Genomic DNA, 109862 nt, shown 5'->3' with positions numbered 1-109862 from the left:
CGGCGGTTCGATACCCGGATACTGGCCTTCGGCAGGGAGATTGCAGACTGCGGATTCGCCTATTTCGGCGTGCGGTCGTGCGATCACCGGCTCGCGGGCATGTGTGCATCCGCTGGAAACGCACAGCAGGAGCGCGATTGCGATCGAAGGTCGCAGGGGCATGGGTGAACGGTACCGTCGAATGTGGCTGCGCAGACGGCACGATGGCGGGAGTCAGCTCCCGCCATCGTGCCTGTGCTCAATTAGCTTGTGTTGCGAAAGCCTCAGCGACCGTCGTCCCACACGGTGTTACCGCTTGCAGTCGTCGACGGGTAGTCCTGGACGGCGTCCCAATGTTCGACGATCTTGCCGTTCTCGTCGAAGCGGAAGATGTCCATCGAGCCGCTGCCAGCCGTTCCTTCACCGGACGACGCGAAGGTCTGAACGAAGACGAAATCTCCCTCGGCTACCGTTCGCGGAAACTTGGTCGCCTTGTCTCCGGTAACGGGTTCGATCCCGGCCAGTGCCGTGACAAACGCGTCCTTACCGTCTGCGAACGAGGGGTTGTGCTGCGTGTAGGTCGGGCCGACCAGCTGGTCGGCAGCCTCGGCGGCTTTGCCTTCGTTGAAGGCGAGCTGCAGGAATGTCAGGGCGTTGGCCGTGTTGCGCTCCAATACCTCTGACGTCTTGGACGGCGACGAGGTGGGGCCGTCGAACATCGTGTTCGGATTCGCGGACGTTTCCGGCACGTCCTGAATGGCGTCCCAGTGTTCGACGATCTTGCCGTTGTCGACGCGGAAGATGTCGAACACGGCCTGGCCGCGGTCGCCGGGTGCAGAAGTGGTGTGAGACTGGAGGGCAACAAGATCGCCCTCGGCGAAAACGCGAGTGATCTCGGCATGCAACCCGGGCGTGGCCTCGACGTAACCGCCTATCCCGCTGACAAATCCGGCTGCCCCGTCGGCAGCGGTGGGGTTGTGCTGGATGTAGACATCGCCAATGTACCGGTCGGCGGCTTGCTGAACCTGACGGCCGTTGAACGCCAGTTCGTAGAAATCCGTGACGATGGTCTTGTTGGATTCGAGTTGATCGCCCTGTCCGGCAACAACATTTGTGGACGTCGTAGAACTGCTGGGCGTTGCGGGTTCCGCGTCGGTGGAGCATGCGGTGAGCAGGAGGGCGGCGGCAGCGGGAACAGTCATCCAGGCTGCGCGCCTACGAAGGTTGCCCATGCTCAGTGTGCGACGGTGAAACGCTGGCGACGGTGAGCCGGAGTCTCGATCTCGTCGACAAAAGCGTGTGCGTAATCTTCGCCCGCGATAGCGGAATTGCCCTCGGCGTCCGTCAGGAGAATGTCGCCACCCACCTGGAAGGATCCCTTCGGAGCGACGCCCGCGTGGGCGCCGAATGCTGCGGCCGGGCTCACGTAGAACCAGTCGACATTGCTGTCAGTCGCGCGGAGCGCATCGAGCACGTCGGAGTGAGCGAGCGCCTCACCCTTGTATGCGTCCGGGAAGTCGGGGGTGTCGACGACGCGTGGCCCGCTCTCGGCGACCAACAGGCTGCCGGCGCCACCGACTACTGCAATACGAGCACCGTTGCGTGCGGCGGCATCTGCGAGGGGAGTGACGGCGTCGAGCAGGCGCTTGCCGTCGATCTCGCGGGCGGGGATGGCAACGACAACGACGTCGTTGTCCGCCGTGACCTGCTCCACGATCGTGTTGTCGTGAACAGAACCCTGCACGACATTCGTGTCAGTTCCGGACTGCGCACTGCGGGCGACGACGGTTACCTCATGGCCGCGTGAAGTGGCTTCCTTCGAGATTGCGCTTCCTGCAAAACCGTTTCCACCGAATACTGCGATCTTCGACATGGCGTGTGCCTTTCCTTGATGTCGTCGTTGTGCTTGTAGTAGTAAATTTATTCACCTGGAAGGCCGATGTCTCGGTCAGATGCAGGCAGTAATTGGTGAAAAACAGACATCTTGATGACGGTGGGCCGACTGCTTCGTGTCGATGTTGCGAACCGTAGGGTTGGTGCATGACTCTCACCGCCGACAACAACGCAGGTCCGCTGGCAATCGAGCGCTCGGACGTCGAAGCCGCACGGACTCGTATCGCAGGGTTGGCGCGGCGTACCCCGATCTTTCGAACTGCGCTGCCGACGGCACACGGTGAAGTGCCGGTTCTGTTCAAGCTCGAGTACCTCCAGCACGGCGGTTCTTTCAAAGTGCGCGGCAGTCTCAATGCAGTGGAACGAGCTGTAGCCAACGGCACCATGCCCGATGCCGGCGTGGTGATCGCGTCCGGCGGCAATGCTGCGATCGGGGCCGCGTGGGCGGCGCGGCGACGAGGGCTCACATGCACAGTGGTGGTGCCGGAGACCGCGCCCGATGCAAAGGTGAAGGCGCTCGGGGAGTTGGGCGCCACCGTTCACAAGGTAGGCGACCGCTACGCACTCGCTGCTGCCGCTGCAGCGGACATTGCACGCTTGAGCGGCGCGCTCGAACTGCACGCCTACGACCTGCCCGACATCGTCAGTGGGGCCGGCACCATCGCTCTCGAGATCGAAGACGAGGCGTCCGGACCGATCACGTATTGCATTGCAGTCGGCGGTGGTGGTTTGGTCTCTGGAATCGTCGCGGCGGCGCGTCCCGAAGATCAAGTGACAGCCGTCGAGCCGACCGGGGCTGCCACCTTGCACACCTCGCTCGATGCGGGTCGCCCGGTCGACATCGAAGTGAACAGCATCGCCGGGGACTCTTTGGGGGCCACACGCATTGGCGCCATCGCCTGGGAAACACTGCATGAGAGTTCGGTAAACAGTGTTGTGGTCGACGATGATTCGATCCGGCAGGCTCGGGCATTCCTGTGGCGGGAGTTCCGGATTCTGGTGGAGTTGGGAACCGCAGCAGCATTGGTTCCGGTTCTGAACGGAACGGTTACGCAGCCGTCCGGCGGTGAACTGTGCGTGGTGTTGTGCGGAGCCAATACACATCCGACCGACCTGTAATTCGGCGTATTTGTGTGCCTGTGTGTGAGAAAGTCGCAGGTGGGTACCTCTCGCAGTATGAGTACCAGCAGCATTATCTGGATAATTGTTGCCGTGGTCGTGGTGATAGCGATCGTGGCCGCACTCCTGTGGGTGGCGCGGAACAGACGTGACGAGCGTCGACACATCGAGGCAGAACAGATCCGCGAAGACGTCGCAGACAAGTCGCTGCAAGTCGGCGAGCGCGAGGCGCGGGCAGAAGAGACAGCAGCCAAGGCGCGCATGGTGAAAGCAGAGGCCGACGCCAAAGCGGCGGAAGCGTCTGCGCTGCAACACCATGCAGCGCAACACCGGAAAGAGGCGACGAGTTCTCGCGAGGAACTGAACCAGCAAAGAGATCATGCAGACACGATCGACCCCAAGGTCCCCAACCCCAAGGTCCCCAATCCGGAAGAACCGCGATCGACGCCGGATCAGAACCCTCGCAACCCTTGATGCACGCGTTCGAGGGTAGCGACGGTCCGTATATGGTTCGTCGATCATGATGAACAAAGAATCGTCACCGCAGGACCAGAAAAGCGTCGCGTCGACGGCGGCTGACGTCGCACAAAACAACGTCTTCGAGCGCTTTGCCCGGGCAGGTTTCATCGTCAGCGGTGTCGTTCACCTGCTGATCGGATATATCGCGATCCGCGTTGCTCTCGGTGGATCCGGGTCTGCGGACCAATCGGGTGCGATGGCCGAGTTGGCAGGAAAACCGGGGGGCGTCTTCGCTCTGTGGGTCGGCGTCGTCGCCTTCCTTGCCATGGCGTTGTGGAGATTGGCCGAAGCGGCGTTGGGAAGCTCGTCGTCGCCGTCCTCGGATGACAAGAAGAAGGAGTTCTTCGATCGCGCGAAAGCTCTGGGCATCTCGCTCGTCTATTTCGGTTTTGCGTTCACTGCATTCGGATTCGCGCGCGGTAGCGGTAAGTCGAGCAGTGGTCAGAGTGCGGGTATCACGGCACGTTTGATGGAGAACACGCTTGGGACTATCGCATTGGTGATCGGCGGAATCGCAATCATCGCCGTTGGTCTGTACCACGTGTACAAGGGCGCGAGCCAGAACTTCCTGGATGATCTCAAAGGCACCCCCAGCAACTTCGTGCGCCGACTCGGAACGGTCGGGTACGTCGCCAAGGGATTGGCCATCGCCGCGGTCGGCATTCTGGTTATTCTCGCGGTCAACAACTCCGAACCTGGCAAGGCCTCCGGCCTCGACGGAGCGTTCAAGACGCTTGGTGCGCAGCCGTACGGAGTCGCCCTGCTGATCCTTGCCGGATTGGGCATCATCACTTACGGGCTCTACTGCTTCGTGATGGCACGCTCGACGAAGATGTAGCGCCCGTAGGTAAGCGGGGTTTATCCGAATGACCCGGTGTGGAAGCCGGCATCGCTGCCCGACGAACTTCCGGTCGAGCTACCGAATATCGGTCGTCTCGGAACCAGATCATGCATCAGGTTCACTGCTACCGGATCGATCATCGCCGCGTTTCCACCGTTCGCCAGAATTGTGATCGACCAGCCACTGTCGGGAACCAACAGGGTGATGCAGTTGGATCCCGTGCTGTCACCGTTCTTCATGGCGAACCGTTGCGGGAAGTTCGGCGTCGGCGGTTGGAGTTGCCACGCCATGCCCATTCCGAAGGCCGGGTTTTCCGGGCCTTGGGTGGCGATCTGCTCGAGCAGCGAGGTCAGGACTGGTTTGAGCGGACTGTTTCCGTAGCCGAGAGTTGTTGCGGCCCAGATCGACATGTCCTCGGCGGTGCTGACCAGGCCACCTCCACCTGCGATCGCACCCGTGTTGTTCCACAGAGGCGCTCTTGCGCCGTCGAGGTAATACGGAACGGCCAGATCGGTTGCTTTGGTCTCGATCACGGTACCCATCATTCCGAGAGGGTCGGTGATTTCGCGGGCGACTGCCGCCGCGAAGGGCGGTTTTTCCTGTCCTGGAATGATCTTGTCTGCGATGAGTGTGCCGAGTAGGCCGAATCCGAAGTCCGAGTACAGCCAGTGGCCACCGGGGGAGAACTCCAGGGCGCGGGGGTCCTCGAGGCCTTCCCACAGCATGTCTCTGGTGTACTTCGCCTTCTCGTCCGTGCACGATTGTGTGGGATCGGCGCACCCTGCCGAAAGATTGGGCGGGTCGTCGCGGAGACCGGAACGGTGGGTGACCAGTTGGCGAAGCGTGATCTCCTCTCCGCCACTGCCTTTCGGTAGCGGGTTGCCATCCGAATACTTGCTCGCCAGGTCGTCCAATCCGACGTCTCCCCGAGCGATCAGTTTCGCCAGTAGCGCAGCGGTGAAGGTCTTGGTCTCCGAGGCGATCTCGAATTGCGTTCGTGGAGTGACTCTCACGCCGTTTTCGACGTCGGCTTGACCGTAGTGGTAGGTAGTGGTGACACTCGCCTCGCGGTTCTTCTCATCCGGTTTGACGATGGCGAAGGCAAGACCGGGAACTCCGCTGTTCAGCAGTGTCTCTGCGACGCGCTGTACCGCTTGGGCTTCTGCAGGATCGCCGACCCGCGAACCGGGATTGGGCGCTGTGGGGCCGGCGGCGCTGGCGGTCGACGAGGTCGCGAGGGTTATGACGGCGCTTGCCGCCAGCCCTGCAACGCTGATGAACTGTCGTCGTGACGTCCGAGCGGACCCTCGATCCTGGTTTCCCATTGTTTGCACATTACAACCAAAGTCGACTGATTTGACTGTTTTGTCGGAAATCGCAAGGTGTGGTCCTTAGGGGACAGCTTCGTGAGATCACGCCGCCGTTGACGTATATGACCTGGCCGTCGACCTACCGAACTGGGCCGGCGAGGAACGCGACCGCCAACGGACTCTTGCCCGCTGATACCAATCCCGAAGACCTTGCCGAGTTCATCGGTGTAGTCATCCAAGGCATGTTCCAGCGCGCCCGAGGCGGTGCAACACAGAGACAGCTGGAACTCGTAGCGAACAAGTCTTTCGACTCGTTGAACTTTTCGAAAGACCTCATCGGCTGAACAGACTTCAGTTGACGGTCAGGAGTCGAGCGGGATTGTTGTGCAGGAGAGAGTCGAGGTCGGTCGTACTGACGCCGTGGTCGAGAAGAATCTGAGTGAACGTGGTCCCGAGGTAGGTGTACCCGCGTTGGCCGTGTGTCTCGGGGTTCAGCGGTACCTGCGCTCCGATGAGGTCGTGAGACAGAACGATTTGGTCCTGGTAGCCCTCGCTGATCAGTGCGGCGAGCCACTGCGCACGGATGTTGTCCGAGCGAAAGAGTGCGCGCTTGCTGAATTCGCCGTTGGCAGTGGGGAGTTGCCTGGGTTGACGGGCGTCCCAAACTTGCTTTCCGATGGAATCGAATCCTATGCAGACTCCGCGGTCCAGAACGCGCCGCACGTAATCCAGGTCGGTGTGGTTGTCCATGTGGCCGATCACGACGCGTGAGAGGTCGACTCCTTCGTCGGCGAGAATCTCGATTTGTTCGAGAGCCATGGTGCCGTGCGTCGTGTGAGTCGCCAGTGCCAGTCCGGTCGCGATAGCCGCGCGGGCCGAAGCACGAAGCCCCTTTTCGTCGTGGTCGGTGATGGCGTCCTCGCTGGTGGGCTGTTCGCCGAGGATTCCGGCGCGGATTCCGGATCCCGCAATCCCGCTCTGCGCGTCCGCGATGAATCGAGCGGTGAGCTCGTCGATACCGGCATCGACAACCCATTGTGGGCTGAACTCGAGACGGTACGTTGCAGTGCCGGCGATGATGTTGAGGCCGGATTTTTCGGCGATCTGCCGCAGCAGTCGTACGTTGTCGCCGTAGGTATTGCGGCCGGCGTCTCCGTAGGGACTCAGGTCTACAACTGTGCCGAATCCCAGCGCTGGAAGGCCTTACAGCGCGGTGACTGCAGCATCGACTTGTAGTTGCTCCAACTCTTCGCGGTCGACCAGACGACCGCTCTGCCACGGTCCGCAAAGCACCATCAAAAGATGCTCGTGAAAGAGCACCTTCCCCAACGTCGACGGTGCGATCGATCCGGTCACAGTGCAGACGTCAGACATACCGCGAACCTACCGTGTTCGAACGGTGCCAATCGAATTGGTACCACGAGCGAACGTCAGGATCTGGACGACTCAACCAATGGATGTCGGAAGTTAGGGGCCGAACTATATACTGCCCCAATCTGATTCGTGATCGACGGTGTCACTTCTCGGTTCGTCGGAGGAAAGGGTGAGGCCAGACGCCGAGTGCAAGGACGGCGAGGATCGTCTGGACGAGTCCGGTGGTGAAGAAGATGCCTTGCAGTGGCGACCAGGCGAGGATCATGGCTATCTCGACGAAGATCCAGATCATCATGGTCAGGCCGGCGGCGGCGTGCAGGCCCCACGCCAGACGGAACCTGTTGTGCTGGGCTAAGAGTGCGGTGGCCTGGACGCCGCCCACGACTGCGCCGAGGACGATGCCGGGCCAGAAGCAGGAAGGAAAGACGGTTCCTTCGATCCACTCCGGAGGCAGGCCCATTCCACCGCCGATGGTCGGGCCCGCCATCCCGATGAGCCGCGGAGATCAGGTTGAGTCACGCGATGGCGGACAGGCCGATCCGGAGTTCACGTGGAGGGAGCGGTGTGGACGTCATGTCTGACAACGATAGAGAGGCTCAGTCGAGCCCGTCCATGTTCCTGCGTGTTGCCGCGCTGGCAGCGTCGGCATCACCCGCGACGATGGCTTCCACCAGATCTCTGTGCGCAGCGGCTTCGTCGTCGAGGGATTCGGGGTTTCGGGCAGTGACGTCGGTGATCACGTCCAGGGCCGAGTTTCGTAGGGTCTCGATGAACGAATCGAACACCATTGACAACACGCTGTTGTGTGCTGCATTCACCACGGCGCGATGCAGTTCCATGTCAGCATCAACGAATTCTATTGGTGTCGAGGCAGTTTCGCGGCTATCGAGCGCCGCCCGTAGTGTATCGATATCGGCGGAGGTCCGACGCATGGCAGCCAGGCGGCCCGCTTCCACTTCCAGAAGTCTGCGTACTTCGTAGACTTCGCGGCGGTCCGAGCGTTTGAGCTCTCGCTCGAGTTCTGTGACCGGTGTCGAGGACATGACGTAGGTGCCGGATCCTTGATGAGAGTAGAGCTGTCCCGACGCAATCAGTGCACGCACGGCTTCCCGGCCGGTCGAACGCCCGACTCCGAGGAGTGTGCTCAGATCCTGCTCGTTCGGGATTTTCGTCCCGACCGGCCACTCGCCATCGCCGATGAGGCGAGCCAGTTCGTCCGCGGCTTTCTGTACCAGCGACTGCTGCTTGACCTGGCGCACTGCCATGTGTCTGCTCCTGACTGACTCGGTGAACCGCAGTGGAGCGGCTCACCGAGTGATACTTCATGTCCTCCGATGAATCTTCAGACTACGGTGCCGTCTGTCGGCTTATCGAAGGGCGATGACGTCCAGTTCGCGCTCCGTCTCGTCCTCCGGGTCGAGGCGTCGATCGCGCAAGGTGAATGCGATGACGGCGCCGGCGAACAGCACTGCAGTTGTCGCCCCGATCGCCATGCGCGGTCCGAAGTGATCTGCCAGGTAGCCGAACAGCGGAGATGCGATGCCTCCCACAGACATCGCGAGTCCGAGTGTCACTCCACTTGCTGTGCCGGGGCGGTTCGGTAGGTAGTCCTGCGCCAACGTCACCTGTGGCGCGAAGGGCAGGAACATAGCGAATCCGAGACAGACGATTCCCAGTTCGGCAATCGCCACGTTCGGGGCAGCGGCGAGCAGTGCCAGTGAAGGTACCGCAAGCAGGTAGCCGAGTCGGATGGATGCGCGTCGACCACGACGGTCCGCGAGGACTCCACCCAGCAGCGTTCCGGCCGCTCCTGCCAATGTGAAGGAGGACAACACGATTGCAGCACTCGAGGACGATCCGTTCAGTCCGTTGAGCACGTACGGTGAGACCAACGACAGTGTGGTCACGTACGGAATTGACCAACAGACCGTTACCAGCACGAGTCGGGTGAACGAGCGCCAATCGTCTGACACGGGACCGTTCGCTGCGAGTTGCGCACTCAGTGACTGGGCTGATTCGACGTCCGCGCCTGTGTTGGCCGATCGTGATCGGGCGACCATCCACCAAATCGCCGCCACCACTGCAGGGACTGCGAGCAGATAGCCGCCGGACAATCCGAGTGAGCCAACCACGAGCGTGACAAACGGCGGCGCCAGCGAGGCGCCCAACGTGCCACCCACGGAGAACACGCTCATGGCTTTCTGTGCGTGACCTCCAGCCGCGCGTGCCAAATTCGTAGCGGGCGGATGGTATGCGGCAATGCCGATGCCTGCCACGGCAATTGCCAGCCAAGTGACGATGTAGGTGGTGCTCATCGCTGCCACGACAATGCCCGCGGCGGCCGTCACAAAACCTGTGGGTACCAGCCAATTCCGACTCTTTCGATCGACCAGCATGCCGAATGCGGGTTGAACGACACTGGATAGTCCGGTCGCGGCGAGCGTGATTCCGGCGACTGCGGAGTAGGAATATCCGCGTTCCAGCATCATGAACGGCAACAGTGCAGGCACAGCCCCCTGGTACAGATCGTTCACGACGTGTGTGCCGGTGAGAAATGCAACTTGCCCCTTCTTCATCTACTTGGGCATCCCTTCGTTCAGGTCTTCAAGTCCTCAGGTCCTCTGAGGACTTGAAAGCTATCACGAACTCTCCGGCGCACGGTTGCGTTGGAGAGCTGGATCTCACTGCCTCATACCTCGACGCCTAACGACGAGGCTAGGGACCACTGACTAACTCGCAGCAGTCGCGGCATTGCGGGCGGCGAGTTGCGCGAAAGCGCGGGTCAGTTCTGCCGGGCCGACGACATCGATGTCGGTGTCGAATCGGTTGAAGGAGGCTGCCAGTGCTATCCAGGACCATGATCCGGCTTCGAGGCTGCACTGCTCGGGGCCAAGATCTTCGACGGCGCCGTCCTCGACAAAGGGAAGAACATAACTGGCTGGTCGATTGAGAATGACCTTGCCGTGGCACGGCCACCTGTTGACATGTTCCGATCCCTTGAATCGCGCGGACACGTATTCGCTTACGTCACCGCCGGGGATCTCCTTCGGTGCGAACCGTGGGCCGTTCGGGGCGCGTGGAGTGATGCGATCGGCGCGGAAAATTCGCCAGTCGCCTCGCTCGAGATCCCACGCGACGAGGTACCAGCGACGCTTGGAAGTCACCAGATGATGTGGCTCCACCCGCCGTGGGGGCGCTGCCTCGCCGTTGTCAGTTGAGCTGCCGCTCGAGTAATCGAAGCGGAGCACCTCGCGAGCGCGAACCGCTGCGGAAATTGCTACGAGCACCTCTGGGGACACGGAGCCTGCGTCGCCGGAACCGGCCGAAATCGTGGTGAACGTGAGTGAGTCGAGGCGATGACGCAGACGCGACGGCATCACTTGCCGCACAGTGGTCAACGCTCGCACTGCGTCCTCTTCGATACCGACGCCGGTCAGGGTCGCCGCCTGCAGCGCAACTGCCAGTGCGATGACCTGATCGTCGTCGAACAGCAGGGGAGGTAGCTCGCTGCCGGCGTCGAGTCGGTACCCGCCGTCGGGGCCCATAGTCGCCGCAATGCTGTAACCCATCTCCCGGAGCCGGTCGATGTCGCGGCGGACCGTGCGGTGGCTGATGTCGAGTCGCTCGGCGAGTAGGGCGCCTGGCCAGTCGCGCCGGGTCTGCAGGAGAGACAGCAGATTCAAGAGCCGAGTGGTGGTCGCCATGTCGTGAGACTACGACGAGTCTAGGACGAAAACAGTCCTATATGGCTGTGAGAGTGGACGTAGTCCGGGAAACTCGGGCGGCATTCTTACCAGGAGCAGACATGAGCATCAAGACAACGACCCATCTCAACTTCCGCGGAGACGCCCGCGCGGCTCTGGAGTTCTACCAGTCCGTCTTCGGTGGCCAGGTCACGATTGCAACCTACGGCGACTTCGGGATGCCCAAGGATGTGCCCGGCGCTGAGAACGTCGTGTTCGGCAAGGTCGACACCGCGGACGGCTTCCGCGTGATGGCGTACGACATCCCAGGACAGTCGGGAGGCTCGGCCGGCAACGCAGGCTCGACGCACCGTGAGAACGGCACGACGATCACCGACCAACCGTTCTTCGTCTCCGTTCGAGGTGAAACCCTCGAAGAGGTGCAGGGTTACTGGGCCAAACTCACTGCCGGTGCATCCGTCATCGAGGGGCTTGCCGCCGCGGAGTGGAGCCCAGGTTTCGGCATGCTCACCGACGCGTTCGGGGTGACCTGGATCCTCGACGTCGCCGCCGGCGAAAACCCGGCCTAGCTACTCCCCGTGCTGCGGCGCGCGTGCGGTGTCACCGCGTCGCAGCACCTTCGTCATGGCGGCGTCGAGTTCTGTGTAGCCGAGGCAGTCAAAGTTCTTTTGTCGTGAACAGTAAGTCCCCGTGGATTGCGTCAGGCTCCACACGGTCGGGCTCTACGAATTCGAGTTTTGCCAGCACCTGGCGAGAAGCACCGTTCCAGTCACGGACTGTGGCCCACAGACGGCGATAGCCTGATGCCTGCGCCCACTGGATTACCGCCCATGAGGCCTCAGTCGCATATCCCTGACGCCATGTCCTGCGGAGCAATTCGAATGCCAGTCAGGCTCTCCGTCAGGTCCGTGCTCAGGCTCGATCAGGCCGCAGTAGCCGATGACCTCATGGGATCCTTTACATTCCACCGCCAATAGACCGAATTGATGTGAGCGACTGCGAATCTGGTCCTCGATGTCTGCGACGGTGGGTCGACCATCGGAATCGATCCGACGATGCGGTGGGACACGAGGTCGATCGGTCTCTAGCGAAATCTTCCGTTCGGACTGTGAAAGGGCGTCCATGGCACGGACTTTATAGGTGCGGATCACCTGCGAGCCACTACGTACCAAATCGCGATGATCAACAAGGTTGCGGCCGAGAAGTATGCGAGGAAACCTCCCATATCGAGCCAGGTGCGCTCCCCGAACGGGCCCGGCTGTATCAGTGACGTCTCGACTGCGCGACTGCCTCGCCGTGAAAGGTGGATCCACCACACCACAGAGTTGCCAAGGCCCCATGCCAGCAGTAGCCATCGGAGCGCCCTATCGGCCTTGCCGGTAGAGGGATGGTCATGGCTGCTTTGGCGCATGATTGATTGTCTACCCTCCGGTAGGAAAACCACGCGTTTTCGGCTATTGCAGATTCGCCGGTCGACATCGTGGACCTCGACCGTCACGGACCGAGGTCCAACCCCGGACACGACGAAGCCGCCGGCACCGAAAGGTGTCCAGCGGCTCCAGCGCGTCGGTGCCCGTCTTGCGCCTCTCGGCAAGTGGCCGCTCGAAGCGGCATTTCTTTCGGTAGTACCCGGGGCAAAGAATCGAACACCGACACTCTCTACAACGAACCTCTACAGAGGGCTATTCCACGCTTACTCGTGTTGCGGTCAGTCGTGGTCCTGCTCATCGCTCAGCTCTGGCAGAGCTGGGTGACAACGGCTTCGATTGGCTGAGGCGCGCGTCGTAGCAGGGTTGCCAGGTCATCGGACTCTTCGCTGAAGATCCCTTTGCGAATCAGCGGAAAGAGCACAGCAAAGGGTCCGGTTTCGAGATCGCCTACCTCGCGGTGCTCGATCGTCCTACCGAGTTCGGCCGAGACCGATTCGGCGAGTTGATCGAAAGTCCAGGCAGGGCCTCGAAGCTCCCACAACTGCTTGGCAGGCCGGGTTGTCAGTGCGATGACCGCCGCTTCGGCGAGATCGGCAATGGATGAGGTGACCAGAGTGCTTCCCGCGCCGGCGGAAACGATGGGGCCTGATTTCATGTCATGAATTGCCTTGGCAGCAAATGCATCCGAGTAGAGCGCATTGCGGAGGACAGTGTGGCTCACACCGATCTCTTGCAGCTCGATTTCCGTAGTGTGATGACCGGAATCGTGCTGCGCTCCCATCGCACTTGTGTACACGATGTGCTCGACGCCTGCCGAGACTGCCTCCTGCACAACAGCTTTGTGTTGGTCGATTCTGACATTCGGATCGAGCGCCGGACTTGATACGAACAGCAGTCCGTCGATGCCACTGAACGCGGTCCGCAAACTCGCGCGATCCGTGTAGTCGCCAACTCGCGTATTGATCCCCTGACGGCCGAGTGCATCGGCTCGGGTAGTACTTCGGACCAATGCGTGGGTGTTCGATCCGGTATGTGCCTGCAGGATGCGCAGCGCAGCGCCGCCCAGGTTTCCGGTGGCTCCGGTGACGAGAAAGTTTCTCATGTACGTACTCCAAAGGTGGATTCTGGTGAGTGGTCAGATAGGGACTCGGCTGTCGCGAATCCCCATGAAGGCACACAGAATCGCCATCCCAGGGCGGAGTAACAAGCTACTGTTGCGGATGGTGGTCAGGACGTGCGGCAAGAATGCATTGAAGCGACTCTAGCAGGACTAACGGACCGTACAGTCTACCTGCGCATCGAGATTGCCTGGTCAGAGGCACGAGGACGGCTCAGGCCCCCATCTCGGTGAGATGGGGGCCGACGTGAGGGTTGGAATCAGCCGGTGACGCCGGTCAATTCGTTCGGGGTGTGATCGAGGGTGGTCTCGGTCAGGATGCTGCCGCCCTCGAGGTCGACTGCGATCAGCTTCTTCGACGCAGGGTCGGTGACGTAGGCGGTGTGGTCTTCTACGAAGAGTGCCGGCCTGGACTCTTGCCACTTGGTTGGCTCGGTCCATGCGTCGATGACGGAAATCTTCTTGGTGACGACGCCGGTGTTCGGGTCGATGACGTGGATGGCTCCGTCGGTGCCGAGCACCAGGGCCTCACCATGCGGACCGCGTCCGAGTGAGCGGAAGGTGTAGCTGGTGCCGAGGTCGACGAGCTTGAGTTCCGACGTTGTCGTATTGGTCAGGGAGACCCGTTGCGGGCGTTCGAGTTCGGCGTCCGGGTCGGTTTTGTAGTCACCCAGAACGACGTCCGAGTCCTCCGAGCCGGCCTGGTTGCCGATGCGGCCGTACGCATCGGGGCTCTGTACCTTGGTGATCGCTCCGTTCTTGTACACGAGCAAACCGTCCTGGCAGCCCAGCACGATGGCTTCACCTGCGGCTACTGCTTCGCCGTGGACACCCGGGCACTGTTCGTTGCGCAGGATTTCCTTGCGGTCGGCATCGAGGATGGCAATGCCGTCGCGGGACTCCGAATTTCCGGTTGTCGTCAACAGGCTTCCGTTGGCAAGTGCGACGGCAACGCCGTGGTGGGGTTCCGGGGTGGTGTACGTCTCGACGCGAGGTTGGCGTTTTGCCAACTGAATCGGGTCGAAGATCTCGACCAGTCCCGAGCCGTCGTTGAAGAGAACTGTCTTTCCGGCATGGCGCACGACGTGTCCGGGTTCGTTGGCTGCGAACTCGACCTCGGATATCGCGGGATCGGCTGTGTAGTAATGAGAATGGTCACCGTGGGCCGAGGACCACGTGCCGGTGTCGAGAACCTTGAACGCTTCGCCGGCAGAGATCATGACGTGGCGACCGTCGCCGGCCGGATTGAGTCGGGTGAAGCCGTCGATCTCGGTCTCACCGACCACGTCGAGAGAGGTGGCATCCAGCACCAGGACGCCGCCGTCGTACGACACTGCGAGACGTGGTGTTGCCGAGGCCTGTTCGGTGGGTGCGGCCGACGTCGTGGTCGTGGTTTCGGACTGGGCGGAGTCCTTGTTGTCGGACGAGCAGCCCGTAACGAGGGCGAGTGAGAGGCCTACTGACGTGGCAAGCGTGAGGCGCCGCGACATTCGGGTGTTGAGATGCATGGGTATAGATTTACCGCTTAATGTAAATGATTGTCAAAGTCGGGTATGCGAATGTTCGCATGTCAGGGGTAGTCGCCACGCTCGAACATGCGCGAGGCGATGACCCCGAACACGAGCCCCCAGAAAGCGGCTCCGATATTGAGTAGTTCGATGTCGGAGATCGTCACGAGGAACGCGATCAACGCGCAGTAGCCTGCTGCGAGCGGAGATTCGGCGGTTGTCACTCAGAATCGACTCAGCGCCGACGCAGCAGTGACGGCTGCCGGTGCAGCGCTGGCAAAATGCCGCGCCGACGGTCTCGGATTCGTCACCGTCTCCGTCGTCGACCGTTCGGGAAATGTCATCGCCATGGTGCGCGGCGACAACGCGGCCCAGCACACGGTTGAGGCCTCACGCGAGAAGGCATACACCTCTGCAGCTTTCGGAGCCGACACCAGTGACCTCTCGCAGCGTACCAAAGGTGAAGGATCGACCATCGCCGACCTTCCCGGCACTCTCTTCCTTGCAGGTGGAGTCACATTGAAGGCTGGGGCCGGGTCGATCGCCGGTATCGGTGTCGGTGGCGCTCCAGACGGAATGCAGGACCAAGCTTGTGCTGCTGCTGGGCGAGACGCGATCGCTTCGTCGCTCGGCTGAGTGAGCGCAGACAGCGTGCTTCGTGAATTGTGCTTTTCGCCACCTGGATTCGCTCGGCATGACAGTTGTCCGTTTGCTGCGATGACCTCGACTTTGTAACACCGGGGACCCTACAAAGGGACAAACACGTCGACAGTGGAACCGACAATGCACTTACCGGAGCAGTTTCTTCATGCGCAGTTTCGGGGAAAGACACAACCTTGCAGAGAATCAAATTCACGTTGCCCGAACGCAATACACGGAGTGTGCGGGTGCTCGTAGCGGCGTTGTTGTCGATACTCCTTCTCGGCGGTATGTTCGGTCCAACTGCGGCGACTGCGGCCCCGGCCCGTGGCGTTACTCCGGCTCACTCGGCGCCATGGGGTGGCTACGACGAGTTGTGGGTCCCGTCTTCGATGGGAAACATCAAGGTTCAGGTGCAGTGGGCCGCGAGGGGCGGCAACGCCGCGTTGTACTTGCTCGACGGTCTTCGCGCGCAAAATGACAGGAATGCTTGGAGTTTCGAAACGAACGCACTCGATCAGTACCGCAACGACAACATCACTTTGGTGATGCCGGTGGGTGGAGAGTCGAGTTTCTACACGGACTGGTACGCGCCGTCGAACTTCAATGCCCAGCCGATAACGTACAGGTGGGAAACGTTTCTCACTCGTGAGTTGCCAGACTTTCTTGCAGGGTACGGTGTTTCGCCTACCAACAACGCGATCATCGGGTTGTCGATGGGTGGTAGCGCGGCATTGAACCTGGCTGGGCACCATCGTGACCAGTTCAAGTTCGCAGGCTCGCTCTCCGGGTACATCAACATCTCGGGGCCGGGCATGCGTGAAGCGATCAGGGTAGCGATGTTCGATGCCGGGCGGTACAACGTCGACTCGATGTGGGGCCCGCCGTGGTCGTCAGGTTGGCTTCGCAACGACCCATTTGTCAACGCGGAATCGCTTCGCGGACTGTCGATGTACATTTCGTCGTCCAATGGCATCCCGGGACCGTACGACCATCCGTCTGCGCCGATCGAGTACTTCCACACGGCGACGGGTATGGGACTCGAGGCGCTCTCGTGGGTTCATGCGCGTGCATTCGAGATTCGTCTGAAATCCTTGGGAATCCCAGCGACGTACAGCTTTCCGCCCGCCGGAATTCACTCGTGGCCGTACTGGTCTGCTGAATTGTGGATGGCCAGAGGGCAAATCCTCGACACTATGAACGCCTGGTGAAGGCGTTGTGAGGAGCTCTCCGGACTTGCTCTCGAGTGAAAGTCCGGAGAGAACTCGCTCAGAAGGTGATGATTCCGCGAAGATTGCGACCGGCATGCATGTCGGCGAAACCGTTGTTGATCTGGTCTAGGCTGTACCGGTTGGTGATCAGCCCGTCGAGTTCGAGTTTGCCGCTGGTGTAGAGATCGATCATCCAGGGAATGTCGGCGGTGGGATTGGACGCGCCGAACAGGGATCCTTGAATTCTCTTCTGGTACAGCGTGAGTTCCATCAGACTCACAGGAATTCCGACATCCGTCATCTTTCCGAGACCGGTGACGACGCACGTGCCGGCCTTACGGATCGACGAGAATGCCTGCGCGACATGTTCTCCGGTGGTGACGCCGACGGTGACGATGGCGGAATCGGCGCCCTGGCCGTTGGTGAACGAGCGCGCTATGCCGGTGGCTTCCTCCATGGTGGCCACGGCATGGGTGGCGCCCAACTTCAATGCACTGTCGCGCTTGAACGCGACCGGGTCCACCGCGATCACGTGGGCGGCGCCGGCGTGCGCGGCGCCCTGTACCGCGTTGATTCCGATTCCGCCGACGCCCATGACGATGACGGTCTGCCCGGGGTACACCTGAGCGGAGTTGACGGCGGCGCCCCAACCGGTTCCGACGCCGCAGCCGAGCAGGCACAGAGCGTCGAGTGGCAGATGCTTGTCGACCTTCACCGCGGAGAGAGTGCTGACCGTGGTGTATTCGCTGAAGGTGGACAGGCCGCAGGTTTGTGCGACGGGCTGACCGTCGAGGAACATTCTGTAGCTCGAGGTTTCGCCTGGCCTGCTGCCGGTCATGATGGCGGCGCCGTTGTCGCAGAGGTTCTGGATTCCGCTTGCACACCAACGACAACGGCCGCAGGCGGCGAGGAAAGAGAACACGACATGATCGCCCTCGGACCAGCCTTCGGTGTTCGGTCCGACCTCGACGACGATTCCGGCGCCTTCGTGCCCGCCGCAGATGGGGTAGCGGCCTACGCCGTGGTCGCCGCTGGCGATGTGGTCGTCCGAGTGGCACAAGCCGGAGGCGACCATCTTGACGGTGAGTTCGCCGCTGCGGGGTGAGTCGAGTTCGAGATCGACCACCTCGTATGTGCCTGGTGCTTGGCGAATGACGGCTCCACGAGTGCGCAAGGTATCTCCTGAGGTAAGAGTTGTTCGTCGGCTTCCTCAGTTGTCTACTCGAGAGTTCAAGACGGGCTCGAGATCCGTCTCACTGATCGGACGAATCGTATCTTTCAGACTCGTCCGGGGTGCGTCCCAAAATGGCAAGTTGCACTGTCGACGCTTGCGGGAGGGCTACAGAAAGGGCTGGACATTTGCTCCTCGGCCGGTGGGTCATTACGGGCTAACCCCGACAGGCGAAATGCAAAATAAGAAAATAGAGGACAAATTTATTCGTCAGGCATGGTGATGCCGAGTTCTTGCGCCTTTTCGGCGACTGCCTCGGGAAACACGTTCTTGAACAGATAAAGGTCTTGTCCGATCACCCAACCCGGTGCCAACGCCGTCGCATATCGCTCGAAGTATCCGAGTTGCTTTCCGAAAAGAACCAATTCCTCGGGACTCGCAACACCCCACTGTTTACCCAATTGAATCAGCGCCATGATCAGCTCGCTGAGCTTGAGTTCACCCAGATCACGGCCGAGGATCGGAGCTAGAGCAGTGGCGACCTGCATACCGAGTTGGGCGTCGTCGACTTCGTAGTCGGTTGCATAACCCAAGGATCGAATTCCCCGGGCAACGCGGGCGAAATCTCCGTCGATAAGCGTCGCGCGGAACATATCGGAGAGGATCGATCGCCACGTTTCCGGAAGAACACCGACAATGCCGAAGTCGAGCATTGCTATACGCCCGTCGTCGAGAACCCACAGATTCCCGGCGTGTACGTCTCCGTGGAAAGGACCGTGAACGATGACTGATTCGAGCCAGACCTTGACGCCGCGCCGGATCAACATGCGGGCTTCGTCGATTCCGTCCGGGCCGGCGACGAACCGATCGAGCGGAACGCCCCGCATGCGTTCCATACAGATGACTCGGGGACCGCAGTAATCCCAGTAGACCTCCGGCGTCGTGACTCCTTTGTTGTCGCCGAACGCACTGATGTTGTTCCGGAAAGTGGTTTGCCGGTCGGCCTCGACCGCGCTGTTCAATTCCGTCATCGTGGCATTGTGCAGATCGCGAATGATGGCGGTGGCATTGGCAATTCGAAGGAACTCGACAAACTTCTCGAGGATGTTCGCACCCCAATATGCCGCCCGCAGGTCGATCAGCATGCGCGCATAGATGTCCGGCCGCTGGATCTTGATGACTGCCTCTCGGCCGTCGTGCAGGACGCACGCGTGTACCTGCGCAACCGATGCGGCCGCGAGAGGCGCGTCGTCGAATTTCTCGAACAGTTCGTCCACGGAGTAACCGAGGTCCTCCTGTACGACTCTTCGGGCCTGCTCGGCAGGGAAGGACGGAACGTCGTCGAGGCAACGCAGGCATGCATTGGCGACCGGGGCCGGGAACAGGCCGGACGACGACGCGACCAGTTGGCCGAGCTTGACGAAGGTGGGACCCAGTGCGATGAAGCCGTCGACCATCCCGTCGGAGGCAGCGTCCGCCCAGGTGCGTGCACGCTTGCGGAAAGGCCACACGATCAGCGCCAACATGATGGACGTCGACAGCACGACGGCGATGATCGCGGAGCGCCACAACTGGGCGAGGCCGAAGCGTTCGAGGTCCGGCATGCGGACCTCGAGGGCAGCGGCGGGCACTCCTGACGAGTACGGCCCGACAGGTCGTCGCGTTGGATCCAGCACAGCTCTCCCTCGTTCAACGAGCGCATACAGCATTTTGCCGTGAGATCACTTGCGCGACCCCTTCCGTTAGTCAGTATGCCAAGTCACACATAACTGCCGGAACCGCCTATGCACTCAGCCTACGATCGGTGAATGCGTGAGCACTTGATCCCGATCGGCGAGGTTGCAAAATCGTTCGGAATCGCGGCGTCGACCTTGCGGTATTACGAGGACGAAGGCTTGCTGTCCGCGCGATCGCGAACTGGCGGCAAACGCTGGTACGGGCAGCGTGAACTGCGTCGGCTGGCATTGATCAGGATGTATACCGAGACTGGAATGTCCTTGGAACAGGTGCGCTCCTTCATCGAAACCGACACCACGTCCGAGCAGTTCTCCACGGTTCTCGCGAATCAAGTCTCGACACTCGAAGCACGGATCGCCGCCGCCACGCGAGCGAAACTGATTCTCGAGCATCACCTGACGTGTCGGCAAGAGCGTCCGATGCAGTGTCGGTGGTTGCTCGAGCAGCTCGACATTCGCGTCGATGCGGCGTTTGACTTCAAGTTGACTTGAACCTCCATAGTTAGGGCGCACTTACCGCCCTATTCGGAGGTTGACCATGTCGGCACGACGATGGCTGCCGCTCATTGCCGCATGCATCGGAACTTTCTTGTTACTCACGTACGCCACGATCACGACGATCGCGGTGCCGGCCATCGCAGACGGTTTGGACGGCAGTACGGGCGCGATGTCCTGGGTCGTCGACGCCTACACACTGGCTCTTGCTGCGCTTCTGGTGGGCATGGGCGCGCTCGGCGATGCTTGGGGACGCAAACGCCTCTACATCTGCGGCCTGGTCGTGTTCCTGGTTGCGACGGCTGTGTGCGCTGTTGCTCCGGACGTCACGGTTCTGGTCGCAGCTCGCGGCGCGCAAGGAATTGCCGGTGCAGCGATGTTCGCGACGCTCCTGCCTCTGCTCGGCGACGCGTATTCGGATCGTGATCGTCACGTCGCTTTTGCCGCGTGGGGCACCGTCGCCGGATTGGCGGCAGGAATCGGGAATGTTGCAGGAGGGCTGCTGACGCAGTTCTTCGACTGGCGTGCGGTCTTCTATTTCGGAATCCCAGTGGCCGTGGTGGCGCTCGCAATGGCTGTGTTCTGTTTCGCCGAAAGTGAGCGCGGCGACGACAATATCGACTGGGCAGGAATCGTTTTGTTCACTCTCGCTGCCGTCGCCGCGGTTCTCGGCGTGACGTGGGGCGGCGACGCCGGGTGGGCTTCGTCCTCGACCGCTCTCGCCTTCCTCATCGCAATCGTTGCGCTGACGGCATTTGTGTCCTGGCAGCATCGAAGCAGCAGTCCGATGCTCGATCCGGCCTTGTTCCGATCCCTGAAATTCGACGGAGTCCTCGTCGCGGCTTTCGGTTACTACCTCGCGGCTTACGGCCCGCTCGTAGTTCTTTCACTGTGGCTGCAGAACGGGCTGGAACTGTCGGCGTCGACGGCCGCACTTGTGCTCTCGATTCAACCGTTCGCTTTTATCCTCGTATCGGCACTGTGTGGATCACGGCTTCAGCGAGTCGATCTTCGATTTTCGCTCGGATTCGGGACGATCCTCTGCGGAATCGGTTGCGTAGCCATGTTGTACGTTCTCGTCGCGCCGATCTGGCCGGCGCTGATCGTCGGGCTGATTCTGACCGGTGTCGGTTCGGCCATGGTGTCGCCAGTGCTGCCGGGCGCCGCGATGTCGGATGCCCCGGCAGAGCGTGCCGGGACGGCCTCGGCAACAGCCAACTCGTCGCGCCAATTCGGGCTTGCTGTCGGAATTGCTCTGTGCGGCTCGCTCTTCGCCGGTTCGGACGAGTTCGCCTTGATGTGGCCGTTGATCTTCTGTGCCGGCGTCGGAATGCTCACGGGTTTTGCATCGATCCTTCTCTTTTTTCGTTCCTCAACTCCTGCAACAGTTCAACCAATCGCCGAAAGGGCACACACATGACCACGCTGCTCACTCCACGACCGCACAGGCGCCTCGAGATGGACTGGAATCGCCGCAGGCTCCTTGGCGCCGCAGCAGGATTGGCTGCTGCGCTGGCAGCGGCCGGTTGCTCGCGTTTCGACGCAGATGCCGGCGGTACACGCGATGCCGGCTGGTCCTTCACCGACGATCGAGGAACCCTGATCGAATTGGATTCACCGCCAAGGACATTTGTCACCTACACCGGAGTCGCGGGTGCTCTGTGGGATTACGGACTGGTGCCTGTCGGTATTTTCGGGGCACTGACACGATCGCCGGGATCGACGGACACCAGCATCTCCGGCAACTTGGATTTCTCGAAGACCGACATGGTCGGGCAGCTCTGGGGACAGGTGGAACTCGAAAAGATCGCTGCCCTCGAGCCGGACGTCGTCATAGTCCCTCAGTTGCGCGGTTCGGCTCTACTCGACGAGGCGAACTTGGATGCGGTGAAAGGCCTGTCGACAGTACTGTTCGTGGAGACGGCAGCGGGAACCATCGACCAAAGCGTGCGGGACATCGTGGAACTGGCCGTGGAACTCGGAGCGGAACCGGATATGGACGCGCAGCGAAAAGACTACGACGCTGCGCGTGAGCAAATCTCCGAAGTCGCTTCTTCGCTGAAGAATTCACCCATCCTGTTCGCGTCCGCAGATCCGGACACGATTCGTGCCAGTCGTTCCGGATTCCCGATCCTCGCAGACCTGGCGGGTTTGGGACTTACCGTCGTCGATCCGGCAGAGGGATCGTCGGTCTACGTCGAGAAGCTGGCATGGGAGATGGCGGACCACTATCCGGCCGACATGATCTTCCTCGACGATCGTCCGTCCAGTTTGCAACTGGATGCCCTCGGCACCAATCCTGCGTGGTCCAACTTGCCCGCGGTGAAGGCGGGGAAGATCGGCACCTGGAATCCGGAACCCGTACTGAGTTATGCCGGGATCGCCCGTACGTACAACGCTCTGGCTGACCAACTGCTGGCATTCTCACATTCCTGACCGTCGCGTCGTCTACGACGTATGGACCTTTTCACTGATCTGTCTGCTCGAGTTGATTCCCTCGATTGGCCTGTGCTGATCGAGGGAATCAACTCCAGTGGGTGTGCTCAGACGACGCCGCTACTCGACGAATCGGAGTGTCGCGAAATCGCTTCCTGGTACGCGGACGTCGACCGATTTCGAAGCACGATCGACATGGCTCGGTACCGCTTCGGCCGAGGGGAGTACCGGTACTTCGGTGATCCGGTACCGCAGCCGGTCACGGCTATGCGAGCCGCCTTCTACCGACACCTGCTACCCGTAGCGCGGGAGTGGGCCTTCAAGCTGGGGAACAGCGGACCGTGGCCGGACACTTTCGAAGAATGGATCGATCAATGCCACAACGCCGGCCAGACGCGGCCTACCCCGATTCTTCTGTCCTACGGCCCTGGTGACTGGAACGCACTGCATCGGGACCTGTACGGAGAGTTGGTGTTTCCCTTACAGGTGGTGATCGGGCTCGACAGACCTCGCATCGATCACGCCGGGGGAGAGTTCTTGCTCGTCGAACAGCGGCCGCGCGCTCAGTCGAAAGGGACGGTCACGGTACTCGAACAAGGTCACGCATTGATATTCACCACACGGGATCGGCCGGTCGAGAGTTCGCGTGGGTGGTCCAGAGCCCCTGTGCGACATGGTGTCAGCGTGGTGCGCTCAGGCACGCGTCGAACATTGGGATTGGTGCTTCATGATGCCGAATAGGACGTACATTCTCCGCGACGCCCACAACAAACCATACGAGAGTTCGAGGCCCGGTGCGCTTGGCGGGCACCGGAAAACGAAGATCTACGGCCGGCTCGACTGTCGAGGGGCGGCGCAGGCAATCGCGCGTGGTGGATACGTTGCCAGTCGGGTGTTCTTCGCGGACGAGCCGACCGCGACTGCGGCCGGCTATCGCCCCTGCGCTGTCTGCATGCCCGAAGGCTACGCAGCGTGGAAGGCGGCTTCTACGCGCCGAAGCGGTCGCGGTGCTCCTTCGGAATGAGCGGCTTCTCGCCGCGAACCTTCAGCTGCTGGACAGCCCAGGTATTGCCGTCGGGGTCCGAGAACCCAAAGAAAGTGCCGCCGTCGCGCTCGTCGAAGACGGTGACTTTGCTGGCATCGACGCCGCGGTCGATGAGCTCCTGCCGAGCCGCTGCAGCGTCGGCAACCACCAGCTGCAAGCCTTTCAACGAACCAGGGGCCATCTCGGTTTGCGACGGCAGGTTGCCGATGACGATGGAGCAGCCCGAACCTCGCGGCGTGAGCTGGGCAACCGTCATATGTTCGTTCACGGTGTGGTGGTCGAGATCGAAACCGACCTTGTCACGGTAGAACTCGATGGAACGGTCGAGATCGCTGACCGGAACGATGACTACTTCGAGGGTCCAGTCCATGAAACTGCCTTTCACTGCGGAGGTTCGGGCAAACAGGCGGTCAGAGTTGCGCGACGATCTTGTCCAGGCGTTCGTAACCTTCGGTGACGCCGAGCTCCATGTTGCTCTCGATCATTCCATCCCGCGCTTCGAGGCTCGGATATACGGAATGGCCGGAGAGTCGGGTGCGTCCGTTGCCCAGGTCCTCGAACGTGATCGATTCGATGCTGACGACGTCGGGAAACCCCTCGTATTCGAAGGTCTGGACGGCAAAGTCGTTCTCGCGAACAACGTGAAACACGCCGTTGAACCGGAACTCTTCGCCCTCGGGGTTGCGATGGACGTACTTGTACCGGCCGCCGCTGGCGAACTCGTATTCGTCGATCTCCATCTTGTATCCGTTGGGGCCGAGCCACTGCTTGACCAGTTCGGGATTCGAATGAGCTGCGAACACGGCACTGACGGGTGCGTCGAATTCGCGGATGATGTCGATGAACGGCACGCCCTCAGGAGCCGTGATGGTGACGGGATTGGTGGTAGCCATGGCTAAATCTCCTTCTGTGTGGTGCTGAGTAGGTGATCGAGCTTGCGGAACTGTTGTTCGTGGATCAGTCGATAGCGGTCGATCCAGGCCGTCAAAGCCTCGAGAGTTGCGGCGTTGAGATGTACCGGCCGCCTCTGGGCGTCGCGGCTGCGAGTGACCAAACCCGCGGCTTCGAGTACCTGAATATGTTTGGAGACGGCCTGTTTGGTGATCTCGAATGGCTCGGCCAACTCGTTGACCGTTTGGGGGCCGCTGCTCAGGCGGGCGATGATCCGCCGTCGTACCGGGTCGGCGAGCGCCATGAACGCTTTGTCGAGACGCTCGTCTGCCCCTGGATCCACGATCACTTGTCAACCATCTCCTTTATCAATCGATCTGTTGATTACGGTACGAGCCCAGGCGGAGGGTGTCAATGCCTCGGGACCGATTAGCGTGGAAACTATGAACGCTCTGATTCCTCGGCCACGATTGGAAGTGGCGCCGGGGGCGATCCTCGTTCCGGATTGGCTCAGCGTCGAACAGCAACGCACCTTGGTGGCCGAGTGTCGACGGTGGGCGACCGCACCCGTGCCGATGCGCTCGGCTGTTGTCCCTGGTGGGCACAAGATGTCGGTGCAGACAGTCTGCCTTGGTTGGCACTGGCAGCCGTACAAGTACACCCGCACCGCCGACGACGTGAACGGTGTGCCTGTCGCAGCGGTGCCCGACTGGCTCGTCGACCTCGGCCGCACCGCAGTTGCCGCTGCCTACGGTGGCCCGAGTGCGGGGGAGAGGTTCGCGCCGGATACTGCCCTGATTAACTTCTACGACGAGGGCGCCCGCATGGGCATGCACCAAGACAAGGACGAGCGCTGCGACGCTCCCGTCGTCTCACTGAGCGTCGGGCAGAGTTGTGTCTTTCGGTTCGGGAATTCCGAGAACCGGAACAAGCCGTACACCGACGTCGAATTGCACTCGGGTGATCTCTTCGTGTTCGGTGGAGAGTCGCGGTTCGCGTATCACGGTGTGCCGAAAGTGATTGCGGGAAGTGCAAGTCCCGACGTCGGTCTGCCGTCCGGGCGGCTGAACATCACCCTGCGGAATACCGGAATGTCGTGACTGATCAGGCTGGTTCCTGTCGTGAAAGGCGAGGTATCGAACGACTGCAACCAGGACGATCCGATTACAGCCTCGTTGTGCCATCGCTGGAAATGTGGAACTCGTCGCCCGGTACCGGCTCGGAGGATTCTTGTGTGCGACGCGACGGGAAGCCCGCTGACCTGCGCAAGGCGCTCATACCGGCTTGGCTGACAGGGACTACCCGTAAAGAGCGCTGGTGCAAGTCGTTTCGTTATTGTTGCAACGGATGATTAAAGAAGCATCGACTGGGGAAGCCGACCTGAATGGCTACTTACAGAGTGATCAATCCTGAAGGCGAAGTCACCGCGACGCGCGACATAGAGAGCGCTGGCGATGCACATGCTTGGTTCGTGGACGCCCGTGCCGACAATTCAGAACTGGGATGGCGCATCGAGGTTCGCCATGACGGCGAATGGTCGTTCTTCGACGACACCGAGGGTGCATCCAGCTGAGTAGACGCTCAGTGGGCGTGACGAAGACGAGGAAGGATATTCAGGTATGAGCCAGTTACTCGAAGGAAAGAAAGTGGCATTCCTCGTGGCGAAGGAGGGAGTCGAACAGGTCGAGTTGACGGATCCGTGGGATGCGTTGGTTTCGGAAAACGCTCAGCCATCGATTGTTTCGACAGAATCCGGAACCGTGCAGGCATTCAATCATCTTGACAAGGCTGATGTCTTCGACGTGGATGCGGTGGTCGAAGTGGCGGCGTCGTCAGAATACGACGCGCTAGTACTTCCCGGTGGTGTAGCCAACCCCGATTTCCTCCGCATGAATCCCGGGGCGGTGGCATTCGCCCGGAGTTTCTTCGACGCCGGGAAGCCTGTCGCAGTGATCTGCCACGGACCCTGGACACTGGTCGAAGCAGGAGTGGTCGCCGGTCGCACACTGACGTCGTGGCCTAGTTTGCGCACCGATATCACGAACGCGGGCGGCACGTGGGTGGACGAAGAAGTGGTTCTTTGTACTTCAGGACCGAATACCTTGATATCGAGCCGCAACCCCGATGATTTACCAGCGTTCTGCGCGAAGCTGATCGACACAGTCGCGACTACCTGACTCATCGACGGGACTCATTGGCGAGACGCCCGTGACGGAAGGGAGCACTCCTATCCCTTCCGCAACGGATGATTCAGGCGTGGTGTCTCGAGGGGGTTGTTGTCGGTCGTACCGCGGCTTTCGGGCCGGGTCAGCGCGGATAACCTCTGGCTACGGTGCGTGCAAGGATACCGAGCGTGGCTTTGAGGGATCCTTCGGCGATGACGGGAAAGATTCCTGCTTGCCGCCAGGTGGGATCGATATCAGACCAGTCGTAGTACGAGGTCACGAGGGAACTGCGGCCGTCGTCGGCCGGCTCGATCCGATATCCGTAGACGTGCCCGATCGGAGGCCGGACAGTTCCGAGGATGGTCCATGCTATTTCGCGTTGGGGGACAAAAGTTTTGATCGTCACTGTAACGTCGTACTGTCCCATGGGCAGGTCACCCAGAGCTTCGCGATCCATGTGGACGACGAATTCGTCGCCGGCCGCGGTCACGAGTTCGCCATCTGCGCCCATCAACATTCCGGATCCGTCGATGGCGACGTGCCCCTGAGGGTCGCAGAGGACCGTGAAGATCGATGCGGGGTCGGCACGGATGATGCGCTGTACTTCGATCCGTTCGCTAGTCATGCGGCGAATGCTGCCATACCGCCGATCGGTCGGCGATGTTTCTCTCGTTCGGTGGGCGCATTCATCGGCTTCGGTCGGTGAGGCGGGGCGGTGCGCGGACAGGTCGGTCTAGTCCAGGTCACTGAATGCATGCGTCATGGCGTCAAGGTCTTTTCGCAATGCGTTTTGTCGTTGGGTGCTCAATCTGCCCAGCATAACGCCGAGGGTTTTTCACGTCCGACTTGCGGCCGATGGCGTCACCATCCTGACCGAACCCCTCGACAGTCCGTTCGGGAAGACATTCGTTTTCCGTGATCCCGATGGTTATGCCGTCACGATCCACAACTGCTGATGACGTTCACGCCCGGGCGTCGTTAACCTGCCGGTGGCGGCCTGGCCACCAGGTTAGAGACCTAAATTGGCGTTGCCGAAAGGCAATGACGAGAAACCATCATCCGTCATGCTGAAACATCTTCTGTCATAACCGTTCCCAACGCTCGTCGGCTCGACGCCACAGCACTGGTTCATCGTCGATGGCTAAAGCATCGGCGTTCAGCCAGAACGTGGCATCCGGATCCCAACCACCCAGAAGCGTCGCACGTTCGTTGCCGGACAACGGGATTGCGATACCCGGCGTCGTCAAATATCCATGGAGGCTCAGGTGTGCCGCGTCGTAGTCCTCGGCGACCGCGGCCCAATCGGGGATCAACCAGTTGCAATACTCTCCGGTGGTGTCGAACCAGACGGAACGCCTCGACTCCGTCACTGCCAGTGGGTACTTCTCGACCAGGCGGGTCCAGTCAGCCGGCGCCGAAATCTCGTACACCCGGGGCGAGTTCCGGACACGCACGGGCCAGACCCGCGCCTCGCCTCCACCGGACGAATCCTCTTCCATCAACAGTTCCAGTGCTTCGACCTCGACGTCGGTTTTCGACTGATCGGCGTCGCTCTTGAGGAACACCTCGCCGACGCGCACAGTCGCACACTCGTTGTGGGCGACGACGACCTCGACTTCCGTCACGTGGTCATTATGGCTTGGATGAACTGCACGTTTCGAATACCAGCACATCCGGCGGTCGAGGTGCATCATTCGACGTAAATGCAACACAGCGCTTAACCTGCGGCTGCAATTCCAGCAAACTGCCTTTTTCTACGCCCTAGCTTGTTCCGTGACAGCATCAAGTTGCGCTAAGTCAGTCTCGCTGAGCTCGATTCGAGAAGCAGCGATGTTGGCGTGCAGATGAGTGATGCTCGTGGTTCCGGGCAGGGGAATGACCGTCCCCGCTGCCCCGCGGCCGCGCTGATGGACCCACGCAAGAGCGACCTGGCCCGCTGTTGCTCCGACACGAGAAGCGATCCTGGCGAGGGGTCGAGCGACAAGATTGCCGGTGGAGTGGTTGAGGCTGCCGTGCCCCATCGGCGAATGCGCGACCAATGCGATCCCGAGTTCGGCAAGCGTTGGGAGGAACAATTCAACGTCTCGCTGCGTCAAGGACCATTGCTCCTGCACGGCGGTGATGGGATGCACGGCATGTGCTCGTCGGATGTCGTCGAGGGTGACGTTGGACAGTCCCAGAGCTCGGATCTTCCCAGCTTCGCGCAGTTCAGCCATCGCCTTGACGGTCTCTTCGATCGGTGTGTCCTCGCTGCGGTGATGCAGATAGTAAAGATCGAGATGGTCGACGTTGAGGCGCCTTAACGAGCCGTCGATGGCTGCGCGCACCGTTGCAGGGTCCGCCCGAACACCCCAGTCATCAGGACGACCTGACGACCCCCGATAGACCCCGAACTTGCTGCACAACGTGATGTGGTCACGGTTGGTGCCAACCGCTCGGCCGACCAACCCTTCGTTTCCATACATTTCAGCGGTGTCCAGCATGGTCACCCCGACGTCGATAGCGGCCTGCACCAGTCCGGCGGGGTCGCGGTCAGCATCACCCCACCCGTTGTCAGTCAATCGCATCAGGCCCAGGCCCTGGATTGGCGCATCGTCTAGTGTTTTCGGCGCGATAGTCATGAATGATCACACTATCGGGGTCGCTGATTCGGACCAGGTCGCCGTGTATGCCGATTCCGGCGACTTCGACATTTCGTCGCATCGTCTGTTATTGCGTTCGACGCAGCTGGAGTTCGGAGAGAGAAACTGTAGTTCCTGATCATTCCCTCTCGAATTCCGCTAGGGCGCAAAATATTTGGAAGATCAGTATCCTGCGAGGAATCGGGGTGTCGATCGTTTTCGTTCATGATTTGAACGACGTGCTCACAAATGGAGACCTTCGGCCGTTACGATCGAGCCGCCACGCGGCCGGTGTGTCGACAGCCTGGAGGTGATCCAGCAGGTCGTGTAGTTCGGGGCGGTCGTTCTTCCCGCCGCCCGAAACGCCTCGCGCCAAGTCGACTAGAGATATTGACTGTTACTGTAAGTCGCACATACTCTGGTTGCTGGCGCTGACCGTAGGGAACCCGGCCTGAATCGGCCGATCGTTCTCGGCCACCGCCGACGTCAGATGTAGCTTCGCGACGACCTACGAAACGAGTTTCCTCCATGCCACAGCATGTCGACGTACTGATCATCGGCGCTGGCTTGTCCGGAATCGGCGCGGCTTGTCACCTCATTCGAGAGCAGACCGGAAGCACCTACGCGATCCTCGAGCGCCGCGAAAACATCGGTGGCACCTGGGACCTGTTCAAGTACCCAGGCATCCGTTCGGACTCCGACATGCTCACCTTCGGATTCGGTTTCCGTCCGTGGATCGGCACCAAAGTGCTCGCTGACGGCTCCAGCATCCGTGACTACGTCGAGGAAACCGCCAAGGAATACGGCGTCATCGACCACATCAACTTCGGCCGCAAGGTCGTGGCAATGGACTTCGTTCGCGCCACTGCTCAGTGGACCGTGACCGTCCTGGTCGAGGCGACGGGGGAGACCGAGACGTGGACCGCGAATGTCCTTGTCGGCGCCTGCGGTTACTACAACTACGACAAGGGCTACCGCCCCGCCTTCCCCGGTGAGGACGACTTCCGTGGTCAGATCGTGCACCCGCAGCACTGGCCCGAGGATCTCGATTACACCGGAAAGAAGGTGGTGGTCATCGGATCCGGTGCCACCGCGATCACGCTGATCCCGTCGATGGCCCCCACTGCCGCTCACGTCACGATGCTGCAGCGCTCGCCCACGTGGATCCAGGCGCTACCGTCCGAGGACCCAGTTGCCAAAGGTCTCAAGCTCGCGCGCGTTCCCGACCAGATCGCTTACAAGATCGGTCGAGCCCGCAATATCGCGTTGCAACGCGCCAGCTTTCAGCTCTCACGTACCAATCCGAAGTTGGCGAAGAAGCTGTTCCTCGCCCAGATCCGCTTGCAGCTCGGCAAGAACGTGGACCTGCGTCATTTCACCCCCAGCTACAACCCGTGGGATCAGCGCTTGTGCGTGGTGCCCAACGGGGACCTGTTCAAGGTGCTCAAGGGCGGCAAGGCCGACATTGTCACGGACCGTATCGCCAAGTTCACCGAGAAGGGCATCTTGACCGAATCGGGTCGCGAACTCGAGGCCGACATCATCGTCACGGCGACCGGCTTGAATGTGCAGATCCTGGGCGGGGCGGCCATGAGCATTGACGGCGAGCCGGTCAAACTCAACAAGACAGTGGCCTACAAGAGCGTTCTCTACTCCGACATCCCGAACTTCCTGATGATCCTTGGCTATACCAACGCATCTTGGACGCTCAAGGCCGACCTGGCCGCGTCCTACCTGTGCCGCGTGCTCAAGATCATGCGCAAGCGCAGCTACACGACTTTCGAGGTTCATGCCGAACCCGAGGACTTCGCCGAAGAATCTCTCATGGGCGGAGCCCTGACCTCGGGCTACATCCAGCGCGGCGACGGAGAAATGCCGCGCCAGGGTGCCCGCGGCGCGTGGAAAGTGGTCAACAATTACTACCGCGACCGCAAGCTGATGCACGACGCCGAGATCGAAGATGGTGTGCTGCAGTTCAGCAAGGTCGACATTCCTGTCGAACCTGGTAGCAAGGTCGCCAGCGCCTAGCCAACTCCACCCGAGGCGAACCGGTCGCACCACTCGGACGTCGGCGAATGGGCTGGCAATGTTGCGTCGACCTACCCGATCGTGTCACGAGCTTGGTGATCGGTGAGTTCACTTCCGCAATCGTCGGTTGTGCACCACGACGGGAAGAACATAGGCAGCGAACATGATCACGGCCAGCAGTCCGAGGTAGAGGTAGGGCCAGGTCCATCCCGCTGCTCGTATGGCCAGCAATGATCCGGCCATGATCAAGGGCATCCCGGCCCCGGCGAGCAGGTCGACGTCGCGGGGTGACACGGGTGGGGTTCCGAGCAGGGGTACGCGGCTGTCCGAGTTTTCTCTGATCGTGCGCATTACTGAAGTTAAGTAGAGGGCGGTGCCGGCGATCGCGATCACCGCGCCAAGTGCAACTTCGGCGACGCCGGTTCTCCTGGACATCAATGCGTAGGCAAATACGCCCACCGTCCCTAAAGTGATCGGCGCCGACTTCCAGATCGGCGTCGAGTTACGAGTATCCTCGGCGACGCTCACTGGGCGCATCGGTTCGAGGGGCTCCATCAGCCCAGCGTGCCACATGCCGCTCGCAAAACAAACTGTCTGCGCCGTTTTATGGAGGCTGCAGATCTGGGCAGTACTCCGGCTGCCTGGCCTGGATGTCGGGACCTCTCACTACGATTCTCGTCGTGACCGATAATGACGATCTCGATATGTTCGGTGGCCTCGACGCCTCCTCCCTGCCGCTCCGCCAGCAGCAGATCCTGATGACCATCCGGGATCTCGTGGCTGCCAACGGGTGCACGCCGAGCACACGGCAGATCGGAGACGCGGTTGGTCTGCGCTCGACGTCGACGGTGTCCAAGCACCTCAAGAGCCTCGAGGAGAAAGGTTTCCTCCGCCGGGGAGCGGCCATGGCTCGGCAGTTGGACGTGCGGCCATTCCTCGTGGGCGCGAAGGAACAGTCGTCGTCGAACACCGTGACGGTTCCGGTGGTCGGCGACATCGCCGCCGGCGCGCCGATCCTCGCGGAAGAGCACACCGACGAAGTGCTGGCGCTTCCTCGCGAGCTCGTCGGCTCCGGCACGGTGTTCGGACTTCGGGTGCGTGGTGAGTCGATGGTCGACGCAGCAATCTGCGACGGCGACGTCGTCGTGGTGCGCCGCCAGGACGAGGCACATTCCGGTGAGATCGTCGCCGCGATGATCGACGGGGAGGCCACCGTGAAGGTGCTCCGGCGCCGCGACGGTCACGTGTACCTCGAGCCTCGCAATCCCGCGTACAGCGTCATCGACGGCGATCGCGCCGCCATCTTGGGCAAGGTTGTTTCCGTGATGCGACGTATCTGAGGGGGCGTCTCAGCGACGGTTGGCGCGCGGACTGTCGTATTCCTCGTCGGTGACTTTGTCACCCAAATGGTGACGTACGGGCTCGCGGTGCCGTCGCGGCGGAACGAGGAGATCGGCAATTCCTCGGCACTACCGATCTTGGTCAGTGCAGCCTCGGTCCACGAGTGCGACTTCTCGGGTTCCATTCTCTTGTTCGAATTTCTCTGTGGTACTTCGCGTTCTCGAAGCCGGGACGATCAGTGTGAGAACTATGATGAGACAAGCGGCTGCCCATTTGTCCGACCTCGCGAAGGCCGCCAGTGCAGGCGCACTGAGTAGAAAGCGGCCGGCGCCCAAGGGCGTGAGCCCGGCGATTCAGCAGATACTCGACGCCATCACCGACGCCCCGGCGTGGGTACGTAATGCCAGGCACGACATGCTGGCGGCCAATCGCATGGCGCGCGCGTTGTATTCGCCGGTCTTGGCTGATCTGCGTAGGCCGGCGAACAACGCCCGCTTCGTGTACCTGGACCCGGCGTCGCAGGACTTCTCCACTCAGAAGCGGGGCGCAATTCCCAGGACAAGGCGCTGACCGAGCTCATCGGTGAACTGGCCACCCGCAGTGAGGTATTCCGCACCCGGTGGGAAAAACAATGTGCGCTTTCATCGGACGGGTTTCAAGAAGGTCCGCCACCCCGTCGTCGGCGACCTGGAACTGAACTTCGAAGCGATGGAACTGCCGTCCAATCCCGGGCTGACACTGCTGGTCTACACCGCGGCGCCTGGGACGCCGACGGCCGATGCACTCAAACTCTTGGCGAGTTGGGCGGCAACCCAGCATTAGTTGGATCCGGCGACGGGCAGCGAAGCCTCGCTCTAGAAGTTGGGCAGGTCGACGTCTTGATTCAGCTCAGATGCGTTACCGCCCAGGCTACCTGGTCTCCACCTCGTCGCTTCGCCCGATACATCGCGTTGTCGGCATCGGCAAGAATCCGATCGATGGTTCCCGAAGCGTCCGGGATTGTCGAAGCCAGCCACGCGCTGGCTCCGACGCTCACGGAAATCGACTGTCGGCCGGCGGGCCGCGATATCGAGTGGTGGATGTTCACCACGGTTTGTTCGATGCGACGTGGCTCGACCGGCATGAGAATCACGAACTCGTCGCCGCCCGTCCGCGCAACCAGTCCGACCTCTCCGACGGCCGAATGATTTTCTCCCTTACTTGGATAAGTCATGTCCAAATATACTTGGACATGACTTATCCAAGTCAAGGTTGTCCGGTCAGCCGAAGAGTTCGGCGGCCAGTGCTTCGTAGGTCGCGAGTGGATCACCTTCGGCAGGAAGTGCTTGGATCGCAACGTGATCGGCGCCTGCTGCGACATGCTCGCGAAGTCGATCCGCGATGGACTTCGCGGTACCGCGCGCAACCAGGGCGTCGATGACGCGATCGTTTCCCTCGTTCGCCAACTCTTCGGGCGCAAAACCGAGGCGCTCGAGATTGCTCGTATAGTTGCGCAGATACAGATACGGGTTGGCGACGGCGGGGCGACCGATTGCTCTGGCCTTCTCCGGATCGGTTTCCAGAACAACCTTGTGCTCGGGGGCAAGAATCTTCGAAGGACCGAGGATTTCACGAGCTTCGGTGGTGTGTTCGGGGATAGTCAGGTACGGATGCGCGCCGGCAGCGCGATCTGCGGACAGTTTCAACACCTTCGGTCCCAGTGCGGCGAGGACGCGCCGCGATTCCGGGACCTGTGCCGCGTCGAGTTCGTCGAGGTACGACACGAGCGAGGCGTACGGCTTGGTGTAGTCGCCGGTCGCCTCCGGATGTCCGACGCCTACGCCGAGGAGGAATCGCCCCGGATGTGCGGCTTCGAGTCGGTGATAGGACTCCGCCACCTCCGCTGCAGGTGAGGACCAGATGTTGACGATTCCGGTTGCCACGGTGATGTGCTCGGTCGCGTCGAGGAGTTTCTCGGCGATCCGTAGATCGGCCCGCGGTGAGCCGCCGATCCAGATGGTGCCGAAACCGAGTTTCTCGATCGCTGTTCCCAACTCGGGTGGTAAACCAGCCGCTCCTCTCCAGATTCCGTAGGTGCCAAGGTCGGGTGTTTGCGTAGTCTCCGTCACAGCGGGTGCAACTCGGGCGCTGCCGGGATCTATTCCTTCTGCCGTCATTTGCCCGGCGCACGGTAGTCGGTCGGTCGCTTGACTGCCTCGTCGATCTGCTCCGGCGTGAGCAGTGTGATCGACTCCGAGCGGGCTGCACCTGCGGCGGCCGTGCGAATACTCAGCGCTGCGGCCGCGACGTCGTCCGGCAGGTTGCCGATGACGAACATGTCGTGACCACCCAGTGCGAAGTGGCAGGATTCGACTGTGCCGCCGATGCTTTCGACCATTCGGGTTATCGCGTCGCGTCGCGCAGTGCCTCCCTCCTGTTGTAGGCCGGCGGCGCCGGAGGGCGAGTAGGTCACTTGCCAGAGGTATTTCGGCATTTCCACTCCTTGCTCGGGATGGGTACTTCGATCGTGTACCCGTAGGGCGCTCGGTGGCAATGGGTAGGGGACAATCACGGCATGGTTGGAACTCCGGTGATCGTGACTATCGTGTCCGTGTGTGTAGGTTTCGTGATTTTCATGCTGGCTGCCAGTGGTGCGCGCGGAAAATGGGATCGTCGCCTCGTGATCGCATTGTTCGTAGCCGCGGTGGTGTGCCTGACCGTCGTACCGGTCTCCGTCGCGCTCAGTGCCGGAGTTTGAAAACACGGAGTGTAAAAACACTCGACCGCCGCTTAGTCTGAAGCGATGGCAGATATTCGGGTAGGTATCTCCGGGTGGACGTATCCCGCGTGGCGCGGAGATTTTTATCCGAAAGGCCTCGCTCACCGCAAAGAATTGTCTTATGCCGCAGAGAGATTGACATCGATCGAGATCAATGGCTCGTTCTATGCGCTACAGAAGCCGGAAAGCTACATCAAATGGCGTAGCGAGACGCCCGAAGATTTTGTGTTCGCGATCAAGGGTGGCCGGTACATCACGCACATGAAACGACTGCTCGACGCCCGCGACGGGCTCGCGAACTTCTTCGCCGCCGGGACGCTCGCTCTCGGTCCCAAGCTCGGGCCGATTCTGTGGCAACTACCTCCGACGCTGAAGTTCGAACCGCAACGGTTGGCGGACTTCTTCGACGGTCTTCCCCGCACCACGAAGGCTGCAGCTGATCTGGCAGCTCAGCACGACGACAAGCTGACCGACGATCGAGTGTTCGCCCAGACCGAGCAGGACGTGCCGATCCGTTACGCGGTGGAGGCGCGGCATGCCAGCTTCGAGACCGACGAAGCCGTGGATCTGATGCGCGAGCACTCCATCGGTTTCGTCGTTGCAGACACCGCCGGCAGGTACCCCCGCATCACCACTCCGACGACCGATTTTGTCTATGTGCGGATGCACGGGGACAAGGAGCTGTATGCGAGTGGGTACACCGACGAAGCTCTGGACAAGTGGTCCAAGCGATTTCAGGCCTGGACGGGCGAGGGCCTCGACGTGTACGTCTACTTCGACAACGACATGAAAGGCTTTGCGCCGCATAACGCAATGTCCTTGTTGGAGCGGCTGCGCTGACGGAACGCCCGGCCTGTCGGTGGGCTGTGGCAGGCTTCCGCGTGAACGCGAAGACCGAGGAGACACGACGATGATGCCCGAACAGCGGACGCCCGAAGAGAGCTGGCCGACGGCTTGGCCGAATGTTGCCCGCGACATCGCCGAAGCCACGGCCGACGCACTCGCCGCGGTGCGGGCGGCAAATCGTGACGGATTGCTCGCCGCCGTCGAAGAACTACGCGGGCTCTCCTTCGAGCAGGTCAGCTCCGTTCACGCGGCGATCGTGCGCGAATTGCTCGAGGATACGCATCCGGACGGCTTGTCCAGCGAGGACGTGCAGGATGCGCTGACTGCCTGCGCCAAGTCCACGATCGTGTGGCTGCCGGATCTGGACGTGCAGGCGCTTGCTGCGGTCTACACCGGGGCGCTCGGGATCTCGGATCTGGAAGACGATTCGTTCCGCATCGGGCACGGCGCCTACCTACGTTCGGCGGTCCTGGTCATCGGGAGCTTGTCCACCGGAGTGAAGAAAGCTCAGAGCGCGTACATCATTCGCGCAATCGGCGAAATCGCACGTGCTCAGACCATCGAGATGCCCTGAGCGTTCGCTCGTAAATCGAATTAGGCTGAGGTCATGTCCAAGATCGCCAGCGCAGATCGTGTGTCGTTTGCCGAACTCCTCGAATTCATCAGGCCGCGCCATCGGGCCACGTTCGTCACGGTCAAGAAATCGGGCGAGCTGCAGATCTCTCCGGTGACGTGTGGAGTTGACGACGAGGGGCGGATCGTCATCTCCACGTACCCGGAACGGGCCAAGGCGGCGAATGTTCGACGGACACCGGCGGTGTCTCTGTGTATCCACTCTGACGAGTGGAACGGTCCGTACGTCCAGGTCAATGGAACCGCGGAGTTGATCGATCTCCCGGACTCGGTGGAACCGTTGGTCGACTACTACCGATCCATCGCCGGTGATCATCCCGACTGGGACGAGTACCGCGAAGCCATGCGCAAGCAGGGCAAGAGCCTGATCCGTGTCACCGTCGATTCGTGGGGTCCGATCGCAACCGGCGGGTTTCCACCCGGACGTTGACGCTATCGAGCAGGTGGCGAGAGTTCGACTACGTGCGCGTCTCTGGCGGCCAGCGGCTCTTTGCAGTGTGCGCACACAACTTGGGCGTGCAGGATTTCACCGCAACGATGCTCGACGACGGTTGGCGGTGGACCCGTCGTCGCAAAGGTGTCTCCCCATTCCATGAGCGCCATCAGGATCGGGTAGAGAGCCTTCCCTGATTCGGTGGCGACGTATTCGTAGCGCGGTGGATGTTCTTCGTACCGACGCTTGGCGAGTACGTCGGCGTCGACAAGGGTGCGCAGACGCGCCGCGAGGATGTCGCGGCTGGCTCCCGTGCCCGCGGCGATCTCGTCGAACCGTCGTTGCCCGAGGACGATTTCTCTCAGTACGAGTAGGGACCATTTCTCGCCCACGATTTCCAAGGCGTTGGCGATGGAGCAGTTACGTCCTTTTGTCGCCATCGTGTCTGGGTCCCTTGCTGGTTGGAAATATAAGTTGGGAAATCCAACTTAGCACTTGACGGTACGTATTTCGGGGCGGAAGGTGGGTCGAGAAATCCAACCGAGCAGATGAGGGATCGTCATGACGGAATTGAATCTCGAGGCAGCAAGCGGGTTTGTCAGTGCCGCCGGATTGCAACTGGACGAGGTGTCCGGCACCAAGGTTGTCGGGCACATCGATCTGTCCGAGGCACACCACACTCCGTGGGGCGTTGTGCACGGCGGCGTTTACACGACTGCCGTCGAGTCGGCCGCGAGCATCGGAGCGAGTACCGCAGTGGCGGACCGTGGCGAATTCGCCGTCGGAGTGCACAACGGAACGGATTTTCTGCGCGCCCGCACGGGTGGGCGCGTGGACGTCGTGGCTCTCCCAATTCAGCAAGGACGGGTTCAGCAGTTGTGGTCGGTGGTCATCACCGATCCGGAATCGGGCAAAGAGGTGGCGCGCGGTCAGGTGCGGTTGCAGAACGTACCGCTGCCGAAGTAGGTCAGTCCCAGATCCCCGAGTCGATGTTGAGTGAGATTCGTTTGAGCAGTGCCGTCAATTGGGCTCGTTCGCTCTCGTCCAGTCCGGTGAGTACTTGACGGTCTCGCTCGACTCGTCGGGGAAACTCTGCCTCGACCAATGCGCGACCGGCATCGGTGAGTTGAAGCAGAACCACCCGCCCGTCGTGTTCGAAACGCTGACGCTCGACAAAGCCCAGTTTGGCCAGGCGGTCGGCGTGTTTCGTGGTGGCGGCGCCGCTGACCATGGTGACGGCGGTGACCTCGCTCGCTCGCAGGGGACGGTCGCTGCGAGCGAGTGCGCTCATCACGTCGAATTCGGCTCGAGAGACTCCGCTGGATGCCAGCGCCCGGTCGAGTTGGTGAAGAGACTGCGCGTTGATGCGGGCGATCCGGCCCATCACCTCGACGGGGGCGGTGTCGAACTCGGGGTAGGCGCGCTTCCATTCGCGACGGACTTTGTCGATGAAGTCGTCTTCGGATCTGTTCGCCGCGCCCATGGCCCCATCTTAGCGACAGATTTCACATTACTTCACAAGTAATTTACTAGTGAAGTAAATGTATGCTGGATGGGTGACCCGAACCGAAACCGCAGCCAGGACGCCCAGCCGCCTCACTCATTCGAGTGAGGCCATTGCACATACCGTCTCCGGGGCGACGTGGCGAGCGGCTTTTCGCATCGGATCCGCGGACGCGACCATCGCCCCCGCGATCAGGGTCGGACTCGCCACCGCCGTGGTCCTCGTGGTCGGCGGACTGCTCGGGCATCGGGAATTGGCCGGCTTCGCGGCCTTGGGTGCGCTGTGTGCCGCATTCGGCAGGTACGAGCCGTATCCACGGTTGGCCGGCAAGCTGGCAATGGTGGGTGCTGCACTGGTGGTTTCGATTGCCTTCGGCGGCGCCATGGGTGTCGCGGGCGTTCCGATGTGGTTGCAGATCGGCATCCTGTCGTTGCTTGCCGGTGCGTCGTATTGCTTCATGTCGGGCTTCCGGATCACCGGGCCGGGGCCCGTCATCCTCGTCTTCGCGGCGACCGGTGCAGCCGGATACGCTTCCAGCGTCGATGATTTGGCGAGGTTGGTGACTGTCGGTGCGCTCGGAGTTCTGGTCGGGTGGGTAGCCGCGATGCTTCCGGCACTTGTGTTGCCGATGGGACCTGCTCGCCTGGCAGTGGCTCGTGCCGTCTCTGCCGTGGGGCGCCTCGAACAGTCCGGCAAAGACGGAGTGGACCCAGCACTCGCATCGATTGCCAACGCGCGCTTTGTCATTGCGTCGAGTGGCCGGATCAAGTCGACCGTCGATCACGGACGCGAACTGGTCGCAGTGCTCGACGAAGCAGAAGCGGCAGTTCAGGAGTGGCAGCTGCACGCCGACGCCACCCTGATTCGCAGCATCGCTCGGCACGAGAAGGAGCTTCGGAAGCTCAAGCGTTCCAGCATGATCGAACACGATCTCGCGCCGGCACAGACCCTGGCCGCACCCGAAGGCTATTTTCTCGAGGGACTGAATCGGCTGTATTCGCGCCCGGTGCGGATGAATGCTCTCCGCATCGTGGCAGCGTCGGCTCTGGCCGGTTGGCTCGCGGCGGGAGCCGGGTTGGAGCATCCACTCTGGGCGTCGATGGGTGCGATCGCAGCGATGCAGGGGCTGAACTACAAGCAGACCGTCCAGCGCGGGATTCAGCGGTTGGTGGGAAACGTCGGTGGCGCCGTCGTCGCTGCTGCTCTCATCGCGTTGACGCTCGGCTACTGGCAAGCGGTTGCCGTGGTCGTGATTCTGCAAACTGCTGCGGAGCTGCTCGTGATCAAGAACTATGCACTGACATCACTGGCCGTTACCCCGATGGCACTGCTCCTCATCGGTTTCAGCGCTCCGATCGGGACCGAAGCGGCAGTGGCTCGCGTTGCGGACACTCTCATCGGCGTGGTGATCGGTGTTGTCGTCGCAGCTGTCACGATCAGCCGCTCGGATCGCCAGCACGTCACCGTGTAACCGATACTGCCGTGTTTCCGGTACTGCCGTGTTTCCGGTACTGCTGTGTTTCCGGTACTGCTGTGTTTCCGGTACTGCGTAGGCTCCTGCAGGTGGAGGACAGCACGCCGATCGACGGCCGGAAACTGCGTTACCGGCATCGCCGCGCCGAATTGCTCGCGCAGGTAGCCGCGTACGTCACGGCGAACGGCGTCGGTGAACTGTCCATGCGGCCGTTGGCCAAGGACCTCGGGATCAGCCATGCGACGCTCATTCATCATTTCGGATCGAAAGAACAACTGCTCACGGAAGTAGTTGCAGCCCTCCGTGACAGTTCTTCACTCGACATCTCATCCGGGACTGACGTCGTCGAGATGTTGACGAGTTACTGGAGCGCGCGCACCTCAGCGGAGTCGTTGCCGAATTTTCGGTTGATGTTCGAAATCTACGGACAGGCGTTGTTGCATCCGGAGCGGTATCGCGAGTTTCTCGAACACGTGGTGGGGGACTGGTTGGGTGGTTTGGCGGATGCTGCGCTCGCGCATGGATGTCCGCCCGATCGCGCTGATCGCTACGCGACGATCGTGTTGGCGCAGGTTCGGGGGCTGACACTCGATCTGGTGACCACCGGCGACCGAGTCAGGATCGACGCGGCGTTTGCCGAATTCGCGGCCGCGATGGGCGCTCTGGTCAGCTCGTGGAAGGCGATCTGACGGTCCGATTGCAGTGACGCTTCAGGTGATCTGCTCGAACAGGGACACGATGATCCCTTCCGGCCCACGTACGTAGGCCATGCGCACGCTGTTCTCGTACTCGCCGATCCCGCCGATGAGCCCGTAACCGTCCGCTGCCACCGCGTCGACCGCCGCCTGGAGATCGCCCACCTCGAAGGAAACATTGCGCAGCCCGATCTCGTTGGCCATCGCCGTCGGCGATCCGGGCACGTGGTCGGGCGTGACGAAGGACGAGAGCTCCAGCCGTGACCCTTCGCCAGGAGGGCGCAGCATTGCGATTTCACACTTGGCTCCAGGGATACCGCAGACGGTTTCCACGAACTCACCCTCCACGGATCCGGTGCCCTCCACCTCGAGACCCAGACCGACGAAGAACGCCGTCGCTGATTCGAGGTCCGCGACGGTGATGCCGATGTGGTCGAAACGCTGTACGTGTGCCATGGACACATCCTCCTACTGTTTCTTCGTGCCGGTTCGATGCTGGGTCGGAGTCGGGGCCGGGATCTCGACGTGTACGTGTCGCAAAGCTGCAAGATTTTGCTTGACCGATCGGTTAAACAAAATCTACGATAGCGTCCAACGAGGTCGCCCATCGCCAGAACCGGAGTCGTCAGACGTGAAATTCCAGTCGAAGTCGTTCGCACGCATATCCATCGCAGCTCTCTGTGCTGCAACGATCGGCTCCGCCGTTGCTGCGCCCATCGCGTCCGCACAGGCACCGAGCGCGTCGCAAGCCACCGGCACTGTGGTGTCGAGTGAGCCGCTTCCGAAGGATCTGTGGATTCCGGGTACCGCCGACGCCAAGCGATTCACGTACTGGACCATCGGTTCCAATGGCGGGCCCGCGCTGAGCAGTGGCGCGTACTACGTCCCGGCCGGTCCGGCACCGGAAGGTGGTTGGCCCGTCATCGCCTGGGCGCACGGCACAACCGGACTCGACGATTCCTGTGCCCCTTCGCTGGTCGGTCCCGGCCTGCCCGAACGTGACTACCCGTACCTGGGACGCTGGCTCTCGGAGGGCTACGCCGTCGTCGCCACCGACTATGTCGGTCTGGGAACACCGGGACTGATGCCTTATCTCGATGGAAAGGTGGAGGCGCACAGCGTAGTCGACTCGGTCAAGGCGGCCCGGGTCATCGACCCCTCCATCTCGAATCGGTGGGCAGTGGTCGGGCAGTCGCAGGGCGGCGGCGCGGCCATCACGACGGCGCGCTACGCCACCGAATACGGTGGGGATTCTCTCGATTATCGCGGTGGCGTGGGTACCGGCGTGCCGGCCAACATCGAGTTGACGCTCCTGCCTGCCGGTCCGGGCTTCCCTCCCATCGCCCTCGGCGGCGGATTGACGTCGTACGCGCTCTACATCCTCGCGGGCTTGCGGGAAGCGCACCCCGAGATCGACTTGAATTCCTACCTGAACGACTTGGGCAGGGAAAAGGTCGACTCGGCCGAAAAGCTCTGCGCCGCAGACTTGGACGAGGCGTCCAAGGATCTGATCCTCGGTGACATCTTCTCCCGCCCGCTCAGTCAGATCCCGAACTTCCAGGGTCTGCTGAACGATTACATGGGTGTGCCGACGAGCGGATACGACCGCCCCATCTTCATCGGCCAAGGCCTACTTGACGTGGATGTCCCTGCACCGTCTGCACTTTCGCTGGTTGCAGCGTTGGTGGCCAACGGTGAACCGGTCACGTTCAAGACCTACAACACCGATCACAGCGGTGCTTTGGTCGAATCGCAGGCCGACACGATTCCGTTTGTCGCGAACCTGTTCCGATAGGCCTACCGAGAATCCAGATCATCCGAGGGGTCGCCGTCGCATAAGTGCGACAGCGACCCCTCGTCATTTCTGTGACTCTTTGATTGCGTCCGGCCGCGCCTCGAGACCGTCGAGGACACGGTCGAGTGTGATCGGAACACGGGCACTGATGGCGCGGATATCGACTGTCTCGCAGCAGGTTTACCTGTTCGACGGCACCATCCTGGAGAATGTTCGGTTAGCGAGATCGGATGCCACGGAGGCGGAGGTCCGCCAAGCGGTGAGCGATTCCCGGCTCGACGAAGTGATCGATCGTCTGCCGAGCGGTGAAGAGACGAGGGTGGGTGAAGGCGGATCACTGCTGTCCGGTGGTGAACGTCAGCGGGTCTCGATTGCGCGGGCATTTCTCAAGGACACTCCGATCGTTCTACTCGACGAAGCGACTTCTGCCCTCGACGGAGAGAACGAAGTCGCGGTCACGGAGGCGATTCACCGATTGGCCCGTGGCCGAACGGTGGTGGTGATCGCTCATCGCTTGTCGACGATCCAAGGAGCTGATCACATCGTCTATCTCGAAGATGGCAGCGTCAGGGAGGTCGGTTCCCACGAAGACCTGATCGCGCGAGGTGGAAAGTATTCGGATCTGTGGGCCGAGCGCAGTGGCGCGGCGGGATGGAGGATCGACCGAGTGCGTAAACGGTGAAGAAACCGTGTGGTTTGATCGACGAATGGACGAAGCCGCTGCAGATCCAGTGAAACCGCCGCGGAAGCGCAGGTGGCCTCGTTGGGTTGGGGGTATCGCCGTGCTCGGAGCGGTCGTCTATGCGGGCTCGATCGTCTGGATTTCCGTCGCGTCGGCGGGCCATACGTCGGACGCGGCGGACGCTCCCGAGGCGCCGGTGGTGATCGTGCTGGGCGCGCAGATCAAGGACGGCAAGCCGATGGCGTTCCTGAAGGGACGGCTGGACGCAGCCGTCGAGCTGATGGAAGCGGGGAAGGCAAAAGCGGTCCTGGTTTCCGGTGACGCGAACGGCGGCTCGGGTGACGAGATCGCAGCGATGACGAACTACCTGGTGGAGCAGGGAATCGATGAGCGTCGCATCGTCGGGGATCCGTACGGCCTCGATACCTATGACACCTGCTTTCGGGCCATACATACGTATGGTGTCACCAAAGCGTTGATCGCCACCCAGGGGTATCACGTACCTCGTGCTGTGGCGTTGTGCCGAGATGCCGGCATCGACGCAGACGGTGTGAACAGCGATTGTGGGTGCGCTACTGCGACGCTGATCAAGAACGCCGCCCGCGAGTGGGCTCTCGCCAAACCCAAGGCGGCACTCGACATGCTGTGGGGACGGGATGCAAAGGTGACGTCGCCGTCGGAGGATTCGGTCCAGACGGCGCTCTCGGTGTCCTGACGCGCTGAGAGTGCGCACAGTTTGTGTCGAGCGAACACACGCTCCGGGGAGTTGGAGCGTGTGTTCACTCGAGGTAAAGGGTGCTAGGTCGACAGTCAGATCAGTGATGCTGCGGCAAATGCTCCCAGTGCGATCAATGCTGCGCCGGTGACGCTCTGCACTCGACGGTCCACGACGCACATGATCGAGAGGAATCCCGGCATCGAGCCACCGCGCTTGGTGTGCACGATTGCCGCGAGGCTGGGTATGCAGCGGCCAAGGGAAACGACCGTGAACAGCGCCGCACCGAGAGCCGGTGAACCCGAGGCGATGACGCCGAGCGCCAAGAGGTAGTACGCACTCGACCGGATGAAGATCAGAAAACCCGGACCGATGATCGCACCGAAGATCAGTGAGACCTTCCAGGGCGCCATGGTGCGGCGCAGATAGCGCGGAAGCTGTTGGCGCCGCATCGGAGTCGGCATCTTCACTGCACCCAACTCGTGCAGCCCGTACGCAACCGCGACGACGGCCCAGACGCCCAGCGCCCAGCCGACCGGGACGTAGCCGGACACTGCCGCACCGAGAGCGCCGATCAGTGCGCCGGTGACTGCTCCCGTCGTGACAGAACCCAGTGCGTGCCAGCCGAGTCGGCGTACCGGAGTCGAGGATCCCTTTCGGTCATCTTGCTTTGGTGCGGCCACAACTCCGGCAACGGACATGCCGCAGGTCGACCAGTTGGCGGCCAGCGAGGTGACCAGTCCGGCTCCGACAACGGCAGAGGTCAAAGCTGTTGTCGCGGAGGGTACAGCCACGAGTGCGATACCGGCACCTGCTGCCGCACCTGCCGCGATGAGGCTCGCACGAGTAGCGGTGCCGACCGAGCCTCGAAGGGTTGGCCGGATGTCGGGCACATCGGTCTGGAGCGGGCCGTGTGAGAGAACGGTAGTCATCAGATCCTCCAAAATGTGTGTGGTTCAGGAAAAGTAGTGAGCCAGAGTTCGCAGCGAAAAAGGTTGAGCCAATGTCACAGCACTGTGATGACTCCGATCATGTACGGGTGCACGGAGCACGAGTATTCGTAGACGCCCGAACTGTCGAACGTGTGCCGGTATGCGCCGTCCCCGGTGATACCGCTGTCGAACAGTCCGGGCGACTCGACGTGATGCAGGAGCCCGCCGTCGTCGAAGCGCCACTCGACGGTGCCACCACGCTCTACTGTGACGTCCATCGGACTGAACTGAACGTTGCTGATCTCGACCACCACATCGGGGACGGGATCTTCTGTGCCGCAGGCTGGAACAAACATTGCGGCGACGCCGACGCCGAAGCCGGCGATCCACCTCCTCACTATTGAACGATCACGGTGCCCACCATCATCGGGTGGGGCGTGCAGTGGTAGGTGAAGGTTCCGGCGTCGTCGAACGTGTAGGAGAAGGTCCCCTCGGTGAGCAACTCGCTCTTCAGTTTCCCGTCGAGTTCACCGTTGCCGACCACATCGTGGGGGAGTCCGCTGTCGTCGAACTTCCATTCGACGGTCTGTCCCCTCTCGATGGTGACCGATGCCGGTGTGTACGCCATGTTCTTCACCTCGATCACGACGGCAGGTTCGTCCGACGACGCACCGGCATCACTACTGCAGGCGGTGAGGCTCAAGGCAGCACATGCGGCGAGGAAAGCGGGAACGAGTTTCTTCATGAGGGGTTCTCTCCATTCTTCAACTTGTCAGCGGACGTAACGCAGATTTGCCGTCATGCCTGCTTCGAAGTGGTAGGCGTTGTGGCAGTGGAACATCCACTCGCCGGGATTGTCGGCATCGAACTCGACGGCAAGCTCGGCGCCTGGTAGGACGTTGACGGTGTCGCGGCGAAGTCCGCCGTAGTCCGGTACCGCGAACGTGTGTCCGTGGGTATGCATGGGGTGCCACATAGTGGACGTGTTCTTCATCGTGATGCGAACCCGTTCGCCCTGTTTCATGACGAGCTTGCCCGCATCAGCACCGGCCATTCCCCACACGTATCGATCTCCGGCTTGGATCAACTCGATGTGGTAGTCGCGATCTGGCGACTTCGTCTCGAGCCGTGCGGATTCCGTAGGACGGAGCTCGCTTTCGGGCACCAGTCGGCCGGCCAATTCCGAAAGATTTCCGCCCACATCCGGATTCGCAAGAGCCAAGGCGTCGGTGCTGCGCAGGACGGTCGACGCATAACCGTCCCGACCCTCGACCTTCGCCACCACCGGCCACGTTCCCGACTTCACCGTGACCAGCACGTCGTAGCGCTGGGCCATACCGACGATGATGGTGTCGGCAGGAGTTGGCACCACGTCGTAGCCGTCGGTGGCGACAATCGTCATCTCGTGTCCGGCCACGGCAAACCGATACGGAGTTTCGGCTGCCGCGTTGATGATTCGTAGTCGTAGGGTCGAACCGGCTGCAGCGCTGATGACAGCAGGATCATTGGGTGGTCGCCCGTTGATCAAGTGCAGTGGATACGCGATGTGTTGGGTCATTCCGCCGAGTGCCTCGGACGAACCGTGACCGGCGCTCACCAACTGCTGTGCGGTGGACATGTCACCTTCCGAGTGTTCCGCCGGAGTTGTTGCTCCACCACCGTGTCCGCCATGCCCGCCCGAAATTGCCGGGTTCAGTGCCATCAGGACGGAATCCGGGGTGGTGCCCAATCCGTCGAGCCAGTCGTCGAGGACCAGAACGGCATCGGCGTCGGCTCCGCTGGAGTCGTTCGGGTCCTCGACGATCATGGCGCCGAACAGTCCCCTATCGGCTTGTAAGCCGCTATGTGAGTGGTACCAGTACGTTCCCGGATCCGGTGCGATGAAGTTGTAGTCGAAACCCGAACCCGCACCGATGGGGGCCTGCGTGGTGGGTGCCGCGCCGTCCATGTCGTTGCGGATTCGAACTCCATGCCAGTGCAACGTCGTTTCGGCATCGAGACCGTTCTGGACGGAGGCACTGACACGGTCTCCGGACTTCAGACGAAGCTCCGGAGCCACCGCCGCACCGCCGTACGTCCATGTGTTCACCAGACGTCCGCCGAGATCGACCGTCGAGAATCCGGCGGTCAGGGCAAACGCTGCGGTGGTTCCATTCCAGGTCCGGGCCGATTCTGCTGCAGCAACTTCGGGGTCGGTGGGCAGGATGTAGTCGAGATCGGCCGTGGACGTCGGAGTTGCTGCAGTGGAACTGCATCCGGTGATCGTGCCCACAGCGCCGAGCCCGAGTGCTCCGGCGCCGAGTGCTCCCAAACTCAGGAAGCGGCGCCGGCCCATCACCACACCGGATCCGGGACGACTCATCGGAGTACTTCTGGTGTGATCAACCCACTGACATCACCGACGTTGCCCGAGACATCGACGGAGCTGACCTGCTCACCGGTGGTCGCGTTGTACCCCACGATCTTCTGCGGTGCAGAACCTTCGACTTCCGGCCCCGTGCCGAGCACGTAGAACGTGGCGCCGTCGACGGAGAAGGTCATGCTCTTGATGTCCGTCAGGCCGAGGTCTGCGAGCGTCAAGCTTTTCACCGGGGCGTAGGTCGCGGCGTCGGACAGGTCGATCTTGACGAGCGAGCCTCCCCGAGCAGAGTCCGGATGAATGGCGGTGTCCGTGTAGGCGATTGCGAGTCGGGATGCGTCGGCGTTGACGACGTTCTCCGAGAATCGACCGGAATCCTGCCCGGCGTTCCCGATCGGTTTGACAACTTCCTGAGGCAGTCCGTTGGAGAAGTCGAAAACGTAGACATCGCCGTTCTCGCTGACCAGCAACGCTTTTTGCGCTTCCGATGCCCACGTGACCTTGCGCGTGGAGACAAAATCTTCGGGTAGGACCTTGCTTCGGGCGGTTTCCTTCGGGACGCCGTCGTCCCCGATCGTGACGTGCAGCAGTTCTCGGGTGTCCTCACAGACGCTGTACAACTCGTGCTCGACCATCCACGTGAACGGGCCGCAGCCGACTATCTGAAGAGCACCGGTCGCTTCCTTCTTCTCGAGGTCGACCACCCGGATGCCGTACAACCCGTCATCCCAGGTGACAAAGAACTTGCCGTCGGAGGTCACGGCGTTGGAGCCGAGTCGGGAATGTACGCGCGCGACGTCCGGAAGAGTGACCTCGGCGGGTTCCAGCAGGTTGCCGGAGTAGGTGCTGACCGTGAAATCTGCGGCGCCGCGGGAACCTCGGGGACGCCACACCTCGGCCGCGAGCACCGCAGGGTCCTCGGGAGAATCCCCGACAAATCCGTGAATGACCGGATCCCAGATTCCCGGACCGACGGTAATTCGACTTTCGGCCATACCGGTTTTCGGATCGATCACATTGACACTGAGCTCGAGCTGGCCGAATCCACCCTCGACGCCCAGTAGGCGGTCAGCTGCGATCGGCGTGATCGAACCGACGTGCAGTGGTTCGGGAATGGTATCGCCGATTTCCTGGTCGTCGTGCCTGAGTGAGATCCCCTCGCCCGGGGCAGTGAACGGAACTGTCGGATAGGTGACATCGCCTGCGCTGGAGGGTTCGTCGTTGTCGGACGAACTGCATCCGGCCAGCGCGAGTACGACGGTGAGTGGAATGATCGCAACGGCTGGGCGTGCCAGTTTTCGGGTTCGCGAACTGCTCATGATCCGGCACCGACCTTGGGGCGCTCGGCCGGTCGAGTCTGGCAGTCCTCACCGATGATGGGCGCCATCGTGCAGGTGTACGCCTGAGACTCGTCGGAGACACACCAGATGATTTCCTGGTCGTAGCTTCCGGAGACAGGGTTGTACATCACTGCCTGCATGTCCGGTTCGCCGCAGAATGCGTTGGAACACGAAGGCGCGCCGCAGCAGTCGTAGTAGGCGATCAGATAGGTCTTACCGGTATCAGGATTGGTACAGCATCCGACCCAGAACTCTGCGCCGGGCTTGCTGCCGGGCGCACAGGTGGTGACACCGCCGCCGTTGCATGCGGCACAGGATGTTCCGTCCATGTTGCACCAGCGCCAGTACTCGCACTCGGCTGGATCCTTGCCGTCGTAGACGGGGACAAGGGGCTCGGGCCCCGGCGCGGGCGCAGGAACTTCGGGCTCTTGAGCGAAGGCGCTGCGAGTCACGGGAAGCGTGCTGATCAGTGCGACTCCTGACACACCCATGGTCCACTTGCCGATCCGACTGATCATCGACCGCCGCGAAACTCGCTCGGAGAGTTTGCGCCCTGTTCGACTGGTGAGCGAACCGCCCTGGCCCGCCATCCATTCGGCCTGGGCCTGAACTGTCGCCTCGTCGACGGGATATCGATTCTCCGTCATGTTGTGCTGTGGGAATTCATTGTCGTCCAACGATTTTCTCCTGATTCGTGAAGAGGATCGAACTGTGCAGGATGATCAGGCCGCGCTGCCGGATTTCGCCTGGGCATGAAGGTGCTGGAGTGAGGGTGTGCCGGATTCGAGCGCATTGAGCAGGCTCTCCACTTGAGCCATGTGATTGCACAGACCCTTTCCTCGGATCTTGCCGTGCTCGTCGAGAATCACTCCGTAGGGAGTGGTACCCACCTGGTATGCGATGCCGACGTCTCGGGCGTCGATGTAACTGAGCTCGGAACCGATCCCGCTACCGGCCAGAAACTCGCGGTGCTCTTCGGGTGTTCCGTCGGAGATGATCACCACGTCGAGGTCGGATTCGGCTCGCGCCATTGCCCTTACACCGGGAAGCAGGCTCTTGCAGGTCGAGCAACTCGGTGCCGTGAACAGCAGGAGCTGGGGCTTGTCGCGGTGACCGCCGACCCCGACGGTTCGTCCCTCCTGGTCGATCAGACCGGCAAACGACGGGCCGCTTTGTTCGACCTTGGGCCCGGTATCCATCATGCGGGCGCCGAGGGGGCCGAGACGTACTTGTACGCGACCGATTTCACGAGCCAGGGCAAGAACCATCAAGAAGAGTACTGCTACCGCGATCACCAGGATCACGGTCGCAACGAGTAGGAAAGTGGTCATCGTAGTAGTCCTGCCTTCGAGTTTTCGGGGCTGTGGATATGTTTCACGAGCCGTACCGAGATGCGGTTTCGGCGGTACGGAGTCGGATGGACGCGCTCGACAGGTAGTCGTCGACGGGGCGTCGTCCGAGGTGGACGACCGAACGAATCTGTGCGAGAGCAACTCCAACCAGAACGAGGAGGAATCCGAAGGTTGCCGCCACGATCTGGACGCCGATCTCGGCGTGGTTGGGAGCGACCGACGCGGCCACGGATATCGCCGCAAGTGTTCCGGCGCGAACGGCGTGGAACCACCCGATATGCGGAATCTTGCCGACTCCGAATGCAAAACAACCGCAGTCGAGATCGCGTCGGCCGCGTAGGAGATTGATCGTGAGGCCTGTGAAGAACGACGCGAACATCACGGCAGCGGCCAAGGCCGCGAGTCGATGGGCAACGCCGAGAACCAGGAGGACACCCACGACGGTTTCCGCGACGGGAAGGGCGCGAGCGATCGGAACTTCGAGTCGCGCCGGCAGCACCTTGTAACCGCGAACGGAACTGAGTACCCCGTCGTGGTCGTTCAGCTTGGGAATGCCGGCGAGCAGTAGAACAAATCCGATTATCGCCGCAGTGGTGGCGCTGACGAAGTCCATGCTTCCTCCATTCTGTTCGGCAGGGCCGGTGGTGTGTTGGACACATCCTGTACGGGCCGTGCTGCGAACCCGCGTCGACCGCGCTACGCCTGGACGAGGTGCAACTGAGAGAGCAGTTCTCGGTTGAGAATCGGTGAACCCGCAGGTGGATGAGCTGTCCGCCGAGGCGTGATACCACCGGCCGCCACTGATCCGGCATGACGCTGGGAGGGAAACAAGATCGGATTCTCACTTGACAGTCCTGTGCGCGCCATCGTGGAAACTGCGCCGAAACATAAGCGGACTAACTTGACCGAATTCTGACAATTCGCTCGTAGGTTCGGGCCCGGACACGACGGACGGTGAGACATGGCCGTGAGTGCGGCACTGCGTGCAGCGATCACGCGAGCGCAGGATGCGGATCAACACAGTGAGCCCGTGTTCTCCCCGCTCCGCGGTCTCGGACGGGGACGTCTGACCCCGATCGACCTGTTGGGGCAATCGCTCTCCACGATCGCGCCGGCAACAGGAATGGTGTTCATCGCCCTGTGGATGATCACCTACAGTCCCGGCTACGTCGGGTTGGCTGCGATTGCAGCGACAACATCGGCGGTGTTTCTCGTTGCGTTTTGCATCACTCAGTTCACGCGGAGACTGGCCGCAGCAGGATCGTTGTACAGTTTCGTCTTCCAGGGCTCCGGTATCCGGGCGACACTGACGGCGGGCGCCGCCTTGGTGCTCGGCTACCTCGGAATCTCGGTATCGGTTTTCTCCCAGGCGGTTCCGAGTCTGCTGGATACCGTCGCCATTGTCGGACCCGACGTTCGAGGGACCGCGGCGACGGTGATCACGACGGTGGCGATTGCTCTGGCCGTCGCGTGGATTGCAGTGCGAGGCGTCCGGTTCGCTACCCGAGCGATCCTCGTTGTCGAAGCGTGCTCGCTGATTCTGATGGTAGTGGTCATGCTCGCGACGCAAACTAGCGCGACAACTGCTGTTGCCCTGCCGAATCCGTCGCTGAGCGCTGTGCCGTTTCTCGCCATGCTGACCGTACTCAGCATGGCGGGCTTCGAGAGCTCGGCGTTCTTCGGTCCGGAAGCAAAACGACCACTCATCAGTGTCACGCGCACGGTCCTCATTTCGCCGATCATCTGCGGGGTTCTCTTCGTTTTTGCGGCCTGGGCGGCGATGACCGGTCACGGCGCAACGATCGTCGGAGCGTACTTCGAAGGAACGGCATCCGGAGCTAGCGCGGAAGTGGTTCTGGCAGTCAAGATCGGAATGACGTGTTCCTGGTTCGCATCGACCCTCGGTTGTGCGCAGGCGGGCTCGCGGTTGCTGTACTCGATGGGGATCGAACGGGTACTGCCGTCGCCGCTCGCTCGCGTGCACAGACGATTTCGTACCCCGTACGTTGCGGTACTTGCCTTTGTCGCGGCAAGCGCGATCGGAGTATTCGTCTACTCCGATACGGTTCGCGACGATTCCGGATCCTTCGACGGCGTAGTCGAGACAGCGTTGGTCTGCGCCTACACCCTGGTGGCCTTTGCTTCGTGGAAGTTCTTGCGCCGAATCGGGGAACACACGTCGATGACCCGAATATGCACTGTGTCCGTGGGCGCTGCCGGGGCGAGCCTACTGGTCTACATCGTGCTCGACGCCGCGGTACACGGGATGTGGGCCCTGCCGATCGCCGCCCTTGTTGTCGCTGCGTCGGGGACCGTGTGGAGCGCGTTGCTTCGAAGAGCCAGACCTGAGAGCCTTCTGATGGTGGGCGCCTTCGACAGCGTCGAGACGGCGGACCTGTTGCCCGGTGCCGGCACACTGCTGATCGACGGCGACGGGCGAAGACGACTTGTCCCGGATCGTGATACCGCTGAAGGTAACTCCCCGGAGCCTGGGTGGTGACCGCAGACCGTGCAACCGCTGGTCCACGATCAGGCAAACGGATCGGCGAAGAGACCCACTTCAGTGGGCAACAACCGCGTGCGGTTCAGAAAGCACTCGGGATGCTCGAGGCTGTAGCTCACTTGGGGCCGGGAACGACTGCGAAGGAGATCGCCACGTTTGCAGGCGTCCCTTCGGCCACGGCGTATCGCATGCTCAATCTGCTGGTGGCCGAGGGCTTTCTGGTGCGGGTGCCAGACCTGTCCGGGTTTGCGCTAGGGCGTCGAACTGCCGAGCTCTCACACGCGGCGTCGGCGAGCGGTCCGGCGCCGACTCTGCACGAGCGCGTCGAAGATATGCGGACACACACGAGGTTCGGATTGCACGTCGCATCCTTCACCGGTGGGCGCTTGCGTTTTGTCGACAAGGATCCCGACCACGAGATCATCGGAATCGCCGCGCTGTCGAAGAACCTTCACGCGAATGCGCTGGGGAAGGTGTTGTTGGCGCATGACGAGCTGTTGCTTCCGGGCTTGGAACTGCGCCGGGTCACGGCGTTCACGATCGGTGACTTCGATGTTTTGTCTGAACAGCTGAGGTCTGTTCGCCTGCAAGGATTTGCGTTCGAGAACCAGGAGTGCCGCCTGGGTCGATCCGCATTGGCGGTACCGGTTCGGGATCACGCGGACTTGGTGGCAGGTGGGTTGTGTGTTCAGGGAGCGAGTGGGCGAGTGACGGAAGACGATCGAGAGTTGGTCGGCTTCCTCCTCGATTGTGCGCGCCAGCTCACCGGATTGCTCTGACGTCACACACGCAGGCTCAGGGGGAGCCCGGCTGTCATCAGAACCACGGACTCCGATGCGCTGGCGATGCGGCTGTTCAACAGACCGAGTAGATCACGGAACAACCTCCCGGACTTCGTGTCCGGGACCACACCGCTTCCGACTTCGTTGGTGACGGCGACAATCGGTACCGGACAGTCGGCCCAGGCGTCGGCCAAGACGTCGATATCTGCGTGGACGCCGCTGAGATCTCCTGTGGTCCACGCCTGATGTCGGTCCAGGCGTGCGGTCAACCACGTGCCGAGGCAGTCGATCAGGATCGGTGTTGTTGCGCCTGCCAGAATTTCGGCCACCTCGGAGGTCTCGAGTGTCGTCCACGTCGACGGCCTCCGCGCGCGATGCGACGCAATTCGTTCGATCCAGTCGGGATCGTCGTCTTGCGGATCCCCGGTGGCGATGTACGTGACGTGCCGGTACCCGGCAAGTAGGCCCTCCGCGTAGGTGGACTTGCCCGAGCGGGCGCCACCGGTGATAAGAGTTCGATGGCTCTGTCCTACCCCGATCTCGAGCACAGTCCCATCCGGAACCGCTCGCGCCCCGGACACGCGAAGTGCTTCTGAGAGTTCGTTTTCGACTGGGTTGTGGTGTCCGAGGTGTACGGCGACAACGTCGGTTCGGTCGGTGATTGCCGTGCAGTTACGTAGTCGCGACACCGTCTCTGCGAAACTCGGCAGATCGTGGTGCCCGGTGCCGTGATCAGTTTTGTGACCGAAGGTCTCTTCGAGGAAGACGGCGCCGAAACGCGCGTCGGCAAGGGCGTCGAAGGTTGCTTCGGGCAGTGGCCCGGTGTCGGTGGCCCAGAAGATTCGGGTTCCGGATGCGTCGGTGATGTCGTAGAGAAGGGTGGGTACTTCGTGCGCGGCTTCGAATGTTCGAACACGATAGGTGCCCAACATGATCGCCTGACCAGCCTCGAGTGGCGTGAAGGTCACCGGATCACCCGGGCCTACCCAGTCTCGGCAGAGCTCAATGGCGTCCGGTGGTCCGAGAACCTGTAGTGGTTCGGTACGAGATGCCCACGACCGAAACAGCAATGCCATCGGGCCCAGATGGTCGGGATGAGAATGCGTGAGCAGAATGTGTTGAACGTGCGCCAATGTGCGGCCGAATCGCGACGCGGCACGCGGTACTTCCGGCCCACAGTCCAACAGGATTCGGTTGTCCAGCAAGGCAGCGGTGTGTCCGCGAATGGTTCCATTCGACAATGCCGCCAGGCAAGAAGGGCAGGTACAGAAAGGGTTCGGCCAACCGTCGGCAGCGCCGGTGCCGAGGATCACCAGTTCCATCAGCGGGTGCCTTCCTGCCGAATCGGAACAACTATGGGACCACTGGGCCGGTCCAGGATTTCGACCCGTGCGCCGTACACACGGCCGAGGAGGTCTGCTTGCAGTACCGCTGCGGGTGTGCCGTCGGCAACGACGCTACCTTTGTCCAGCAACACGATTCGCCGACCGTATTGCCCTGCGAGAGTGAGGTCGTGCATCGCTGCGATGACAGTGATGTTGTCGGCTTCTCGCAGTTCCTCCACCAAGTCGAGAACCTGCTGCTGGTGACCGATGTCGAGGGCGCTGGTGGGCTCGTCCAGGAGCAGTACCTGCGGTTCTTGAGCCAGTGCCCGAGCCAGGACCACGCGTTGCAATTCGCCGCCGGAAAGTTCGGTGGCCCGTCGATCTGCGAACTCGGTGAGGTCGAGCCTTTCGATCACCGAGGAAATCACCGAACGGTCTGTGGCGGTTTCGGTTCCGAAGCGTCGTAGATACGGAGTACGGCCGAGCGCCACCAGTTCGGCAACCGTCGCGCCCTCGGGTACCACCGGGCGCTGCGGCATCAGTGCGACTACGGCTGACATGGCCTTGCGGCTGGAATTGCGTGGACTGAGTCCCCCGACGCTGAGCTCACCTCTGGACGCAATCAATCCGGCGAGGGCATGCATCAAGGTCGTCTTGCCGGCGCCGTTCGGCCCGACCACGGCAACCCAATCGCCCGGTGTCACATCGAGATCGATGCCGTCGACGACGTCCTTGCCGCCGAGGTCGACTCGGAGGCCGCGGCACCGGACTGCGCTGTCGGTCATGCCGAAACCCGACTACGGCGCAGAACCAGAAGGAAGAACGGAGCGCCGATCATCGCGGTCACAACCCCGATGGGGAGTTCGGCCGGCGCCATGACCGTGCGGGCGGCGACGTCGGTGAGGACGAGAAACGCCGCACCCAGCATGAGCGACAGGGGGAGAAGTAACCGATGCGACGGGCCGACTACCAGTCGAACCGCATGGGGAACAACGATTCCGACAAAGCCGATGAGTCCACTTGCACTCACGACTGCGGCCGTTCCCAGAGTTGCGGCGAGCACCAATACCAGGCGGGATCTGGCCGGGTCGACGCCGAGGCTGGCCGCTTCGACGTCACCGACTGCCATCACGTCGAGTACGCGCCGGTGTACCAGGATGACGGCGGATGCCAGCGCGACATACGGCAGGACAACCAGAACTTCCGACCAACCGTCGGTGGACAGTCCGCCGAGCAGCCAGGAGTAGACCTCGCGCAGTGAATCGTCGAACCGCTGCTGAACAAATGTCTGCGCTGCATTCGTGAACGCCGCGACAGCGACACCGGCGAGGATGATGACTACCGCGTTCTGCGGCCCGCCAATGCTTCGGCCGAGCGTATAGGTGGCGAACACCGCCAGCACGCCACCGACGAAGGCGGCCATGGGAATTCCGAACATGCCCAGTGCTCCGCCCGAAACGATGGCGAGGGTTGCGCCCAGTCCTGCTCCGCTCGAAACGCCGAGCAGATACGGATCCGCCAAGGGATTTCGGAACACGCCCTGGTAAGCAGCGCCGGCCACGGCCAACATTGCTCCGACCAACGCGCCCAGGACTACTCGCGGAAGCCGGATTTGCCAGAGAATCGCCTGCTGGGTTGCGGTGAGACCGGAATCGATGTGGATGCCGGGTATTCCGTCCAGCAGTTCGAGAATGGTCCGATCAGGTGTCAATCCAGCCGGCCCCACCAGAACGCCGATCAGTAAGGCAGCGCACAGAATCAGTGCGGCGCCGAACAGAACGGCCGTCCGATGGTGGGAGATACCGGCTTTGATCATCGAGTACTCAGGCCGCGGGAACTTGGGCCACGATGGCCGCGACGGCCTTCACCTGATCCGCGACACGGGGCCCCCACCGGCTCGAGAGGTCCTCGTCGAGTACATGAATCTGGTTGCCGGTGACAGCTTTCATGCCGCTCCAACCAGGACGAGCGGCGACGGATTCTGCTGTCACTCCGCAGCATTGGGAGTCTGCCAGAAAGATGAGATCGGGATTGGCCTGCACCACGAATTCGGCGGACAGCTGCGGATAGTCACCCTGCCCCGCGGCGTCGGCGATGCTCTTCATGCCGAACAGCGAGTAGATCTGCCCGACGAAGCTGGAACTCGTGACGGTGTAGAGCGAGGAGTCGAGTTCGTGGAAGTACGTCAGCGGCTGTTGGCGCGCAGGAACACTGGCGACAGCGGCGTCGATGTCCGAGCGCATTGTGTCGACAACTTCGGTGCCCTTGTCCTCGTGGCCGGTGGCTTTCGCGACGCGCTCGATCTGGGCGTAGACGTCGACGATGCTCGTCGCTGCCGGTAACAGGAGCGTCGGCACCTTCGCCTTTTGCAGTCCGGAGACAAGATCGTTCATGTCGTCCGAAGCGATCACCAGATCCGGTGCGTAACCGAGGATGGCTTCGACGTTCGGTTGAAAGCCCGAGAGATCGGTGACCGGGATGCCGGCCGGGTAGTCGGACTGATTGTCGACGGCCTTCACCTGATCGCCCGCGCCGACGGCCCACAGGGTCTCGGTGGCGCTGGGACTGAGTGACACGATCGACTGCGGACGTGACTCGATGGTGATGTCCGTGCCGGAATCCGTCGGACCGGAAACAACAGTCACCGGGAACGAGTCGTCCGAGGCAGCTGTCGTTGTGGGTGCGTCGGACGTGGAGCTACTGCAGGCACCGGCAAGCAGTGCGGTACTCACCGTCAGCGCTGCAAGTACGGATCTGAATCTACGTGTCGGCCGACTACTCACAGCCACCCCTCCGCTAGTGGACGAGGGTCGCGAGCAGCGCGGCCGCGAGGCGAAGCGCCACGAGCGGTCCTTCGTCCGAGAACCATCGTGTCGCCACGAGGCCGGTGACCTGACTCGTTCGCCTCGGGTAGTGACGGGCGAATTCACAGTTGCGTCGACAGTGCCGGGGTTTCACCGAACTTCACACGAGCAGCGTGGCACCCCGGCGAACCGGGGCATCTGCACTTTACAGGGGCCGTCGGGCTTGACCCGGGAGGTCAAGGCAGGGTAAATATCTATTCCACTAATGAACTAGTGAAAGGGTTCGGATGATCGACTTCCGTATCGACCGCCGATCCGGCATTCCCACATACGTGCAATTGGTCCTTCAGGTGAAGCAGGCGCTCAGGCTCGGTGATCTCCAAGTCGGGGATCGGCTGCCCACAGCCAAGGACGTCGTGGGAGCGCTCGCGATCAACCCGAACACAGTCCTGAAGGCCTACAAGGAACTCGAGCGCGACGGACTTGTTGCTCCGCGGCCTGGATTGGGCACGTTCGTCGTCAAGTCCCTGGCCAAGCCCGGTATGGCGGAAAGCTCTGCGCTACGTCGCGAGTTGGCCCGCTGGGTTGCAGATGCCGTGGCCGCTGGACTCGAGCGGACGGACATCGAAGCACTGGTGAGTTTGGAACTCGAGAAGACGTTCATCGAATCGGATCCGTCCGGAAAGCAGGGGGAGACATCATGACTGAGCAAGAATCGGCACTGACGATGCAGGACGTGGACAAGCGCTTCGGCAAGAAGAAGGTGCTCGACGCCTGCACTTTCGAGGTGGCCACCGGAAGCATCACTGCCCTCGTCGGGGTGAACGGCGCTGGTAAGTCCACGCTGATGTCCTTGGCGGTCGGGTTGACGATGCCTGACCACGGTTCGATCTCGGTCCTCGGCAGCACGCCGGATCAGGATGGCATCTGCCCAGGCCTGTCGTACCTCGCTCAACATAAGCCGCTGTACCCCAAATTCACTGTTGCAGAACTTCTTCGATTCGGCGCATACACCAACGACGAGTGGGATGCGAAGTACGCTCTGGATCTGGTGGAGCGCGCTGGGATTGCTCTCGATGCAAAGGCGAAGACGCTGTCACCAGGCCAACGAACCAGGGTTGCACTGGCTTTGGCACTCGGACGCAGACCGCAGTTGCTTCTACTCGACGAGCCTCTGGCGGATCTCGATCCGGTGGCACGTCGGTCCGTGGCGACGACACTGCTCGAGGACGTTGCCGAGTACGGCACGACGGTTCTGTTGTCGTCCCACATCGTCTCCGAACTGGCGGATGTCTCGGATCGACTACTTCTCCTGGGCGGTGGAAATGCGAGATTGTCCGGTCCGTTGGATGAATTGATTGCTGCCCATTACGTATTGATCGGGGACGGCGATCCTTCGGACGTGGTCGGCGCCGGTGCGGTCATTCATACCGACAAGGGGATGCGGTCGAATTCTCATGTGGTGGAGGGAATCCGTCCGAGCCCTCGGGCAGGCTGGGTGATCGACGACGCAACTCTCGACGACGTGGTGCTCGGGCACCTGAGCGCAGAAACGATGGTGGCGGCATGATCTGGGTTACGTGGCGGCATCACCGCACATCGCTCATTGTGTCATTGGGATTCATCGCAGTACTCGCAGTCATTGTCTTGTCGAGTGGTGCGATCATCAAGAGCAGCGGACAAACCCAACTCTTCGGATCGCCACTCAGTTGCTTCGATGACATCACCGCGATCTGCACGGCAGAGACTGCTCTCACCCTGACGACAGTGGTTGCGACGGCTCTGCCGGTGTTCCTCGGCGTGTTGATCGGTGTCACCGTGTTTTCGCGGGATATCGAACAAGGAACACACGTATTGGGGCTTACCCAATCGGTCAGTCGGACCCGTTGGTTCTGGACCCGGGTGTTGATTGTCTTCCTACCGATTTCTGTGGCTTCGGCATTGCTCGGATTTGCATTGCAATGGGCTCGATCTCTCCCGGACAACTCCCGGTATGCATTTGTTGCTGGGCGTTCGACTTTCGTCGAGATGTCGAACCTGTCGTATCCGCTCTTTCAATCCAGCGGACTGGTCTTGGGTGCGTACACATTCATGGCGCTCATGCTCGGAGCGGCACTGGCTTTGCTGGTGCGTAGTTCGATCGGCGCAATGGCTATCACGATGGTCGGTGTTGTTGCGATCCTGGCAGCATTTCAGTTGGTTGCACGACCCGATTACGCCGAGCCGAGTGTCCGAACATCACCCATTGCCGGATCCAGTTCCTACTATTCGAGCGATGACAGAGTCCTCGCGGTCAATTGGGAACTCTCGCAGGGATATGTCGACCTCCGAGGTAACTGGGTCGACATCAGATACGACGAGTGCACGTGGGGTGGATCCGGCGGTGAAAACCCGTACGATCAGCGCCCGGAGGAGACTGGTGCCGAATACAGCCTCCGCATGGATGTGCTGTCAGAGCAGCAGAACAGAGAGATGGAGATCTGTTTGCGGGAACACGGCGTCGATCACTACGAAGTTCGCTACCACTCAGCTGATCGGTTCTGGCGTTTCCAGTTCACGGAAGCTGCACTCGTCCTGATTCTTTCGGGCTTGTTCCTCGTGCCGGCGCTCAGGGGTCTACGACGCCTCAAGCCGTGACTCAGCGGGCGACCGGCGCGACCGTCAGCTGGTTGATGTTTGCGCCGGAAATCGAGCAACCCTTGGTGGGGTAGGCGAGGAAGACCGAGTCGTAGCTGTTGGGCGGGTAAACCCTCAGTCCCGCAACGTCAGTCACGCCGCACTGATCTGCCGGGTAGTTCTCGACGTTCGTGGCGCGCACCAAAGACGTTGCGGCAGAGCCAGGGGCAAGGGAGACGAGTGAACCGGACCCGGAGCGGCCGGCGGCAGCACCCACTTCGTTTCCGGACGCTCCCGTGACATACGAGACGCCGGGGAAACCGTCGAGCGTGCACGTGCGGTCACCAGTGTTGGTGAAGACCACCGGAAGCTCCACCGAACCAGCGGCGCCGCTCGGCTGACCGAGAGTGACGTTCAGTTCCCCGATCGCGCAACCCTCGGGATTGGGCGCCGTCGAGGTTGTGGTTTGGGTGTGATCGGTATGGGTCGTCGAGGGTGCGGCAGTACCGGTCGAGGTCGTCGGCGTAGAGACAGTCGTTGTCCTGGCGGGCGCCGGAGAACTCTCGGCCGTTCCCGTTTCGTCCGAGCCGCAACCGCTGAGAATGGCGAGAGCAAGTGGAGCCGCCAACAAGCCGATGTTCCGCATGCGGTTGGGCTTCATGGCTCTGTACTCCTCAGGCTGGTCGACAAGCGTGTCCGGTAAATCTGCGTCCGGTATATCCGAATTCGAAGCCGGATGTGCAGAAACGAATCAGGCTCGCCGGTGATCAGGACCTACTTCCCGGATGGATTGCCGCGGCGGATCTAGCATGAGAAAAGACCTGTCCGGATCGTGACCACCGGGAGTAGCGAATGTTCACCTTCACCAGCGACGACGGAGTGGTCATTCATGTCCACGAATGGCCCACCGAGCAGGAACTTCGAGGGGTTGTTCAACTCGCGCACGGGATGGGTGAGCACGCAAAACGCTACGCACACGTTGCCGAAGCCCTGAATGCTCGCGGTTTCCACGTCTATGCGGCTGACCACCGCGGCCACGGTGAGAGCATGCATGCCGGTCCAGGCAACATCGGCGACGACGGCTGGAACCGCTTGGTGGCAGACATGGTGACCCTCACGAGCATCATCCGCGACAAACACCCCGGCCCGCCCGTCGTACTGCTCAGCCACAGCCTCGGTTCGTTCGCTTCGCAGCAGTACATCCTCGATCATTCGCACCTGATCGACGCAGTCGCACTGTCGGGGACCACCGCGGTCGATCAACTCATCGAGAGCCTCGTCAACGACGGTCCGGACGTCTTGGCCCAGCTCAATGCCGAATTCGAACCGGCCCGTACTCCGCACGACTGGCTCAGCCGCGACGAAGCGCAGGTGGATCTGTACATCAACGATCCGCTGTGTGGTTTCAGCCTGGACGACGCCGGCATGGGTGGACTTATCGCGGCCGGGCCGAGGTTCGTCGACGTCGAAGGCGTGCGGCAAGATCTTCCGATCCTGGTCTTCGTCGGCACCTCGGATCCTCTCAATGCTGTGCTGAGCCGTACTGACGTCGCAGTCGAGCGGTACAACTCGGCCGGGATCGAAGACGTCACCTATTACACCTACCCGGGTGCCAGGCACGAGATCTTCAACGAGACCAATCGCGACGACGTCATCAACGATCTGACGACGTGGATGGACCGCGTACTCGAAGCGTGACCGCCTCACCGGAAGGGGAACACGATGTCCACAGTTCCGGCCGCACGACCCGATCCAGACCCTCGAGATGTCAAGCGCTGGAGACGATATCTCGCCGACGAACAGGCCGAGGCTGCCGTCTACCGCGATCTCGCGGGTAGGCGTACCGGTGAGGAGCGCGAGATCCTTCTCGCTCTGGCCGACGCGGAGGGCCGACACGAGGCGCACTGGCGGGCCCTTCTCGGCGATCACGTCGGTAAACCACTTCGCGGTGATATTCGCACCCGGATACTGGGCTTTCTGGCCAGGCGTTTCGGTTCCGTGTTCGTGCTCGCTCTTGCCCAGCGCGCGGAGACCCGATCCCCTTATCCGAACGACGCCGATGCAACCGCGTCGATGGGCGCGGACGAGAAGATCCACGAAGAAGTGGTGCGGGCCTTGGCGACACGGGGCCGCAACAGACTTTCGGGGACGTTTCGTGCCGCCGTCTTCGGAGCCAACGACGGCCTGGTCAGCAACCTCGCACTCGTACTCGGCATCAGCGGTAGCGGCGTTTCCAACCAGATCGTTCTGATCACCGGCATGGCCGGGCTTCTGGCCGGCGCCCTGTCGATGGGAGCCGGCGAGTACGTTTCAGTCCGCTCTCAGCGAGAGTTGTTGGAAGCCTCCAATCCTGGCCCCGCAGCCAGCGAAGCCGTCGGATTGCTCGACGTCGACGCCAACGAATTGGCCCTGGTCTACCGGGCCCGCGGCATGTCGGCCGAGGAAGCGGACCAGCGCGCCGCCGAGGTCCTCGCGAACAGCACCTTCGGCACCGCGGACGATGTCGACGACCATGAAGCGGTCGGCACCGGGTTGGGTGCAGCTGCGGCAAGTTTCTGCTTCTTCGCCTCGGGCGCAATCATTCCGGTGCTGCCGTACCTGTTCGGTCTGCAAGGCGTGACCGCTCTGATCGTCGCGTCCGTTCTCGTGGGGATCGCGTTGCTCACTACCGGCGTTGTGGTCGGTCTGCTGTCGGGCGGGCCGCCGTTCAAGCGGGCGCTACGCCAACTTGCGATCGGCTACGGCGCCGCCGGCGCGACGTATCTGCTCGGCATGTTGTTCGGGACCTCGCTCTGAGCGTCGGCTCATGCGCGTAGGGCGGGATCGCGGTGAGCCGGATCGATCCGAACCGGAATTTGGCACACCACGGCCTCGGTGTGTTTGCGCAGTGCATGGGCGATCTCGTCGGTCCGTTGGCTCGGGAGGATCCGGTGCCATCTGGTCGCCGGGTCGATGGTGGCGACGATAACAGAAGTTTCTCAGTGGGGGCGGGGGTAGTGTTCCCGCGTCGATGAGTACGACGGCGATACCGACCTTGCCGCCAGCCGACGAACTGACGCACCAGGCCGGTGCTTCCGCGATCGCAGGGCTGGCGCACGTGTTACTTCATTGAGGATAACGCGGGCCGCTACTGCCTGCGAGGACCGATGGTCCAGTCGGACGCGGAATGGCTCGCGAACAACATGAACAGCAAGTGGTGATAACTCAACTAAGAAGGCCCGCAACGGATTCTGCCCACCTATGCGCCGCCCTACGACCAGCGGGTGGCGATGGCGGTGTTCGACGGTGCGGCTTCGGTGTTCGCCATCGCAGGGTGGGTGTCGATGGGTGCGGCGTTCAATTCTCGGCGGCGACAACCGCGCTCTGAGTTCGGTTGGTCGATGCCAGTTGATTGGGGATAGTGGCGTATTCCCGTCGCGGGTGATGCGATTGATGATGCAGCTTCGTCTGCGCGCTCCGCGTTAGGTCGAGCGTCAAATGCTGTGGGCCGCACTGTGTACACAGTGTGGCCCACAGCATTTGGTTTGTCAGTTGTTGCGGAGTGCTTCGACCGCGATGCGGCCGACGGTTCCAATCGAGAGGTCGATCTTCGGGGCACGATCGGTGAGTTCGTAAGACTTGGTGAAGACACCGACAGCGTAACGATTGCCATCTGGATACATCACTACGCCTGCTTCATTTCGTATTAGCGGCATGGTGCCGGTTTTGGCCGCAACCGAGACCTCGTCCGGGAAGCCGGAAGAAAGTCGATGGGGCCAGACCTGCTTGCTCATGATTGTTCGGACTTCTTCGCAGGCTGCCGTTGGCCCTGCTTCGTCGCGCCAGATTGCGGCCAGCAACATGGTGATCTCACGGGGAGTGCTGGAGTTGGTGCGGGCGGGATCCATTATGGACATTGTGTTGAGAACATCGATTTCGGGGAACTCCAACACGGTGGTTTTTTCGAGTCCGAGATCTTCGTAGATAGTGGTGAATATGCCGCGGCAGTCGAGGTTCAAGTTGGTCTTCTCCAAGCCGAGCTGGCGCATCGTTGCAACGATGCTGTCTACACCGAGACGTTCGTAGAGGAAATCGGTGGCGGCGTTGTCGCTGAAACTCATCATGAGAAGCGCGAGGTCTCGCCAGCTGGCGGTGACGTCGTCGGCGCATCCGCCGATCCCGATGCCGCCGGATCGGTACTCCGAGGTCACTGTGGCGTACTCGGTCGGATCCAGCGTGCCTGCTGCCACGGCACGGGCGTATTCGAGCACGACGGGAATCTTGAAAACGGACGCGAGGATGACACCTTCGTCAGCGCCGTAGCCGAACTCTTCACCGGAATCGACGTCACGTGCGTGTACGAACGCATCGGTCTTCGCCTCGGCCAGAACGGCAGCGATCTGCTGTTGTGCGCTGTTCGTGTGCGTGGAAGTTTCGGTCATTCAAGGATCCCTTTCATCGGTATAGATATATCCGGGTTTACTAATGGATCTGACGCTAGTGAGTCGACGACGGAGGGTCTTGTACGAATCGACGAACGTCCTCGTGAGGTTCAGTGGAGATCGACTGCACGACAGGTTGTACGCGTTGAGCCGCCTGTGTTACCGAAGAAGACGTCCATTACGGGTGGAATGCAAAATTCTGTCGTCGCTCGAAATGAACTTGACAATGTCTTCGGGCCGACCTCCTACCCAGGATTGAGTGCTGCCACCGTAAGGAGCGCGTCCGTCATTAGCAGAGGTCCGATGAGGAACAGACGTATATATGCCGTCCTGCACTGTTCCGACCCTGCGGTGTCGTCAAGCGGACTGTCTATGCCACTCGCTTGGCGGTGCGGCCGCCGAATTCGAGCATCACGACGCGTCCGGTGTCGTCGGTGACGAAGCGGCCCAACACACGGGTGGTGTCCGCGCGCGAAGCGAAGTCGCTGTCGTTGACGAAGGCGATCGGGATCGCCGGTGGCCAGACGATGTCCTCGTATTCGCCGAGGTCTTGAGAGCTTCCCATCCGTATGTCGATTCCCCCGTCGGCGTGGGCGACCGTCATCGTCAGGTCTCCGGTGTGGTATTTGCCTACGACTGCGTCCACCGCAGCGAAAGTCGGGTCAACGAGATCGAGGAAGGCGGGCTTAGGTAGTTCCGCGAGGTTGGTCATGCACCAGTCGACGATCTTCTTGCCGATTCCGCCGCCGAGTGCGTTGGTGAGAACGGTGACGGCGAAGTTCTTCTCGGGCACCGTCACGAACTCGGAGACCTGGAGGTTGCTGACGTTGCCGCCGTGCCGGACGACCTGTGTGGTTCCGTATCGAGTCAGTAGCCAGCCGATGCCGACTTCCTCGAACGTCATCGCTGCGGGACGCTGAGGCTTCTGCATCAGCAACCGGGTGGACTCGTCGAGTGGCTGTCCTTCGCCGGGGTGTGCGCCGGACAGTGTGTAGCGTGCCCAGACGAGTTGGTCTCGCACCGAGGACCACATTCCGCCGCAGGGTGTCATGCCGCGGTCCAGTCCGGTTTCGTTGGACACGAACGGGACACCGTCGCGAATGTAGTGACCGAGTGCAAACCGGTGGGTCATCACGTCCCAGGGCAGGAACGCCGAGTTCTTCATTTCGAGGGGGTCAAGAACGCGCTGCTTGACCAGCTCTTCGAAGGTCAGTCCGCTGATCTTGGCCACGACATGTCCGGCGAGAACGAATCCGGAATTGCTGTAGGAGAAGACGTCTCCGACGGGGAATTCTTGTCGTAGTTCCTTCAGCCGCGAAACCGAGCGGCCGAGGGCGTCTTCGCCCCAGCCTGCCGAGAGGCTGGCGTCGCCGGTGAATCCGCCGGTGTGGGTCAGGAGATGACGCATCGTGACTGTGCGGGTGGCTTCTTCGTCGGCGAGGGTCAGTTCGGGTATGTACTCGACCAACGGGGTGTCGAGGTCGAGCAAGCCGTCCTCGACGAGTGCCATCGCGGCTGTTGCGGCGAACACCTTTGTGGTGGAGCCGATCATGAACATCGTTTTGTCGGTGACCGGGAGCTGGGTTTCGATGCTTTCGATGCCGCTGGTGACGACGATGTCCTTGTCGCCGTGCACGATGCCGACCGAGACGCCGGGGATGTTCGCCTCGGTCCTCCACTGATCGATAAGTTCCTGAAGCTGTTCTTGCATCTTTGATTCCTCGAATTCACTGTCGTTCTGTGATGCTGCAATGGATGCTCTGGGTACGGCCAGCGTCTACTTACCGGTCAGCGTCGCGACTCGCGGTACACGTCATTTCCACTCTCAGGCCGAACGGTAGCGCTGCCACGCCGATCGCCGTCCTGGTCGGGGGGAGTGGCTGGTTCGCAAAAAACTTTTCATATTCGCTATTCATGGTCCCCCACTCCTCAATGTCAGCGAGATAGCAGGTGATTTGCACCAGATCCGATACAGACCAGCCGCAATCCTCGATAATACGGCGCACGTTTTCCAGCGTTGCCTTGGTTTGGTCCCGAATTCCTTCGGGAATTGTACCGTCGGAGATGAACCCTCCTTGTCCCGATATGTACAGAGTATGGTTCGACTCGATCGCGGTCAGGAATGGACCTTTTGCGTCACCCCGGTTCAGATAGCGCCGCCCTGAGGTATCTGTGATCATCGTTCCCATTGCAAAATTTCCTTATCTTGTGTATATGAAACGCAGGTGAAACTCGCCTGATTCGTGACTGAAGAAAGGTTGGCGATTTCGATTAGTCAATTACCATGCTCAGGTCTTTGCGGCCGGGTGCCACCATCTCATTCGTGATTCCAATTTCAGTTAAATCGGTGGGCAGCACTCTCCCCGTTGCGAGTGCGGAGCCCATGCGTGCAAGCGCAGGGGCCATTTGAATTCCGTATCCGCCTTGGCCTACATACCAGAAGAAGTTTTCGAATTTTGAATCGAATCCTACGACTGGGCTGCGATCCGCCGTGAAACTGCGTAGGCCAGCCCACGCTGAGTTTACCCGTCGAATTTCGAAGGTTGTTGCTTCGTTTATTTTTTCGATAGCTCGTGCAATCTCTAACTCATCAGGACGCGCGTCACTCGGTTCCTGATACGTTTCGTCGGCTGGCGAACAAAGGAACTGGGTTCCGTCTGGCTTGAAGTAGAAGGTCTCCGATGTATCCAGAGTAAACGGAACTTTGCTCGCCCGATCCTTCAGTGGATCTGAAACCATGAAGGCAGTACGGCGGAGTGGCCGAATTCCGACAGGCTCCGCACCTAGGGCAACCGCTACTTTATCGCCCCAAGCGCCAGCAGCGTTGATGACATTCGTCGCACTGAAGTTCCGACCAGTCGCATCTTCAATTACCCAAGACGCCTTCTCGCGGTGCCCCGCTACGATTTTGGCCGACTTGACGATCGTTCCACCGCGTCGACGGAAACCTCGGACATAACCCTGATGGACAGCGTGCACATCCAATTCCATCGCGCTCGAATCGGTCATAGCCAAGTGCGTATATCCGACACGAAGGGCTGGATTAAGTTTCTCGGCAGCAGTGCCGCTTATCAGCTGCGAATTGTTGCCTCGTTCGCTAACCTCAAGATATAGCGCGCGTAAGGTGTCCGTCTGTGTTTCGTTGGCAATTATAAGCATCTCGACCGGAGCTGCGATCGACGAGTCGAATTCTCCGGAAGGATCCGTGAAAAAACTTCGACTTGCGGTGGTCAGCATTCGAACCACGTTATTTCCGTAGCTTTCCAGATAAGTGGCGGCGGAACGTCCAGTGGTGTGATATGCGAGTGTTGATTCCATCTCTAGAACCGCGACGAACTGGTCGCTGGCCAACTCGTGAGCGATCGAGATACCCGCCATTCCGCCGCCGATCACGATGGTATCGAAGTTCGTCTCGCCGGTGTGCGCCGGAATGCTCATGTGACCCCTCTGTGGTAAAGATCGATCCGAATGACGGTCCATCACCAAGGCTAGATGCTTAACCGGGACAAAAATTAGTACACGCATCCGAAATGTGCTGGATCAGTTCGTAATTTGAAACAGAACGCTGTCGAGCTCACTGATTGCCGAATCGCACGGTGCGCATCACCCGAAACGTGGTGGTAAGTCGATCGTTGTATCCAGTTATTGCCGAAAAAAGATCCTGTATTGAATTCGAAAAATATGCGGCATAGTGGCGGGGTCCGCCGCGATCTAAACTCTCCGCTCGCTGTGGACTTCGACGGTGAGTCGCGCTCCTACGAGTTCGACTCGCCGGGCTCACCCGGATGGGTGTTGACAATCTGCCGGGTGGGCCGCTAGGACTTCGAGTGACAGCTGCAGGTTCTAGAGGGCACAGGGTCGATCTGTTTGAACGCGCCGGACATGCGGCGCGTGCTCTCGACGACCAGCCGGGATCTGTATCCCCCACCGTCTCGGTGGGGGATCACGTCTCGTGCGCGTATCGGTTGTCGGTGAAGCATCGGGCCAAGCCATGGCAGACGCAGCTGGTCGCCAGCGCCAAGCTTCGTTCCTGTGCCCCGCGAAACTGAAGAAGAGTTGGTCGCCGCACCACATCGATCCTTCGCTGATGGCGAAGGACATCCCGACTGATCCGGGGATGTGTGTATGTATCAAGGCGCACGATCGAGTGATCTACGTTCACACCATGGGTGTACTCAAGCGGGTACTCGGCAATCAACTGTGCGGCAGACCAATTGCTGACAAATCGTGTAAACGGACCGATGCCGTTAGCCGCGGCTTCGTCGACGCGATTAGCCGAGGCCGGCGATCGGCTTGCATCAAATCGTCGATTCTTCCGAAAAAGTTCGCTCGCCAGTCAATCTGTTACCGGCGTCAGAGGAGCGGCCGCAAACGCGCCTATTTGTTTTTGCGGATTGACCACGGCTCGATCGGAATTGCCTGACGTGCAGTGAAACCGTCCGTGTACGCCACGGTGCTAGACCAACCGATCGGTAAGACATCAGCGTTGGCAACGATGGCGCGTTCTGCCTCCTGCCACTGCGGGCATCCCTCCAGCCCCAGAGTGTTCATGGCTGCAGCGACGTTAAGGTCGAAGTCAGGATTTTTGATCTTAGCGAAGTTTTGTGGACCGGCTCCGCTGAAAAACGACACCATCATCGATGGGAATGAGACACCTCCGATAGCCAAGTCTGCTACGTCCCAATTGCCAGAATTTCCGGAAAGTAGGATACTTTGAATTACAGAGGAATCTGCCGCTTGGATTGTGACATGGACACCAAGGTTCTTCCATTGGCTCGCCAGATACTCGAAGGCCGCTGTTCTCTCGGAGCCCTGCAAATGCAAAATATTGACGGTTAGTTTCTTTCCGCGTTTGCTTCGAACGCCGTCTGATTCCATGACCCAACCCGCGGCGTCGAGTATGCGTGATGCCTCCTGCTCATCGAAGCTCGGAACGGAGGAATGCAGGTCTTTCAAGGCACATGTGGTGGGTTGGCCGCTCTGGAATGACTGGGCGGGGCTACCGTTACCGCCAGTCAGAATCTCCGCAATTTCGTCTGTATTCGTTGCGCGTACCAGCGCCATCCGAACCGCTGGGTCAGCGGTTACATGCGCATCGTCATGGTTAAAGAACAGTTGAGCAGAAAGCATACTTGCTGATATGCCGGACATACCAGCAGCCTCAAGTCGTTCAGAATCTGGCATGGTCACTGTTGCGAAATTTGTTTCACCGGAAAGGAGAAGGTTAGCGCGAGTAATGTTATTTGTAATGACATTCACAGTAACCGTCATGGGCAGTCCTGGTGTGTCAGATGTGGTACCTCCCGGGCCCCAGGTGTAGTCGCTGCGCCGAGTCAAGGTGTAACTCTCTCCCGGCCTGGCATCCGTGAGGGTGTACAACCCGGTCCCATCAAATGCATTCGAGTATTCATCCGGATTGGAAAGGCCAGAACTACATACGATGAGAACTTGTCCCACCATCTCGGTCAGAAATGGGTTTGGCATCGCAGTTTTCAATGTGACTGTATTCGCAGCACCGTCCGCTGTGGCTGTTAAATCGGGTGGCACGAAGACTCCTCGAATTGCTGAGCTATTCGCAGGGTCAGTGATCCACATGTAATTGTCTGCAACCGTCTGTGCGGTTAAAGTGGACCCATCTGAGCACGTGACTCCATCACGTAGCTTGAAGATGACTTCAGTGGGTGACGAAACCCAACTCTCAGCCAACCAAGGTGCCAGCTTTCCGTCATCCCCGAACGCGACCAAGCTTTCATACCCGAAAACCGCCAGTTGACGAGTCGCGGCGTTTAGCGTCTTGGAAGGGAACAAATTTCCAGGGTCTGATGGGGCACTGATTGTCAGCGTTCCATCAGTGGTCACCGTGCCCTGGCTGCTTTGTCCTCCACCCTCAGAACCGCACGCAAGTAGTAGGAGCGTACTTGAAAGCGATAATGCCAATAATGATAGGGATCGAAACCTCATGGAGTGTTTCCTTAAATGGGAGGATATTCGAATATCAACAAAAGATCTGGAAGCGTTCTTTCCTGTCGCTCTCCATGTTGATGGCGCCTGCGACCACGTGGCACTTCCATAGCTTCTAACTTCTAATTTGTGCAGAGTTTCTGTCAGTGCCCACGCCAATAGGGGATTCCCATAGGCGGCATGTGAAGATATCCACGCTGATGCTCCTTGTTGGAAAGGGGCGGAGCACGCCTATTCTCGGCGTGATTGCGATAGTTTAAAAGTAATAGTCCGAGGAAAATATTGCCGATTGCTCGCCGTCATGCGCGAGAGACTAGACAATTTCTTAAGAGGTGCCCATACGTCGACTTAACACGGTTTGCATCATGAGTCTCAAGATGCCCGGAGTGCGCAGCTTGCGTTTTGCATTGAAGTCTCGAATTAGCAGCGTCGAACAGCCGCGGCGGCCTCCGGCACCGGCACTTTCTACCCGTCGGCCATTCGCATAGCACTCAGAACCTCGGGCCGCGCCGAAGGCTCGCGAATGGGCGTACTTGTCTACGTCGGGGATGTGGCTGACTCCAGCAGAAGGCAGTCCGAGCATCCGGCGAGCAGGGGCGAGGGGCGGGAAGGACGAATCCTCCCGCGTCTCAGTCGACCTTGGGAAGGCCGCGCCCGCCCCAATACAACAAACGGCTGCCATCGTCGAGAGTGGTAAAGACCGCCGGCGACCATCCAAGCGAAAGTATGTCGCCGAGGAATCGCCCTTCGGAAGGGTCTACAGCGACGAGCGGGAAAAGGATCTCCGCACCATACATGGATGCGGCGGGCCCCTCGATGCGCATGACGCCGAAGAATCCTCCATCGCGTTCGACTACTTCGACACTTTGGCCCCGCCGAGCGTAGAGCCCGGTGATCGTCCCCGGATCGGTCACCATGACCGGCTCAGCGGGCGGAGTCGCTCGCGCTGGGAACTCGACACCTGCCAGGTTCTTGAGTAACTCTCCGACAAGTTCCTCGAACAGTTCGAGGAGGGCCGGTCCACCGTTTGTGAGGAGTGCGACGGCGACTCCGGCCTCCGGAACGATTCGGAGGAAAGCGCTTTGACCGCTTGTCCCACCGTCGTGACCGATCACCTCACCGCCTGGCCAGCGGTACAGTGACCAGCCCAAGCCCCATGCGTTGCCCATTATCGAACTCGCTATTGGAACATCAGCTTGGGGTTCGAGCATTGCTTGCGCGGAAGCAGTAGTTAGTACCGTGGTCAGTCCGTTGAGAGCGTCGAGGTGGGCGCGCGCGAACATGATCAGATCCGTGGCGGTTGCGCAGATGAGTCCTGCCGGTCCGGCTGATCGAGTTAGGAAGGGGACCGGAGTCGGGATGAGCTCTTCTGCACCAGGTGGTTGCACATGCCCAATCGCCGCCCGGTGGCGCAACAGGTCCTCCGGCAGGGTAACTGTGTGCTGCAAACCTAGTGGCTCGCACAAGCGTTCGCGTATTGCCTCGTCCCAAACCTTCTTGGTCAGGACCTCGATAAGCCGTCCAGCGAGTGAGTAACCGGAGTTGCAGTACGACCACGCCGCACCCACTGGGTGTACCTGCTCGAGCTCGGTGAGCGAAGCGGTGTACCGCTTGAGCACATCGTCGCCACGACCAGTGTCAGCAAAGTGGTCCCCGTCGATTCCGCTCGTATGTGCCAACAGGTGCCTTGTGGTGACCTGCTCCGTTGCAGTTGTCTCCGCAAACTTGAGCTCAGGAAGGTAAGTGGTGAGCGGAAGATCCAGATCCAATGCACCCTCGTCGACAAGCTGCATCAGAACCGTGGCCGTCCACACCTTGGTGATGCTTCCGATCTGGAACAGTGATTCGGTCGTGGCTTCGACGCCGGTTGCGAGGTTGAGAAGTCCACTGGCTGCCGAGTCGATGCGGCCGTCATGGAGCACAGCGACCGAAGCGCCGACAACACCGTGCTTTTCGAGAAGATCGTTCAACTTCATCTGTAGGGAGGAAGTCATACCTGGTCCTTTTCATTAGTGGGTAGTCGAGTGCCAACGGGGTGTGGCATCTCAGCGCGAGGGGTCCAACTAGGGCATGCCTACACCTCGGAGTAGAGCAAGGAGGGCGCGCTCGAGGGACCCCGACAGGTCCATGGCGGTGTCGACCAGGGCCCGCTGGGCGAGTCCGTTGGAGAGGGCAAGGACCGCGTTGGTCAACTCGCCGATGCTCACCAATGGTGTTATTCCGAGAATCGCCACAAGTTCAGCGACGACCGACTGCGCGCTGGCGTCGACTTCGCGCTGGATCTCCGTGACTTTCTCCCGGAGTGCTGCGTCGTCAACGGCAGCGAGGAAGAACTCGGACTTGGCGCGATGGAGCGAGCGCGCCACCGCGATGTCCCGGACGAACCAGATGGTGAAGGCCTCCACTGGGCGCGAGGTGGTCTGCAGGGAGGCAATAGCACTGGAGACATGTTCTTCACTCTCTTCCTCCAAGACGGCGAGGAAGAGGTTCTCCTTGCTGGGGAAGTGCTTGTATACCGCTGTCCGGTGATAGCCAGCGCGCTCGCCGATGCGCTCGAGTGTCGCCGCGGAGTATCCCCGATCCTCAAATTCGTCGCGCGCCGAGGAGAGTAGTAGCGCACGCGTCTGGGCCAGTTGCTCAGCTCTGCTCATGCGAACCCGCATTTCAACCTCACTCAGTCGGTTCATTTCAGTCACGGCTCGTGACTGAACACGTTATGTGACTGATCACGTTATGTGACCCGTCCCACGTTTGCAAGGTTTACTTTGCCCACCCCTTTCGGAGGCGGGACGGCGGATGCTTGGCGGTCGAAGCCGAGGGGCAGTGACGGCTACCTCGTGTTCCTTGAAGAACAAGGGCGCACGTTGGCTTCGGTCGAGTAAATAATCCGTGGTGGGAAGCTGCCGGAACGGGTCGCTGAACTGGACGAATAAGGTTTGTTCACCCCTTTGTCGGGTTCAGGCTAGGGAGTTAGACTTAATCTGATGGCGAAGCGAGAAAAACCTTTCAAAGAGTTGCGAGCATTCGCGACGGGCGTGGGGCTCGACATCGATTAGGCCGAGGCTGGAATCGACATCAAAGTGGTGGTCGGACGACGAACGGTCGTTGCCCGGCACTCGGAAATTCCCGAGTTGATCGCCAAGGCGATCCCGCAAGCAGCTCGGAATGGCCGAGCCATGTCAGGTAAAGGGCAAAAAATGAAGGTCACAGCACACGCGGTCCGATCAGGCGACTGGTGGTCGGTCGACGTACCTGAGGTCGACGGTCTGTTCACCCAGGCCAAGCGCCTCGATCAAATCGCGGAGATGGTCGCGGACGCAGGGGAGCTGCTCACCGACGTGCCGGCGGCCGAGTTCGAGGTCACGCTCGACTACGACCTCGGAGACCCGGCAGCACTGCGCGAGGCCGGAGAGGTCAAAGAACGCACCGCGGCGGCACAGCGAGCCGTCGAGGAAGCTTCTCAGCGATCCCGCGCAGTCGTCCACGGACTCCGGGAACGAGGACTCTCCGCGCGAGATGTGGCCACGATCCTCGGAATCAGTCACCAGCGTGTTTCTCAGATCGACAAGGGCAAAGCCACGGCCCGACCGTCAGTCGTGGGGGATAGGGCTTTCGATATCGAGAGGGCAGCCGAATTGTAATGCTGCACAGCACAATTCGCGTCAGAAGTGAACAATGCAATGCCGTTGCCCGCAGCATATTTGGTCAGCGCGGGACGAGTATCTACTCAGCGAGAAGAACAGCATCGATCTTCGCTGATCGCTGCCTCGCGCACCATACAAGCGCTGAAGATCCGGGCGCCCTACCTGCGATTTGTGCATCTTCACCTGAGCAATCGCCCTCGACGACAGCACGTCGATGCTGCCGTCTGGTCCCTGGTGTCGCCCGAGCGTCAGTGAACCCCATCTTCCGCATCGCTGAAGCCATCTACAGCTTTCCCAGTTCCTGCTCCGTGAAGTCCTTACCGGGCCAGCGCTCGTTGGCGCCCCAGCCTCGACCCTTGAACTGGACCTTCTTGCCCTTCCACACTCCGGTGACCAGGTCCGTCCGCTCTTCGAACTGAGGCTTGAAACCGACGAACGGGTAGTGGCCCTTGCCCTTTCCATCACTCCGGATTCGAGCGTGCCCTTGCAGTTGAACGGCTTGCCGGTCTTGGGGCTGGTCGCAGTGATCTCGATTTCCTCACCGGCCAACAGCGCGGCCACCTCGGCGTGGTGGACCTGTGCCCGCAGAACACCCGCTTCGCGGTGGTGACCACGGTGTCGCCGTGGGTGAAAGTGCAGCGACGGCGGCAAGGATGTTCTCGACCGGTGCACGTGTCACTCCGGCCTTGGGGATTCGTTCTTTGAGTTCGGCCCGCAACCCGCCCGCGTTTGTCGTCATCTTCTCGAGGTCGTGGAGAACTAGGTCTTCCCCCAGCGCCAGGACGTCGGGAGCCGCGCTCGTGCTCGCCTCGACTTGTGCCATCTGCTCGGAAACCTTCACGGTGATCGTCAGATCGCCGATGTGCGTGCCTGGGAATTCGGTGGTTGAGTTCGCCTACCTGACTGAGCGTGATCTTGCCGCGCTACTCGTGTATTGGAGCCTTGCCCATGGCGTTGTTGGGGATCTCGGGGTACGGCTAGTCCTGGTGGCACTGGCATGTTGTTCTGGACCTCGCGCTGAGCGTCGGCTCATGCGCGCAGGGCGGGATCGCGGTGAGCCGGATCGATCCGAACCGGAATTTGGCACACCACGGCCTCGGTGTGTTTGCGCAGTGCATGGGCGATCTCGTCGGTCCGTTGGCTCGGGAGGATCCGGTGCCATCTGGTCGCCGGGTCGATGGTGGCGACGACAACAAATGTTTCCCGGTGCGGGAAGTGCGTACGGATGTATCGAGCGAGGGTGTTCCCCACGGAATTCTCGGTGTCCTCGATGACGATCAAACGCGAATTCGGGTGTCGGGCTTGCCATCGGCGGGTGAAGTCCGTCGTCGATTCGTGTGCCAGGCAGACTCGAATTGCGATGGGCTGCGAAGACATCGCTGTTGCGGCGGCCATCGCGCGGGTGGAGAGTGACGTAATTTCGGACACGGGTACCAGCACCGCTGGTTTGTATCCGATCGACAGAGAATCGTTCTCACTCTGAACGGTCAGTCGGGCACCGATGTGTGTATATGCGCCGCGGATGCGTTCCATGCCGAGGACGAGCGCCGGGAGGGCGAGAGCGATCAGCCAGGCGCCCTCGGTGAACTTCATGGCGGTGGTCACCACTGCTGCGATCGACGTCAACACAGCGCCGAAACCGTTGAGCGCTAGGCGCCATTTCCAGCCCGGTGTCCGTTCGGCGAGCCAGTGGCGCACCATGCCGAACTGCGCGAGCGTGAATCCGATGAACACACCGATGGCGAACAGCGGTACCAAGGTGTTCATGTTTCCGCCCGATCCGATGATCAGGAGAGCGCCGACGCCACCGAGCGACAAGACGCCATAAGTGAAGACGTCGCGCGTCGACTTTCGGCTGAAGCGGTGGGGGAGCACGTTGTCGTCGGCGAGGATCCGCATCAGGTTGGGAAGTCCGCCGTATGAGGTGTTCGCGGCCAACGCCAGCAGAATCACTGTGGCGAATTGGACGACGTAGTAGCCCACACCGTTTCCGAGGGCAGCAGAAGTCAGTTGCGACAGGACTGTTGTTCCAGGGACCGGGACCAGCGAGAACTTCTCGATCAACACGGCGAGGCCGATCAGCATGGTGCCCAACAGGATTCCCAGAGCGACTTCGGCACGCTGAGCGCTATGCACGCGAGGCTTCTTGAAACTGGGTACCGCATTGGCGATGGCTTCGACACCGGTCAATGCGGCGCAACCACTCGAAAATGCTTTGAGCAGAAGGAGAATGCCGATCGTGTGTGCGTTTTCGGCGAGGAAGGGAGTCGGCGCGGCGGCAGGGTTCTCCCTTAGCAGTCCGGCGCCGATCACAGTGAAGATACTGACGACAAAGATCACGGTGGGCAGCATGAACACTCGCGCGGAATCTGCGATGCCCCGCAGATTCAATGCTGTGATGCCGCCGAGTATCACCAACGCGATCCAGACCGTATAGGGAAGAAGCGCGGGGAAGGCGGAGGTCAGAGCCGCTACACCAGCTGCGATCGACACCGCGACGTTGAGGGTGTAGTCGACGATCAACGACGCGGCGGCAGTCAGACTCGCACGAGGACTCAGATGCTTCTTCGCGACGGCGTATGCGCCGCCGCCTTCGGGAAATGCGGCGATCACCTGGCGATACGACGCCACCAGGACCATAAGCAGCACGGCGATGGCGATCGTCACCGGCACGGTGAAGCCGATCCCCGCGCCGCCGGCGAGGGCCAACACCAACACGATGGCCTCTGGACCGTACGACACCGAGGCCATCGCGTCGAGCGACAGACCCGCCAGTCCGGTTGCAACGGAGAGCTTTTGCTTCTCAGGTTCGCCACCGGAGCGGGTGGTCGACGATATGACTCCACGGTGTCCGAGTATCACTGCATGTCTCACCGAGTCAGTATCGATACTTCCCGTTGAGCTGAGACCGATCTTGACGATGCCTTGACGCGATCACCAACAAATCTGTACGGGTTCACAACGGCGGTTCGAGTCGCGGGAAGCCTTGTGACAGCTGATCAATCCAGCGGGCGCGCGTGGTGAGAATATCGCGGTTCCGAGACTCCGATTGGGCGGCGACGTGCGAAAGTAGGTCGCGAAGTCGGCCCAGAACGAGTGGCGAGTTCGATGCCGAGGCTATGACGTCGTCCAGTCCGGTTCTGACGAAGCTCGTGAAGTCGGGCAGTGGAATCACCACACGCAGATCACCACGCTCGTCGACGGCCCGGATCGAATCTGCGCGCACGGAGGCCACCAGAGAGAGGAGGTCCTCGATCTCGTCCAGAGCCTGCACGGCCGTCGCAGGATCGTTGATAGCGGGTGAGAGCGCTCTGAGCGCGATGTCAGCCAACAACCGAATCGCGAGTAGGGGGTCCTGGGTGAAGGTCCGCTCACTCCCACTGACCAAGGCGTCAAGGATCGTGTTGGCGGGCATGGGTCCGCCGTAGACGTCGGCGAGCGGCAATCCGCCTCGCAGAGTGCTGCCCGGCGAGACTCGGAAGACCACCAGAGTGCGACAGCCGCGAGCTTTGTGCAGCAGATCTTCGACGAGGATCTGCTGCAGAACGGCGGGCGGCCGATGCCACTCGATCGTTGTGATCACCGGAAGCGTTGGTAGAGGCGGCAACTCCCGATCGGTGTCGGGGTATACGGAGTCGAAGACTGCTCGTCCACGGCTGGAGACGGAGGCGAGGACCGGAGCCAATTGGATGGCCGAGAAGGCGCGCAACTGGAGCAGCCGGATCAGCGTCAACGTGGCCAAGAGTGCCAGCACTGCGAGACCGGGCACTACCACGGACACATCCGTTTCGTTGCTGATGGCGAGCGCTGCCGTGATGTCGAAAACCGACTGGCCTATCGCGAAGGCAAACGTCCGCCACACGATGGGGTCGTCGCGGAACAACAACAAGCGAGGGGTGAAGGTGGTCGCGGCCCATTGGACGACGAGGAACAGCAGCGAGAAGATCACTGCGACTACACCCAGTAACCCCAGTCCGAGGGCAACGAGCATTTCGCTGACCTGACGGGCGGGAATTTTCGGGCCGCTCCGGATATACGGCATTGTCAGTCCGGCAGCCAGTCCTACGACGACGCAGAGGATCTGGGTCAGGCCGGCACGTACACGGCGCCGGGGGACGAGGAAGGCATGCCCGATCGGGGTGGGAGCGAAACGTCCGGGCTGATCCACACTTCAAGCCTCCGCGCTGCGGCAATGGTGCGCCTTCACCCGAAACGGATGATGTCGACGTCGTCGTGATCCTGAAACGCTTGAAAGAGCCGTGCGAGAGACAGAAGGCGAGACGTCATGACGGATCCGACAGGCCAGAGCCGCGCTGTACTACCGATTCCGGATCGACAACATCTTGGTCTGGTGACGTACGACGCGAAGGATCCGGACACCGAGTTTCCGCCGATCACTCCGCTACTACCGCCAGCCGGGGCACCCAATGTTCTGGTGGTCCTGTTGGACGACGTCGGATACGGGGCGAGCAGTGCCTTCGGTGGACCAGCGGAGACTCCAACTGCCGAGCGACTGCAGCATGAAGGGCTCACGTACACGCGGTTTCACACGACGGCATTGTGCGCTCCGACCCGCGCCGCTCTTCTGAGCGGGCGCAACCATCATTCGGTCGGCATGGGATCGATCACCGAGACTGCGACCTCGGCTCCCGGCCTTTCCGGTCTACGCCCGAATACCAAAGCAGCACTGCCGATGACGTTGAAACTCAACGGATACTCGACGGCGCAGTTCGGCAAGTGCCACGAGGTACCGCCGTGGCAAACATCGCCGGTGGGACCGTTTACGTCGTGGCCGACGGGAGAAGGCGGATTCGAGCACTTCTACGGATTCATCGGCGGGGAGAACAACCAGTATTACCCGGCGCTGTACGAGGGCGTCGCGCCGGTCGAGCCGGACAAGACACCGGAGGACGGCTATCACCTGACCGAAGACCTCGCCGATCACGCGATCGACTGGGTTCGCATGCAGAAGTCCCTGGCCCCGGACAAGCCGTTCTTCGTCTACTTCGCTCCAGGCGCTACCCATGCGCCGCACCATGTTCCGAAGGAGTGGGCCGACAAGTACGAGGGCCGGTTCGCAGGAGGTTGGGACGCTCAACGCGAGTCGATTCTCGAGCAGCAGAAGCAGCGGGGAGTCGTTCCCGCGGATGCGGTTCTCACCCCGCGCCCCGAGGCCATTCCGGCGTGGGAAGACATGAGTGATGAAATGAAGCCGGTCCTCGAGCGCCAAATGGAGGTCTACGCAGGATTTCTCGAACACACCGACTTTCATGTCGGTCGACTTGTCGATGCGATCGAAGAACTCGGAGCTCTCGACAACACCCTCGTGTACTACATCATCGGAGACAACGGAGCATCCGCAGAGGGGACGATCAACGGAGCCTTCAACGAGATGGCCAACTTCAACGGACTCGCCGCCATCGAGACGCCGGAGTTCATGGCGGAAGTGAAAGACAAGTTCGGCACCAAGGACGCGTACAACCACTACTCCGTGGGGTGGGCGTGGGCGATGTGTACGCCGTACCAATGGACGAAACAGGTTGCCTCGCATTGGGGTGGCACTCGAAATGGGACGATCGTGCACTGGCCGGCAGGGATTCGAACCAAGGGTGAGACGCGGTCGCAGTTCACCCACGTCATCGACGTCGCACCGACGATCCTCGAAGCGGCGAAACTACCGGAACCGACCTTCGTCAACGGCGTCCAGCAATCGCCCATCGAGGGGACCAGCATGGTCTACACCTTCGACGACGCCGAAGCCCCGGAACGCCACGATCTGCAGTACTTCGAGATGGTCGGCAACCGTGGAATCTATTACAAGGGTTGGAGTGCGGTCACCAGGCACAGCACTCCGTGGCTGTTCGCGGAGGTACTCCCCGCTCTCGACGACGATGTCTGGGAACTCTACGACGGGTCTCAGGATTGGACGCAGTCCAAAGATTTGGCGGCCGATATGCCGGAGAAACTCGCTGCACTGCAACGCTTGTGGTTGATCGAAGCGGTCAAGTACAACGTGCTCCCCATCGACGACAGAAGATTCGAGAGGTTCAACCCTCACATCGCGGGGCGCCCGCAGTTGGTGTCCGGGAACAGACAGGTTCTGTTTCCCGGAATGAAGCGACTGAGCGAGCACAGCGTGCTGAACATCAAGAATCGCTCGTTCAGCGTCACTGCAGCTGTCGACGTCGCGGATGGCATAACTGCAAACGGTGTGATGATCGCGCAGGGAGGCAGGTTCGGGGGCTGGGCACTCTACGCGCGGGAAGGCCGCGCCAAATTTGTCTACAACCTACTGGGCATGACCGAGTTCGTCATCGGCTCCGACGAAGCCATTCCTGCAGGATCACACCAGATCAGGGCTGAGTTCGCTTACGACGGAGGTGGTCTCGCGAGAGGCGGCGGGGTCACGATCTATCACGACGGTCGCGAAGTGGGCTCGGGTCGCGTCGAGCAGACGCAACCGATGGTCTTCCCCGCGGACGAGACGACCGACATCGGTGACGATTACGGCATGCCTGTCAGTGTTGATTACAGTGGCGCAACTACATTCAACGGCCGTATCGACGTCGTGCAGATCGATGTCGGTGACGACGACCATACCCACCTGATCGATCCGGAGGAGGTGGCGCGAGTGGCGGTGTCCAGACAGTGATTCCACCGACAAGAGCAGCAGTCGCAATCTCCTGAGGGAGGGTCGCAATGCCGACCGTCATCCGAACTGTTCACGATCTGGTTCGCCACGCGCGCGGACCGACGCACCATCACCACCATCAATCCGTGCACGAGTCACGGCGAATGCGCGCCCACCACATCCTGGTCACGCATTCGCTCGCCTGATTCGGGACTACAGGTCGCGCGCCAGTGCCCGTCCTGCTGCACGGCCCGAGAAGATGCAGCCGCCGAGGAAGGTCCCTTCGAGCGCGCTGTAGCCGTGGACTCCGCCGCCGCCGAAGCCTGCGACCTCGCCGGCTGCGTACAAGCCGTCGAAGGCACTGCCGTCGGCCTTGATGACCTGTGAATCCAGGTTGGTTTCCAAGCCGCCGAGAGTCTTGCGGGTGAGCAGGTGCAACCGGACCGCGATCAGTGGTCCGTTCTTGGGGTCCAGGATCTTGTGCGGCGCAACGACGCGCACGATCTTGTCTGCCAACAGATTACGCGCACCGTGGATGGCGGTGATCTGAAAGTCCTTGCTGTACTTGTTGTCGACTTCGCGGTCTCGGGCGATCATCTCGCGCTCGATGTCCTCGTAGTCCAGGAGCGGTTCGTCGGTGAGGGCATTCATGCCGTCGACCAGATCGCGAAGGTTTTTGCGCACAACGAAATCGGCGCCCTTCTGCTTGAACGCTTCGACCGGTCCCGGCGCGCCCTTCTTGATTCGTTCGAGGAGGAGCTTGAAGTCGCGATTGGTGAAGTCAGGGTTCTGTTCCGATCCCGAGAGTGCGAACTCCTTCTCGATGATCTTCTGATCGAGGATGAACCACGTGTACTCGTGGCCGCTGTCCAGGATGTACTTGAAGGTCCCCATCGTGTCGAAGCCCGGGAAGTTGGGGGAGGGCAGACGCTTGCCGGTGGCGTCGAACCACATCGAGGACGGTCCGGGGATGATGCGGATTCCGTGGTTCGGCCAGATCGGATTCCAGTTCTGGATGCCTTCGGTGTAGTGCCACATGCGGTCGCGATTGACGATGTTTCCGCCCGCGGATTCGGTGATTTCGAGCATGCGCCCGTCGACGTGCGCCGGTACTCCCGTCAGCATGTGCTTCGGAGCCGTGCCGAGTCGCTCCGGCCAATTCTTCTTCACCAGTTCGTAGTTGCCGCCGATCCCACCGGAGGTCACCACGACGGCCTGTGCGGCGAACTCGAATTCGCCGATGGGAGTGCGTGAGCTCTTCACACCGCGCAGATCACTGGAAGGTTCGAGGACGGTTCCTCGTACACCGGTGACCGCACCGTCGGTCAACACTAATTGATCCACCTGGTGGCGGTGCTTGAACGTGACCAGTCCGCGTTTCTGGGCAGCGATGACCTTGGTCAGGAAGACGTCGACGACGCCGGGTCCTGTGCCCCAGGTGAGGTGGAAGCGTGGCACCGAATTACCGTGTCCGAGAGCCATTCCGCGCCCACGCTCAGCCCAGCCTACATTGGGCATCAGGCGAAGGCCCAGATCGTGCAGGTACTGACGCTTGTCGCCGGCTGCGAACTCGACGTACGCCTTGGCCCACTGGCGAGGCCAGTGATCTTCGCGGTCGCGGTCGAATGCGGCTGTACCAATCCAGTCCTGCATAGCCAACTCGAGGGAGTCCTTGATGCCGAGTCGGCGCTGCTCGGGGCTGTTCACGAGGAAGAGTCCGCCGAGAGACCAGAATGCCTGCGCACCGAGGTTGGCTGCGTTCTCCTGTTCCACGACAAGGACTTTGCGGCCGGCGCGCGTCAGTTCGTAGGTGGCGACCAGTCCCGCCAGCCCTGCCCCGACAACGATGACGTCAGCTTGTTCGCTCACGACAGCTCCTCTTCCGATTGGTTGTTCTGGATTATTTCGCTGTAGGACAGCAGAATTCGAGTGAAGATATCGCGGCGCAACGCGAAGGCTGCGTTGGTGTCGGTATCGACGAGGCACTGCACGCTGGTGCCGTCGTGAACGGCGACCAGCGCCCGTCCCAACGACGTAGGGTCACCGACGATTTTTCGCCCGACATCGCTGAGTGCGGCCTGCACGATGGGAAGCAGCGTTCGAAGGATTGCGTCTTCGCGATCGGCGAGGGCTTTGCGAAGTGCCGGGTTGCGGAGAGCGTGGGCAGTGAATTCGGCGTTGATCCGGTACCACTGCGGGTCGACCGGAACCACTGCCACGATCCGGGCAACGGCGGCATGGATGTCGACGGTGTTGCCGGCGGTGATCGATTCCGTCGCCAACCGCAGATCGGCGAGCATTGCTGCAGATCGCTGCTCCCACATCGCGAAGAACAATTCGTCGAGGGAATCGAAGTTGGAGTAGAACGCGCCTCTCGAGTATCCGCCGCGTTCGCAGATCTGCTCGACGGTGGCATGTCCGAACCCGGATTCGGAGAAGACGTCTGCGGCCGCATCCAGAAGGCGCTGCCGGGTCTGAACACGGCGTTTGGTGACACGCTTGGCCGGCGAGTTGTCCGTTCCAGTCGTCATCGGCGCCTCCGTCGGGGTGGACCCCAAACGATACACCGATGTATCCGATGCGTGATCGTATCTCGATCAGATCTTCTCGTCAGGTATTTCTATCGACATCTAGTGAGTATGCAAGAGAACGAGATATTTGTATGTCGACCGCTACAAGTGCAGATCGCGCTTCCTGATCGCCGCAGTGGCGACGACGCTGATCGCCGAGGTGGCCACCAGATATCCGCAGGCCAGCCACGGTGAACCGCCGCTGGCGCCGATCAGCGCCGTCAGAATCAGGGGAGTGACGCCGGAGGCGTAGATACCCGAGAACTGGTAGACGACCGACAACCCGGTGTACCGGATTTCGGTGGGGTAGAGGCTCGCGTAGAGCGTTCCCTGGGCGCCGTAGAACAAGGCATGAATCACTCCGAAGACCACGACCATCGCGACTCCGAAGAGCAGAAGGTTTTCGGTCCCGAATAGTGCGAAGGCGGGGAAGATCGCGAGTCCGTACGCGGCGATGCCCACGATGTAGACCCGTTGCGGGCCGAACCGATCAGTGAGTAAACCGGAGAAGGGCAACAAGATCGCCATCACGACTGCGGCGACAGTGACCACGAGGAGTACGGGGACCTTCTCGAAATGCAGAGTCTTGGTTGCATAGGTGATTGCAAAGACACCCCAGGTGTTGAAGGCCGCGCCCTCGCCCCAGCGAGACAGCATGCCCAGTAAGGTATTTCGTGCAACTCTTCCTTGGAAGACTTCCTTGAGCGGTGTGGACGAGCGTTGTTCGAGGTCCCGAACTGCCTGAAATGCCGGCGTCTCGTCGACCTTCAAACGGACCACCAGCCCCACGATCACGAGCACCAAGCTCAGAACGAAGGCTATGCGCCAGCCGAAACGGAGAAACTGTTCGTCGTCGAAGACTGTTTGAAGTAGTGCGAACATTCCTGTGCCCAAAGCCAACCCGAGAGCCAATCCGATCTGCGGGATGCTGCCGAACAGGCCACGCTTTTTCTCCGGGCTGTGCTCCACCGCCAGAAGAACGGCTCCGGCCCACTCGCCGCCGAGAGCAAATCCCTGCAGGATACGAAGCAGCAGAAGCAGAATCGGTGCAACGACTCCAATCTGAGCGGCCGTCGGAAGAACACCCATGAGCGCCGTCGCGATACCCATGATGAACATCGTGAGAGCAAGCGTCTTCTTGCGCCCGATGCGATCGCCGATGTGACCGAACACCACTCCACCGATCGGACGAACGAGAAAGCCGACCGCGAAGGTCGCAAAAGAAAGCATGGTCCCGACAAAGGAACTCTGGTTCGGGAAGAACAGTTGGTTGAAGACGAGGCTCGCGGCCGTCGCGTAGAGGAAGAAGTCGTACCACTCGACCGTCGTGCCGAGCAAGCTTGCGGCGACGACGGTTCTCAATCTGGATCGCCGCTCGTCGTCGGTCTCGTTCGAGAACGGTGAATTGTGCGCGACTTCGGCAAACGTTGTCATCGGAGCCCCCCGGGTAGCGGTGCAAATTCACGAAAGTATCGCCGTGCCTGAAAGTGGGCACCCATAGCGATCAGGGTGATTTCAACCCTGTTCTTCGAGGTGGCGTGTGGTTGTAATGACAGAAGAGTTCTACCTGTTCGTCGACGAAAGGAATCACCGTGTCACTGCGCTTCCACTGGTTCTTGCCTACTTACGGTGATTCCCGGAATCTGATGGCGGGTGGGCACGGCAGTTCGATGTCCGGTGATCGTCCGGCGACGCTGAAATACCTCAATCAGATCGGCGCGGCCGCCGAGTCGAACGGTTTCGAAGCCGTCCTCACACCCACCGGCGCCTGGTGCGAAGACGCATGGCTGACGACGGCGATGATGGTCGAGACCACCGAGACGCTCAAGTTTCTGGTTGCTCTGCGCCCGGGATTGCTCAGCCCCACGCTGGCCGCCCAGATGTCCGCGACCTTCCAATGGCAGTCGGGCGGTCGTCTGCTGCTCAACGTCGTGACCGGCGGGGAGGACCACGAGCAGCGCACTTTCGGTGACTTCCTCGACAAGAACCAGCGGTACGCACGATGCGGTGAGTTCCTCGACGTGATCCGCCAGCTGTGGTCCGGTAACGGCCCGGTTGATTTCTCCGGCGAGTACGTCAACGTGGAAAAAGCTACGCTGCAGCGCATTCCGGATCCGGTACCGCCCATCTTCTTCGGCGGATCCTCGCCGGCAGCCGGAACCGTCGCATCGCGTTACGCCGACACCTACCTCACCTGGGGTGAGACGCCGTCCGCTGTCGCTGCCAAGATCGCCTGGATCCGCGACCTCGCAGAAGTTCAAGGTCGTCACCTCGACTACGGAATCCGTTTGCACGTCATCAGCCGAGACACCTCGGAACAGGCATGGGCAGAAGCGGATCGACTGCTCAGCGCGCTCGACCCGGCGACCGTCGAGCAGGCTCAAGCGAGTCTTGCGCGATCGGGCTCCGAGGGTCAGCGTCGGATGCTCGAATTGCATGGCGGCGGTTCGGCTTACAAGCAGGGCGTCGGAGCGAGGTCGCTGGAAATTGCGCCGAACCTGTGGACCGGCGTCGGATTGGTCCGAGGGGGAGCGGGTACCGCATTGGTCGGTTCGCACCAAGAAGTGGCTGATCGGATTGCCGAGTACGCGGCGATCGGCTTGGATCACTTCGTATTGTCGGGCTATCCGCATCTCGAAGAGGCGTATCAGTTCGGTGAGGGTGTGCGTCCGATCCTCGAAAAGCGTGGATTGGTAGCACCGCACGGTTCTGCCGGCGGACCGGTGCGAACGCCCTTCGTTTCCAGTGGGAATTGAGTCGAGCAGAAACCTTTCGAAAAGGGGACGTTTGTCCCGATCTTTCGGGCACGGCCTGCCGGCGGGACAATTCAGCCATTTCGGGCGATAAGTCCGATCTAGGCTGCGCACTGTTGCCGAACTCAAGGCGCAGTACGAAAGGATCCTCGATGAATCTGGGCACGAGTGGAGTACGTCGCGTAGTGGGGACCGTGGCAGTCGCGGCTGCAACCGCAGCAGGCGTCGCGATGGTCAATCCTGCAACTGCGTCGGCCGAGGTAGTCCCGCCGGTCGTCTCGTACAAGGTGACCGGAAACGATCTGGCCCTGACGATCACGAACAACAACACGGGCATTGCCCCGTTGTGCCAGGCGTTTGTCGTCAACGCCGCGGATTCTGCTGCTGTGCTTGACGATCCGCTCAAGCTCCTCGATCCGAACCTTGTGGTGTACCCCAAGATCACCGATCCGTCCTCGTTGTTCGCCGTGGGCAAGGGGCAGACGGTCACCAATACCGTGACCGATGTTCCGGACGGAACCTACGCCGTGCTCGGTGCCTGCTCCGATCTTCTCGATCTCGAGACGTTGGGTAAGCCCGTTCCCGGCGTGCCGAGCCTCGTTGTCGTCGGCGGACCGTTCAGCGGCATCAATACCGGCAGCCTGAGCGACCTGGTCGGCAGCGGCAGCCTCGAAGGACTTTTCGGGTAGCTCACCGTCTGTCTCCCCAATTTTCCGACTGAGCGGTCAATTCTTCATGTACCTGGTGATCTGACCGACTTGCCTGGAGGTTCGGAAATGCGAAGTCGTGGATTCAAACGCGCCCTCGGAAGCGTTGCCGCGGCGTCGGCTGCCGTGGTGGGACTGGCTGTCAGCTTCCAGTTCGACTACCAAGGTGGCTCCGACTTCGAGGTAGTCGGTCCCACGTCGTAGTCGGTACAGCTCACTTGCGCGCGCGGTGGCGTCGCACCGCGTCGCGATTCGCACACGTCGGGGAGCAGTACCGCTGATTGCCGTTGCGTGAGGTGTCCGCGTAGATGTTGGTGCACTCGTCCAGGGTGCACCGACCTAATCTGTGCATTCCGCGGCCGACGAGGTGCAGCGCAGTGCCTACCGAGAAGAGGGCCTTGAGGACCTCGGCGAGCGACTGTTGCGGATCTCGATAGTGCAGATGCCAGCCGTCGTTGGCGTGATTGGTCATGCGCGGATACGCCGACGCTTGCTCGAGCATGACGTTCACCAACTCGGCGCGGGCAGCCTCGTCCGTGACGTCGACGATCTTCGACCACTCGATCAGAAGATCGAGGGTCTCGTCGAGATCTTTCTCGGCGATGGGGAAATCGAGAATGATGCCCGCGGCGACGCAGCGTTCGACCAACTCGCCCAAGGATGTGGGATGTCGATTGGCCAGGTCGGCTGCCAGCGTCACCGCATATTCACCGTAAGGGTTGAGATGCACAATGCCATTACATCATGCTTGTTGTATGAAGAAAACAGAGCTCGCGCCGATAAGTTGCATCCACCGCTGGGAGATCGAATCCCGGCATCGGACCAGCGAGGGGACGGTCACCTACCTGCGCTGCCGTTGCGGGTCGTGGCAGACCTTGCTCGCCGAATGGATGTCGGGCGGTGCAGGCTCGGCCGTCGCCGCACCGATCAAGGTCAGGTCCAGGTAATGGTCAGCTAATCGTTCCGTTTTGCCTCGGGCGGCGTGGAACGTGTTCTAGATTCAGGGTTGTATGCCTCGATATCGCGGCGCAGACTCTGAAAGGGAAGACGATGCAGTTCAACCTCGCTGATGTATTCGAAACCGTCGCCAGCTCGGTACCTGATCGCGTCGCCTTGACTTACGAGGGAGAAAACTTCTCCTACGCTCAGTTGGATGCGGAGGCTAATCGAACCGCCAACTTGCTCGCGCGAGCCGGTATCTCGCGTGGTGACCATGTGGCTCTGTTCTTGAAGAACAGCGTTGAACATGTCACGTCGATCCTCGGGTTGATCAAGATCCGCGCGGTCCCGATCAACGTGAACTACCGGTACACGCCCGCGGAACTGGAGTACATCTTCACCAACTCCGATTCGGTCGCGGTGGTCGTGGAGCTGCCCGAACATCAGCGTGTACTCTCTTCTCTCTTCGGTGCATGCCCGAAGGTGAAGACTGTGATCGTGATCGGCGAGATTGACGCCGAACTGGTTGCCGCCGCGAATGAGCACGGAGTTTCCGTGGTTTCCTTCGCCGAGGCTCACGAAATGTCACCGGTAGGGGAGTTCGATTCTCGTTCGGGCGACGACGTGTACCTGCTCTACACCGGTGGGACAACGGGATACCCGAAGGGTGTCATGTGGCGTCACGACGACTTCTTCCGTAAGCCGCTCTCCGGCGGAAATCCGTACGGCGAGGGAGCGCGAGAGGACCTCGCCGAGATAGCCAGTGCTGCAAAGGAATTTCCGGAACTCTCGTTCCTCGTTGCCGCCCCTCTGATGCATGGCGCCGCGTTGTACTCGCTGTTCACCTTCCTCACCCTCGGTGCTCGGGTTGTTCTACGACGAGAATTCGACCCGGCGAAGGTCGTCGAAGCGATCGAGAAGGACTCGGTACAGGTGATCTTGATCGTCGGCGACGGTATGGGACTGCCGTTGGTCGACGAGATGGAACGACGCAAAGACGAGGTTGATTTCAGCACCCTTTTCTCGATCACCTCGGGTGGCGCGATCTGGTCCACCAGCGTTCGGGACCGCATGCTGGCGGTGAAGCCGGACCTGCTGTTGCGGGACAACTTCGGAGCCTCGGAGTCAGGCAACGACGGCGCCTTCGCAATCGACGAGGCAGGAAATCTGCGGATGCCGCCCTCGCCGAACATGATTCTGGTCGACGAGCGTCTCGAAGAGATCCCAGCTGGCTCCGACGATGTGGGATACATCGCGCGCATCGGAAACGTTCCGCTCGGGTACTACAAGGACGAGGAGAAGACCGCCCGGACGTTCCCGACCCGCGCCGATGGCACCCGTCTTTCGGTGCTCGGCGACATGGGCAAGGTGGAAGCGGACGGCACCATTGTCTTCCTCGGCCGCGGCTCGCAGTGCATCAACACCGGCGGTGAGAAGGTTTTCGCCGAAGAGGTCGAGGCTGCCCTTCACGCACATCCGGCGATCTCCGACGCGCTTGTTGTCCCCGCACCCGACGCGCGGATGGGGCAGCAGGTTGCCGCGGTGATCGCGACCTATCCCGAGTCTCCCGAACTGACTCTCGAAGCGGTACAGGAACATTGCCGTAAGACGTTGGCCGGCTACAAGGTGCCGCGCACGATCGTGCTGGTCGATGAAGTCAAGCGAACCCCGGCGGGTAAGGCAGACTACCGCTGGGCGACGACATTGGCGTCGTCCTAGCAGTGTGGAGTGAGCGGCGACGACCTTTCATATGGATTTCACCACGACATAAGGGACGTACCGGAAAGATGGCGCAGAGTAAGTCGTTCGCGCCTTGCGTCGTCACTCCACGAAAGGGTCTTTGCACATGCTCATCATCGGAATACTTCTGTTCGGAATCGTCATCGGAGCGGGAGCCCAGTTGATTCTGGGGCAAAGGGCCGCACGCGTGGACTGGACCTTCGCGTTCATCGCCGGAATCGGCGGTTCACTGGTCGGCGGACTGCTCGTGAGTTTGATTGCAGGCGACGGAATATCATTGCGCCCGAGCGGCATCCTCGGGTCCCTCGCCGGCGCCGTCATCATCACCGCGGGCTGGCAGTGGTACCACCGGAAGAACGCAACTGCAGCCCCGCGTCGGTCCGATCGCTGATTCCGCAGTTCCGTCAGGGGACGGAAAGTGGTGAGACATGAACGAACTACTCGATGAAGTCCTCATCGGACATGGCGGAGCCGAACATTGGCAGTCCGTTTCAGCGATCACGGCACGGGGACGCCGGGGCGGTCTGTTGCCTGTCAGTTCTCCACTCAGCCAAGCCGCCGGACTTTCTCGATAACCCGGGTGAATACGTCATCGAACTCGGGCTGGGATTGCCTGCCTTGGTATCCGAGGACCACCACCGTGTACTTGTCGACTGTCGCGTACCCGAGAAGAACCTCGGTGTCGGACCAGTCCGGGTTGTCTGGATGGCTGACCTCATGCAGGATTCCGGCGTCTTCGCTGATGAGAGCCGGGGGAAGATCGAGCCGCTCCGTCTGAATCGTGCGATGGGACGTGCTGGCGAAGCTGGTTGAGGTCACGCTGTAGGACGAACACTGCCCTGTGTGCGCCTCGATCACCCGGGACACATCTGTGTCTGTTTCACTGACCAACGTCACGTACGTGCCGCCACTTGCGAGGAGTGCGCCGCTGGCAGAACCATTCTCGATCAAGCCGGCGCGGGCTTCGTCGGCGTACAGGCTCTCCTTTTCGCATTGGGCCGGATCGAACACCGGGTTCATGTCCAGTCCGATCCCGTCGCTGGGTGCGTGGATATTGAGGCTCAGGATCATCTGGTCCTCGCGATCGAGTCGCTCGACCTGGCTGCCCGCGGGCAGCTCCGATACGTCGGGCAGCAGGTCCGCTCGAGCGATGCCCGGGTCGCCTGAGGCCGTGGCTTCCGGTGTCCCGCACGCCGCGGTTCCGAGTAGTCCGACCATGACAACCGTAACTGCCCAGTTCCTTGACATTGTGTTGCCCTCAAGTCCGGTGGCAGCCATGCCCATCATCATGCCACCCGCCATCGGCGGCCGGCCGCGCCATCCGGTTGCGCAGGTGCCGAGCACTCGTTCTTCTCGTTGGCGTGGACTGTCCCAGTCGAGCACCCGACGAGGTCGATCGCACCGGCAGCGATTCCACGGGATATTTCTTCACGTTCACCTGCGGTGATGTGACCGATTCGCCGTGCTCGTGGGACCGGTCGGATACCGCCGGACTCACGCAGGAAACAACGAATTCGGGGCATCGTTACTCCGAGAACTTGCTCGATTTTCTAGCGATTCTCCGCGGCGGTGGAGATCCCAGATCAGGTTCTCCTGCTCCACAGTGAATCCCAATGTCTTGCTGCCCATCCACGCCTCCACGATCACGCATCATCTCATCAGTACTGACCATAAATCCGTCAGTTGTCAGGCGGAACGACAGTGAAGGTGAACCCTTCGGAAGTCATTGCGTTGGCTACTTCGAAGATCGAACAGAGAGCTTCGGCGGCGTCGGTCGCCAATGTTCGGGCGGCGCTGGGGGTTCGACCTCGGGCAGTCACCGCGAGCCCAGGTACGTCCGCACCCGTGATCGTCAGATCGGTCTCGTAGTCGGAAGCACTGCCACCGAGTATCTGCGCGAGTTTTTCAGCAGGAACAGGCATGCCGTCGGAGGCTTCCCGATTGCCGATGTACGTATCGCGCGGGGACCCGTCGTAGAGTCCCGTTCGATTACTACTGATGTTCGCATCGGTCAGTTGTACCTCCTTGGTCAGCTGCTTGACCGGCTTCATCGCCACCCTGTCGGAGGCTGGTCTGCGAGATCACGTCCGCTTCGCGTCGTCATGATTGCGGACGAACTTCATGAGTCGGGGAATTACCTGATCAGGTATGTGTCCCAGGATTCCGTGGCCGGTTCCGGCATAAATCTCCACCTCGGCTTCAGGTTGAAGGTCAGCTAGCCTCGCGGCCACCTGCTCGGGGTTGGAGACCACCGTCTCAGCACCGGAGATTACGAGCATGGGAACCGAAATCGACTGCACTTCTGCATCCTTGAGCATTCGTGCCCACCCGATACCGGGCCGGTAGTTCAATGCCTCTGTAGCCAAGGCGAACTCGCGATCGCCGAGGACATATCCGGGGGACAGCCAATCGTTGAGCTTGCGAATATTTTCGTCGGTGCGGCGCATGCCGGCGCGGACCATCTTCAGCAGCACACGCCACGAGGGCTTGTCGAAGACTCCGCCCGGTTCGATGAGCGTCACACTCGCCAGTCGTTCAGGAGAATGGAGTGCTACGAGAACAGCGTGCCACGCACCATGTGAGTAGCCGACCAGGTGGACTCGGTCGACGCCAAGTTCGTCCAATACCTCGCCGACCCAGGTGGCGAAGTCGGATTCCCCGGTCAATGGAGCGGTCTGGACACTGCGGCCAGCGGTGCCGATCGTGTCCAGTGCATACACGACTCGGTCTCGGCACAGATCTTCGATGACGATGTGCCATTGCAGGCAGTTGCCGCCGACCCCGTGCAGCAGGACGATCGGTGTCTCCGTGCCGGTTCCCGACTTGCGGACATGGGTTGTTCCGAACGATGTCGGCACGTCGAGTTGTGTCGACGGAACCGGCCAGGTGCTCTCCAGGTCTCGGTAGATGCGGTCGTACGCCTGCTTTGATGCCTCGTTTTTGAATCGTCCGATCTTCGGCATGAGTCTCCCTCTCGCTGCGTTTGATTTTGATGGTATGACCGTATCACTAATGCGGTACGTGCGTATCATCAATGACTCAAGGAAATCCATGCGAAAGGAAGGGATAGCCTCGTGCCGCGACTGGTCGACCACGAAGTGAGGCAACGGGAGATCACTGATGCGGTGCGGCGAGTGATTGTCGATGGTGGGCTCGCGGCGGTGACGTTTCAGTCCGTTGCTGCCGAGGCTGGGATTTCGGTGCGTCTCGTGCAGTACTACTTCGGCACGAAGCGGGAGTTCCTTCTCTCGACGCATCAAGCCGTGCGTCAGGATGCGGGTGCTCGCCTCATGCAGGAGTTGTCTGTTCTGGGCACGGAAGCGACACCCCGCGAGGTTATTTCAGCGTTCCTTGTTGGCATGCTCCCGCTCGATCAACAACGTCGAGAGGAAGCAATTGTTCTCGGAGCCTTTCACGCTGCCGCACTGACCGGACAGGGAATCGCCGCCGAGGAAACTCTAACTGCTCCACGTGAGTTGGCAGCGCTCATTTCCGGCCAGCTTCAACGGGTGACCAATCAGGACGCAGTCGTGCCGTCAATGGACCCCGACCTCGACGCCGAGCTCATTCTGGCGGCTGTCGCGGGGCTCGCCCAGGGGATGCTTCCTGGTTACGGCACAGCGGAATTGGCGGTCCAGTTGGTTGAGCGCCTCCTCGATCGCATTCTCGGGCCGACGAAACCTCAGGCCACGAATCAACCCGAGGTGGGCCGCCGTTAGGATTCCGGGATGTCTCCTGTGAACCCAGCGCTCGCCGGACGGGTGTTTCCCTCGTCTTCGTACCTTGTCGGGCGCGAGAAGATTCGCGAGTTCGCTCTGGCTGTGCGTTCGAGCAATCCCTTGCACCATGATGTCGGTGTCGCCAGGGAGGCCGGGTTCGTCGATGTCATCGCGCCGACAACATTCACAACCGTTGTCCAGCAACGAGCGATCATGGCACTGCTGCGCACGCCGGATACCGGGCTCGATCCGACTCGTGTGGTGCATACTTCCGAGAAGATCGAGCATCAGCGTCCGATAGTCGCCGGCGATGACCTGTCTACGACACTGACGATTACAGGGGTGACGGTGCGAGCAGGCAGTGCGATCGTGTCGACAGTTTCCGAGATCCACGACGCGACCGACGCTTTGGTCGCGACGGTCACCTCGACGTTGCTGGCGCGAGGAGAAGAGGCATGACCCGACCCGTACTTCCGGTTTTCGAAAACCTCGTCCTCGGTGACATAGTCGCCAAGGTCGATCTGGTTCTCACTCGAGATGACCTTGTTCGCTACGCGGGTGCCTCCGGCGACATGAACCCGATCCACTTCAACGACGCAACCGCCACTTCGGCCGGGCTACCGGGAGTTCTGGCACACGGAATGCTCACTGCCGGAATTGCTTTGCAGGCAATCGTCGACTGGGTTGGCGATCCGAGTGGTGTGATCTCGTATGAAACTCGCTTTACTCGGCCCGTCGTAGTCGATGCCGTCGATGGTGCTGATCTCTCCATCACTGCGAAGATCGCGCGGATCGACGCCACAATGCGGACAACGCGGATCGATGTCACAGTCATGCACAAGGGGCAGACGGTTCTGGGAAAGACCCAAGCGCACCTTCAGTTCCCGGGCGCCTGACAGGATTGCGTGCTGGCACTGGTCAAATCGGGACCTGCGCATTCGGGCGGGCGGTCAACCGCGTTGTGGCGCAGCGCTACCGGAACGACACCAACAGTTCGTCCGACGCTTGCAGCGGTGCGTATCCGTCGGCGATGACGCGGTGGCAGCCGTCGATCTCGACGGTGAGCAATCGTTCCTCGCTCGTAAGGCTGTCCACGTAGATCGTCGATGCCACCTCGGTGGCCACCGCGTCACAGTCTGGTGCAGGTGGGAGACCGTCGATTGGTTCCGTTGTCCACGATGTGCCGACGAATTCGGTGGAGGAGAATCGGCAGAAAATGCTGCCCGTCGGCAGCGATGTCGGCAGCGTGATACCTGCTGTCGGAGGTCTGTAAGTCGGCCAGCAATGCGACAGTTCGTAGATCTGATCGTCAGACAATGCTCTTCGGTGTTCGGTACTGCCGGCCGATGTCAGTTCCTTGATGGCAGCCAGGCCACCGGGTTTCGGTAGTCCACACGAGTCAGAGGGGTGCCCCGGCCGTGTTGCTCGGCCTCGATCGTCGACCAACCAGAAATGGTCCAGCACAGCCAGGCTGTAGTTGTCACCGCAGCCTCCGGGGAACCAAGTCTTGTGCGCGGACGAGCGGTTCAGCATTTTCACTGCCCGACTGAAATCGCCCTCCCAACGGTGAGCATAGAAGCTGACGGTTCGGTCGGCTGCCACGTTATCGCTGATATACGGGTCGCACGTGACGGCGGCGCGCACGTCAGCGTTTCGGCGTCGACTATTGCGGCAACAGGACGGTCGGGGGTGGTCACCCGCCAGATTCCGGCGACAGCGAGGATGACGATCACGACTGCGAACCAACGCCAGAGCATGAGCACACCGTATCGGTCCCGATATGCGCTGAGGCCTAGTCCTTCGTTAACGCCGAAGTGCTCTCATCCAAATTGAGTGGATCCAGGTTGCGGCTCGCAGATATGGTCCACTGGTGACGCATCCGAATGGTCGAGACGGCGGTCCGATCCTGGTGATCGGTGCCGGTGTGGTCGGCGCGTCGATCGCGTATCACCTGGCGAGCGTTGGTCTCCGAGTCATCGTGCTGGAGTACGGCTCGGTGGCAGGAGGGGTGACCGGCAACTCCTTTGCCTGGGTCGGCCTCTCGAAGAGTGCCGCAGAAACCTACTCCGATCCGTTTCGGCGAGGCGCAGCAGCGGAGTTCGACCGCCTGGAGCGCGAACTCGCCGAGCCATTCGGTTTGCGCCGCAGAGGCGCGATCACGTGGGAGCAGACGGAAGCGGAGACTCGAAAGTTCGTCGACGCGCATCGCACACTCGGTCATCCCGTCGAACTCATCGATGAAGATGAGGTCCTTGCTCGCGAGCCGGGGTTGCGCACAGCGCCCGCCGTAGCGGCATATGCGCCTGACGACGGTGGAATTGACCCGGTTGCGTTCGCCGGTTCTCTATTGCGAGGTGCCGAAGAATACGGCGCCACAGTGCATTCCAGGATTTCGGTGCTCTCACTGCTCATGGAAGGTCGGAGGGTTCGCGGTGTATTGACCACTGACGGCCCCGTCTACGGATCGACCACAATCCTCGCCGCGGGTACCGCGATCCCCGGACTCGCGGCGTCGGCGGGAGTCGACGCCGAGGTCGACGCCTCCCCGTGTTGCCTCATCAGATTCTCGACGCCGCACCCATTGGTGAACGGAATCCTCTCCACTCCGGACTTCGAGATCAGACAATTGGACGACACGACACTGATTGCGGCTGAAGATGTTCCGGTCGGGTTCTCAGGAGATACTCGTGAGCTTGCCGAGCCGACGCTGCAGGCGGTCCGCAGTCAGCTCGTGGGCGGTGACCAAATGGAACTGGTCGAGGCGGTAATCGCTGACCGTCCCATTCCGCGTGGTGGCCGCCCGCTGCTGGGCTTCGCCGAAGGCGTGCCTGGGCTCTATCTGGCCGCGGCGCATCCTGCGATCATTCTGGCCGGAGCAATTGGGGCCCACGTGGCCGGGGACTTCGCCCGAGCGTCAAGCCGGGACTGCTAGACGACGAGGCACGGCGCTTGGTTCGACGAGGTCGAGCCGGTATTGCTGTTCCTAGTTCTCTCTAGGACACGCGCTAGAGAGCGAGATATTCGTCTACTCGGCTTGTACCGTCGATGGGCATGGACCCCGTGCGCAATCCGTATGCCCCCGGTGCCGGTCAGCGACCGCCGGAACTCGCCGGGCGCGACAAGCAGATCGATGCCTTCGACGTCGTGCTCGAGCGGATTGCACGTGGCCGCCCGGAACGAAGTGTTGTCCTCACCGGATTGCGTGGCGTCGGCAAGACCGTCCTGCTCAATCAGTTGCGTTCGGCCGCGATCTCCCGCAGCTGGGGGACCGGAAAGATCGAGGCGCGCCCCGACCAGGATTTACGACGCCCACTCTCGTCGGCGCTGCACATGGCAGTCCGCGAGATCGCGGTGTCCCATCGCGATCCGGAGCGGGTCGATCAGTTCCTCGGAGTCCTCAAATCGTTTGCCCAGCGCGCCACTGCAGACAAAGGAATGCGCGAGCGTTGGCAACCGGGCATCGACGCACCTGCGATCAAAGGTCGCGCGGACAGCGGCGACATCGAGATCGACCTGGTCGAGTTGCTGCTCGACGCGTCGTCGTTGGCCAGGGATGTCGGCGTCGGGATTGCCATCTTCATCGACGAGATGCAGGACCTCGGGGCTGCGGATGTTTCGGCGATCTGCGGGGCGTGCCACGAGTTGAGTCAGGACGCGGCACCGCTGATCGTCGTCGGGGCGGGGCTTCCGCATCTGCCCGCTGTGCTGTCGGCGTCGAAAAGCTACTCGGAGCGCCTGTTCAGCTACCACCGGATCGACCGACTCGAGCGTGAAGCTACAGATCAGGCACTGATTGCACCTGCCGAGCGTGAGGACGTCGAGTTCACCGAATCCGCGCTCGACGCTCTTTACGAGGCGGCCGACGGCTACCCGTACTTCGTCCAGGCTTACGGAAAAGCCACGTGGGATGTGGCGGCATCGAGTCCGATCACGGCAGAAGACGTGCGCGTCGGCGCACCAACGGCGGAGGAAGAACTGGCTGTCGGTTTCTTCGGATCACGGTACGAAAGAGCAACGCCCGCGGAGCGCGAGTACATGCGGGCCATGGCCGATCTCGCCGGTGACGACGGACCTGTCGCGACTGCGAAGATCGCCGTCGAGCTCGGTCGTAAGCCGGCTTCCCTGTCGCCGGCACGGGACGGACTGATCAAGAAGGGCCTCATCTACTCGGCCGAACGTGGGTCCATCGGATTCACAGTCCCGCACTTCGGCCGATACCTGCGCGGACAAGCGGAGTGAACGCGCTCGAAACCGCGTGGGATCGGGTGGCGGCGCTCAGTCCCAATCCGCCGGCGTGGGTAGTTCAGCTGGCCGCGTTGATTGCCGTGATCATCGTTCTCGAGCCGCACCTGTGGCGGATCGCCCGCAACGTCGTCACCATCGCACACGAGGGTGCTCATCTGATCGTCGCCGTCCTGGTCGGTCGCCGGTTGAAAGGTCTTCGCCTGCATTCGGATACGTCGGGTGTCGCGATTTCGTCGGGAAAGCCGACCGGCTTCGGCGTCATTCTGATGACGTTCGCAGGGTACGTGGGACCGTCGATTCTCGGCCTCGGCGCTGCCGGTCTGTTGGGTGCGCAGCGCGCGGTCTCGGTGCTGTGGATCGGTGTGTTCGTGATCGCGGTGATGATGGTCCTGATCCGAAACCTCTACGGAATCTTCTCACTTGCGGTCGTGGGAGCAGTGTTGTTCGGGCTCGTCTGGTGGGGGACCCAGGAGCAGCAAGTGGCCGCAGCGTACTTCCTGACGCTCTTCCTCCTCTTTGCCGGACCGCGCCCCGTTGTGGAACTTCAACGGCAGCGGATGCGACGAGGTGGGGCACCGGACTCCGACGCCGACCAATTGGCCAGGCTCTCACCGATACCCGCGATCGTCTGGGTCGGTTTGTTTCTGCTCGTGAACGTCGCGGTGCTCGTGCTCGGCGGCTGGTGGATCCTGCGTCCGGTGGGTGGCTGAGCTCTTCTGATCCGTTGTTCCAGTCACCGTTGGCGATCGACATCTTCGTCGATGCTCCAGCCTCCTGATCTCGAACCATCTACAGGTATCTAGCTAAATCGCTAGATATCTATAGATTTCCCTCACGCCACTTCGTGCTCGCCGCCGGGGGCAACTTTCTGAAGTCCGCGATATGCGTCGCTGGCACTTTGTCGGCCGCCGATGACGGCCTCGACCTCCGCGGCAATCGGCATGTCGACGCCGTATTCGCGGGCCAGATCCATGACGGTGGGGGCGGTCTTGACGCCCTCGGCGACCTGGCCGAGCTTTGCGACAGCCTCCTCGACGGTCAGGCCCTGTGCCAGAGCCTCGCCGACACGACGGTTGCGGGAGGTCGGAGCCATGCAGGTGGCAATCAGATCGCCGACGCCCGTCAAGCCGGCAAAGGTGCGCGGGTTGGCGCCCATCGCCTCGCCGAGTCGGGTCATTTCGGCGAGGCCGCGAGCGAGCACCATCGCGCGGGTGTTGTCACCGACGCCCAGACCGTCGGCCATGCCCGAGGCGATAGCAACGATGTTTTTGAGGATGCCGCCGAGTTCACAGCCAAGCACGTCGGTGTTGCGGTAAACCCGGAAGACCGACGACGCGAACAGCGGCTGCAGCGCCGCGGCGACGCGATCGTCCTGGGTCGCCACGACCGATGCCGCCGCCATGCCGTCGGCAATCTCCTTGGCGATGTTGGGGCCCGCGAGCAGTCCGACGGGATGGCCGGGTAGGCACTCGGCGATCACTTCGGTTGGACGCTGCCGGGTGCCGGGCTCGAGTCCCTTGGACAGTGACAGCACCGGGACCCACGCCCGAACTTCGTTGGCGATCTCGGCGAGGGTGGAGCGAACGGCGTGCGATGGCACTCCGCATACGAGTACGTCCGCTTCGCGAGCGGCTTCGACCAGATCCGAGGTTGCCTTGAGTCCATTGGGAAGTTTGCGCTCACCAAGGTATTTGGAGTTGGTCCGTTGCGAATTGATCTCGTCGGCCGCTTCGGAATTTCGTGCCCACAACAGGGTGGGGGTGTTGCGGGCAGCGAGGCCGGCCACCGTGGTTCCCCACGATCCGGCACCGAGGACGACGACGCGTACCGGGCGGGCCATCAGAGTGCGCTGTTCTGCGTAGCGAGTGCTGTCATGGCGCCAAGCGTTCCACTTGCGGAGCAGTTGCGCGCCAATTCCGCCGAGTCTGTGGCTCGACTTACAGATGAGGTGGCAGCTCGGGGCTTTCGCGCATTGTTTCAACCGCTTCTGCGGATTCCGCGACTATCGAGCGCATCGCGGCTTCCGCGGCGTCGGCGTCTCCGGCCTGAATGGCTGATGCGACCACTCCGTGCAGGTGAATCGCTTCGGGGTCGGCCTCGTGGGGCATCAACGAGTGGCGAGTGCGGCCTTCGAGTATCTCGACGACGATCTGCGACATCGCACGCAGCATCGGGTTGCCGGAAGCGGCGAGCAAGGTGCGGTGAAAGTCGGAATCATGGCCGAGATATGCGTCGGTATCGGCAGCACGCGAAGTAGCCGACATGCCGATGACGGCTGCGGTGAGAGCGCCGCACTGCTCCGGTGTTGCGCGCGTTGCGGCCAGTCGGGCTGCCAGGGGTTCGATGCCGGAACGGAGTTCACTCAGGATCGAAAGCTGCTCGAACCGATCAGGACCGGCCAGTTGCCAGCGGATGACGTTGGGGTCGAGCGAGTTCCAGTGTTCGGAGCCGAGGATGGTGATTCCGACGCGTCGACGAACCGAGGCCAGTCCGAGGGATTCGAGAACGCGGACAACTTCGCGGATGACGGTTCGCGACACGTCGTAGCGCGTTGCCACCTCGTCGGCGGAGATCGTGGTTCCCGGGGCGAGCACACCACCGACTATGTCTTGGCCGAGCTGTTCCAGCATCGAGTCGTGTAACTGCTGAAACGGGACAGAAGGCATACGTAGATCGTCCCATGCGTATGGAGTAAGCCCGGTGCAAGCCGAATAAATACTACAAATTAGTGTCTGCTCTTGAAATTGTAGGTTAATTAAGGAACAGTGACCTCAATCACTCATCGGACTGGGAGTCCCTATGAACACCACAGCATTGCTGGCGGCCGAGGTCGTCCCCGCTGGTAGCGACGCACGCTTGATCATCGCTGCGGTCGCCGGCGTCGCGGTCATCATCGCGCTGATCACCTGGCTCGACCTGCACCCCTTCCTCGCACTGTCCATCGGCGCGGTGGGCGTCGGTCTGGCGGCCGGCCTCGGATCGGCCGAGTCGGTTGCGGCGTTCGCCACCGGCTTCGGGTCGACGATGGGAAGTGTCGGGATCCTGATCGGTTTCGGCGCGATGTTCGGCAAACTCCTCGCCGATTCCGGCGGTGCCGACCGAGTAGTCGACACTCTGGTCGGCCGTTCCAGCACCAAGGCGCTTCCGTGGACCATGGCTCTGGTCGGCGCGGTGATCGGTCTGCCGATGTTCTTCGAAATCGGTCTCGTCCTGTTGATGCCGGTCATCATCCTCGTCGCGCGGCGTTCCGGCTTGTCCCTGATGCGCATCGCGATCCCCACCCTCGCCGGCCTCTCGGCCATGCACGGGTTGGTTCCGCCGCACCCCGGGCCGTTGGTTGCAGTCTCGGCCTTGAACGCAAACCTCGGCCTCACCCTCGCGCTCGGTGTTCTCGTCGCGATCCCCACTGTTGTTCTCGCCGGGCCCGTCTTCAGTAAGTACGCAGCACGATGGGTCGACGTGAAGGTCCCGGATCTTTTTGTCACAGGCGAAGATCGAGGCGAAGAAGAGAAGCAGCAACGTCCCTCTTTCGCGGCTACTCTCGCAGCGATTCTCCTCCCGGTTGTTCTCATGCTGGGCAAGGCATTTGCCGACGTGATCGCTCCCGATTCCGAGGCCCTCCCCAAGTCGGTCCTCGACTTCCTCGGAACACCCGTTGTGGCTTTGGGTCTCGCGGTTCTGGTCGGGATGGTGCTTCTGGGGCGCGGCGGCGGTATGGACCGCAAGGCCATCTCGAAGTCACTCGAAAGCTCCCTGCCTCCCATCGCAGGCATTTTGTTGATCGTCGGCGCCGGTGGCGGTTTCAAGCAGGTCCTCATCGACACCGGTATCGCCGGAGTGATCGCCGACGCGATCAAGGGCAGCAGCCTTCCGGTGTTGTTCCTGGCCTGGCTGGTGGCGGTATTGATCCGTGTCGCAACGGGTTCGGCAACGGTGGCAACGGTGACTGCGTCGGGCATCCTCGCTCCGGTTGCAGCCGACCTCTCTTCCGCACACGTCTCGCTGATGGTGTTGGCGATCGGCGCAGGCTCGCTCTTCCTCTCGCACGTCAACGACGCCGGATTCTGGTTGGTGAAGGAGTATCTGGGCGTCAGCGTGGTACAGAACCTCAAGACCTGGACCGTGATGGAGTGCATCATCTCGGTGTCGGGCCTGGCCGGAGTGCTCGTGTTGAGCGCATTCATCTAGGTAGGCGAGCACATGAACAGCGAAGCGGCACAGCAGAAGCAGTATCCCGTGCTCGTCCTGATGGGTGTCTCGGGTTCGGGAAAGTCGACCGTCGGCGGCATGCTCGCAGGAGCGATGGGTTGGGACCTTCAAGAGGGCGACGATCTCCACCCGCAGGCGAACATCGACAAGATGGCGACCGGGCATCCGTTGAACGACGATGATCGCTGGCCCTGGCTCGACAAGATCGCCGTCTGGATCAAGAGTCACACCGATGCCGGTCAGCCGGGCATCGTCACGTGTTCGGCACTCAAGCGCAGTTACCGCGACGTCCTTCGCGGTGAGCACGTCGTGTTCGTGCACCTCGCCGGCTCGCGGGATCAGATCGGCCAACGGTTGACCGCTCGCCTCGATCACTACATGCCCGCCTCGCTCCTCGATTCCCAGATCTCGACGCTCGAGGCCGTCGACCCGGATGAGCAGGCCATCGTCGTCGACGTGGGTGGAAGTCCCGCCAAGATCGCGGAGGAGATCCTGCGTCGGGTGGAGACGTTCGAGTACTGAGCGGGCCAGGCGTGTGGGCACCCGCGGTTCGGGTTACGGTTCTCGGGTGACTGCTGCTGAAGAAGGCCACGACGTCGATCAATTGCGTGTCGATGCCCAAGCGCGTCTGGAAGTCGCGGTGGGTGAGGGGCGTTTGACCCTCGAGGAGTACTCGGACAAGGCGGCAGTGGTGTGGTCGCCGACCGCGGATCGGGGGCAGCTCGAGCAGATCGTGCCGTTCAGTGCGGCACCGCCTGCCGTGATGTCGCCGCCGCAAGCAACGATCGTCGGTGTCTTCGGTGACACGAAGCGCTCTGGGCGTTGGTCTTTGGCGAAAAAGACACTCGCGTTGCTGTTGTTCGGGGACGTCAAGTTCGATCTGCGGTCGGCAACCATCACAGCGTCCTCCTCGACGATCACCATCGTGTCGATCTTCGGGGACACGAGGCTGCGGGTTCCGGAGGGGGTTTCAGTCGAGTTGGGTGGCTTCGACCTTTTCGGAGATCGGGAATTCGACGGGGGTCGACAGGATCCCGGCCCAGGTGCACCGGTTATTCGTGTTGTCTCGTATTCGTTGTTCGGTGATCTCACAGTGCGCACCGGCTAGCTCGGACGTTGTAAACCGTGACCGACTTCGACTTCCACAGCGTCTGGACGCTCCCGGCCTCTGCCGACCGTGTCTACGACGTTCTCGCGGACGCCGAGAGGTATTCGCAGTGGTGGCCTCAGATACGCCGAGTCCGGACGACCGACGAGCATTCGGGCTCCATGGCCATCCGCAGCGCTGTCCCTCTGACGCTGCTGGTATTTGGGCGACGCGAGGTCGAAGACCCTGTTGCCCGCCATCTGAAAGTGCATCTCTCCGGGGCAATGACAGGGTGGAGTAGCTGGGCGGTGCGCCCCGCTGGATCTGGTTGTGTCGCCGACTTTCGGCAACAAGTAACGGTGTCCGGAGCACTTGGCCTGGCCTCGCGGATCGCGAAGCCGGTGTTCGAGTGGAATCATGAAGCGATGATGCGTGGAGGGCACCGCGGACTGACCGCGTATCTTTTCCGGCCGTGATCGCGAGCGGAACTTGCACACGCGCGAGCAATCGAGGCCTACCCGTCGTGTCATTTTGAGGCAGCGTCAGTTATCGTTCACATCAGCAGCCGACAAGTATGTGTAACTCAAATGCACAAAACGGCTTGACCTGGGAGGACGCTATGCGGACGCGAGATTCGACGGTATGGCATTGGAACGTGAGTCCGCGAGCGCGGGTTATCTTCTGCCTGACCAGGACGTTCGTGAAGCCGATGTTCACCCTCTGGCCGACCACCGAACGCGGTATCCGCCAACTCGAGCGACTCGACGCGATGGCGGACAAGCTGCCGAAGCCGAAGAACCTCGACATCGAGCCTTTCACGCTGGGCGGTGTGCCCAGCGAGAAGGTGAAGCATCCGCGCAAAGCGCAGGGCGAGTTGGCCGGCGCCACAATCCTGTACTTCCACGGCGGTGGTTTCGTCTTCTGCGGTCTGGCGACGCACCGGGCACTGTGCGGCCTGCTGTCGGCGAAGGCCGGCGTGCCGGTGATCTCCGTGCGCTACCGTCAGCTGCCGGAAGGTTCCATCGGCACCTCCGTCAAGGACGCAATGGCCGCGTACACGGCGTTGCTCGAGACAGCGGAAGACCCGAACAAGATTGTGGTTGCCGGTGATTCGGCGGGCGGATACCTGGCCATGAAGGTCGCCGAAATTGCCGCACTGCGCGGAATCACGCGGCCCGCAGCCGTGATCGGCTACTCGCCACTTCTCAACGTGAACCTTGAGGACCACGATCCCGATTTCATGAAACGTGATGCCTACCTACCGATGTCACAGGTGGAAAAGCTCAAGGACCGGTGGCTCGAAGGTCCGGACGAAATAGTCGGTGCAGAGTCTCCGATCAACGCCGATGCCAGCCTGATTCCGCCGTCGTTCCTGGTGTCCGCCGAATACGAATTGATGCGTCCGGACGTCGAGATCATGACCGAAAACCTGATCAAGGCAGGACAAGCCGTCGAAACGCACATCTGGAGTGGGCAGATCCATGCTTTCCCGGTGATCGGCAAAGCTCTTCGGGAGGGGAAGACGATCGTCGATCTCACAGTCAAGTTCCTCGAGCGAACGATGGCCTCGCAGAGCCAGATCAGTGCCTGACGCTGTTTCTCAGCCGATCGACGTGAGGGTCGCGTAGTCGTCGTTGTCGAGAACGCCGTCGACGATTGCGCGAACTTCCGACGCATGCAACGTGATCGAACCGCCGTGGTTGTCGAGGAACGCTGTGTCCGCGGCGTCTCGGCCGGTCGAGATGCGCACAAGATTGCTGCGCGGGGCCAGTTGCGTTGCATCGACCACGCGCCACACGTTGTCGATATTGGCTTCGACTACGGCGTGAAAATCCATCGGATCGCAACCCGGCGCGTAGACGGCCACCAGTCGAGCGGGAATCCCCACGGCGCGCAGCAGTGAGATGGTCAGGTGCGAGTAGTCGCGGCACACTCCGGCGCCCGCGAGCAAGGTGTCGACCGCACTGTCGGTACCGCGGCTGGTGCCGGGAACATAACTCAAATGTGTACTCACCCAGCGAGTGACTTCGAGAAGGAGTTCGGCCGGGGGAGTGGCGAGATCGAATTGCCCGGCGACAAAACCGAAGAACTTGTCCGCCTCGGCATACCGACTGGGGCGCAGATACTTCGACACGTCGTAGTCGCTGACCGACGCCGGTTCTGCGCGGCCGATGACGGTTGCGTCGTAGCTGACGATCAGTTTTCCTGGGGCACAGTCGAGCAGGTGGATGCGGGTGCCGTGTTCGGCGGTGATCTCGCGGGGTTCGAGCGGACTACCGTCATGGACGAACGACATCGTTTCCATCACTTCGACACCCGGCGCGCGCGTCACCGCGATCTTGAACTCCAGGTTGGTCGCCTCGTCGATCTCGATGTCGAGCAGGGCGGCGACGGTACGTTTCATCGGATCATCTTTACACCGAATTCGAACACCCACCACCTGGGAGGATTGTGACGTGCGGTCAGGCTTCGGGATAGTCGACGTCGACGCCGCTGCTGAGGTCGCTGCACTCCACCAACTCGACCCCGTGTTCGCGTAGGTAGGTATTGGCGCCCCCGTCCCCGGTGAGAGACTCTGCAAGCGTCGGCCAATGGTCGCGTCCGATCAGGACGGGATGGCCGGGTCTGCCGCGAAAAACAGCTCTTCGCAGTATGTTTCGTGCAGGGGTTCCCACACCCGCGATTCGCGTCACGGTGTCGGCATTCAGATCCGGGACGTCGACCAGGGAGACCGCTGCCGCATCTGCGTCGTCGATTCGCATGGCGGCCTCGAGTCCGCAGCGCAGCGAGGCGCTCATTCCGTGCTGCCAATCCGATATCACCACAACGACATCGGTGGTGGGCAGTAGTTCGACGGCGTCCTCTGCCTGAGCGCCGAGGACCACGATGACGGGTGAGAGGCCGGCAGACTGCAGTGTCGTGACCCCGTGGTGAAGCCAAGACTGACCGTCGGCGTTTGTGACGAGCGCTTTGGGTTTGCCCATGCGGGATCCGGCCCCGGCAGCCAGCAGGATCCCGCACGTCGACATGACTATGCTCCGGTGACCCGCGGGCGCAGCCACTCGATCAGATCGTTCAGAACTTCTTCCTGCTCAGGCTCGTTGAAGATCTCGTGGTACAGACCGTCGTACACCTTCAAGGTGACGTCCGAAGAGCCGGCCAGGTCTGCGACGAGCTTGCTGCCGGCGGGGTCCGTCAAACGGTCGTCCGAACCGTGTTGAAGCAGAACGGGAATGGTGAGCGAAGGGAGGCGCGCCGGGAAGCCTTCCGCAGCGGTGATCATGCCTCGTGCAATTCCGGCGGGAACCTTGCCGTGGTGTACCAGAGGGTCGGCGTTGTACTTGTCGACAACCTTCTGATCACGCGATACCGCAGCCGCTTCCAGATTCTCGACAGGCACGTCGGGGAGATATTTGCCGACGATCTTGCCCAACTGCATCACGATCTTCGGAGTGCCGGTTGCAATGATCACAGCAGGTCCGGAAAGCGCGAGCGCCTCGAGATCGGACTGATGATCGAGGGCGTAGGAAAGTGCGATCGCGCCGCCCATGCTGTGTCCGAGCAGGAACTTGTCCTTGCCGGGATGCGCCGCGGACACGATCGAGAACAAGGTGTGGACATCGTCGGTGAAGTCGGAGAATTCCTTCAGATGAACGCGCTTGCCGCCGGACCGACCGTGCCCGCGGTGGTCGGGTGCGTACACGATGAGACCGAGTTCGCCGAGCCGCGCGGCTACGTGGTCGTAGCGCCTCGCATGTTCGCCGAGCCCGTGGCAGAGGACAAGAACCCCGGTGGGTTCGCGGTCCGGAGTCCACACGTCGTAGACGATCTTGGTGCCGGCTACCCCGGTGAACGACGACTCTTCGTGCTGCATTGTTGCGCCCTCTCTGCGACCGGTTCCGGTACGCGGATTCTCACATGCTATTCGCCCCTTGCGCAGGACGCGGGTGTTCAGGGGTGAGGTCGTCGAGGAAACTTCGACACTTGTTTGTTACGGTTGGTTACATTAACTTGGGGGCGTGACCGGACAAACTGTTGATCGTTCCCACACTGCCTCCGCCACCCGCTCGCGGCGGTTGTGGCGACCCGCGGTTCGGGCATTGCTGGACGGCGCGCTGCCGCTGATCGACAAGCGGATGGCCGAATCGGTACGCCCGTTCGATCGACCGGAGATGATGCGCCCGCATCTTGCCTCGCGGAAATTTGCCTGGACGCACTACGGGATCTTCGTTCCCGAGTTGCCAGGGCCTTTTCGCTATCTCAACACCATGACGTTGATCGGCGCCACGGGGACTGTGGTGTTCGACAACGACTATCTCGCTGCACCCGACGCGCGAAACACCGCAACCGTGCTGAGTTCCACCGCTGCGCCCGGCCACCACTTCTATCGGGCGTACGATGCCGACGACGAGTGCGCTTTCGAAGAAGACGGTTCGCGAATTGCCTTCGGTGACAATCTGATCATCGAGAACAGCTATCCGAAGTTCCGTGTCACCGGGCGATACGACACTTTCGACGTGGATCTGGAGGTAGTGGCAACCGATCAAGCGTCGTGGTTCGTGCGCAATCCGGTTTACGACCATGTCAGTCTCCTGGCGCAGTGTTCGGGGACGATCTCGAGTCCGGATGGACCGGTGAGTATTTCGGCTCCGTGCACCGTTGAATATGCGCGGTGCATGACACCACAATCGTTGACTCGCCGTGCCCTCCCCGAGTCGTGGAAGCTCCCGGCCGACTTCTTCACCTATCAGATCGTTCAACTCGACGACCGGCATCAACTGTTGCTCACCGATGTTCGAGCGTCAGGGGTGACGGCGTGCAAGCTCGCCTACATTCGAACTGTGGACGGTAGCGCAAGGGTTTTCGACGACGTCGAGTTCGATGTGCTCGAGTACGCCGACACGTTGCACATCGACCCACAGGGGCGTGAGATGCGTGTGCCGCGCGTACTGCGTTGGCAGGTCCGCGATTACGGCAGGACTGTCGTGGAGTTCGAGGCGGAGATCGACTCGGAGTGGCGCTACGGTCACGGTAAGGGATACGTCGGCGCGTACACCTACCGGGGGAGTTTCGACGGTGCGTCGATCAACGGCACCGGTTACATCGAATGGGTGGACTGCGAAGTGTAAGGCCCCTAGTGTGTATCGGTGCCTTTCGTAGACCCCTCCTCGCTGACGATTCGTCCGCAGAAGATCCTTGTCGCGGGGACCTCCGGTGCCGGAAAGACGACTCTCGCCGGTCGAATCGGGCGGCTTCTCGAGATCGAACACACTGAGTTGGACTCTCTCTTCCACGGGCCCGACTGGATTCCACTCGAGAGTTTCGAAACCGAAGTACGACGCTTTTCCAGTGAGCCGGCCTGGGTGACCGAGTGGCAGTATGGTGCGGTGCGTCGGCTTCTGGCCGAGCGTGCGGACCTGATGCTGTGGTTGGATCTGCCTCGGCGGACGGTGATGCGCCAGGTCATAACACGAACCGTACGTCGGCGTCTGCAGCGAGAGGTGTTGTGGAACCGCAACATGGAGCCGCCCCTACACACCATTCTGTTCGATCCCGAACACGTGGTTCGGTGGGCCTGGCGAACCGACGGACGCAACGCCGAGCGAATGGCCACGGTCTTGGTTGAGATTCCGTCGTTGCCGATAGTTCGGCTGCGCAGTCGCCAAGAGATCGAGGCTGTGCTCGAAGTCCTCGGTCGTCTGTCCTCAGATCGTCTGAGCTAGGCGAAATCCCAGGTCGTCGATAGCAAACGTAGGATGGCTTCGCCGCCTTACGGTAGCGCCGCAACCACGTGCGCTTTCGGCCCAACTGCCGCCGCGAAAGGTCCGGTAGGTGCCGTAGACCTCGGGGTCGTAGAGATCCCAGCACCATTCCCAGACATTGCCGATCATGTCGTACAGGCCCCAGTTGTTGGGTGTCTTCGTTCCGACGGGATGCGCTCTACCCTCTGAATTGTCGCTGTACCAGGCAATCTCGTCGATCTCGCCGTAGCGGTAGCCGGAGGTGCCGGCCTTGCACGCGTACTGCCACTCCGCCTCGGTGGCGAGCCGGTAACCAGTTGCAGCCCGGTCCCACTGCGGAGAATAGGAGTCGGCGTCTTGATAACGGATCGTTCTGCTTGCATCTGGAGGTGAGTTGAATTCGGCGATCGCGGAGTTGGTCGGGGTGTCGCGGCCGACGGTGATTTCCTGGCGTGCCGGTTACGACGCGGACGGCCGCGTGGGCCTCGCGGACGATCCGCGTTCGGGCCGACCGCGCAGCCTCGATCACCGGGAGATCGTCTCCGCGACCTTGATGCCGCCGCCGAAGAAATACGGTGTCACGCAGTGGATCGTTCACCCGACGTGCCCTAGCTGCGGCACATGTCGGCGGCGCGGGGGAGATCGAGGTGCTTGCGTACCTTCGTCGTGACGGCGCGATGAGCATTGCGGAGCTGGCACGGCGTCGAGGTATTCGGCATCAGAGCATGAGCGCGATCGTGGCAACCGCGTACTCGCGTGGACTGGTAGCAAAGTTGCCCGACGCCGGCGACGCCAGGCGGGTTCTGATCGATCTGACCAAGGCGGGTATCGAACTCGTGGACAGGTAGCGGGCGGATCGGACAGCCGCGATCGAAAAGGCCGCGCGAGCAGTACTTTCCGAGGATGAGCGGGCTGTTCTCGCGCAAGTCCCTGACCTTCTCGAACGGTTGAGTAAGGAAATCGCAGGCGAACGCCCCTGATATTCAGCTTCACATACCACCGTGCCTCGCCGTCGCTCAACGTGCCGTCGGCATTGCTCTGCTCTCTGCTGATTTGTCATGTGTGCGAGAGCCACTCGACTTGCCCACACCGGCACCTGGGACAGTTCGAGAGGGCGGTCGAGGCTGGTCATGATCGAATCTCTTTCAAATTCCTTGGCAGCTTCCTAGAACAGTTCCGATATTCCTTGCGCGCTCGAATCGGCGTAGCGGTCGCGCTGCTTTACTCCGAATGGTCCGTACGGGTAGTCGTTCGACCGGGGCGCGCTGACCGAATCGAGGGACTCGGTGGCGGCAGAGTTCAGAACGAGATCGGAGGCGGCCAGGTTGCTCTCGATCTGCTGCAGAGTTCGCGCACCGATGATCGGGGCCGTCA

125 protein-coding genes and 3 pseudogenes (2 of these 128 only partly in view) are annotated in these 109862 nt (G+C 61.2%); 60 read left to right on the top strand and 68 right to left on the bottom strand.

Annotated features, from left to right (window positions below; all coding sequences use genetic code 11):
• The 3 genes from QM716_RS17985 to QM716_RS17975 all read right to left on the bottom strand — a co-directional run.
• Nucleotides 1–162 carry the 5' end (the start) of a hypothetical protein gene (locus QM716_RS17985; RefSeq protein ID WP_283305367.1) on the bottom strand. It extends 765 nt beyond the left edge of the window, so the window shows 162 of its 927 coding nt (coding positions 1–162); its start codon is at nt 160–162; its stop codon lies off the left edge, out of view.
• 101 nt (nt 163–263) lie between these two features.
• On the bottom strand, nt 264–1181 hold the full coding sequence (locus QM716_RS17980) for a nuclear transport factor 2 family protein (protein ID WP_283305366.1): 918 nt from the start codon (nt 1179–1181) through the stop codon (nt 264–266).
• A gap of 32 nt (nt 1182–1213) precedes the next feature.
• A complete protein-coding gene (locus QM716_RS17975) occupies nt 1214–1852 on the bottom strand; it encodes an NAD(P)-dependent oxidoreductase (protein ID WP_283305365.1) in 639 nt (212 codons plus the stop codon).
• Nucleotides 1853–2019: 167 nt separating this feature from the next.
• Here QM716_RS17975 and QM716_RS17970 point away from each other — a divergent pair, with 167 nt between their 5' ends.
• From QM716_RS17970 to QM716_RS17960, 3 genes are read left to right on the top strand one after another with little or no spacing between them, the layout of a single operon-like run.
• Nucleotides 2020–2991 carry a serine/threonine dehydratase gene (locus QM716_RS17970; protein WP_283305364.1) on the top strand — a complete coding sequence of 324 codons (972 nt, stop codon included), beginning with the start codon at nt 2020–2022 and terminating at the stop codon, nt 2989–2991.
• Between the two features lie 57 nt (nt 2992–3048).
• Nucleotides 3049–3465 (top strand): hypothetical protein, encoded by a 417-nt coding sequence (locus QM716_RS17965; RefSeq protein ID WP_283305363.1) that lies wholly within the window; start codon nt 3049–3051, stop codon nt 3463–3465.
• Between the two features lie 46 nt (nt 3466–3511).
• Nucleotides 3512–4348 (top strand): DUF1206 domain-containing protein, encoded by an 837-nt coding sequence (locus QM716_RS17960; protein WP_283305362.1) that lies wholly within the window; start codon nt 3512–3514, stop codon nt 4346–4348.
• 20 nt (nt 4349–4368) lie between these two features.
• Here QM716_RS17960 and QM716_RS17955 read toward each other — a convergent pair whose 3' ends face one another.
• Nucleotides 4369–5676, bottom strand: a complete 1308-nt coding sequence (locus QM716_RS17955; protein WP_283305361.1) for a serine hydrolase domain-containing protein — start codon at nt 5674–5676, stop codon at nt 4369–4371.
• Between the two features lie 59 nt (nt 5677–5735).
• Here QM716_RS17955 and QM716_RS17950 point away from each other — a divergent pair, with 59 nt between their 5' ends.
• Entirely contained in the window at nt 5736–6005 is a 270-nt protein-coding gene (locus tag QM716_RS17950; RefSeq protein WP_283305360.1) for a hypothetical protein, read from the top strand.
• A gap of 7 nt (nt 6006–6012) precedes the next feature.
• On the opposite strand, the gene QM716_RS17945 is transcribed toward QM716_RS17950, so the two are convergent.
• The 5 genes from QM716_RS17945 to QM716_RS17925 form a co-directional block, all read right to left on the bottom strand.
• The gene (locus QM716_RS17945; RefSeq protein WP_283305491.1) at nt 6013–6738 is read right to left on the bottom strand and encodes a phosphotriesterase family protein; all 726 of its coding nucleotides are present in this window, start codon (nt 6736–6738) and stop codon (nt 6013–6015) included.
• A 439-nt stretch (nt 6739–7177) separates the two neighbouring features.
• Complete coding sequence (locus QM716_RS17940) at nt 7178–7522, bottom strand: hypothetical protein (protein WP_283305359.1); 345 nt, start codon at nt 7520–7522, stop codon at nt 7178–7180.
• Nucleotides 7523–7631: 109 nt separating this feature from the next.
• The gene (locus QM716_RS17935) at nt 7632–8300 is read right to left on the bottom strand and encodes a FadR/GntR family transcriptional regulator (RefSeq protein ID WP_283305358.1); all 669 of its coding nucleotides are present in this window, start codon (nt 8298–8300) and stop codon (nt 7632–7634) included.
• A gap of 102 nt (nt 8301–8402) precedes the next feature.
• On the bottom strand, nt 8403–9611 hold the full coding sequence (locus QM716_RS17930) for an MFS transporter (RefSeq protein WP_283305357.1): 1209 nt from the start codon (nt 9609–9611) through the stop codon (nt 8403–8405).
• A gap of 153 nt (nt 9612–9764) precedes the next feature.
• Entirely contained in the window at nt 9765–10739 is a 975-nt protein-coding gene (locus QM716_RS17925; RefSeq protein ID WP_283305356.1) for a helix-turn-helix transcriptional regulator, read from the bottom strand.
• Between the two features lie 101 nt (nt 10740–10840).
• Between QM716_RS17925 and QM716_RS17920 the strand changes: the two genes are divergently transcribed.
• Nucleotides 10841–11308: a VOC family protein gene (locus QM716_RS17920; RefSeq protein WP_283305355.1), complete on the top strand. Its 468-nt coding sequence runs from the start codon at nt 10841–10843 to the stop codon at nt 11306–11308.
• Nucleotides 11309–11396: 88 nt separating this feature from the next.
• Here QM716_RS17920 and QM716_RS29400 read toward each other — a convergent pair whose 3' ends face one another.
• The 4 genes from QM716_RS29400 to QM716_RS29395 all read right to left on the bottom strand — a co-directional run bounded on the left by QM716_RS29400 (nt 11397) and on the right by QM716_RS29395 (nt 15018).
• A complete protein-coding gene (locus tag QM716_RS29400) occupies nt 11397–11615 on the bottom strand; it encodes a GNAT family N-acetyltransferase (RefSeq protein WP_502942074.1) in 219 nt (72 codons plus the stop codon).
• Between the two features lie 855 nt (nt 11616–12470).
• Entirely contained in the window at nt 12471–13271 is an 801-nt protein-coding gene (locus tag QM716_RS17915; protein ID WP_283305354.1) for an NmrA family NAD(P)-binding protein, read from the bottom strand.
• A gap of 275 nt (nt 13272–13546) precedes the next feature.
• A complete protein-coding gene (gene aztD, locus QM716_RS17910; RefSeq protein ID WP_283305353.1) occupies nt 13547–14794 on the bottom strand; it encodes a zinc metallochaperone AztD in 1248 nt (415 codons plus the stop codon).
• A gap of 62 nt (nt 14795–14856) precedes the next feature.
• Nucleotides 14857–15018, bottom strand: a complete 162-nt coding sequence (locus tag QM716_RS29395) for a benzoate/H(+) symporter BenE family transporter (protein ID WP_283305352.1) — start codon at nt 15016–15018, stop codon at nt 14857–14859.
• Here QM716_RS29395 and QM716_RS17900 point away from each other — a divergent pair.
• Both QM716_RS17900 and QM716_RS17895 read left to right on the top strand, forming a co-directional pair.
• Nucleotides 14999–15430, top strand: a pseudogene (locus tag QM716_RS17900) (GlcG/HbpS family heme-binding protein); the annotation flags it as partial. The gene QM716_RS29395 and the pseudogene QM716_RS17900 overlap by 20 nt on opposite strands.
• A gap of 293 nt (nt 15431–15723) precedes the next feature.
• Nucleotides 15724–16644: an alpha/beta hydrolase gene (locus QM716_RS17895; protein ID WP_283305490.1), complete on the top strand. Its 921-nt coding sequence runs from the start codon at nt 15724–15726 to the stop codon at nt 16642–16644.
• Nucleotides 16645–16702: 58 nt separating this feature from the next.
• On the opposite strand, the gene QM716_RS17890 is transcribed toward QM716_RS17895, so the two are convergent.
• The gene (locus QM716_RS17890) at nt 16703–17818 is read right to left on the bottom strand and encodes an NDMA-dependent alcohol dehydrogenase (protein ID WP_283305351.1); all 1116 of its coding nucleotides are present in this window, start codon (nt 17816–17818) and stop codon (nt 16703–16705) included.
• A gap of 260 nt (nt 17819–18078) precedes the next feature.
• A complete protein-coding gene (locus tag QM716_RS17885) occupies nt 18079–19491 on the bottom strand; it encodes an ABC1 kinase family protein (protein ID WP_283305350.1) in 1413 nt (470 codons plus the stop codon).
• Nucleotides 19492–19623: 132 nt separating this feature from the next.
• On the opposite strand from QM716_RS17885, the gene QM716_RS17880 reads away from it, so the two are divergent.
• Genes QM716_RS17880 through QM716_RS17860 form a run of 5 tightly spaced genes read left to right on the top strand, consistent with a single transcriptional unit; the run spans nt 19624 to nt 23506 of the window.
• Nucleotides 19624–20043, top strand: a complete 420-nt coding sequence (locus QM716_RS17880; RefSeq protein ID WP_283305349.1) for a MerR family transcriptional regulator — start codon at nt 19624–19626, stop codon at nt 20041–20043.
• 46 nt (nt 20044–20089) lie between these two features.
• Complete coding sequence (locus QM716_RS17875; RefSeq protein WP_283305348.1) at nt 20090–21466, top strand: MFS transporter; 1377 nt, start codon at nt 20090–20092, stop codon at nt 21464–21466.
• Complete coding sequence (locus QM716_RS17870; RefSeq protein WP_283305347.1) at nt 21463–22482, top strand: ABC transporter substrate-binding protein; 1020 nt, start codon at nt 21463–21465, stop codon at nt 22480–22482. Before QM716_RS17875 ends, QM716_RS17870 begins: the two co-directional genes overlap by 4 nt.
• A 21-nt stretch (nt 22483–22503) precedes the next feature.
• Complete coding sequence (locus QM716_RS17865; RefSeq protein ID WP_283305346.1) at nt 22504–23223, top strand: 2OG-Fe(II) oxygenase; 720 nt, start codon at nt 22504–22506, stop codon at nt 23221–23223.
• Nucleotides 23213–23506, top strand: a complete 294-nt coding sequence (locus tag QM716_RS17860) for an Ada metal-binding domain-containing protein (protein ID WP_283305488.1) — start codon at nt 23213–23215, stop codon at nt 23504–23506. Before QM716_RS17865 ends, QM716_RS17860 begins: the two co-directional genes overlap by 11 nt.
• Here the strand turns inward: QM716_RS17860 and QM716_RS17855 are convergent.
• Genes QM716_RS17855 through QM716_RS17845 form a run of 3 tightly spaced genes read right to left on the bottom strand, consistent with a single transcriptional unit; the run spans nt 23469 to nt 24767 of the window.
• The gene (locus QM716_RS17855; protein ID WP_283305345.1) at nt 23469–23897 is read right to left on the bottom strand and encodes a VOC family protein; all 429 of its coding nucleotides are present in this window, start codon (nt 23895–23897) and stop codon (nt 23469–23471) included. The two genes, QM716_RS17860 and QM716_RS17855, sit on opposite strands and share 38 nt — an antisense overlap.
• A 40-nt stretch (nt 23898–23937) precedes the next feature.
• Complete coding sequence (locus QM716_RS17850; protein WP_283305344.1) at nt 23938–24420, bottom strand: SRPBCC family protein; 483 nt, start codon at nt 24418–24420, stop codon at nt 23938–23940.
• Nucleotides 24421–24422: 2 nt separating this feature from the next.
• Nucleotides 24423–24767 carry an ArsR/SmtB family transcription factor gene (locus tag QM716_RS17845; RefSeq protein ID WP_283305343.1) on the bottom strand — a complete coding sequence of 115 codons (345 nt, stop codon included), beginning with the start codon at nt 24765–24767 and terminating at the stop codon, nt 24423–24425.
• A 94-nt stretch (nt 24768–24861) separates the two neighbouring features.
• Between QM716_RS17845 and QM716_RS17840 the strand changes: the two genes are divergently transcribed.
• From QM716_RS17840 to QM716_RS17830, 3 genes are all read left to right on the top strand, one after another.
• The gene (locus QM716_RS17840; protein ID WP_283305342.1) at nt 24862–25518 is read left to right on the top strand and encodes an alpha-ketoglutarate-dependent dioxygenase AlkB family protein; all 657 of its coding nucleotides are present in this window, start codon (nt 24862–24864) and stop codon (nt 25516–25518) included.
• A 284-nt stretch (nt 25519–25802) separates the two neighbouring features.
• The gene (locus QM716_RS17835) at nt 25803–25991 is read left to right on the top strand and encodes a hypothetical protein (protein WP_283305341.1); all 189 of its coding nucleotides are present in this window, start codon (nt 25803–25805) and stop codon (nt 25989–25991) included.
• A 46-nt stretch (nt 25992–26037) separates the two neighbouring features.
• Nucleotides 26038–26595 carry a type 1 glutamine amidotransferase domain-containing protein gene (locus QM716_RS17830; protein WP_283305340.1) on the top strand — a complete coding sequence of 186 codons (558 nt, stop codon included), beginning with the start codon at nt 26038–26040 and terminating at the stop codon, nt 26593–26595.
• A gap of 130 nt (nt 26596–26725) precedes the next feature.
• On the opposite strand, the gene QM716_RS17825 is transcribed toward QM716_RS17830, so the two are convergent.
• On the bottom strand, nt 26726–27208 hold the full coding sequence (locus QM716_RS17825) for an SRPBCC family protein (RefSeq protein ID WP_283305339.1): 483 nt from the start codon (nt 27206–27208) through the stop codon (nt 26726–26728).
• 136 nt (nt 27209–27344) lie between these two features.
• On the opposite strand from QM716_RS17825, the gene QM716_RS29390 reads away from it, so the two are divergent.
• Nucleotides 27345–27539: a VOC family protein gene (locus tag QM716_RS29390; protein ID WP_502942073.1), complete on the top strand. Its 195-nt coding sequence runs from the start codon at nt 27345–27347 to the stop codon at nt 27537–27539.
• Between the two features lie 126 nt (nt 27540–27665).
• Here the strand turns inward: QM716_RS29390 and QM716_RS17815 are convergent, their stop codons facing one another.
• Both QM716_RS17815 and QM716_RS17810 read right to left on the bottom strand, forming a co-directional pair.
• Nucleotides 27666–28208 carry a hypothetical protein gene (locus QM716_RS17815; RefSeq protein WP_283305338.1) on the bottom strand — a complete coding sequence of 181 codons (543 nt, stop codon included), beginning with the start codon at nt 28206–28208 and terminating at the stop codon, nt 27666–27668.
• A gap of 129 nt (nt 28209–28337) precedes the next feature.
• On the bottom strand, nt 28338–29204 hold the full coding sequence (locus tag QM716_RS17810; protein WP_283305337.1) for an aldo/keto reductase: 867 nt from the start codon (nt 29202–29204) through the stop codon (nt 28338–28340).
• 528 nt (nt 29205–29732) lie between these two features.
• Here QM716_RS17810 and QM716_RS17805 point away from each other — a divergent pair.
• On the top strand, nt 29733–31232 hold the full coding sequence (locus QM716_RS17805) for a flavin-containing monooxygenase (RefSeq protein WP_283305336.1): 1500 nt from the start codon (nt 29733–29735) through the stop codon (nt 31230–31232).
• Nucleotides 31233–31340: 108 nt separating this feature from the next.
• Here the strand turns inward: QM716_RS17805 and QM716_RS17800 are convergent, their stop codons facing one another.
• The gene (locus QM716_RS17800; RefSeq protein WP_283305335.1) at nt 31341–31787 is read right to left on the bottom strand and encodes a hypothetical protein; all 447 of its coding nucleotides are present in this window, start codon (nt 31785–31787) and stop codon (nt 31341–31343) included.
• A gap of 95 nt (nt 31788–31882) precedes the next feature.
• Here QM716_RS17800 and lexA point away from each other — a divergent pair, with 95 nt between their 5' ends.
• Together lexA and QM716_RS17790 are read left to right on the top strand one after the other, a co-directional pair.
• A complete protein-coding gene (gene lexA / locus QM716_RS17795) occupies nt 31883–32572 on the top strand; it encodes a transcriptional repressor LexA (protein WP_283305334.1) in 690 nt (229 codons plus the stop codon).
• A gap of 271 nt (nt 32573–32843) precedes the next feature.
• Nucleotides 32844–33395, top strand: a pseudogene (locus QM716_RS17790) (MmyB family transcriptional regulator); the annotation flags it as partial.
• Between the two features lie 61 nt (nt 33396–33456).
• Here the strand turns inward: QM716_RS17790 and QM716_RS17785 are convergent.
• The 3 genes from QM716_RS17785 to QM716_RS17775 are packed head-to-tail and all read right to left on the bottom strand — an operon-like array spanning nt 33457 to nt 35046.
• On the bottom strand, nt 33457–33786 hold the full coding sequence (locus QM716_RS17785) for a diguanylate cyclase domain-containing protein (protein ID WP_283305333.1): 330 nt from the start codon (nt 33784–33786) through the stop codon (nt 33457–33459).
• A gap of 46 nt (nt 33787–33832) precedes the next feature.
• Nucleotides 33833–34681, bottom strand: a complete 849-nt coding sequence (locus QM716_RS17780) for an LLM class F420-dependent oxidoreductase (RefSeq protein WP_283305332.1) — start codon at nt 34679–34681, stop codon at nt 33833–33835.
• Nucleotides 34682–34725: 44 nt separating this feature from the next.
• A complete protein-coding gene (locus QM716_RS17775; RefSeq protein WP_007729728.1) occupies nt 34726–35046 on the bottom strand; it encodes a GYD domain-containing protein in 321 nt (106 codons plus the stop codon).
• Between the two features lie 81 nt (nt 35047–35127).
• Here QM716_RS17775 and QM716_RS17770 point away from each other — a divergent pair, with 81 nt between their 5' ends.
• The 4 genes from QM716_RS17770 (at nt 35128) to QM716_RS17755 (ending at nt 37240) form a co-directional block, all read left to right on the top strand.
• On the top strand, nt 35128–35310 hold the full coding sequence (locus tag QM716_RS17770) for a hypothetical protein (protein ID WP_095972013.1): 183 nt from the start codon (nt 35128–35130) through the stop codon (nt 35308–35310).
• A gap of 45 nt (nt 35311–35355) precedes the next feature.
• A complete protein-coding gene (locus QM716_RS17765; RefSeq protein WP_283305331.1) occupies nt 35356–36171 on the top strand; it encodes a DUF72 domain-containing protein in 816 nt (271 codons plus the stop codon).
• A gap of 70 nt (nt 36172–36241) precedes the next feature.
• Complete coding sequence (locus tag QM716_RS17760; protein ID WP_283305330.1) at nt 36242–36751, top strand: hypothetical protein; 510 nt, start codon at nt 36242–36244, stop codon at nt 36749–36751.
• A 33-nt stretch (nt 36752–36784) separates the two neighbouring features.
• Nucleotides 36785–37240, top strand: a complete 456-nt coding sequence (locus QM716_RS17755; protein ID WP_007729721.1) for a PPOX class F420-dependent oxidoreductase — start codon at nt 36785–36787, stop codon at nt 37238–37240.
• Between the two features lie 2 nt (nt 37241–37242).
• Here QM716_RS17755 and QM716_RS17750 read toward each other — a convergent pair whose 3' ends face one another.
• Nucleotides 37243–37683 carry a winged helix-turn-helix transcriptional regulator gene (locus tag QM716_RS17750; protein WP_283305329.1) on the bottom strand — a complete coding sequence of 147 codons (441 nt, stop codon included), beginning with the start codon at nt 37681–37683 and terminating at the stop codon, nt 37243–37245.
• Nucleotides 37684–37804: 121 nt separating this feature from the next.
• Between QM716_RS17750 and QM716_RS17745 the strand changes: the two genes are divergently transcribed.
• The gene (locus QM716_RS17745) at nt 37805–38209 is read left to right on the top strand and encodes a PaaI family thioesterase (protein WP_069145498.1); all 405 of its coding nucleotides are present in this window, start codon (nt 37805–37807) and stop codon (nt 38207–38209) included.
• 1 nt (nt 38210) lies between these two features.
• Here QM716_RS17745 and QM716_RS17740 read toward each other — a convergent pair whose 3' ends face one another.
• On the bottom strand, nt 38211–38726 hold the full coding sequence (locus QM716_RS17740) for a MarR family winged helix-turn-helix transcriptional regulator (protein ID WP_283305328.1): 516 nt from the start codon (nt 38724–38726) through the stop codon (nt 38211–38213).
• Nucleotides 38727–38784: 58 nt separating this feature from the next.
• On the opposite strand from QM716_RS17740, the gene QM716_RS17735 reads away from it, so the two are divergent.
• Nucleotides 38785–40218, top strand: coding sequence for an FUSC family protein (locus QM716_RS17735; RefSeq protein ID WP_283305327.1), 1434 nt, complete (start codon nt 38785–38787; stop codon nt 40216–40218).
• Nucleotides 40219–40310: 92 nt separating this feature from the next.
• Nucleotides 40311–40910 carry a TetR/AcrR family transcriptional regulator gene (locus QM716_RS17730; protein ID WP_283305326.1) on the top strand — a complete coding sequence of 200 codons (600 nt, stop codon included), beginning with the start codon at nt 40311–40313 and terminating at the stop codon, nt 40908–40910.
• A gap of 21 nt (nt 40911–40931) precedes the next feature.
• On the opposite strand, the gene QM716_RS17725 is transcribed toward QM716_RS17730, so the two are convergent.
• Nucleotides 40932–41372 carry a VOC family protein gene (locus tag QM716_RS17725; RefSeq protein ID WP_283305325.1) on the bottom strand — a complete coding sequence of 147 codons (441 nt, stop codon included), beginning with the start codon at nt 41370–41372 and terminating at the stop codon, nt 40932–40934.
• 175 nt (nt 41373–41547) lie between these two features.
• Here QM716_RS17725 and QM716_RS17720 point away from each other — a divergent pair, with 175 nt between their 5' ends.
• The 3 genes from QM716_RS17720 to QM716_RS17710 all read left to right on the top strand — a co-directional run bounded on the left by QM716_RS17720 (nt 41548) and on the right by QM716_RS17710 (nt 44108).
• Nucleotides 41548–42711 carry an alpha/beta hydrolase family protein gene (locus QM716_RS17720; protein WP_283305324.1) on the top strand — a complete coding sequence of 388 codons (1164 nt, stop codon included), beginning with the start codon at nt 41548–41550 and terminating at the stop codon, nt 42709–42711.
• A gap of 127 nt (nt 42712–42838) precedes the next feature.
• The gene (locus tag QM716_RS17715) at nt 42839–43393 is read left to right on the top strand and encodes an ATP-binding cassette domain-containing protein (protein ID WP_283305323.1); all 555 of its coding nucleotides are present in this window, start codon (nt 42839–42841) and stop codon (nt 43391–43393) included.
• Nucleotides 43394–43418: 25 nt separating this feature from the next.
• The gene (locus QM716_RS17710; protein WP_283305322.1) at nt 43419–44108 is read left to right on the top strand and encodes a SanA/YdcF family protein; all 690 of its coding nucleotides are present in this window, start codon (nt 43419–43421) and stop codon (nt 44106–44108) included.
• Between the two features lie 95 nt (nt 44109–44203).
• On the opposite strand, the gene QM716_RS17705 is transcribed toward QM716_RS17710, so the two are convergent.
• From QM716_RS17705 to QM716_RS17670, 8 genes are all read right to left on the bottom strand, one after another.
• Nucleotides 44204–45040, bottom strand: a complete 837-nt coding sequence (locus tag QM716_RS17705) for a methylamine utilization protein (protein WP_283305321.1) — start codon at nt 45038–45040, stop codon at nt 44204–44206.
• A 74-nt stretch (nt 45041–45114) separates the two neighbouring features.
• Nucleotides 45115–45438, bottom strand: coding sequence for a cupredoxin domain-containing protein (locus QM716_RS17700; protein ID WP_283305320.1), 324 nt, complete (start codon nt 45436–45438; stop codon nt 45115–45117).
• Nucleotides 45438–45785: a plastocyanin/azurin family copper-binding protein gene (locus QM716_RS17695; RefSeq protein ID WP_283305319.1), complete on the bottom strand. Its 348-nt coding sequence runs from the start codon at nt 45783–45785 to the stop codon at nt 45438–45440. Before QM716_RS17695 ends, QM716_RS17700 begins: the two co-directional genes overlap by 1 nt.
• A gap of 27 nt (nt 45786–45812) precedes the next feature.
• A complete protein-coding gene (locus QM716_RS17690; protein WP_283305318.1) occupies nt 45813–47402 on the bottom strand; it encodes a multicopper oxidase family protein in 1590 nt (529 codons plus the stop codon).
• Nucleotides 47399–48718, bottom strand: coding sequence for a hypothetical protein (locus tag QM716_RS17685; RefSeq protein ID WP_283305317.1), 1320 nt, complete (start codon nt 48716–48718; stop codon nt 47399–47401). Before QM716_RS17685 ends, QM716_RS17690 begins: the two co-directional genes overlap by 4 nt.
• The gene (locus QM716_RS17680) at nt 48715–49386 is read right to left on the bottom strand and encodes a methylamine dehydrogenase light chain (RefSeq protein WP_029256402.1); all 672 of its coding nucleotides are present in this window, start codon (nt 49384–49386) and stop codon (nt 48715–48717) included. Before QM716_RS17680 ends, QM716_RS17685 begins: the two co-directional genes overlap by 4 nt.
• Before the next feature lie 75 nt (nt 49387–49461).
• A complete protein-coding gene (locus QM716_RS17675) occupies nt 49462–50070 on the bottom strand; it encodes a redoxin domain-containing protein (RefSeq protein WP_283305316.1) in 609 nt (202 codons plus the stop codon).
• Nucleotides 50071–50113: 43 nt separating this feature from the next.
• Complete coding sequence (locus tag QM716_RS17670; protein WP_283305315.1) at nt 50114–50704, bottom strand: MauE/DoxX family redox-associated membrane protein; 591 nt, start codon at nt 50702–50704, stop codon at nt 50114–50116.
• Nucleotides 50705–51052: 348 nt separating this feature from the next.
• On the opposite strand from QM716_RS17670, the gene QM716_RS17665 reads away from it, so the two are divergent.
• Nucleotides 51053–52591, top strand: coding sequence for an APC family permease (locus QM716_RS17665; protein WP_283305314.1), 1539 nt, complete (start codon nt 51053–51055; stop codon nt 52589–52591).
• Nucleotides 52588–53373, top strand: coding sequence for an IclR family transcriptional regulator (locus QM716_RS17660; RefSeq protein WP_283305313.1), 786 nt, complete (start codon nt 52588–52590; stop codon nt 53371–53373). The genes QM716_RS17665 and QM716_RS17660 overlap by 4 nt, the downstream gene beginning before the upstream one ends.
• Nucleotides 53374–53375: 2 nt before the next feature.
• Here the strand turns inward: QM716_RS17660 and QM716_RS17655 are convergent, their stop codons facing one another.
• Genes QM716_RS17655 through QM716_RS17640 form a run of 4 tightly spaced genes read right to left on the bottom strand, consistent with a single transcriptional unit; the run spans nt 53376 to nt 57484 of the window.
• On the bottom strand, nt 53376–54698 hold the full coding sequence (locus QM716_RS17655) for a bifunctional adenosylcobinamide kinase/adenosylcobinamide-phosphate guanylyltransferase (protein WP_283305312.1): 1323 nt from the start codon (nt 54696–54698) through the stop codon (nt 53376–53378).
• Complete coding sequence (locus tag QM716_RS17650; protein ID WP_283305311.1) at nt 54698–55486, bottom strand: ABC transporter ATP-binding protein; 789 nt, start codon at nt 55484–55486, stop codon at nt 54698–54700. The genes QM716_RS17655 and QM716_RS17650 overlap by 1 nt, the downstream gene beginning before the upstream one ends.
• A complete protein-coding gene (locus QM716_RS17645; protein ID WP_283305310.1) occupies nt 55483–56517 on the bottom strand; it encodes a FecCD family ABC transporter permease in 1035 nt (344 codons plus the stop codon). Before QM716_RS17645 ends, QM716_RS17650 begins: the two co-directional genes overlap by 4 nt.
• Before the next feature lie 7 nt (nt 56518–56524).
• Complete coding sequence (locus QM716_RS17640) at nt 56525–57484, bottom strand: ABC transporter substrate-binding protein (RefSeq protein ID WP_283305309.1); 960 nt, start codon at nt 57482–57484, stop codon at nt 56525–56527.
• Nucleotides 57485–57792: 308 nt separating this feature from the next.
• Between QM716_RS17640 and QM716_RS17635 the strand changes: the two genes are divergently transcribed.
• Genes QM716_RS17635 through QM716_RS17625 form a run of 3 tightly spaced genes read left to right on the top strand, consistent with a single transcriptional unit; the run spans nt 57793 to nt 60142 of the window.
• Nucleotides 57793–58209, top strand: coding sequence for a GntR family transcriptional regulator (locus tag QM716_RS17635; RefSeq protein ID WP_007729675.1), 417 nt, complete (start codon nt 57793–57795; stop codon nt 58207–58209).
• On the top strand, nt 58206–59075 hold the full coding sequence (locus tag QM716_RS17630) for an ABC transporter ATP-binding protein (protein WP_230817556.1): 870 nt from the start codon (nt 58206–58208) through the stop codon (nt 59073–59075). The genes QM716_RS17635 and QM716_RS17630 overlap by 4 nt, the downstream gene beginning before the upstream one ends.
• A complete protein-coding gene (locus QM716_RS17625) occupies nt 59072–60142 on the top strand; it encodes an ABC-2 membrane transporter-related protein (RefSeq protein ID WP_283305308.1) in 1071 nt (356 codons plus the stop codon). The genes QM716_RS17630 and QM716_RS17625 overlap by 4 nt, the downstream gene beginning before the upstream one ends.
• Nucleotide 60143: 1 nt before the next feature.
• On the opposite strand, the gene QM716_RS17620 is transcribed toward QM716_RS17625, so the two are convergent.
• Nucleotides 60144–60782, bottom strand: a complete 639-nt coding sequence (locus QM716_RS17620; RefSeq protein WP_283305307.1) for a DUF4232 domain-containing protein — start codon at nt 60780–60782, stop codon at nt 60144–60146.
• A gap of 191 nt (nt 60783–60973) precedes the next feature.
• Between QM716_RS17620 and QM716_RS17615 the strand changes: the two genes are divergently transcribed.
• Both QM716_RS17615 and QM716_RS17610 read left to right on the top strand, forming a co-directional pair.
• Nucleotides 60974–61819 (top strand): alpha/beta hydrolase, encoded by an 846-nt coding sequence (locus tag QM716_RS17615; protein WP_283305306.1) that lies wholly within the window; start codon nt 60974–60976, stop codon nt 61817–61819.
• 24 nt (nt 61820–61843) lie between these two features.
• Nucleotides 61844–62917: a VIT1/CCC1 transporter family protein gene (locus QM716_RS17610; protein ID WP_283305305.1), complete on the top strand. Its 1074-nt coding sequence runs from the start codon at nt 61844–61846 to the stop codon at nt 62915–62917.
• A gap of 8 nt (nt 62918–62925) precedes the next feature.
• On the opposite strand, the gene QM716_RS29385 is transcribed toward QM716_RS17610, so the two are convergent.
• The 8 genes from QM716_RS29385 to QM716_RS17575 form a co-directional block, all read right to left on the bottom strand.
• Nucleotides 62926–63087: a hypothetical protein gene (locus QM716_RS29385; protein ID WP_502942086.1), complete on the bottom strand. Its 162-nt coding sequence runs from the start codon at nt 63085–63087 to the stop codon at nt 62926–62928.
• A 561-nt stretch (nt 63088–63648) separates the two neighbouring features.
• The gene (locus QM716_RS17605) at nt 63649–64542 is read right to left on the bottom strand and encodes a serine hydrolase (protein WP_283305304.1); all 894 of its coding nucleotides are present in this window, start codon (nt 64540–64542) and stop codon (nt 63649–63651) included.
• 370 nt (nt 64543–64912) lie between these two features.
• Nucleotides 64913–66253, bottom strand: coding sequence for a serine hydrolase domain-containing protein (locus QM716_RS17600; protein ID WP_283305303.1), 1341 nt, complete (start codon nt 66251–66253; stop codon nt 64913–64915).
• 70 nt (nt 66254–66323) lie between these two features.
• Complete coding sequence (locus QM716_RS17595; RefSeq protein WP_283305302.1) at nt 66324–66731, bottom strand: RidA family protein; 408 nt, start codon at nt 66729–66731, stop codon at nt 66324–66326.
• Between the two features lie 82 nt (nt 66732–66813).
• On the bottom strand, nt 66814–67980 hold the full coding sequence (locus QM716_RS17590; protein ID WP_283305301.1) for an NAD(P)/FAD-dependent oxidoreductase: 1167 nt from the start codon (nt 67978–67980) through the stop codon (nt 66814–66816).
• A 939-nt stretch (nt 67981–68919) separates the two neighbouring features.
• The gene (locus QM716_RS17585; RefSeq protein ID WP_283305300.1) at nt 68920–70503 is read right to left on the bottom strand and encodes an ABC transporter substrate-binding protein; all 1584 of its coding nucleotides are present in this window, start codon (nt 70501–70503) and stop codon (nt 68920–68922) included.
• Between the two features lie 629 nt (nt 70504–71132).
• Nucleotides 71133–72497: a serine hydrolase domain-containing protein gene (locus QM716_RS17580; RefSeq protein WP_283305299.1), complete on the bottom strand. Its 1365-nt coding sequence runs from the start codon at nt 72495–72497 to the stop codon at nt 71133–71135.
• A 69-nt stretch (nt 72498–72566) separates the two neighbouring features.
• Complete coding sequence (locus tag QM716_RS17575; protein WP_283305298.1) at nt 72567–73154, bottom strand: TetR/AcrR family transcriptional regulator; 588 nt, start codon at nt 73152–73154, stop codon at nt 72567–72569.
• Nucleotides 73155–73700: 546 nt separating this feature from the next.
• On the opposite strand from QM716_RS17575, the gene QM716_RS17570 reads away from it, so the two are divergent.
• A complete protein-coding gene (locus QM716_RS17570) occupies nt 73701–74144 on the top strand; it encodes a helix-turn-helix domain-containing protein (RefSeq protein WP_283305297.1) in 444 nt (147 codons plus the stop codon).
• 21 nt (nt 74145–74165) lie between these two features.
• Here QM716_RS17570 and QM716_RS29380 read toward each other — a convergent pair whose 3' ends face one another.
• The 4 genes from QM716_RS29380 to QM716_RS17555 form a co-directional block, all read right to left on the bottom strand.
• Complete coding sequence (locus QM716_RS29380) at nt 74166–74609, bottom strand: restriction endonuclease (RefSeq protein ID WP_502942085.1); 444 nt, start codon at nt 74607–74609, stop codon at nt 74166–74168.
• Nucleotides 74610–74685: 76 nt separating this feature from the next.
• A complete protein-coding gene (locus tag QM716_RS17565; RefSeq protein WP_283305296.1) occupies nt 74686–74970 on the bottom strand; it encodes a hypothetical protein in 285 nt (94 codons plus the stop codon).
• A gap of 206 nt (nt 74971–75176) precedes the next feature.
• Nucleotides 75177–77009, bottom strand: coding sequence for an APC family permease (locus QM716_RS17560; protein ID WP_283305486.1), 1833 nt, complete (start codon nt 77007–77009; stop codon nt 75177–75179).
• A 94-nt stretch (nt 77010–77103) separates the two neighbouring features.
• Nucleotides 77104–78315, bottom strand: a complete 1212-nt coding sequence (locus tag QM716_RS17555; protein WP_283305295.1) for a DUF2254 family protein — start codon at nt 78313–78315, stop codon at nt 77104–77106.
• A 117-nt stretch (nt 78316–78432) separates the two neighbouring features.
• Here QM716_RS17555 and QM716_RS17550 point away from each other — a divergent pair, with 117 nt between their 5' ends.
• Together QM716_RS17550 and QM716_RS17545 are read left to right on the top strand one after the other, a co-directional pair.
• Nucleotides 78433–80799 (top strand): arylsulfatase, encoded by a 2367-nt coding sequence (locus QM716_RS17550; RefSeq protein WP_283305294.1) that lies wholly within the window; start codon nt 78433–78435, stop codon nt 80797–80799.
• Nucleotides 80800–80846: 47 nt separating this feature from the next.
• Nucleotides 80847–80984 (top strand): hypothetical protein, encoded by a 138-nt coding sequence (locus QM716_RS17545; RefSeq protein ID WP_283305293.1) that lies wholly within the window; start codon nt 80847–80849, stop codon nt 80982–80984.
• A gap of 7 nt (nt 80985–80991) precedes the next feature.
• On the opposite strand, the gene QM716_RS17540 is transcribed toward QM716_RS17545, so the two are convergent.
• From QM716_RS17540 to QM716_RS17530, 3 genes are all read right to left on the bottom strand, one after another.
• The gene (locus QM716_RS17540; RefSeq protein ID WP_283305292.1) at nt 80992–82647 is read right to left on the bottom strand and encodes an FAD-binding dehydrogenase; all 1656 of its coding nucleotides are present in this window, start codon (nt 82645–82647) and stop codon (nt 80992–80994) included.
• The gene (locus QM716_RS17535) at nt 82644–83309 is read right to left on the bottom strand and encodes a TetR/AcrR family transcriptional regulator (protein WP_283305291.1); all 666 of its coding nucleotides are present in this window, start codon (nt 83307–83309) and stop codon (nt 82644–82646) included. Before QM716_RS17535 ends, QM716_RS17540 begins: the two co-directional genes overlap by 4 nt.
• A gap of 141 nt (nt 83310–83450) precedes the next feature.
• Nucleotides 83451–84782: an MFS transporter gene (locus tag QM716_RS17530; protein ID WP_283305290.1), complete on the bottom strand. Its 1332-nt coding sequence runs from the start codon at nt 84780–84782 to the stop codon at nt 83451–83453.
• Between the two features lie 158 nt (nt 84783–84940).
• On the opposite strand from QM716_RS17530, the gene QM716_RS17525 reads away from it, so the two are divergent.
• From QM716_RS17525 to QM716_RS17515, 3 genes are all read left to right on the top strand, one after another.
• On the top strand, nt 84941–86104 hold the full coding sequence (locus tag QM716_RS17525) for an LLM class flavin-dependent oxidoreductase (protein WP_283305289.1): 1164 nt from the start codon (nt 84941–84943) through the stop codon (nt 86102–86104).
• Between the two features lie 149 nt (nt 86105–86253).
• A complete protein-coding gene (locus tag QM716_RS17520) occupies nt 86254–86790 on the top strand; it encodes a hypothetical protein (protein ID WP_283305288.1) in 537 nt (178 codons plus the stop codon).
• Between the two features lie 87 nt (nt 86791–86877).
• Nucleotides 86878–87012, top strand: a complete 135-nt coding sequence (locus QM716_RS17515) for a hypothetical protein (protein WP_283305287.1) — start codon at nt 86878–86880, stop codon at nt 87010–87012.
• Nucleotides 87013–87022: 10 nt separating this feature from the next.
• Here QM716_RS17515 and QM716_RS17510 read toward each other — a convergent pair whose 3' ends face one another.
• On the bottom strand, nt 87023–87538 hold the full coding sequence (locus tag QM716_RS17510; RefSeq protein WP_283305286.1) for a CGNR zinc finger domain-containing protein: 516 nt from the start codon (nt 87536–87538) through the stop codon (nt 87023–87025).
• A 25-nt stretch (nt 87539–87563) separates the two neighbouring features.
• On the opposite strand from QM716_RS17510, the gene QM716_RS17505 reads away from it, so the two are divergent.
• The 3 genes from QM716_RS17505 to QM716_RS17495 all read left to right on the top strand — a co-directional run bounded on the left by QM716_RS17505 (nt 87564) and on the right by QM716_RS17495 (nt 89878).
• On the top strand, nt 87564–87755 hold the full coding sequence (locus tag QM716_RS17505) for a hypothetical protein (RefSeq protein WP_283305285.1): 192 nt from the start codon (nt 87564–87566) through the stop codon (nt 87753–87755).
• A 103-nt stretch (nt 87756–87858) separates the two neighbouring features.
• Nucleotides 87859–89466: an AMP-binding protein gene (locus QM716_RS17500; protein WP_283305284.1), complete on the top strand. Its 1608-nt coding sequence runs from the start codon at nt 87859–87861 to the stop codon at nt 89464–89466.
• A gap of 127 nt (nt 89467–89593) precedes the next feature.
• Nucleotides 89594–89878, top strand: a complete 285-nt coding sequence (locus QM716_RS17495) for a hypothetical protein (protein WP_283305283.1) — start codon at nt 89594–89596, stop codon at nt 89876–89878.
• Between the two features lie 155 nt (nt 89879–90033).
• On the opposite strand, the gene QM716_RS17490 is transcribed toward QM716_RS17495, so the two are convergent.
• From QM716_RS17490 to QM716_RS17480, 3 genes are all read right to left on the bottom strand, one after another.
• On the bottom strand, nt 90034–90870 hold the full coding sequence (locus QM716_RS17490; RefSeq protein ID WP_283305282.1) for a hypothetical protein: 837 nt from the start codon (nt 90868–90870) through the stop codon (nt 90034–90036).
• A 296-nt stretch (nt 90871–91166) separates the two neighbouring features.
• Nucleotides 91167–91544, bottom strand: coding sequence for a hypothetical protein (locus QM716_RS17485; protein WP_283305281.1), 378 nt, complete (start codon nt 91542–91544; stop codon nt 91167–91169).
• 24 nt (nt 91545–91568) lie between these two features.
• The gene (locus QM716_RS17480; RefSeq protein WP_283305280.1) at nt 91569–92450 is read right to left on the bottom strand and encodes an alpha/beta fold hydrolase; all 882 of its coding nucleotides are present in this window, start codon (nt 92448–92450) and stop codon (nt 91569–91571) included.
• Between the two features lie 111 nt (nt 92451–92561).
• Here QM716_RS17480 and QM716_RS17475 point away from each other — a divergent pair, with 111 nt between their 5' ends.
• From QM716_RS17475 to QM716_RS17465, 3 genes are read left to right on the top strand one after another with little or no spacing between them, the layout of a single operon-like run.
• Complete coding sequence (locus QM716_RS17475; RefSeq protein ID WP_283305279.1) at nt 92562–93206, top strand: TetR/AcrR family transcriptional regulator; 645 nt, start codon at nt 92562–92564, stop codon at nt 93204–93206.
• Between the two features lie 9 nt (nt 93207–93215).
• The gene (locus tag QM716_RS17470) at nt 93216–93665 is read left to right on the top strand and encodes an FAS1-like dehydratase domain-containing protein (RefSeq protein ID WP_283305278.1); all 450 of its coding nucleotides are present in this window, start codon (nt 93216–93218) and stop codon (nt 93663–93665) included.
• Complete coding sequence (locus tag QM716_RS17465) at nt 93662–94102, top strand: MaoC/PaaZ C-terminal domain-containing protein (RefSeq protein WP_283305277.1); 441 nt, start codon at nt 93662–93664, stop codon at nt 94100–94102. The genes QM716_RS17470 and QM716_RS17465 overlap by 4 nt, the downstream gene beginning before the upstream one ends.
• 76 nt (nt 94103–94178) lie before the next feature.
• Here the strand turns inward: QM716_RS17465 and QM716_RS17460 are convergent, their stop codons facing one another.
• Nucleotides 94179–94808 carry a hypothetical protein gene (locus QM716_RS17460; protein ID WP_283305276.1) on the bottom strand — a complete coding sequence of 210 codons (630 nt, stop codon included), beginning with the start codon at nt 94806–94808 and terminating at the stop codon, nt 94179–94181.
• 268 nt (nt 94809–95076) lie between these two features.
• Here QM716_RS17460 and QM716_RS17455 point away from each other — a divergent pair, with 268 nt between their 5' ends.
• The 3 genes from QM716_RS17455 to QM716_RS17445 all read left to right on the top strand — a co-directional run bounded on the left by QM716_RS17455 (nt 95077) and on the right by QM716_RS17445 (nt 98161).
• Nucleotides 95077–96138: an NAD(P)/FAD-dependent oxidoreductase gene (locus QM716_RS17455; RefSeq protein ID WP_283305275.1), complete on the top strand. Its 1062-nt coding sequence runs from the start codon at nt 95077–95079 to the stop codon at nt 96136–96138.
• A 119-nt stretch (nt 96139–96257) separates the two neighbouring features.
• The gene (locus QM716_RS17450; RefSeq protein ID WP_283305274.1) at nt 96258–97445 is read left to right on the top strand and encodes an ATP-binding protein; all 1188 of its coding nucleotides are present in this window, start codon (nt 96258–96260) and stop codon (nt 97443–97445) included.
• Complete coding sequence (locus QM716_RS17445; protein ID WP_283305273.1) at nt 97442–98161, top strand: M50 family metallopeptidase; 720 nt, start codon at nt 97442–97444, stop codon at nt 98159–98161. The genes QM716_RS17450 and QM716_RS17445 overlap by 4 nt, the downstream gene beginning before the upstream one ends.
• 122 nt (nt 98162–98283) lie before the next feature.
• Here the strand turns inward: QM716_RS17445 and QM716_RS17440 are convergent, their stop codons facing one another.
• On the bottom strand, nt 98284–99291 hold the full coding sequence (locus QM716_RS17440; RefSeq protein WP_283305272.1) for an NAD(P)H-dependent glycerol-3-phosphate dehydrogenase: 1008 nt from the start codon (nt 99289–99291) through the stop codon (nt 98284–98286).
• Between the two features lie 97 nt (nt 99292–99388).
• The gene (locus QM716_RS17435; RefSeq protein WP_283305271.1) at nt 99389–100117 is read right to left on the bottom strand and encodes a FadR/GntR family transcriptional regulator; all 729 of its coding nucleotides are present in this window, start codon (nt 100115–100117) and stop codon (nt 99389–99391) included.
• A 133-nt stretch (nt 100118–100250) separates the two neighbouring features.
• Here QM716_RS17435 and QM716_RS17430 point away from each other — a divergent pair, with 133 nt between their 5' ends.
• From QM716_RS17430 to QM716_RS17410, 5 genes are all read left to right on the top strand, one after another.
• Nucleotides 100251–101639, top strand: a complete 1389-nt coding sequence (locus QM716_RS17430; RefSeq protein WP_095972064.1) for a GntP family permease — start codon at nt 100251–100253, stop codon at nt 101637–101639.
• Between the two features lie 12 nt (nt 101640–101651).
• Complete coding sequence (locus QM716_RS17425; RefSeq protein ID WP_020909302.1) at nt 101652–102182, top strand: gluconokinase; 531 nt, start codon at nt 101652–101654, stop codon at nt 102180–102182.
• Nucleotides 102183–102228: 46 nt separating this feature from the next.
• A complete protein-coding gene (locus QM716_RS17420) occupies nt 102229–102768 on the top strand; it encodes a LiaF domain-containing protein (RefSeq protein WP_283305270.1) in 540 nt (179 codons plus the stop codon).
• A 17-nt stretch (nt 102769–102785) separates the two neighbouring features.
• Nucleotides 102786–103223, top strand: a complete 438-nt coding sequence (locus QM716_RS17415; protein WP_283305269.1) for an SRPBCC family protein — start codon at nt 102786–102788, stop codon at nt 103221–103223.
• Between the two features lie 143 nt (nt 103224–103366).
• Nucleotides 103367–104338 (top strand): alpha/beta hydrolase, encoded by a 972-nt coding sequence (locus QM716_RS17410; RefSeq protein WP_283305268.1) that lies wholly within the window; start codon nt 103367–103369, stop codon nt 104336–104338.
• Nucleotides 104339–104347: 9 nt separating this feature from the next.
• Here the strand turns inward: QM716_RS17410 and QM716_RS17405 are convergent, their stop codons facing one another.
• Genes QM716_RS17405 through QM716_RS17395 form a run of 3 tightly spaced genes read right to left on the bottom strand, consistent with a single transcriptional unit; the run spans nt 104348 to nt 106621 of the window.
• Entirely contained in the window at nt 104348–105151 is an 804-nt protein-coding gene (locus QM716_RS17405; protein WP_283305267.1) for a transglutaminase-like domain-containing protein, read from the bottom strand.
• A gap of 58 nt (nt 105152–105209) precedes the next feature.
• Entirely contained in the window at nt 105210–105776 is a 567-nt protein-coding gene (locus tag QM716_RS17400; RefSeq protein WP_283305266.1) for a nucleotidyltransferase family protein, read from the bottom strand.
• Nucleotides 105777–105778: 2 nt separating this feature from the next.
• Nucleotides 105779–106621: an alpha/beta hydrolase gene (locus tag QM716_RS17395; protein ID WP_283305265.1), complete on the bottom strand. Its 843-nt coding sequence runs from the start codon at nt 106619–106621 to the stop codon at nt 105779–105781.
• A gap of 145 nt (nt 106622–106766) precedes the next feature.
• Between QM716_RS17395 and QM716_RS17390 the strand changes: the two genes are divergently transcribed.
• Nucleotides 106767–107876: a DUF6670 family protein gene (locus tag QM716_RS17390; RefSeq protein WP_283305264.1), complete on the top strand. Its 1110-nt coding sequence runs from the start codon at nt 106767–106769 to the stop codon at nt 107874–107876.
• Nucleotides 107877–107894: 18 nt separating this feature from the next.
• Nucleotides 107895–108470, top strand: coding sequence for a P-loop NTPase family protein (locus QM716_RS17385; protein WP_283305263.1), 576 nt, complete (start codon nt 107895–107897; stop codon nt 108468–108470).
• Here QM716_RS17385 and QM716_RS17380 read toward each other — a convergent pair.
• Nucleotides 108453–108917, bottom strand: a pseudogene (locus QM716_RS17380) (formylglycine-generating enzyme family protein); the annotation flags it as partial. The gene QM716_RS17385 and the pseudogene QM716_RS17380 sit on opposite strands and share 18 nt — an antisense overlap.
• Here QM716_RS17380 and QM716_RS29375 point away from each other — a divergent pair.
• Nucleotides 108913–109158, top strand: a complete 246-nt coding sequence (locus QM716_RS29375) for a hypothetical protein (RefSeq protein WP_502942071.1) — start codon at nt 108913–108915, stop codon at nt 109156–109158. The pseudogene QM716_RS17380 and the gene QM716_RS29375 overlap by 5 nt on opposite strands.
• Nucleotides 109064–109336, top strand: a complete 273-nt coding sequence (locus QM716_RS17370; protein ID WP_283305262.1) for a MarR family transcriptional regulator — start codon at nt 109064–109066, stop codon at nt 109334–109336. The genes QM716_RS29375 and QM716_RS17370 overlap by 95 nt, the downstream gene beginning before the upstream one ends.
• A gap of 317 nt (nt 109337–109653) precedes the next feature.
• Here QM716_RS17370 and QM716_RS17365 read toward each other — a convergent pair whose 3' ends face one another.
• Nucleotides 109654–109862: the 3' end of an aldo/keto reductase gene (locus tag QM716_RS17365; RefSeq protein ID WP_283305485.1), read on the bottom strand. The gene runs 847 nt beyond the window's last position; 209 of the gene's 1056 nt are visible here — the last part of the coding sequence; its start codon lies off the right edge, out of view; its stop codon occupies nt 109654–109656.

The organism is Rhodococcus sp. IEGM 1409 (genome assembly GCF_030056735.1).
Taxonomy (GTDB): Bacteria; Actinomycetota; Actinomycetes; order Mycobacteriales; family Mycobacteriaceae; genus Rhodococcus_F.
The sequence above is the reverse complement of the archived record's forward strand: the minus strand, read 5'-3'. Positions and strand labels throughout refer to the sequence as shown.

Coding starts and splice junctions, on each gene's coding strand:
- QM716_RS17800 (WP_283305335.1), bottom strand. CDS start 31,787: ATGGAGCCCCTCGAACCGATGCGCCCAGTGAGCGTCGCCGAGGATACT.
- QM716_RS17550 (WP_283305294.1), top strand. CDS start 78,433: ATGACGGATCCGACAGGCCAGAGCCGCGCTGTACTACCGATTCCGGAT.
- QM716_RS17695 (WP_283305319.1), bottom strand. CDS start 45,785: ATGAAGAAACTCGTTCCCGCTTTCCTCGCCGCATGTGCTGCCTTGAGC.
- QM716_RS17835 (WP_283305341.1), top strand. CDS start 25,803: ATGGCTACTTACAGAGTGATCAATCCTGAAGGCGAAGTCACCGCGACG.
- QM716_RS17740 (WP_283305328.1), bottom strand. CDS start 38,726: ATGGGCGCGGCGAACAGATCCGAAGACGACTTCATCGACAAAGTCCGT.
- QM716_RS17875 (WP_283305348.1), top strand. CDS start 20,090: ATGTCGGCACGACGATGGCTGCCGCTCATTGCCGCATGCATCGGAACT.
- QM716_RS17625 (WP_283305308.1), top strand. CDS start 59,072: ATGATCTGGGTTACGTGGCGGCATCACCGCACATCGCTCATTGTGTCA.
- QM716_RS17670 (WP_283305315.1), bottom strand. CDS start 50,704: ATGGACTTCGTCAGCGCCACCACTGCGGCGATAATCGGATTTGTTCTA.
- QM716_RS17865 (WP_283305346.1), top strand. CDS start 22,504: ATGGACCTTTTCACTGATCTGTCTGCTCGAGTTGATTCCCTCGATTGG.
- QM716_RS17480 (WP_283305280.1), bottom strand. CDS start 92,450: ATGCCGAAGATCGGACGATTCAAAAACGAGGCATCAAAGCAGGCGTAC.
- QM716_RS17755 (WP_007729721.1), top strand. CDS start 36,785: ATGTCCAAGATCGCCAGCGCAGATCGTGTGTCGTTTGCCGAACTCCTC.
- QM716_RS17400 (WP_283305266.1), bottom strand. CDS start 105,776: ATGTCGACGTGCGGGATCCTGCTGGCTGCCGGGGCCGGATCCCGCATG.
- QM716_RS17920 (WP_283305355.1), top strand. CDS start 10,841: ATGAGCATCAAGACAACGACCCATCTCAACTTCCGCGGAGACGCCCGC.
- QM716_RS17605 (WP_283305304.1), bottom strand. CDS start 64,542: ATGACCGAAACTTCCACGCACACGAACAGCGCACAACAGCAGATCGCT.
- QM716_RS17405 (WP_283305267.1), bottom strand. CDS start 105,151: ATGAAACGTACCGTCGCCGCCCTGCTCGACATCGAGATCGACGAGGCG.
- QM716_RS17690 (WP_283305318.1), bottom strand. CDS start 47,402: ATGAGTCGTCCCGGATCCGGTGTGGTGATGGGCCGGCGCCGCTTCCTG.
- QM716_RS17645 (WP_283305310.1), bottom strand. CDS start 56,517: ATGATCAAAGCCGGTATCTCCCACCATCGGACGGCCGTTCTGTTCGGC.
- QM716_RS17675 (WP_283305316.1), bottom strand. CDS start 50,070: ATGACCACTTTCCTACTCGTTGCGACCGTGATCCTGGTGATCGCGGTA.
- QM716_RS17705 (WP_283305321.1), bottom strand. CDS start 45,040: ATGACTACCGTTCTCTCACACGGCCCGCTCCAGACCGATGTGCCCGAC.
- QM716_RS17935 (WP_283305358.1), bottom strand. CDS start 8,300: ATGGCAGTGCGCCAGGTCAAGCAGCAGTCGCTGGTACAGAAAGCCGCG.
- QM716_RS17785 (WP_283305333.1), bottom strand. CDS start 33,786: ATGACTTATCCAAGTAAGGGAGAAAATCATTCGGCCGTCGGAGAGGTC.
- QM716_RS17765 (WP_283305331.1), top strand. CDS start 35,356: ATGGCAGATATTCGGGTAGGTATCTCCGGGTGGACGTATCCCGCGTGG.
- QM716_RS17830 (WP_283305340.1), top strand. CDS start 26,038: ATGAGCCAGTTACTCGAAGGAAAGAAAGTGGCATTCCTCGTGGCGAAG.
- lexA (WP_283305334.1), top strand. CDS start 31,883: ATGTCGGGACCTCTCACTACGATTCTCGTCGTGACCGATAATGACGAT.
- QM716_RS17435 (WP_283305271.1), bottom strand. CDS start 100,117: ATGCCTTCTGTCCCGTTTCAGCAGTTACACGACTCGATGCTGGAACAG.
- QM716_RS17860 (WP_283305488.1), top strand. CDS start 23,213: ATGCCGAATAGGACGTACATTCTCCGCGACGCCCACAACAAACCATAC.
- QM716_RS17925 (WP_283305356.1), bottom strand. CDS start 10,739: ATGGCGACCACCACTCGGCTCTTGAATCTGCTGTCTCTCCTGCAGACC.
- QM716_RS17500 (WP_283305284.1), top strand. CDS start 87,859: ATGCAGTTCAACCTCGCTGATGTATTCGAAACCGTCGCCAGCTCGGTA.
- QM716_RS17430 (WP_095972064.1), top strand. CDS start 100,251: ATGAACACCACAGCATTGCTGGCGGCCGAGGTCGTCCCCGCTGGTAGC.
- QM716_RS17575 (WP_283305298.1), bottom strand. CDS start 73,154: ATGAGCAGAGCTGAGCAACTGGCCCAGACGCGTGCGCTACTACTCTCC.
- QM716_RS17565 (WP_283305296.1), bottom strand. CDS start 74,970: ATGGCACAAGTCGAGGCGAGCACGAGCGCGGCTCCCGACGTCCTGGCG.
- QM716_RS17515 (WP_283305287.1), top strand. CDS start 86,878: ATGCGAAGTCGTGGATTCAAACGCGCCCTCGGAAGCGTTGCCGCGGCG.
- QM716_RS17655 (WP_283305312.1), bottom strand. CDS start 54,698: ATGGAACTGGTGATCCTCGGCACCGGCGCTGCCGACGGTTGGCCGAAC.
- QM716_RS17735 (WP_283305327.1), top strand. CDS start 38,785: ATGTATGCTGGATGGGTGACCCGAACCGAAACCGCAGCCAGGACGCCC.
- QM716_RS17965 (WP_283305363.1), top strand. CDS start 3,049: ATGAGTACCAGCAGCATTATCTGGATAATTGTTGCCGTGGTCGTGGTG.
- QM716_RS17665 (WP_283305314.1), top strand. CDS start 51,053: ATGGCCGTGAGTGCGGCACTGCGTGCAGCGATCACGCGAGCGCAGGAT.
- QM716_RS17960 (WP_283305362.1), top strand. CDS start 3,512: ATGATGAACAAAGAATCGTCACCGCAGGACCAGAAAAGCGTCGCGTCG.
- QM716_RS17635 (WP_007729675.1), top strand. CDS start 57,793: ATGATCGACTTCCGTATCGACCGCCGATCCGGCATTCCCACATACGTG.
- QM716_RS17680 (WP_029256402.1), bottom strand. CDS start 49,386: ATGACGGAGAATCGATATCCCGTCGACGAGGCGACAGTTCAGGCCCAG.
- QM716_RS17850 (WP_283305344.1), bottom strand. CDS start 24,420: ATGGCTACCACCAATCCCGTCACCATCACGGCTCCTGAGGGCGTGCCG.
- QM716_RS17955 (WP_283305361.1), bottom strand. CDS start 5,676: ATGGGAAACCAGGATCGAGGGTCCGCTCGGACGTCACGACGACAGTTC.
- QM716_RS17530 (WP_283305290.1), bottom strand. CDS start 84,782: ATGACAACGTTTGCCGAAGTCGCGCACAATTCACCGTTCTCGAACGAG.
- QM716_RS17970 (WP_283305364.1), top strand. CDS start 2,020: ATGACTCTCACCGCCGACAACAACGCAGGTCCGCTGGCAATCGAGCGC.
- QM716_RS17870 (WP_283305347.1), top strand. CDS start 21,463: ATGACCACGCTGCTCACTCCACGACCGCACAGGCGCCTCGAGATGGAC.
- QM716_RS17650 (WP_283305311.1), bottom strand. CDS start 55,486: ATGACCGACAGCGCAGTCCGGTGCCGCGGCCTCCGAGTCGACCTCGGC.
- QM716_RS17825 (WP_283305339.1), bottom strand. CDS start 27,208: ATGACTAGCGAACGGATCGAAGTACAGCGCATCATCCGTGCCGACCCC.
- QM716_RS17855 (WP_283305345.1), bottom strand. CDS start 23,897: ATGGACTGGACCCTCGAAGTAGTCATCGTTCCGGTCAGCGATCTCGAC.
- aztD (WP_283305353.1), bottom strand. CDS start 14,794: ATGCATCTCAACACCCGAATGTCGCGGCGCCTCACGCTTGCCACGTCA.
- QM716_RS17750 (WP_283305329.1), bottom strand. CDS start 37,683: ATGGCGACAAAAGGACGTAACTGCTCCATCGCCAACGCCTTGGAAATC.
- QM716_RS17630 (WP_230817556.1), top strand. CDS start 58,206: ATGACTGAGCAAGAATCGGCACTGACGATGCAGGACGTGGACAAGCGC.
- QM716_RS17450 (WP_283305274.1), top strand. CDS start 96,258: ATGGACCCCGTGCGCAATCCGTATGCCCCCGGTGCCGGTCAGCGACCG.
- QM716_RS29390 (WP_502942073.1), top strand. CDS start 27,345: ATGGCGTCAAGGTCTTTTCGCAATGCGTTTTGTCGTTGGGTGCTCAAT.
- QM716_RS17470 (WP_283305278.1), top strand. CDS start 93,216: ATGTCTCCTGTGAACCCAGCGCTCGCCGGACGGGTGTTTCCCTCGTCT.
- QM716_RS17685 (WP_283305317.1), bottom strand. CDS start 48,718: ATGAGCAGTTCGCGAACCCGAAAACTGGCACGCCCAGCCGTTGCGATC.
- QM716_RS17710 (WP_283305322.1), top strand. CDS start 43,419: ATGGACGAAGCCGCTGCAGATCCAGTGAAACCGCCGCGGAAGCGCAGG.
- QM716_RS17585 (WP_283305300.1), bottom strand. CDS start 70,503: ATGAGGTTTCGATCCCTATCATTATTGGCATTATCGCTTTCAAGTACG.
- QM716_RS17915 (WP_283305354.1), bottom strand. CDS start 13,271: ATGAGAAACTTTCTCGTCACCGGAGCCACCGGAAACCTGGGCGGCGCT.
- QM716_RS17770 (WP_095972013.1), top strand. CDS start 35,128: ATGGTTGGAACTCCGGTGATCGTGACTATCGTGTCCGTGTGTGTAGGT.
- QM716_RS17725 (WP_283305325.1), bottom strand. CDS start 41,372: ATGGCACACGTACAGCGTTTCGACCACATCGGCATCACCGTCGCGGAC.
- QM716_RS17840 (WP_283305342.1), top strand. CDS start 24,862: ATGAACGCTCTGATTCCTCGGCCACGATTGGAAGTGGCGCCGGGGGCG.
- QM716_RS17465 (WP_283305277.1), top strand. CDS start 93,662: ATGACCCGACCCGTACTTCCGGTTTTCGAAAACCTCGTCCTCGGTGAC.
- QM716_RS17505 (WP_283305285.1), top strand. CDS start 87,564: ATGAAGAAAACAGAGCTCGCGCCGATAAGTTGCATCCACCGCTGGGAG.
- QM716_RS17975 (WP_283305365.1), bottom strand. CDS start 1,852: ATGTCGAAGATCGCAGTATTCGGTGGAAACGGTTTTGCAGGAAGCGCA.
- QM716_RS17440 (WP_283305272.1), bottom strand. CDS start 99,291: ATGGCCCGCCCGGTACGCGTCGTCGTCCTCGGTGCCGGATCGTGGGGA.
- QM716_RS17940 (WP_283305359.1), bottom strand. CDS start 7,522: ATGGCGGGCCCGACCATCGGCGGTGGAATGGGCCTGCCTCCGGAGTGG.
- QM716_RS17980 (WP_283305366.1), bottom strand. CDS start 1,181: ATGACTGTTCCCGCTGCCGCCGCCCTCCTGCTCACCGCATGCTCCACC.
- QM716_RS17425 (WP_020909302.1), top strand. CDS start 101,652: ATGAACAGCGAAGCGGCACAGCAGAAGCAGTATCCCGTGCTCGTCCTG.
- QM716_RS17810 (WP_283305337.1), bottom strand. CDS start 29,204: ATGACTATCGCGCCGAAAACACTAGACGATGCGCCAATCCAGGGCCTG.
- QM716_RS17745 (WP_069145498.1), top strand. CDS start 37,805: ATGACGGAATTGAATCTCGAGGCAGCAAGCGGGTTTGTCAGTGCCGCC.
- QM716_RS17580 (WP_283305299.1), bottom strand. CDS start 72,497: ATGACTTCCTCCCTACAGATGAAGTTGAACGATCTTCTCGAAAAGCAC.
- QM716_RS17600 (WP_283305303.1), bottom strand. CDS start 66,253: ATGCAAGAACAGCTTCAGGAACTTATCGATCAGTGGAGGACCGAGGCG.
- QM716_RS17620 (WP_283305307.1), bottom strand. CDS start 60,782: ATGAAGCCCAACCGCATGCGGAACATCGGCTTGTTGGCGGCTCCACTT.
- QM716_RS17595 (WP_283305302.1), bottom strand. CDS start 66,731: ATGGGAACGATGATCACAGATACCTCAGGGCGGCGCTATCTGAACCGG.
- QM716_RS29380 (WP_502942085.1), bottom strand. CDS start 74,609: ATGGAAAGGGCAAGGGCCACTACCCGTTCGTCGGTTTCAAGCCTCAGT.
- QM716_RS17520 (WP_283305288.1), top strand. CDS start 86,254: ATGAATCTGGGCACGAGTGGAGTACGTCGCGTAGTGGGGACCGTGGCA.
- QM716_RS17775 (WP_007729728.1), bottom strand. CDS start 35,046: ATGCCGAAATACCTCTGGCAAGTGACCTACTCGCCCTCCGGCGCCGCC.
- QM716_RS17760 (WP_283305330.1), top strand. CDS start 36,242: ATGATGCCCGAACAGCGGACGCCCGAAGAGAGCTGGCCGACGGCTTGG.
- QM716_RS17880 (WP_283305349.1), top strand. CDS start 19,624: ATGCGTGAGCACTTGATCCCGATCGGCGAGGTTGCAAAATCGTTCGGA.
- QM716_RS17535 (WP_283305291.1), bottom strand. CDS start 83,309: ATGACGACTGGAACGGACAACTCGCCGGCCAAGCGTGTCACCAAACGC.
- QM716_RS17805 (WP_283305336.1), top strand. CDS start 29,733: ATGCCACAGCATGTCGACGTACTGATCATCGGCGCTGGCTTGTCCGGA.
- QM716_RS17930 (WP_283305357.1), bottom strand. CDS start 9,611: ATGAAGAAGGGGCAAGTTGCATTTCTCACCGGCACACACGTCGTGAAC.
- QM716_RS17545 (WP_283305293.1), top strand. CDS start 80,847: ATGCCGACCGTCATCCGAACTGTTCACGATCTGGTTCGCCACGCGCGC.
- QM716_RS17590 (WP_283305301.1), bottom strand. CDS start 67,980: ATGAGCATTCCGGCGCACACCGGCGAGACGAACTTCGATACCATCGTG.
- QM716_RS17410 (WP_283305268.1), top strand. CDS start 103,367: ATGCGGACGCGAGATTCGACGGTATGGCATTGGAACGTGAGTCCGCGA.
- QM716_RS17395 (WP_283305265.1), bottom strand. CDS start 106,621: ATGCAGCACGAAGAGTCGTCGTTCACCGGGGTAGCCGGCACCAAGATC.
- QM716_RS17895 (WP_283305490.1), top strand. CDS start 15,724: ATGTTCGGTCCAACTGCGGCGACTGCGGCCCCGGCCCGTGGCGTTACT.
- QM716_RS17570 (WP_283305297.1), top strand. CDS start 73,701: ATGAAGGTCACAGCACACGCGGTCCGATCAGGCGACTGGTGGTCGGTC.
- QM716_RS17610 (WP_283305305.1), top strand. CDS start 61,844: ATGTCCACAGTTCCGGCCGCACGACCCGATCCAGACCCTCGAGATGTC.
- QM716_RS17495 (WP_283305283.1), top strand. CDS start 89,594: ATGCTCATCATCGGAATACTTCTGTTCGGAATCGTCATCGGAGCGGGA.
- QM716_RS17615 (WP_283305306.1), top strand. CDS start 60,974: ATGTTCACCTTCACCAGCGACGACGGAGTGGTCATTCATGTCCACGAA.